Annotated in this window: 100 protein-coding genes, 1 tRNA gene and 4 pseudogenes (2 of these 105 cut by a window edge); 28 read left to right on the top strand and 77 right to left on the bottom strand. The window is 39.7% G+C overall.

The features are described 5' to 3' along the window. From AKK44_RS03500 to pnuC, 3 genes are all read left to right on the top strand, one after another. Positions 1-1,956, top strand: the 3' portion of a protein-coding gene (locus tag AKK44_RS03500) for an ABC transporter substrate-binding protein/permease (protein WP_037595507.1). It extends 222 nt beyond the left edge of the window; 1,956 of the gene's 2,178 nt are visible here — the last part of the coding sequence; the start codon falls outside the window, past its left edge; it ends in the stop codon at positions 1,954-1,956. Beyond that, positions 1,956-2,696, top strand: coding sequence for an amino acid ABC transporter ATP-binding protein (locus AKK44_RS03495; protein ID WP_037595508.1), 741 nt, complete (start codon positions 1,956-1,958; stop codon positions 2,694-2,696). The genes AKK44_RS03500 and AKK44_RS03495 overlap by 1 nt, the downstream gene beginning before the upstream one ends. A gap of 94 nt (positions 2,697-2,790) precedes the next feature. After that, positions 2,791-3,489 carry a nicotinamide riboside transporter PnuC gene (pnuC, locus tag AKK44_RS03490; protein ID WP_054278534.1) on the top strand — a complete coding sequence of 233 codons (699 nt, stop codon included), beginning with the start codon at positions 2,791-2,793 and terminating at the stop codon, positions 3,487-3,489. On the opposite strand, the gene AKK44_RS09090 is transcribed toward pnuC, so the two are convergent. The 4 genes from AKK44_RS09090 to AKK44_RS03475 form a co-directional block, all read right to left on the bottom strand. After that, positions 3,486-3,647, bottom strand: coding sequence for a hypothetical protein (locus AKK44_RS09090; RefSeq protein ID WP_037595512.1), 162 nt, complete (start codon positions 3,645-3,647; stop codon positions 3,486-3,488). The genes pnuC and AKK44_RS09090 overlap by 4 nt on opposite strands. A gap of 61 nt (positions 3,648-3,708) precedes the next feature. Further along, the gene (gene obgE / locus AKK44_RS03480) at positions 3,709-5,022 is read right to left on the bottom strand and encodes a GTPase ObgE (RefSeq protein ID WP_037595514.1); all 1,314 of its coding nucleotides are present in this window, start codon (positions 5,020-5,022) and stop codon (positions 3,709-3,711) included. Between the two features lie 52 nt (positions 5,023-5,074). Continuing rightward, on the bottom strand, positions 5,075-5,203 hold the full coding sequence (locus tag AKK44_RS08640) for a DUF4044 domain-containing protein (protein ID WP_081949145.1): 129 nt from the start codon (positions 5,201-5,203) through the stop codon (positions 5,075-5,077). A gap of 158 nt (positions 5,204-5,361) precedes the next feature. Further along, the gene (locus AKK44_RS03475; RefSeq protein ID WP_054278533.1) at positions 5,362-6,078 is read right to left on the bottom strand and encodes a pseudouridine synthase; all 717 of its coding nucleotides are present in this window, start codon (positions 6,076-6,078) and stop codon (positions 5,362-5,364) included. Between the two features lie 113 nt (positions 6,079-6,191). Here AKK44_RS03475 and AKK44_RS03470 point away from each other — a divergent pair, with 113 nt between their 5' ends. Further along, positions 6,192-6,551: a thioesterase family protein gene (locus tag AKK44_RS03470; RefSeq protein WP_054278532.1), complete on the top strand. Its 360-nt coding sequence runs from the start codon at positions 6,192-6,194 to the stop codon at positions 6,549-6,551. 130 nt (positions 6,552-6,681) lie between these two features. Further along, positions 6,682-8,166 (top strand): DUF1846 domain-containing protein, encoded by a 1,485-nt coding sequence (locus tag AKK44_RS03465; protein ID WP_054278531.1) that lies wholly within the window; start codon positions 6,682-6,684, stop codon positions 8,164-8,166. Between the two features lie 68 nt (positions 8,167-8,234). Here AKK44_RS03465 and AKK44_RS03460 read toward each other — a convergent pair whose 3' ends face one another. From AKK44_RS03460 to AKK44_RS03450, 3 genes are all read right to left on the bottom strand, one after another. Further along, positions 8,235-8,639 (bottom strand): PaaI family thioesterase, encoded by a 405-nt coding sequence (locus AKK44_RS03460; protein ID WP_054278530.1) that lies wholly within the window; start codon positions 8,637-8,639, stop codon positions 8,235-8,237. Positions 8,640-8,914: 275 nt separating this feature from the next. Continuing rightward, positions 8,915-9,907 (bottom strand): YSIRK-type signal peptide-containing protein, encoded by a 993-nt coding sequence (locus AKK44_RS09345; RefSeq protein WP_054278529.1) that lies wholly within the window; start codon positions 9,905-9,907, stop codon positions 8,915-8,917. A 334-nt stretch (positions 9,908-10,241) separates the two neighbouring features. Beyond that, entirely contained in the window at positions 10,242-10,745 is a 504-nt protein-coding gene (locus tag AKK44_RS03450) for a FliH/SctL family protein (protein ID WP_054278528.1), read from the bottom strand. A 260-nt stretch (positions 10,746-11,005) separates the two neighbouring features. Between AKK44_RS03450 and AKK44_RS03445 the strand changes: the two genes are divergently transcribed. Beyond that, on the top strand, positions 11,006-12,214 hold the full coding sequence (locus AKK44_RS03445) for a YSIRK-targeted surface antigen transcriptional regulator (protein WP_054278527.1): 1,209 nt from the start codon (positions 11,006-11,008) through the stop codon (positions 12,212-12,214). A 368-nt stretch (positions 12,215-12,582) separates the two neighbouring features. Then, positions 12,583-13,992: pseudogene (locus AKK44_RS03440) on the top strand (amidase family protein); the annotation flags it as partial. A gap of 506 nt (positions 13,993-14,498) precedes the next feature. On the opposite strand, the gene AKK44_RS03435 reads toward AKK44_RS03440, so the two are convergent. The 5 genes from AKK44_RS03435 to rlmD form a co-directional block, all read right to left on the bottom strand. Continuing rightward, on the bottom strand, positions 14,499-15,269 hold the full coding sequence (locus AKK44_RS03435; RefSeq protein ID WP_152911056.1) for a hypothetical protein: 771 nt from the start codon (positions 15,267-15,269) through the stop codon (positions 14,499-14,501). Beyond that, a complete protein-coding gene (locus AKK44_RS03430; protein WP_054278525.1) occupies positions 15,269-15,976 on the bottom strand; it encodes an ATP-binding cassette domain-containing protein in 708 nt (235 codons plus the stop codon). The genes AKK44_RS03435 and AKK44_RS03430 overlap by 1 nt, the downstream gene beginning before the upstream one ends. Positions 15,977-16,676: 700 nt before the next feature. Further along, positions 16,677-17,135, bottom strand: a complete 459-nt coding sequence (locus AKK44_RS03425; RefSeq protein WP_054278524.1) for a DUF6773 family protein — start codon at positions 17,133-17,135, stop codon at positions 16,677-16,679. Beyond that, positions 17,119-17,337 carry a helix-turn-helix transcriptional regulator gene (locus tag AKK44_RS03420; RefSeq protein ID WP_054278591.1) on the bottom strand — a complete coding sequence of 73 codons (219 nt, stop codon included), beginning with the start codon at positions 17,335-17,337 and terminating at the stop codon, positions 17,119-17,121. The genes AKK44_RS03425 and AKK44_RS03420 overlap by 17 nt, the downstream gene beginning before the upstream one ends. A gap of 453 nt (positions 17,338-17,790) precedes the next feature. Then, positions 17,791-19,146 carry a 23S rRNA (uracil(1939)-C(5))-methyltransferase RlmD gene (gene rlmD / locus AKK44_RS03415; protein WP_054278523.1) on the bottom strand — a complete coding sequence of 452 codons (1,356 nt, stop codon included), beginning with the start codon at positions 19,144-19,146 and terminating at the stop codon, positions 17,791-17,793. A 257-nt stretch (positions 19,147-19,403) separates the two neighbouring features. On the opposite strand from rlmD, the gene AKK44_RS03410 reads away from it, so the two are divergent. Both AKK44_RS03410 and AKK44_RS03405 read left to right on the top strand, forming a co-directional pair. Then, positions 19,404-19,688 carry a hypothetical protein gene (locus AKK44_RS03410; protein ID WP_054278522.1) on the top strand — a complete coding sequence of 95 codons (285 nt, stop codon included), beginning with the start codon at positions 19,404-19,406 and terminating at the stop codon, positions 19,686-19,688. A gap of 105 nt (positions 19,689-19,793) precedes the next feature. Beyond that, on the top strand, positions 19,794-20,096 hold the full coding sequence (locus AKK44_RS03405) for a hypothetical protein (protein WP_054278521.1): 303 nt from the start codon (positions 19,794-19,796) through the stop codon (positions 20,094-20,096). Between the two features lie 72 nt (positions 20,097-20,168). Here the strand turns inward: AKK44_RS03405 and AKK44_RS03400 are convergent, their stop codons facing one another. The 10 genes from AKK44_RS03400 to AKK44_RS03355 form a co-directional block, all read right to left on the bottom strand. Next, positions 20,169-21,557, bottom strand: a complete 1,389-nt coding sequence (locus tag AKK44_RS03400) for an LCP family protein (RefSeq protein ID WP_054278520.1) — start codon at positions 21,555-21,557, stop codon at positions 20,169-20,171. A gap of 129 nt (positions 21,558-21,686) precedes the next feature. After that, positions 21,687-22,178 (bottom strand): shikimate kinase, encoded by a 492-nt coding sequence (locus tag AKK44_RS03395; protein WP_054278519.1) that lies wholly within the window; start codon positions 22,176-22,178, stop codon positions 21,687-21,689. Next, the gene (gene aroA, locus AKK44_RS03390; RefSeq protein WP_054278518.1) at positions 22,171-23,454 is read right to left on the bottom strand and encodes a 3-phosphoshikimate 1-carboxyvinyltransferase; all 1,284 of its coding nucleotides are present in this window, start codon (positions 23,452-23,454) and stop codon (positions 22,171-22,173) included. The genes AKK44_RS03395 and aroA overlap by 8 nt, the downstream gene beginning before the upstream one ends. A 98-nt stretch (positions 23,455-23,552) precedes the next feature. Next, on the bottom strand, positions 23,553-24,479 hold the full coding sequence (locus tag AKK44_RS03385) for a YihY/virulence factor BrkB family protein (RefSeq protein WP_054278517.1): 927 nt from the start codon (positions 24,477-24,479) through the stop codon (positions 23,553-23,555). Between the two features lies 1 nt (position 24,480). Continuing rightward, complete coding sequence (locus AKK44_RS03380; protein WP_054278516.1) at positions 24,481-25,341, bottom strand: methionyl aminopeptidase; 861 nt, start codon at positions 25,339-25,341, stop codon at positions 24,481-24,483. Positions 25,342-25,355: 14 nt separating this feature from the next. Next, a complete protein-coding gene (gene spxR / locus AKK44_RS03375; protein ID WP_054278515.1) occupies positions 25,356-26,639 on the bottom strand; it encodes a CBS-HotDog domain-containing transcription factor SpxR in 1,284 nt (427 codons plus the stop codon). Beyond that, positions 26,632-27,186 carry a GNAT family N-acetyltransferase gene (locus AKK44_RS03370; RefSeq protein ID WP_054278514.1) on the bottom strand — a complete coding sequence of 185 codons (555 nt, stop codon included), beginning with the start codon at positions 27,184-27,186 and terminating at the stop codon, positions 26,632-26,634. Before AKK44_RS03370 ends, spxR begins: the two co-directional genes overlap by 8 nt. A gap of 243 nt (positions 27,187-27,429) precedes the next feature. Beyond that, on the bottom strand, positions 27,430-28,689 hold the full coding sequence (locus AKK44_RS03365) for a UDP-N-acetylglucosamine 1-carboxyvinyltransferase (protein WP_054278513.1): 1,260 nt from the start codon (positions 28,687-28,689) through the stop codon (positions 27,430-27,432). Between the two features lie 177 nt (positions 28,690-28,866). After that, on the bottom strand, positions 28,867-30,063 hold the full coding sequence (gene metK / locus AKK44_RS03360; protein WP_054278512.1) for a methionine adenosyltransferase: 1,197 nt from the start codon (positions 30,061-30,063) through the stop codon (positions 28,867-28,869). Positions 30,064-30,457: 394 nt separating this feature from the next. Continuing rightward, the gene (locus AKK44_RS03355; protein WP_054278511.1) at positions 30,458-32,740 is read right to left on the bottom strand and encodes a leucine-rich repeat domain-containing protein; all 2,283 of its coding nucleotides are present in this window, start codon (positions 32,738-32,740) and stop codon (positions 30,458-30,460) included. A gap of 147 nt (positions 32,741-32,887) precedes the next feature. On the opposite strand from AKK44_RS03355, the gene birA reads away from it, so the two are divergent. Continuing rightward, positions 32,888-33,823 (top strand): bifunctional biotin--[acetyl-CoA-carboxylase] ligase/biotin operon repressor BirA, encoded by a 936-nt coding sequence (gene birA / locus AKK44_RS03350; protein ID WP_054278510.1) that lies wholly within the window; start codon positions 32,888-32,890, stop codon positions 33,821-33,823. Here birA and AKK44_RS08635 read toward each other — a convergent pair. The 5 genes from AKK44_RS08635 to udk all read right to left on the bottom strand — a co-directional run bounded on the left by AKK44_RS08635 (position 33,804) and on the right by udk (position 37,249). Then, complete coding sequence (locus AKK44_RS08635; RefSeq protein WP_081949134.1) at positions 33,804-34,007, bottom strand: DUF3272 family protein; 204 nt, start codon at positions 34,005-34,007, stop codon at positions 33,804-33,806. The genes birA and AKK44_RS08635 overlap by 20 nt on opposite strands. Before the next feature lie 53 nt (positions 34,008-34,060). Beyond that, positions 34,061-35,731, bottom strand: a complete 1,671-nt coding sequence (dnaX, locus tag AKK44_RS03345; RefSeq protein ID WP_054278509.1) for a DNA polymerase III subunit gamma/tau — start codon at positions 35,729-35,731, stop codon at positions 34,061-34,063. Further along, complete coding sequence (locus tag AKK44_RS03340; RefSeq protein ID WP_037595059.1) at positions 35,731-36,228, bottom strand: GAF domain-containing protein; 498 nt, start codon at positions 36,226-36,228, stop codon at positions 35,731-35,733. Before AKK44_RS03340 ends, dnaX begins: the two co-directional genes overlap by 1 nt. Positions 36,229-36,280: 52 nt before the next feature. Further along, the gene (locus AKK44_RS03335; RefSeq protein WP_054278508.1) at positions 36,281-36,550 is read right to left on the bottom strand and encodes a DUF1294 domain-containing protein; all 270 of its coding nucleotides are present in this window, start codon (positions 36,548-36,550) and stop codon (positions 36,281-36,283) included. A 72-nt stretch (positions 36,551-36,622) separates the two neighbouring features. Next, entirely contained in the window at positions 36,623-37,249 is a 627-nt protein-coding gene (udk, locus tag AKK44_RS03330; protein WP_037595061.1) for a uridine kinase, read from the bottom strand. Between the two features lie 96 nt (positions 37,250-37,345). Between udk and AKK44_RS03325 the strand changes: the two genes are divergently transcribed. Further along, positions 37,346-38,446: a DEAD/DEAH box helicase gene (locus tag AKK44_RS03325; protein WP_054278507.1), complete on the top strand. Its 1,101-nt coding sequence runs from the start codon at positions 37,346-37,348 to the stop codon at positions 38,444-38,446. A gap of 71 nt (positions 38,447-38,517) precedes the next feature. Here AKK44_RS03325 and AKK44_RS03320 read toward each other — a convergent pair whose 3' ends face one another. The 4 genes from AKK44_RS03320 to AKK44_RS03305 all read right to left on the bottom strand — a co-directional run bounded on the left by AKK44_RS03320 (position 38,518) and on the right by AKK44_RS03305 (position 43,654). Beyond that, positions 38,518-39,804: a polysaccharide deacetylase family protein gene (locus AKK44_RS03320; RefSeq protein WP_054278506.1), complete on the bottom strand. Its 1,287-nt coding sequence runs from the start codon at positions 39,802-39,804 to the stop codon at positions 38,518-38,520. A 92-nt stretch (positions 39,805-39,896) separates the two neighbouring features. Next, positions 39,897-41,324 (bottom strand): NADP-dependent glyceraldehyde-3-phosphate dehydrogenase, encoded by a 1,428-nt coding sequence (locus tag AKK44_RS03315; protein ID WP_054278505.1) that lies wholly within the window; start codon positions 41,322-41,324, stop codon positions 39,897-39,899. A gap of 329 nt (positions 41,325-41,653) precedes the next feature. After that, positions 41,654-43,387: a phosphoenolpyruvate--protein phosphotransferase gene (gene ptsP / locus AKK44_RS03310; RefSeq protein WP_054278504.1), complete on the bottom strand. Its 1,734-nt coding sequence runs from the start codon at positions 43,385-43,387 to the stop codon at positions 41,654-41,656. A 3-nt stretch (positions 43,388-43,390) separates the two neighbouring features. Beyond that, on the bottom strand, positions 43,391-43,654 hold the full coding sequence (locus tag AKK44_RS03305) for a phosphocarrier protein HPr (RefSeq protein ID WP_000146945.1): 264 nt from the start codon (positions 43,652-43,654) through the stop codon (positions 43,391-43,393). Between the two features lie 419 nt (positions 43,655-44,073). Here AKK44_RS03305 and nrdH point away from each other — a divergent pair, with 419 nt between their 5' ends. The 4 genes from nrdH to AKK44_RS03285 all read left to right on the top strand — a co-directional run bounded on the left by nrdH (position 44,074) and on the right by AKK44_RS03285 (position 49,231). After that, positions 44,074-44,301, top strand: coding sequence for a glutaredoxin-like protein NrdH (gene nrdH, locus AKK44_RS03300; RefSeq protein ID WP_037595069.1), 228 nt, complete (start codon positions 44,074-44,076; stop codon positions 44,299-44,301). A gap of 13 nt (positions 44,302-44,314) precedes the next feature. Next, entirely contained in the window at positions 44,315-46,474 is a 2,160-nt protein-coding gene (gene nrdE, locus AKK44_RS03295) for a class 1b ribonucleoside-diphosphate reductase subunit alpha (RefSeq protein WP_054278503.1), read from the top strand. Positions 46,475-46,912: 438 nt separating this feature from the next. Beyond that, positions 46,913-47,872, top strand: coding sequence for a class 1b ribonucleoside-diphosphate reductase subunit beta (gene nrdF / locus AKK44_RS03290; RefSeq protein ID WP_054278502.1), 960 nt, complete (start codon positions 46,913-46,915; stop codon positions 47,870-47,872). Positions 47,873-47,980: 108 nt separating this feature from the next. Continuing rightward, on the top strand, positions 47,981-49,231 hold the full coding sequence (locus AKK44_RS03285) for a chloride channel protein (protein ID WP_152911055.1): 1,251 nt from the start codon (positions 47,981-47,983) through the stop codon (positions 49,229-49,231). Positions 49,232-49,306: 75 nt separating this feature from the next. Here AKK44_RS03285 and AKK44_RS03280 read toward each other — a convergent pair whose 3' ends face one another. The 11 genes and pseudogenes from AKK44_RS03280 to nagB all read right to left on the bottom strand — a co-directional run bounded on the left by AKK44_RS03280 (position 49,307) and on the right by nagB (position 62,061). Beyond that, the gene (locus AKK44_RS03280) at positions 49,307-50,002 is read right to left on the bottom strand and encodes a CPBP family intramembrane glutamic endopeptidase (RefSeq protein ID WP_054278500.1); all 696 of its coding nucleotides are present in this window, start codon (positions 50,000-50,002) and stop codon (positions 49,307-49,309) included. Positions 50,003-50,023: 21 nt separating this feature from the next. Then, positions 50,024-50,776 (bottom strand): DUF3169 family protein, encoded by a 753-nt coding sequence (locus tag AKK44_RS03275; protein ID WP_054278499.1) that lies wholly within the window; start codon positions 50,774-50,776, stop codon positions 50,024-50,026. Continuing rightward, entirely contained in the window at positions 50,773-50,988 is a 216-nt protein-coding gene (locus tag AKK44_RS03270; protein ID WP_037595075.1) for a helix-turn-helix transcriptional regulator, read from the bottom strand. Before AKK44_RS03270 ends, AKK44_RS03275 begins: the two co-directional genes overlap by 4 nt. 347 nt (positions 50,989-51,335) lie before the next feature. Continuing rightward, the gene (gene alaS / locus AKK44_RS03265; RefSeq protein ID WP_054278498.1) at positions 51,336-53,954 is read right to left on the bottom strand and encodes an alanine--tRNA ligase; all 2,619 of its coding nucleotides are present in this window, start codon (positions 53,952-53,954) and stop codon (positions 51,336-51,338) included. A gap of 384 nt (positions 53,955-54,338) precedes the next feature. Further along, complete coding sequence (prsA, locus tag AKK44_RS03260) at positions 54,339-55,349, bottom strand: peptidylprolyl isomerase PrsA (protein WP_054278497.1); 1,011 nt, start codon at positions 55,347-55,349, stop codon at positions 54,339-54,341. Between the two features lie 62 nt (positions 55,350-55,411). Then, complete coding sequence (locus AKK44_RS03255; protein WP_054278496.1) at positions 55,412-56,119, bottom strand: O-methyltransferase; 708 nt, start codon at positions 56,117-56,119, stop codon at positions 55,412-55,414. A 154-nt stretch (positions 56,120-56,273) separates the two neighbouring features. Continuing rightward, positions 56,274-57,488, bottom strand: coding sequence for an L-lactate MFS transporter (locus AKK44_RS03250; RefSeq protein ID WP_054278495.1), 1,215 nt, complete (start codon positions 57,486-57,488; stop codon positions 56,274-56,276). A 239-nt stretch (positions 57,489-57,727) separates the two neighbouring features. Further along, complete coding sequence (pepF, locus tag AKK44_RS03245; protein ID WP_054278590.1) at positions 57,728-59,533, bottom strand: oligoendopeptidase F; 1,806 nt, start codon at positions 59,531-59,533, stop codon at positions 57,728-57,730. A gap of 17 nt (positions 59,534-59,550) precedes the next feature. After that, a pseudogene (locus AKK44_RS03240) lies at positions 59,551-60,498 on the bottom strand (competence protein CoiA). Between the two features lie 95 nt (positions 60,499-60,593). After that, on the bottom strand, positions 60,594-61,310 hold the full coding sequence (locus AKK44_RS03235; protein ID WP_054278494.1) for a pseudouridine synthase: 717 nt from the start codon (positions 61,308-61,310) through the stop codon (positions 60,594-60,596). A 43-nt stretch (positions 61,311-61,353) separates the two neighbouring features. After that, entirely contained in the window at positions 61,354-62,061 is a 708-nt protein-coding gene (gene nagB / locus AKK44_RS03230) for a glucosamine-6-phosphate deaminase (protein WP_054278493.1), read from the bottom strand. A gap of 189 nt (positions 62,062-62,250) precedes the next feature. Between nagB and queA the strand changes: the two genes are divergently transcribed. Together queA and AKK44_RS03220 are read left to right on the top strand one after the other, a co-directional pair. After that, on the top strand, positions 62,251-63,279 hold the full coding sequence (gene queA, locus AKK44_RS03225; protein WP_054278492.1) for a tRNA preQ1(34) S-adenosylmethionine ribosyltransferase-isomerase QueA: 1,029 nt from the start codon (positions 62,251-62,253) through the stop codon (positions 63,277-63,279). A 9-nt stretch (positions 63,280-63,288) separates the two neighbouring features. Beyond that, entirely contained in the window at positions 63,289-64,497 is a 1,209-nt protein-coding gene (locus tag AKK44_RS03220) for a DUF3114 domain-containing protein (RefSeq protein ID WP_054278491.1), read from the top strand. 23 nt (positions 64,498-64,520) lie between these two features. Here the strand turns inward: AKK44_RS03220 and AKK44_RS03215 are convergent, their stop codons facing one another. The 6 genes from AKK44_RS03215 to AKK44_RS03190 form a co-directional block, all read right to left on the bottom strand. Beyond that, positions 64,521-65,477 (bottom strand): serine hydrolase, encoded by a 957-nt coding sequence (locus tag AKK44_RS03215; RefSeq protein ID WP_408022490.1) that lies wholly within the window; start codon positions 65,475-65,477, stop codon positions 64,521-64,523. 226 nt (positions 65,478-65,703) lie between these two features. Next, complete coding sequence (gene sodA / locus AKK44_RS03210; RefSeq protein ID WP_054278490.1) at positions 65,704-66,312, bottom strand: superoxide dismutase SodA; 609 nt, start codon at positions 66,310-66,312, stop codon at positions 65,704-65,706. Between the two features lie 87 nt (positions 66,313-66,399). Further along, positions 66,400-67,434, bottom strand: coding sequence for a DNA polymerase III subunit delta (holA, locus tag AKK44_RS03205; protein WP_054278588.1), 1,035 nt, complete (start codon positions 67,432-67,434; stop codon positions 66,400-66,402). 93 nt (positions 67,435-67,527) lie between these two features. Then, on the bottom strand, positions 67,528-69,771 hold the full coding sequence (locus tag AKK44_RS03200; RefSeq protein WP_054278489.1) for a DNA internalization-related competence protein ComEC/Rec2: 2,244 nt from the start codon (positions 69,769-69,771) through the stop codon (positions 67,528-67,530). Next, positions 69,752-70,426, bottom strand: coding sequence for a helix-hairpin-helix domain-containing protein (locus AKK44_RS03195; protein WP_054278488.1), 675 nt, complete (start codon positions 70,424-70,426; stop codon positions 69,752-69,754). Before AKK44_RS03195 ends, AKK44_RS03200 begins: the two co-directional genes overlap by 20 nt. 98 nt (positions 70,427-70,524) lie before the next feature. Next, positions 70,525-71,262 carry a lysophospholipid acyltransferase family protein gene (locus AKK44_RS03190; RefSeq protein ID WP_054278487.1) on the bottom strand — a complete coding sequence of 246 codons (738 nt, stop codon included), beginning with the start codon at positions 71,260-71,262 and terminating at the stop codon, positions 70,525-70,527. A gap of 125 nt (positions 71,263-71,387) precedes the next feature. Between AKK44_RS03190 and AKK44_RS03185 the strand changes: the two genes are divergently transcribed. Together AKK44_RS03185 and AKK44_RS03180 are read left to right on the top strand one after the other, a co-directional pair. Further along, positions 71,388-72,167 carry a tRNA1(Val) (adenine(37)-N6)-methyltransferase gene (locus AKK44_RS03185; RefSeq protein ID WP_054278486.1) on the top strand — a complete coding sequence of 260 codons (780 nt, stop codon included), beginning with the start codon at positions 71,388-71,390 and terminating at the stop codon, positions 72,165-72,167. Then, on the top strand, positions 72,160-72,435 hold the full coding sequence (locus AKK44_RS03180) for a GIY-YIG nuclease family protein (RefSeq protein ID WP_054278485.1): 276 nt from the start codon (positions 72,160-72,162) through the stop codon (positions 72,433-72,435). Before AKK44_RS03185 ends, AKK44_RS03180 begins: the two co-directional genes overlap by 8 nt. Positions 72,436-72,574: 139 nt before the next feature. Here AKK44_RS03180 and AKK44_RS08630 read toward each other — a convergent pair whose 3' ends face one another. The 6 genes and pseudogenes from AKK44_RS08630 to AKK44_RS03145 form a co-directional block, all read right to left on the bottom strand. Further along, on the bottom strand, positions 72,575-75,148 hold the full coding sequence (locus AKK44_RS08630) for a GBS Bsp-like repeat-containing protein (RefSeq protein ID WP_082385531.1): 2,574 nt from the start codon (positions 75,146-75,148) through the stop codon (positions 72,575-72,577). A gap of 379 nt (positions 75,149-75,527) precedes the next feature. Continuing rightward, a pseudogene (locus tag AKK44_RS09210) lies at positions 75,528-76,759 on the bottom strand (MFS transporter). A 284-nt stretch (positions 76,760-77,043) separates the two neighbouring features. Continuing rightward, positions 77,044-78,768 carry a septation ring formation regulator EzrA gene (gene ezrA, locus AKK44_RS03160; protein WP_054278482.1) on the bottom strand — a complete coding sequence of 575 codons (1,725 nt, stop codon included), beginning with the start codon at positions 78,766-78,768 and terminating at the stop codon, positions 77,044-77,046. Positions 78,769-78,920: 152 nt separating this feature from the next. Further along, the gene (gene gyrB / locus AKK44_RS03155) at positions 78,921-80,873 is read right to left on the bottom strand and encodes a DNA topoisomerase (ATP-hydrolyzing) subunit B (RefSeq protein ID WP_054278481.1); all 1,953 of its coding nucleotides are present in this window, start codon (positions 80,871-80,873) and stop codon (positions 78,921-78,923) included. After that, positions 80,874-81,434 carry an HAD-IA family hydrolase gene (locus AKK44_RS03150; RefSeq protein ID WP_054278480.1) on the bottom strand — a complete coding sequence of 187 codons (561 nt, stop codon included), beginning with the start codon at positions 81,432-81,434 and terminating at the stop codon, positions 80,874-80,876. Positions 81,435-81,534: 100 nt separating this feature from the next. Further along, the gene (locus tag AKK44_RS03145; RefSeq protein WP_054278479.1) at positions 81,535-82,746 is read right to left on the bottom strand and encodes an FtsW/RodA/SpoVE family cell cycle protein; all 1,212 of its coding nucleotides are present in this window, start codon (positions 82,744-82,746) and stop codon (positions 81,535-81,537) included. Between the two features lie 420 nt (positions 82,747-83,166). Here AKK44_RS03145 and AKK44_RS03140 point away from each other — a divergent pair, with 420 nt between their 5' ends. Further along, positions 83,167-83,496 carry a hypothetical protein gene (locus tag AKK44_RS03140; protein ID WP_054278478.1) on the top strand — a complete coding sequence of 110 codons (330 nt, stop codon included), beginning with the start codon at positions 83,167-83,169 and terminating at the stop codon, positions 83,494-83,496. A gap of 458 nt (positions 83,497-83,954) precedes the next feature. Here the strand turns inward: AKK44_RS03140 and AKK44_RS03135 are convergent. From AKK44_RS03135 to add, 6 genes are all read right to left on the bottom strand, one after another. Next, a tRNA-Arg gene (locus AKK44_RS03135) sits at positions 83,955-84,026 on the bottom strand. 265 nt (positions 84,027-84,291) lie between these two features. Continuing rightward, positions 84,292-84,639 (bottom strand): 50S ribosomal protein L19, encoded by a 348-nt coding sequence (rplS, locus tag AKK44_RS03130; protein WP_037595100.1) that lies wholly within the window; start codon positions 84,637-84,639, stop codon positions 84,292-84,294. Positions 84,640-84,808: 169 nt separating this feature from the next. Beyond that, a complete protein-coding gene (locus tag AKK44_RS03125; RefSeq protein WP_054278477.1) occupies positions 84,809-86,029 on the bottom strand; it encodes a voltage-gated chloride channel family protein in 1,221 nt (406 codons plus the stop codon). Continuing rightward, on the bottom strand, positions 86,022-86,306 hold the full coding sequence (locus tag AKK44_RS03120) for a chorismate mutase (protein ID WP_037595104.1): 285 nt from the start codon (positions 86,304-86,306) through the stop codon (positions 86,022-86,024). Before AKK44_RS03120 ends, AKK44_RS03125 begins: the two co-directional genes overlap by 8 nt. 131 nt (positions 86,307-86,437) lie before the next feature. Next, positions 86,438-86,881, bottom strand: a complete 444-nt coding sequence (locus AKK44_RS03115) for a flavodoxin (RefSeq protein WP_054278476.1) — start codon at positions 86,879-86,881, stop codon at positions 86,438-86,440. 59 nt (positions 86,882-86,940) lie between these two features. Beyond that, positions 86,941-87,966 carry an adenosine deaminase gene (gene add / locus AKK44_RS03110; protein WP_054278475.1) on the bottom strand — a complete coding sequence of 342 codons (1,026 nt, stop codon included), beginning with the start codon at positions 87,964-87,966 and terminating at the stop codon, positions 86,941-86,943. Between the two features lie 281 nt (positions 87,967-88,247). Here add and AKK44_RS03105 point away from each other — a divergent pair, with 281 nt between their 5' ends. Continuing rightward, the gene (locus AKK44_RS03105) at positions 88,248-89,198 is read left to right on the top strand and encodes a DHH family phosphoesterase (RefSeq protein ID WP_054278474.1); all 951 of its coding nucleotides are present in this window, start codon (positions 88,248-88,250) and stop codon (positions 89,196-89,198) included. Positions 89,199-89,368: 170 nt separating this feature from the next. Continuing rightward, the gene (locus tag AKK44_RS03100; RefSeq protein WP_054278473.1) at positions 89,369-89,629 is read left to right on the top strand and encodes a type B 50S ribosomal protein L31; all 261 of its coding nucleotides are present in this window, start codon (positions 89,369-89,371) and stop codon (positions 89,627-89,629) included. A 75-nt stretch (positions 89,630-89,704) separates the two neighbouring features. Here AKK44_RS03100 and AKK44_RS03095 read toward each other — a convergent pair. The 9 genes and pseudogenes from AKK44_RS03095 to AKK44_RS03055 form a co-directional block, all read right to left on the bottom strand. Further along, positions 89,705-91,101: pseudogene (locus tag AKK44_RS03095) on the bottom strand (C69 family dipeptidase). Positions 91,102-91,174: 73 nt separating this feature from the next. Then, positions 91,175-92,200, bottom strand: coding sequence for an acyltransferase family protein (locus tag AKK44_RS03090; RefSeq protein ID WP_054278472.1), 1,026 nt, complete (start codon positions 92,198-92,200; stop codon positions 91,175-91,177). A 99-nt stretch (positions 92,201-92,299) separates the two neighbouring features. Next, positions 92,300-93,211 (bottom strand): DNA-binding protein WhiA, encoded by a 912-nt coding sequence (whiA, locus tag AKK44_RS03085; protein WP_054278471.1) that lies wholly within the window; start codon positions 93,209-93,211, stop codon positions 92,300-92,302. Then, positions 93,208-94,185, bottom strand: coding sequence for a YvcK family protein (locus AKK44_RS03080; RefSeq protein ID WP_037595114.1), 978 nt, complete (start codon positions 94,183-94,185; stop codon positions 93,208-93,210). The genes whiA and AKK44_RS03080 overlap by 4 nt, the downstream gene beginning before the upstream one ends. After that, on the bottom strand, positions 94,182-95,072 hold the full coding sequence (gene rapZ, locus AKK44_RS03075) for an RNase adapter RapZ (RefSeq protein WP_037595116.1): 891 nt from the start codon (positions 95,070-95,072) through the stop codon (positions 94,182-94,184). The genes AKK44_RS03080 and rapZ overlap by 4 nt, the downstream gene beginning before the upstream one ends. A 149-nt stretch (positions 95,073-95,221) precedes the next feature. Continuing rightward, on the bottom strand, positions 95,222-96,568 hold the full coding sequence (asnS, locus tag AKK44_RS03070) for an asparagine--tRNA ligase (protein WP_054278470.1): 1,347 nt from the start codon (positions 96,566-96,568) through the stop codon (positions 95,222-95,224). Positions 96,569-96,600: 32 nt separating this feature from the next. Next, complete coding sequence (locus AKK44_RS03065) at positions 96,601-97,788, bottom strand: pyridoxal phosphate-dependent aminotransferase (RefSeq protein ID WP_054278469.1); 1,188 nt, start codon at positions 97,786-97,788, stop codon at positions 96,601-96,603. After that, the gene (locus AKK44_RS03060; RefSeq protein WP_054278468.1) at positions 97,785-98,273 is read right to left on the bottom strand and encodes a cell wall elongation regulator TseB-like domain-containing protein; all 489 of its coding nucleotides are present in this window, start codon (positions 98,271-98,273) and stop codon (positions 97,785-97,787) included. The genes AKK44_RS03065 and AKK44_RS03060 overlap by 4 nt, the downstream gene beginning before the upstream one ends. Positions 98,274-98,601: 328 nt before the next feature. Beyond that, on the bottom strand, positions 98,602-101,061 hold the full coding sequence (locus AKK44_RS03055; protein ID WP_054278467.1) for a bifunctional DnaQ family exonuclease/ATP-dependent helicase: 2,460 nt from the start codon (positions 101,059-101,061) through the stop codon (positions 98,602-98,604). Between the two features lie 136 nt (positions 101,062-101,197). On the opposite strand from AKK44_RS03055, the gene AKK44_RS03050 reads away from it, so the two are divergent. Beyond that, complete coding sequence (locus tag AKK44_RS03050) at positions 101,198-101,833, top strand: MBL fold metallo-hydrolase (RefSeq protein ID WP_054278466.1); 636 nt, start codon at positions 101,198-101,200, stop codon at positions 101,831-101,833. A gap of 36 nt (positions 101,834-101,869) precedes the next feature. Here AKK44_RS03050 and ftsX read toward each other — a convergent pair whose 3' ends face one another. The 6 genes from ftsX to AKK44_RS03020 form a co-directional block, all read right to left on the bottom strand. Continuing rightward, a complete protein-coding gene (gene ftsX / locus AKK44_RS03045) occupies positions 101,870-102,799 on the bottom strand; it encodes a permease-like cell division protein FtsX (RefSeq protein ID WP_054278465.1) in 930 nt (309 codons plus the stop codon). Beyond that, positions 102,792-103,484: a cell division ATP-binding protein FtsE gene (gene ftsE, locus AKK44_RS03040; protein WP_037595127.1), complete on the bottom strand. Its 693-nt coding sequence runs from the start codon at positions 103,482-103,484 to the stop codon at positions 102,792-102,794. The genes ftsX and ftsE overlap by 8 nt, the downstream gene beginning before the upstream one ends. A gap of 46 nt (positions 103,485-103,530) precedes the next feature. Beyond that, positions 103,531-104,632, bottom strand: a protein-coding gene (prfB, locus tag AKK44_RS03035; protein ID WP_152911053.1) for a peptide chain release factor 2 whose coding sequence is annotated in 2 segments (ribosomal slippage) — positions 103,531-104,559 and positions 104,561-104,632 — 1,101 coding nt in all. Because the reading frame shifts where the segments join, the coding sequence is not laid out codon by codon here. A gap of 256 nt (positions 104,633-104,888) precedes the next feature. Continuing rightward, on the bottom strand, positions 104,889-106,802 hold the full coding sequence (locus AKK44_RS03030) for a fructose-bisphosphatase class III (RefSeq protein ID WP_054278463.1): 1,914 nt from the start codon (positions 106,800-106,802) through the stop codon (positions 104,889-104,891). 217 nt (positions 106,803-107,019) lie between these two features. Then, positions 107,020-107,664, bottom strand: a complete 645-nt coding sequence (locus AKK44_RS03025; protein ID WP_054278462.1) for an HAD family hydrolase — start codon at positions 107,662-107,664, stop codon at positions 107,020-107,022. Positions 107,665-107,775: 111 nt separating this feature from the next. Next, entirely contained in the window at positions 107,776-108,006 is a 231-nt protein-coding gene (locus tag AKK44_RS03020; protein ID WP_054278461.1) for an LPXTG cell wall anchor domain-containing protein, read from the bottom strand. A 123-nt stretch (positions 108,007-108,129) separates the two neighbouring features. On the opposite strand from AKK44_RS03020, the gene AKK44_RS03015 reads away from it, so the two are divergent. Then, positions 108,130-108,495 (top strand): hypothetical protein, encoded by a 366-nt coding sequence (locus AKK44_RS03015; RefSeq protein WP_054278460.1) that lies wholly within the window; start codon positions 108,130-108,132, stop codon positions 108,493-108,495. 44 nt (positions 108,496-108,539) lie between these two features. Then, the gene (locus AKK44_RS03010; protein WP_054278459.1) at positions 108,540-108,914 is read left to right on the top strand and encodes a hypothetical protein; all 375 of its coding nucleotides are present in this window, start codon (positions 108,540-108,542) and stop codon (positions 108,912-108,914) included. A gap of 117 nt (positions 108,915-109,031) precedes the next feature. Here the strand turns inward: AKK44_RS03010 and AKK44_RS03005 are convergent, their stop codons facing one another. Together AKK44_RS03005 and AKK44_RS03000 are read right to left on the bottom strand one after the other, a co-directional pair. Continuing rightward, entirely contained in the window at positions 109,032-111,713 is a 2,682-nt protein-coding gene (locus AKK44_RS03005) for a cation-translocating P-type ATPase (protein WP_054278586.1), read from the bottom strand. A 280-nt stretch (positions 111,714-111,993) separates the two neighbouring features. Further along, positions 111,994-112,380, bottom strand: coding sequence for a DUF1934 domain-containing protein (locus AKK44_RS03000; RefSeq protein ID WP_054278458.1), 387 nt, complete (start codon positions 112,378-112,380; stop codon positions 111,994-111,996). Positions 112,381-112,460: 80 nt separating this feature from the next. Here AKK44_RS03000 and AKK44_RS02995 point away from each other — a divergent pair, with 80 nt between their 5' ends. From AKK44_RS02995 to AKK44_RS02985, 3 genes are all read left to right on the top strand, one after another. Continuing rightward, positions 112,461-113,762, top strand: a complete 1,302-nt coding sequence (locus tag AKK44_RS02995) for an HD domain-containing protein (protein WP_054278457.1) — start codon at positions 112,461-112,463, stop codon at positions 113,760-113,762. Between the two features lie 141 nt (positions 113,763-113,903). After that, on the top strand, positions 113,904-114,713 hold the full coding sequence (gene yidA, locus AKK44_RS02990; RefSeq protein WP_054278456.1) for a sugar-phosphatase: 810 nt from the start codon (positions 113,904-113,906) through the stop codon (positions 114,711-114,713). Beyond that, positions 114,713-115,343: the 5' portion of an aminoacyltransferase gene (locus AKK44_RS02985; RefSeq protein WP_054278455.1), read on the top strand. 584 nt of this gene lie beyond the right edge of the window; the window shows 631 of its 1,215 coding nt (coding positions 1-631); its start codon is at positions 114,713-114,715; the stop codon falls past the right edge of the window. Before yidA ends, AKK44_RS02985 begins: the two co-directional genes overlap by 1 nt.

Raw genomic sequence — 115,343 nt, 5'->3', positions numbered from 1 at the left:
GATGCCGCTGTCAACGCTATCCAATCTGGTCAAGCCGATGCTCTAATGGCTGGAACAACAATTACTGAGGCACGTAAAAAAGTCTTTAACTTCTCAGACCCTTATTACGATACCAAGATTGTAGTTGCAACCAGAAAAGCAAATCCAGTCAAAAGATATAAAGATTTAAAAGGAAAAACCGTTGGTGTTAAAAACGGCACTGCTGCTCAATCCTTTTTAGACAAGTACAAAAAGAAATACGGTTATAAGGTTAAAACCTTCGATACTGGCGACTTGATGTACAATAGCCTATCAGCTGGATCGATTGCTGCTGTGATGGACGATGAGCCTGTTATCCAATTTGCCATCAACCAAAACCAAGACCTCGCGATTAACATGAAAGGCGAAGCAATTGGAAGTTTTGGATTTGCTGTCAAAAAAGGTAGCGGATATGACTACTTGATTAATGATTTCAATACTGCCCTAGATGATATGAAAGCTGACGGAAGCTACCAAGCTATCATGTCAAAATGGCTAGGCACTGATGCTAAAATGACCTCAGGAGAAACTACTGGCGACGCAAACGCTAAGGCAACTCCTGTCAAAGCAACCTATAAAATTGTTTCTGATTCTTCTTTTGCTCCTTTTGAATTCCAAAACGACAAGGGTAAATACGTCGGTATCGACATGGACCTCATGAAAGCTATTGCCAAACAGCAAGGTTTCAAAATTGAAATGAGCAATCCTGGTTTTGATGCTGCGTTGAACGCAGTCCAATCTGGACAGGCTGATGGCGCCATCGCTGGCATGTCCATTACACCTACACGACGTGGTATTTTTGATTTTTCTGATTCTTACTACACATCAAATATTTTGCTAGGCGTTAAATCAGGAAGCCCAGTAACGTCTTATAAAGACTTAAAAGGTGAGACTGTTGGGGCTAAAAAAGGCACTGCTTCTTACGACTTCCTTGAAAAAAATAAATCGAAATACGACTATCACCTAAAAGCATTTGATGAAGCGTCTTCGATGTATGACAGTTTAAATTCTGGATCTATTGATGCACTCATGGACGATGAAGCCATTTTAAAATACGCTATCCAACAAGGACGTAAATTTGAAACACCTATTAAAGGTGAACCTTCTGGTGAATATGGCTTTGCCGTTAAAAAAGGAACAAATCCAGAACTCGTTCAAATGTTTAACAATGGCTTAGCAGCCCTCAAACAATCTGGTAAGTACGACACCATCGTTAATCGCTACCTCAACTCAAAAGAAGCAGCTAAGACTTCTGATAAAAGCGTTGACGAATCAACAATCTCAGGATTGTTATCTAATAACTATAGACAATTATGGGCAGGACTAGGGACAACCTTGAGCCTAACCCTCATCTCATTTGCAATTGCAATTGTTATCGGTGTGATTTTCGGAATGATGGCGGTATCTCCATCTAAAACATTCCGAGTGATTTCCACTGTCTTTGTAGATGTGGTACGAGGAGTTCCTTTGATGATTGTTGCTGCATTCATCTTCTGGGGTGTTCCTAACCTCATCGAAAGCATGACTGGTCACCAATCACCAATCAATGATTTTGTCGCTGCTACTATCGCCTTATCTCTAAACGCAGGTGCCTATATTGCAGAGATTGTTCGTGGTGGTATCGAAGCAGTCCCTCCAGGACAAATGGAAGCTAGTCGAAGTCTGGGACTGACCTATGGTAAGACCATGCGAAAAGTCATCTTGCCACAAGCTGTCAAAGTCATGTTACCAAACTTTATCAACCAGTTTGTCATCTCTCTAAAAGACACCACTATTGTTTCAGCAATCGGTTTAGTTGAGCTTTTCCAAACCGGAAAAATCATTATTGCAAGAAACTATCAATCATTTCGTATGTACGCTATTTTAGCCATCATCTACTTGATTATGATCACACTCTTAACGCGACTTGCAAAACGTTTAGAAAAGAGGCTTAATTAATGGCAGAATTAAAAATTGATGTTCAAGATTTGCACAAATCTTTTGGACAAAATGAAGTATTAAAAGGTATCGATGCCAAGTTCTATGAAGGAGATGTTGTTTGTATCATCGGTCCTTCTGGCTCTGGAAAGTCAACCTTCCTTCGCACGTTAAACCTACTAGAGACAATCACAAGTGGTAAAGTTGTTGTTGATGGCTTTGAATTGTCTGACCCTAAAACGAATATTGACAAAGCAAGAGAAAATATCGGTATGGTTTTCCAACACTTTAACCTATTTCCTCACATGACTGTTCTCGAAAACATCATGTTTGCACCCGTTGAAATTGGTAAAGAGTCTAAGGAAGTTGCCAAAAAGCATGGTATTGCCTTGCTTGAAAAAGTTGGATTAGCCGACAAGGCTGACGCTTATCCTGGCAGCCTATCTGGTGGTCAAAAACAGCGTGTGGCTATTGCTAGAAGCTTGGCCATGAATCCTGACATCATGCTCTTTGATGAACCTACCTCTGCTTTGGACCCTGAAATGGTAGGAGATGTTCTTAACGTAATGCGTGACCTGGCAAAACAAGGCATGACTATGTTAATTGTGACGCATGAAATGGGATTTGCTAGACAAGTCGCTAATCGCGTTATTTTTACCGATGGTGGCCAATTCCTAGAAGACGGTACGCCTGAAGATATTTTTGATAATCCTAAACACCCTCGCTTAATCGAATTTTTAGATAAAGTATTAAATGTTTAGTCTCACTACCTCCGTACCCTGAAAATGGCTACGGAGGTTTTTTTATGAAAAAGCTGATATTGACAGATACCGCTTCCTATGTTTGAATAGGACTATGACTTATTTAACCTATTTTACAAAAACAGAGTGGACACTGTGGTTATCATCAGTGACTCTCATTTTGACGACAAATCTCCTTTTTGGCAGTCAGTCACCATTAGCTTTGACTGCTTCTTTGATTGGCGTTACTTCATTAGTCTTCAATGCCAAGGCCAACCCCATTGGACAAGGCTTAGTGATTGTGTTTTCCTTGATTTATGCCTATCTAGCCCTTCTAAATGGTTACTACGGAGAATTGTTAACCTATACTTTGATGACTCTGCCCATGGCGATCTTCTCTTTATTTTCTTGGTTGACACACCCCTTTGAAGGCAACAAATCACAAGTAACCATTTCTCGGTTGCGTCTCAAAGATTGGGGGCAACTTGTGTTAGGTACTTTGGTTGTTACGACAGTTTTCTACTTTATCTTAGCTTATTTCAATACCAATTACCTCTTGGTATCCACCTTATCGATTGCAACCTCTTTTTCAGCAGTTTTTCTAAGCTACAAGCGCAGCCCGTTTTTTGCCTTAGCCTATAGCCTAAATGATTTGGTTTTGATTCTCTTATGGTTATATGCTGCGCGCCAAGACATTGGACAATATGCTATTGTCAGTTGTTTTGTGACTTTCTTTGTCAATGATATTTATACCTTTACGAGTTGGCTTAACTTACGACAAAAACAAGAGCATCACAAAAGGATGGGGCATTAAGCCTCATCCTTTTGTGATAGTTTTTCCCGCTCAAGTCTGATCTTTCGATTAGGGTTGAGCAAATTAAATAATTCTTCTAGTTTTTCAGCATTCCAGATATCTGCGGCTGAAACAAATCGGCCGTCTTTATCTTTAAATGATATGGGTTTGTCTCCCATAAGACCCCTCCTTAAATCATTGGACTAAAGATTTGGCGTCATTTCTGTTGAGGCTGACACATTAGTCAACAAATTCAAATTCAAAGTTACCAATTCGAACAAGGTCACCATCTTTGGCACCACGCGCACGAAGGGCCTCATCGACGCCCATGCCACGCAATTGACGGGCGAATTTCATGATGGATTCATCGCGTTCCATATTGGTCATGACAAAGAGACGCTCTAGTTTTTCACCAGCCAATATCCAAGTGGCATCATCATCACGACTAATGTCAAAGGAATTATCATCGCCAGCAAAGCCATAGTAAGCCTCATCATCAGCCAAGTCGGTATCGTCATAAAGAAGAAACTCATCGGTCTTAGAAAGTAAGTCAGCGGTTGCTTCCAATAAATTATCCAAGCCTTGATGGGCTAAACTAGATACTGGAAAGACCATTGGCATTACTTCAAATTCATCATATTCAGCAGCCAATTTTTCTTTGAATGCCTTGAGGTTTTCTTCTGACCCAGGCATGTCCATTTTATTAGCCACGATAATCTGAGGACGCTCTAGCAGGCGAAGATTATAGGTTTCTAGCTCATTGTTGATTGAAACATAATCATCATAAGGGTCACGCCCTTCACTAGCTGACATATCAATCACGTGTAAAATCACGCGTGTTCTTTCAATGTGGCGTAAGAACTGTGTCCCTAGACCAACACCTTGGCTAGCGCCTTCGATTAATCCTGGTAAGTCAGCCATCGCAAAACTATCACCAGATTTTGTACGAACCATTCCAAGATTTGGAACAATTGTCGTAAAGTGATAAGCACCAATTTTAGGTTTAGCCGACGAAACAACGCTTAATAACGTCGATTTACCAACTGATGGGAAACCTACCAAGCCTACATCAGCTAAGATTTTAAGCTCTAATTCTAATTGGCGCTCTTCGCCTGGTTCTCCATTTTCGGCAATTTCTGGAGCTGGATTTCGTGGCGTTGCAAAACGAATATTACCACGGCCTCCACGGCCTCCAGTAGCAATCACGAATTCTTGCCCATGTTCCACCAAGTCTGTAATAACTTTTCCTGTTTCAACATCACGAACTGTGGTTCCTTGAGGAACTGAAACAATCAGGTCTTCAGACCCACGTCCGTGCATGCCTTTGCTCATACCGTTTTCACCAGCTCTGGCCCTAAATTTACGATTATAACGAAAATCCATTAAGGTGCGTAGGCCTTCATCCACTCTAAAAACGACTGAGCCACCTTTACCACCATCTCCGCCCCAAGGGCCACCATTTGGAACGTATTTTTCCCGGCGAAAGGCCACCATACCATCTCCACCACGCCCTGCTTGGACACTTATTTTAGCAGTATCTAAAAACATACTCATACTTTTTTCTCAAACTTTCTTTTACTTTAAAAAAACGCCTTTCAGCGTTTTTTTACATCAATACCGATAGGGCTCCCGCAATAAGGCCACCGACAGTTACAAGAACCATCAAGATGACAACAACCATTGTTACTTTTTCAAATGTCGTTTTTTTACGAGGTCCACTTTCTCCAAATGCCACTTTAACTACCTCATCTTATTGATTTTTTTATTATATTATTTTAACATAAATAGCCATATTAAGCAACTATATCGCAAGCTTAGCCGACTAGCTCGGCCATCTTTAGCCAGTTTAATTGCCACTAAAACGATACTGGGCCAAGCTTTGCTGGCTGACTATTAATTTTTCAGCAATTGCCTTACTTCTTGATCAGTCAATCGACGGAAATTCCCTTGCTCCAAGTTAGGATCCAGCTCTAATGGCCCCATACTAATTCTTTGGAGATCTGTGACTTCTTTTCCACAAGCAGCGACCATGCGCTTCACTTGATGAAATTTTCCTTCTTTTAAAGTGATTTTCGCAAGGCAATGATTGTCTGCTATCTCTTGATCGATAATCTCTAACCTAGCAGGCAAACAGGTGTGATCCTTTAAAACGATTCCTGTTGCAAAGCGTTCACAATCATTTTGGGTCATGACACCTGCTACCTTAGCCAGATACGTTTTTGGGACATGCTTTTTAGGAGAAAGAAGGTCATGGGCCAACTGCCCATTGTTAGTCAACAATAATAACCCGTGTGTGTCCTTGTCTAGACGACCAACAGGAAATACCTTTTTTTGCCTAGCAGTATCATCTAATAAATCTAAGACGGTTTTTTGAGCTGGATCTTCTGTTGCCGAGATCACCCCCGCAGGTTTATTCAACATATAATAAACAAATGTCTCATAATGTAATACCTGTCCTTGGTACGTGACCCGATCTTTAGTTTCATCGATGTGAACCTTAGGCGAGGTCTGTAAGTGCCCATTGACAGTGATTTGCTTGCTTTTCAATAGCTCTTTGACCTGACTTCGACTTCCTAAACCAACAGCTGTCAAAAATTTATCTAAACGCATCTTATTCCTCTTTAATTCTAACTTATCTTTTCTATAGTATAGCATAAGTGACAGTTATTCCATGACTGTAAGCGCTTAATGTATTATAATATTCTTATCAAAGGAGGAACACTATGCCTATCTATTCACATGTCTATCAAACTGATGAAAAGCACTCTGCCAAATCACTTGGTTCTGGAGGACTGATGGTTTTGGCGACACCTGCTCTAGTGGCTTTTTTGGAAAATGCAGCCTATGCATTTGTCCAAGAAAATTTGACTGACGACCAAACCACTGTTGGCAGTGAAATTGCTCTGCAACATTTAGCTGCTTCTCGCATTGGAGATGCCGTTACGGTTAATATTACTAGCCTCCACGAGGAAGGTCGGAAGTATCAATTTGAACTCGAAGCCTTTGTTGGTAACAAACTCATCGGTAAGGCGCATCATACTCGTGTCCGCATCAACAGCTCGGCTTTCATGGAAAAACTGTAAAAGGTTAGCCTCGGCTAACCTTTTAACATCCACTTGCTAATCTGCAAACGTCATCAAAAGGCTTTGGCTTGAAAATAGTTTGCTTCTCTACATTTCTTTGCTATAATTTGTAACAGAGGTGATGACTATTATGAAACATATTGCTTTTGATTCAAACAAATACTTAGCGCTGCAACGTGATCGCATTCTCGAGCGTATCAATCAGTTTGACGGCAAATTATACATGGAGTTTGGCGGTAAAATGCTTGAAGACTACCATGCTGCCCGTGTCTTACCAGGCTATGAGCCTGATAACAAAATCAAGTTATTAAAAGAACTCAAAGACGAGGTGGAAATCGTTATTAGCATCAATGCCAATAACATTGAACACTCTAAAGTTCGTGGAGATCTAGGAATTTCTTATGACCAAGAAGTCTTTCGTTTAATTGACCATTTTAACGCTATGGGAATTTATGTCGGCTCTGTTGTGATTACGCAGTACGCTAATCAAGCCGCTGCAGATGCCTTTCGCAAACAACTGGCTAAAAACAACATCCCATCTTACCTTCACTATCCTATCGCAGGTTACCCTACCGATATTAAACACATCATATCTGCTGAAGGAATGGGGGAAAATGATTACATCAAAACGAGTCGTAATTTGATTGTGGTAACAGCTCCTGGACCAGGATCTGGTAAATTAGCCACCTGCATGTCTCAAATGTACCACGACCAGATAAACGGCATCAGGTCTGGTTATGCCAAGTTTGAAACATTTCCTGTCTGGAACCTGCCGCTTCACCATCCGGTCAACCTTGCTTATGAAGCAGCCACTGCTGACTTAGACGACGTTAACATGATTGACCCTTTCCATTTGGAAGCTTATGGGCAAACTGCTGTTAATTACAATCGTGATATCGAAGTTTTCCCCGTTTTAAATCGAACTTTTGAGCGCATTCTCAGCAAATCACCGTATGCTTCTCCTACTGATATGGGAGTCAATATGGTTGGTTTTTCAATTATTGATGACGACACTGCCATCGAAGCTTCAAAACAAGAAATCATTCGTCGCTATTACCAAACACTGGTCGATTTTAAAGCAGAGCGTGTCTCTGAATCAGCGGTGAAAAAAATAGAACTATTAATGAATGATATCGGTGTTAGCCCAGATGACCGGCAAGTCACTGTTGTAGCTCGCCAAAAGGCAGAGCTGACAGGCCAACCTGCCCTGGCTCTACAACTGCCTGATGGGCAGATTGTGACAGGTAAAACGTCTGATCTCTTTGCTCCAACGGCTAGTGTGTTGATCAATGCCATCAAGACACTAGCACATATCCAAAAAAATACGCACCTCATTGAGCCTGAGTATGTCAAACCGATTCAAGCGCTTAAGGTTAACCACTTAGGCAATCAAAATCCTCGCCTGCACGCCAATGAAATTCTGATTGCCCTAGCTATCACTGCTCGGACAAACACTGATGCAGATTTAGCTATGAAAGAGCTTGGAAACCTTGAAGGCAGTGAAGTACATGCTACTGTGACCCTAACTGACGAAGATAAAAGCGTTCTACGCCAATTAGGCATTAACGTGACTTTTGACCCTGTTTACCAACATGACAAGCTCTATCATCAGTAAGTGTTATTCCGCTAATCAAAAAGACCTTACGTTTATAAGCGTAAGGTCTTTTGACTAGTAAGGTTTCTTTATTTTTTAGTGGTCTTGTCTCCAATGATAAACATTGTGATGCTCACTTTTGTCAAAGCAACACCCTCTTTATTGGTTACAGTCACTTCGACCATCTGCGTAGTCCGCCCACCATGGATAAGGTTTCCTTCAACAAATAAGCGCTCTCCTAGGTTACCTGGTTTGAGGTAATGAATATTGGCTTGCAAAGTAACAGCTGTAGCTCCAGCCGACCTTGCAACAAGCCCTCCTACTTGATCACACAGGGTAAATAAGTAGCCACCATGGGTTTTGCCGTAATAGTTCAAAGAAGATTCAACAACTTCTGTTGATAAAATAACGTGCCCATGTTCGAACACATCAATAGTATAGTTTTCAAAAGCACTGACAACATCTAATGTTATAGGATTTGGTATTTCTGTCATAATAACTCTCTTTTCTATCTCAATATAGGCAATGCCACAAAACATATTATACTATAAAAAGATCTGATTGATAAAGGATTGAGATTAACTCTACACAAAATGATAAACCAATAGCGTGGTGATACTCAGAGATAAGACCAAAATAAAAGAACCGCCTTACGATAGCTAGCATGACGAATGGTCACACCATCTATAATAGGGAGTTCTTTTTTCAGTAATTGTTTTTTGAGTGAGGTCGCAAGAGACGCTTACTCTTGATGGTAATTAGCCTAAACTTAGTCTTCCTTACGTTTAGCTGTTGCCGCTAACAATCCTGTAGTTGCCATTACAGCTGCTGCTGCCGCGGTAAAGAATGGATTTGTACTATCACCTGTTGATGGCAAGTGAGCTGATGACATTGCTTGGCTAGCCATCATGTTTGGAGCTTTCTGAGCTGCAGGAGCAACATGAGTCATTGGCATATCTGCTTTTGCTTTTGGCTTAATAGTGTCATGCTCAGCTTGTTGCGATAGTTTTTCAATCTCTGGTTTTGGAAGTGATGGGATAATTTCTGCTTCTGGAAGTGATGGGATAGTTTCTGCTTCTGGAAGTGACGGAATGGTCTCTGCTTCTGCAAGTCCTGGAAGGTTTTCGTCTTGTAATGTTGCTTCATATGGAATCGCTTCTGAATCTAAAAGAAGCGGGTAAGTAATTGCATCTTCCTCGAATTCAGGGATTAATGGCCCAACTTCAGAATCTAAAGGAAGTGGGTAGGGAATAGAATCTTCCTCGAATTCAGGAATTAATGGCCCAACTTCAGAATCTAAGGGAAGTGGGTAGGGAATTCCTGGTTCCTTGGTTTCAGAAGATAGAGTGAAAGCTTTAGACTCAACTGGTGTGATCTCTGGTAGATATGGGATAGTTTCTGCCTCGGCTAGAAATTCATCATCATCAACCTCTACTGGTGTGATCTCTGGTAGATATGGGATAGTTTCTGCTTCTGCTAAAAATTCATCATCATCAACCTCTACTGGTGTGATCTCTGGTAGATATGGGATAGTTTCTGCTTCTGCTAGAAATTCATCATCATTAACCTCAACTGGTGTGATTTCTGGTAGATATGGGATAGTTTCTGCTTCTGCTAGAAATTCACTTTCATTTTCCATAACAGTATCAGCGGAGATGCCAGTTTGTCCGGTAGAAGTTGCCAAAATGAAGGCTGCGGATACAGAAACCAAGCCAAAAGCTGATTTACGTAGCAAATAAGTCACTTTTTTAGTGTTAGACATAAGTTCCTCCTTTAATTTCAAGAGCATAAAATTAGATTAAAATTATTTTTTATAGTTTTATTTTAACCTTTTTATTTTTTTAGTCAATAAATAATTTCTTTTTTTGCTTTTTTTACTTATTTTTATTTAATTATACTAAAAAACACTAATTTTTAAATATTTGATTGATATTTTATTAACATTTACTTCGGAATTTTTTTGATTGATATTTACTCTGAAAAACTCATCTCTTGTGAAAATGAGTCTTTTTGTAGGGCTTATTAGTGAACGGACCCAAAATAAAACAACCTGACTCCCTTAAAATTTAGGAAGCAGGTTGTTTGATATCTATTATTTAACTGTCTTTTTTTGGCCCCATGGTGTGTTCCCACCAGTTTTTAGTATTCCACCATGAGTCTTGGATATTATCAACGAAGCGTCGCCACCAACTCTTTCTAGTGAAAAACATATTTCCTTTTTTCCTATTTGCTTGTCCAGCTTCAACACCCTCATGAAAACCAGTCCCATAACCATCATCATATCCTTTTTCTTGTTTTGTCTCATCATTAGGCTTGTAATCATTCCTCTTGTCCTCTAGCTTACTTGCCTCAGCACAAGGGTCAAGATAACCAACCTCAAATCCCTTCTGATAACCAGCATTAAATCCTTGCTGATAGCCAACGTTATCACTTTTTAAAGATGGGTACGTCATCGTCTCCGCAAATGCCGTGTGTCCTCCTAGTCCTAAAGATACTAATCCAATGACTACAACTGCTACTCCAAACGTCAATGCCTTAATTGAAAAGCCTTTGTTCTCTTTTGAAGTATTTCCTTCATTATTTTTTAACTGTTTAAACATTTCTCTCTCCTTTATACAACTTGTACAAACTTAATTAGCATAAGTTTATACCTTATCAAGTCTACACTATTGATTAGAATATGAGAATATCGTTGCCTTTTTTTACTATTCTTATCTGTTATTTTTTTATTTCATCATTTATCAAATCCGATTTTTATTATCATTTAAGGGAATCATTTTTTAAACTTTTCGTTATTCGTTGACTTTCACCAAATCTTTTTTAAAATAGTTACTATAGAAATAAATCAAGAGGACGTGGTATCATGGATTTTTTACTTTTAAAAGCCTTACATAGTACTTTAGGGTTAACAATCACCATTTGTGATAAAAACTTTACCGTCGTAACTTCCTATCAATCCGATAAAACGATTTCTCTTTTTTACAATCACTACCTTATCCTCAATGGTTTCAATGAAACACAAGATAATTTCTTATTTCATTATGGATTTCTAGGAGAATTATTCCTCGCTTATCGTAGCAAACAGCACTATATTATCTTGGGGCCTTGGCGTAGTAATGCCATCGATCCCTTGTTGTTTAAGAAAAAACTAGCCGATGCCAAAATCAGTGAACTTGAACAAAACTATTTCTTTGATAAATTAGCCCAATTACCCTTCTTTTCTCTTAGCCAAGTTCGCGAATTACTCATTTTAGTTAATTATTGTCTAACAGGTACTGTCCAAGACAAACTATCAGACCCTCTCCACACCTATACTGAGTCTTGGAGTCAAACGTTTGAATTGGAGAAAATTAGACACTTTTCTGAAGAAAATTACTCTTCCTTTGCTTACCAGTATCATTATGAAAATAGTATTCTAAAAGCTGTCAAAACAGGTGACGAAGCCATCCTAAAAGACACTATTAATCGCTTAAGTGGTGCTGTTTTTCCGTCAATTAGCGGAGATGAGTTACGCTCTGAGAAAAATTATTCTATTATCGTTTACGATCGACTGGCTCAGGGAGCTATTCAATCTGGTCTTGATATTGAAACTGCCTATCAAGCTCGAGATCGCTTTATTAAAGAAACCGAAGTCGCTCAAACACTGACGATGGTCTTGAAGTTAAGGGATACGGCGATTTTATTTTACACGCAACAAATTGCTGCTATCAATAAAAAAATGGTCTCCTCCCAATCTCAAACCGTAATTGCCGTAACACAATACCTTAAAAATAATCTCAATCGTTCTATCAAAATGGAAGAATTAGCCAAACAGTTTCATATGAGTGAGTCCAAGTTACGAAAATTATTTAAACAAGAAACACACGTGACTATACAACAATACTTTCTAAACTTGAAAATTGATGCTACCAAACAACTGTTGAAGGAAGGAAAAAGAGTAGAAGAAATTACTCGCATATTTGGCTTTTCTTCTTCATCTAATTTCTCACGAACGTTTAAAAAATTGGTTGGTATTAGCCCAAGAGAATACGTACACACGACCTCATTAGGTACATCAGAAGCTAAATAATATGCCTCAGCTGGCCTGACAAAACCTTTAGAAGTACGTTTCTAAAGGTTTTTTAGTCATTATCAAACTAATTTTTTGACAGTCGCTTTTCTATTTTTTATAATGAAAGCGTATACTTTTTCTGATAGGAGAACACTATGACAATCAAAAAATGGTTACTCAGAACTACAGTAGTGTTGGCATTAGCATCAGCTAGCCATTCACAAATCATCTCTGCTCAAAATAATACCACTGAAAATACACTTTTTAGCACCTCTATACCGATAACTGCTGAGCAAGAGACCACAGAGAAACAACCAAAACAGCTCCCTCCAGAAACAACTCCTCTACAGCAAGCAACACCTTTATCAATCGGTGAGTATCGCTCAAAAGATGCGACAGCCCTTGCCGAGATGGTTCGCCAAGGTCAGGTAAGCAGCAAAGAATTAGTCACTCTTGCCTACCAAGTGATTGACAAAGAAAACCCAGCGCTAAATGCTGTCATCACAAAACGTCAGCAAGAAGCCTTGATGGAAGCTGAGCACTTAACAGACAATAACCAACCCTTTTTAGGAGTCCCTTTATTAATCAAAGGATTGGGACATAGCATCAAAGATGGTGAAAATACCAACGGATTGGCTTATGCCGCGGATAAAGTCAGCCGTTCTGACAGTAGCTACGTCAAGAAGTACAAAGATTTGGGCTTTGTCATATTAGGTCAAACGAATTTCCCAGAATATGGTTGGCGCAACATCACAGACTCTAAATTATACGGTCCCACATACAACCCGTGGCATCATCACTATAATGCCGGTGGCTCTTCTGGTGGCAGTGCTGCAGCAATCGCTAGTGGCATGGTTCCTATTGCAAGTGGGAGTGATGCTGGTGGCTCGATTCGAATCCCTGCTTCTTGGACAGGTTTGGTCGGTTTAAAACCCACACGCGGTTTGGTCAGCAACGAAAATTTCAACTCCTATGCTACTGCTGTCCATTTTCCATTGACCAAAACATCTCGTGATGCTGAACAGTTATTAACTCACCTCGTCAAAAAGGATCAAACTTTAGTCCATATGGATAACCTCAAAAACTTGCCCATTGCTTATACCTTAACCTCGCCCATGGGAACCGAGGTCAGCGAAGATGCTAAAAAGGCAATCTTAGAAAATGTCGCTTTTCTAAAAAAACAAGGGTTTACGGTTAAAGAGGCCAATATTCCAATTGATGGCAGAGCCTTAATGCGTGATTATTCAACCTTAACAATCGGTATGGGGAGTGCCTTTTCTAAATTAGAAACTGAACTTGCCAAGCACCATTTAACCAAACTGGATGTCGATCCCATCACGTGGGCTGTTCATATTACCTATCAACAAATGGATAAAAAACTGTTAAAAGAGGCAATCGCAAAAGCTCAATCTCATATGGATACCTACAGAAAAACCATGGAAGATTTTCACAAAGAGTATCCTATCCTATTGTCTCCAACAACTGCCACTACCGCTCCTTTAGCTAGCGATAGTTATGTCACTGATGAAGATCGACATGCCATCTACCGTATCGAGCAATTAAGCCAAAATGATCGCATCGAACTCATGAACAGACAGTGGGAGCCTATGTTAAGGCGTACGCCATTTACCCAAATTGCTAATCTGACTGGTTTGCCTGCTATTAGCATACCAACCTACCTCTCCCCAAACGGTTTACCTCTAGGTAGCATGATGATGGCTCCTGCTCGTTATGACATGGTGCTTTTGCAATTTGCAAAACTCTTTGAAACTAAGCACGGTTTTAATGTTCCTTACACAGATGCTCAGTTAACGATAACACACCCCAAACCAGCCATCAACAACAAATTAACTAACCAACCGTCACTAGTTGCAACTAAGCAAACACTCAAAAAATCTCACAAAGAACTGCCTAAAACAGGAACAGCTAACGATAGCAGATATCTTTCCTTACTAGGACTCACACTACTCGTTATTATTAGCCAACCCTCCAAACAGAAAATCTCAAGACATGACAATTAAGTAGACAATAAAACAAGCAGCAACGGCATTAAAACCGTTGCTGCTTGTTTTATTGCTCTTTTCAAATTTCGGGTATCCAAAAAGCACCTCAATTTGAGATGCTCATTGGTAGTTATTGAAAACGATGCGAATATAAGTCTAAAATGGGAACTCCTTTTTCACTCAGATAATTTCCCACTCCACACTCTATGTCTTTTCTAAGTCCGTCGCTAATACAACTCAACGGAAAAATCAAAACAAAAAGCGTGTTACATTGTTAAGAGATGGCACGGCATCCTTTTTCAACTTTCTTGTGTTTTTCTATTTTCAATATAATAAACTGCTGAAATAAAGACAAGAAACAAGGCAACTAATAAAAGCAGTGTTTTTCCTGTGCTAAGCCACATTTTTTCAGTGACACCTACTTGAAATAATATAAAATCATTCAAAAGTAGCATAGGATTCCAAAAAAGATATTTATAAAATGCTGTCGCTTCTTTCCCCAATAAACTAGCAAATAAGGTTGGCATTGAAATTGAAAACATCAATATCAAATTTATCGGAGTCATAATTGAATTAACCTTAGACGTGCTATTTATAAACAAAGAAATCAATATGCCCAACGGATACATCGCAATAAAAATAAGATTTGAAGCAATGCTAATAGGAATGATATTAGAATACATGTTTTTTACGAGTGATAGAAATAGAATCAAAAGAGGCAATTGAAATACATTAAATAACAGCACCATTGCAGCGAATGTTCCAATATAGAATTCCCACTTGCTTACGTCAGTGTGTGATAAAAAATCAAAAAAATGAGTTTCTCTTTTTTCTGTGAAATTACTAATGTTTAAAGTGAAGGTAAAAGATAAGATAAGTAACATCAAACCTATTGGCAAAAATTGTCCAAAGAGCAACAGTTTTATTGGCTCGGTATTTTTTAGTACTGATTGAAGCACTAAACTAAAAATGAGAAATATAAAAGATGGAAGAATCGCACTAATTAGCACTCCATAATTTCTCACATTTTCCAAAAAGCTAAACTTAGTCATTCTTACTATTTTCATCACTAGCCAATCCTCTTTTCATATATTGTCTTGCCAGTAACTGCAAAATAGACATCTTCAATCGTATCTACCTGATAATTAGTGAACAACCTATCATAACTCTCGCAACATGCAACTTTGCCATTATCCAAGATGAGCAAATCTGTAGTCAGTAAGTCCATTTCAGCCAATTCATGACTGATAACAATGACTAACCTTTTGGAAAAATCCTTAGACAAATAGTGACATAGGGCCCTTTTCTTTTCGAAATCCAATTCTGAAAATGGTTCATCTAAAATGACAATTTCTTTATTCATCGCTAAAGCAATAAATATTGATAAGGCCTTGCGCTGACCTCCTGATAAACGTTTTACTTTCTTATTTAAAATAGTAGCAATTTCAAGCAAGTCGTAAAGCTCCTGATCAAATTGATAGGACAATACTGCAGATTTGAAGAAATTGATAGTTTCTGATACTTTCAGATTTTCTAGGATTTTAAAATGCTGAGGTTGATAGGATATTGCTTTAGAAAATTGAACCTCTTTATTATAAGTGATGCTTCCGATATAATCGATATGCCCAGCAATACAGTCAATTAAGGTGGATTTTCCTGAACCATTTTTTCCTAGTAAAAAATAGCTCTTCCCTTTTTCCAACTCTAGATTAATATCTGTTAAAGCAACAGTATCCTTATAGGTTTTAGTGACGCCAGTTAAAACTAATGTTCCCATATTATCCTCTATTCTTATATTAAAGCAAAAACTGTGCCACTAACTTTTTTTGAATTTCTAAATGTTATCATTGATGCCCAAAGAGAACCTTCTGATAAGCAACAGCTAGATTTTATAGAAACAAAACATAGTAAATGACTAAATATCATTTGTAGATTCATCTAGTATAACATAATCCTCATTATTAAAGACCTTACAAATACTCTATCATTTCATAAATCTCTCCGCTAGATTTTCCTAAAATAATAGAATAAAACACCAGCTCATCCAGTAATTCTGATAATATCAAAAAGAATCAGAAAAAGCTACAACTTAGAAATATTAATTTAAAGCTAAAAAATAGTCTTTTTGATAAATAGAGAGTACTTAAATGATTGGATGTTAGTATCAAATTTAGTTTATATCCAAGTCGAATCAGATTTAACTCACTTCAGGAATCTGATACTTTACCCCATACTTATTTGAAAGAAATTCTCTTCCAAAACCTTCTTCTTTTTCTCTTACTAACTGTAATTTAAATTCAAAATTATATTTTGACATACAAATCCCCCCTAAATCTTTGTTCGAGTTTAGGAGGGAGTACATTACTGTTTCCGTGTTCGTTTATATTTATTTTTTCATCCGTAGGCTAGAGTTTATATTAACCGTGAATATATTTTAGCTGTTATAGTTATCGATTTTAAGCAATAATAAACTTTCGTTAATCTTCTAAATTCCTATCTTTTATTGCCTTTTTACCTAAAAAGTAAAATCCTATACCACATATAATAAAGTGTTGTATGAATATTATTAAAATACTAGCCCAAAATAATCCATCAAATATTCCACTATATTTATCAGAATAAGTATTGTAGTTATTGATTGCAAAAATTAACGTTACTGATAAACTACTTAAAATTGTAGATAAGAAAACAACTTTTTTATTTACAGTTTCAGAAATTCTTACTAGATTTCCTAACCATAAATTTCTTAAAACTATATATAAAACAATAGTTCCTAAACAAATAAATTCTCCAGCATAACTTTCTAGTCCTTGTTTAATAATCAATGCCTTTTTAAACAGTGATATTACTAATATAATAGCTACAACATATAAAACTTCTTTATAAGCTTCTAGTTTTGAGTGCTCAACTCTTTCATCTTTAACTTTCTTTTTCATTTTTTTTGCCTTCCCAAAAAATTTCATCTAAAGTTTTATCCAACACTTCACATATAGCAATACATAAACTAAGCGAAGGATTGTATTTTCTTGCTTCAATTAATCCTATTGTTTGCCTTGTTACACCAATTTTATCAGCTAATTCTTGTTGAGTCATATCTTTTTCAACTCTAGCTAACTTTAATTTTATATTTTTCACAATAGCTCCTTTATAATTTCTCCTAGTCTTTGTGATTTTCAAATTTAATTTGATACGATAATTATATCAATTTAAATTTCTTTATGAAATATATATATTGCTTTATGTAATATATATAAGCTGATTACTCTTCGAAAACGTAATAAAGAGATAGAAATGCAATTGGACACCCTAAAGCAAACAGCAGTAATTATGGTACCAGAAATCAAAAAAGTGCATTAGCCATAATGCTACTATTTTATTTGATTAAAATTATTGATTTAATGCTAATATGTTAGCTATCTACCGTTCTTACCCTCATACATCCCCACCCATCAGGCAATGAAAACAAATTGACTTAAGTTTTCACTATCACATCTACTGCCTCGATTTCACCGCTTGCTCTAATACCTATTCCCTATACAACAAAAAGCCTTGAAATCAAGGCTTTTCTTTATACTTTTCGATCAAAGGTTTCTAGGCTTTTACAAGTAGAGCTACACACTCCACATGATGTGTTTGTGGGAATAAATCAAATGGTTGCACTTTTTTAAGAGCATATCCTAAATCTTGATAAGATTTAATATCACGCGCCATTGTAGCTGGATTACATGAGATATAAGTAATTTTATCAGGATTCATGGCGACACTAGCTTTGATAAAGCTTTCGGTCAAACCTTTACGCGGTGGGTCAACTATGATCACACTTGGCTTAATGCCTTCTTTGCGCCATTTTTCCATGGCATTTTCAGCACTATCTGTTACAAAATGAACATTCGTGATACCATTAATAGCCGCATTTTTTTGTGCGTCCTGAACGGCTCTTTCTAAGAGTTCAACACCATAAACTTTTTTGACTTCCTTAGCAAATGACAGACCAATGGTTCCGATACCTGAATAGGCATCAATAACCACATCATTTTTGGAAAGGTCAGAAAAATCAATAGCGGTTTGATAAAGTTTTTCTGCCATCACTGTGTTCACCTGGTAAAATGACTGTGCTGAAATCTCGTATTGATTTCCTAACATAGTGTCAGTGATGGTGTCTCGCCCATAAAGGGTTTTAAACGTTTTTCCAAAAATAGCGTTGGTATTTTGATCGTTAATGTTTTGAATAACAGAAACAATATTTGGAAAAGCTTCAGTGATTTTGGCAATCACTTGGTCAACACGGAAAACCTTGGGACGGTTAGTCACCAAAACAAGCATGATTTCCCCTGAATAGTGGCCTTTGCGGACAACGATATTACGGATAAGCCCTGTTTGCTCTTTTTCGTCATAAGGTTTGACCTCAAAACGGCGGAATAAATCACGCAAAAAATTCACCAAGCGATCAATTTCTTTATCCTGAATATAAAAATCAGAAATCGGAAGCAAATCATGAGTATTTTTACGGAAAAATCCAGTCTCTAGCTGGCCATTGACACGTCTCACTGGGACTTGCGCCTTATTTCGATAAGCGTAAGGGTGCTCCATACCAACCGTATCCATCACTTCGATATCACTGATACCTGCCGTTTTATAAAGGTTATCTTGTACTTGTTTCTTTTTAAACTGTAACTGCTCTGGATAAATCAAATGCCCAAAATCAGCTATCCCTGTGCGCAGATAGGCGGTGTCTATCCCTTCATGACGAGAGGGAGACTTGGTTAGGTAGGCTTCAACCTTACCAAAACCACTATTTTTATTTACTTTTAAAACACGCATCTGGATTACTTCACCAGGAAGGGCGTTTTCAACGAAAAAGACAAAACCGTCGTTCTTGGCGACACCTGAGCCATCATGGCTTAAATCACTAATCATTACTTCTACAATATCATTTTTTGTTAACATTCATTTATTTCCTATCTATCTGAAACATGCATCTGTTTCTCACCTGAAGTCAATCAACAGGCTTACTTTCCAATTATACCACATTTTGTCAAGGTCCTTGCTAGGAAAGTTCTTAAATGCTCATTTTACACCATCTCAACATTAAAAATTCTCGTGTTCACATTTTTAACAAGCGCTTCAAAAGATGATTTTAAAATAGTTTTACCGTATAGTATAATAAAGCTCTAATAAAAATAATATTCGAGAGGAATCTTTTAATGAAAAAGAAACTACTTACATTTTCACTCCTCAGCTTGCTTGCTGTTGAATTAGGGACAAGCACAGCAAGTGCGAGTACTTATTTGAGTAATTATTACGCTACCCCAGAAACGTGGGATGTATCAAGACTTGATTACGGTGAAGAAAAATCTGTATACTTTCCAGGTGGTTTTACCATAACTATGGGAAAGGGAGCAAAGAAGAAAGTTATGAAAAATCAGTTAATGAATGTCTTTTCAATAGATAAAGAAACTCTAGCTTCTCGTTTGACTTATTCTAAATAAATCCTACTTCTAAAGCTTCTATCAACCACATATTAAATAATAATTTTAGCAATAAATCATTTTTAAATATTACAAAAACACATAACATTTGAAAGGAATTTTCTCATGAAAAAGAAACTACTTACATTTTCACTCCTCAGCTTACTTGCTATTGGATTAGGGACTACTACTAATGCTAACGCTAATACATTTGACAAAAATCAAGTTGCTAGAGATTATTTTGCAGGTAAAATTACAATTGAACAAATTAAGCAAAAATATCCAAGTTTTCCAATGGAAACTTTCGCAATTGGCGACCAAAATGGTAGATCTGGACTTTCTAGAAATATAACTAGAAAGAATCTAGAAAGGACAAAAGAATACGTATTAAATTCACCATTAGGACGTAGCTTATTTAGCGGTCGATAATCCCTCCTCCATTTTCCCCTAACACTCTATCACAAAAAGGCATCCAAGTAAGAACTTGGATGCCTTTTGTCTTTAGCGGAGTCCCATTTGAGCGAGGGATCTTTGGTATTTGTCAAAATCAATATGGAGGGCTAAGCCGCCATACATGTCATACTCATCTACCCAGTCGCCAATTTCAGGAATAGTGACATGCTCAACACCTTTTTTCCCACTAGTCAATGCTTTTACCCCATTTTTAATCACAAAAGGGAAAGACACGTTAGTTGAGGTGAGGGCATAGATTTTGCCGATTGCTGCTGAGCCTGTGAATAGCTTGGTTGGGTCTTTGATTTGTCTAATGATTTCTGACATGACCTGTTGTTGGCGGACAGTACGTCCATAGTCGCCTTCGTCATCTTTACGAAAACGTGCATAATTGAGCAAGGTGCGTCCATCCATTCGTTGTTCACCAACTTCAATCAGTTGATTAGGGACTTGCCCATCTTTCATGCGTAAATCATCTGGAACTTCTACAGAATCAACTGCTTCGCCATTTACTGTGGCAAATTTGGCATCGATGTTAACACCATTTGGAAACAGGGTATCAATCGCCTCTGCAAAGGTCTCAAAGTCGACCATGACATAATATTTACAGTCAATGTCATAATTATGCTTAAGGGTTTTTCTGACAAACTCTGCCCCTTGGTGATCTTCTTGCTCTCCTAATGTAAAGGAGGCGTTTAGTTTCAAATCATAAGAAGAGTTATTATCATAACTATAGCCAGGGATATTGACCAAGGTGTCTCTCATAAAGGAAACCATTTTGATGTGATTGTCTTTATTGCCAACATTGACAACCATAATCGTATCTGTCCGAGCATCTGTCGAGCCTTGGGTGACTCGTTTGTCTGATCCCAATATTAAAATATTTGTTCCATCTGCTGTGCCTTCGCCATGAAAGACTTGTGAAGCTGCGGGTTTGTAGTGCGCTTTATTGGACGAGACGTCCATCACTCCCTTAGCAAACATTGCGCCTATCCCTAAAATCAGCAGTAAAACCAACAAAATCAGCAGTAGCATAAATCGTTTTAAGCGCCCTTTTTTAGGGTGTTTTCGGGTATGCCCTTGTGGTGGGACACCAAAATCTTCAGTGGCATAAGTTTGACTTGCTCTATGATTTGATGCTTTGCGCTTTTTGTGCCGTCTAGACCTCATTTCTGACGTCGGATAGGCTGGCACCCCTTTAGGAATAACGCGCCCATCATCAGATGAAAAGAAGTCTTGTTCTGGGTAAGGCCTATTATAATCAGCAACTGGCTCATTTGTGTAGGGGCTTAAAGCCTGATCATACCTGTCTTTTTTTGTCTTTAAAAAGGCAAATTCACGCTTTTCGTTATCACTTAAGTATTGAAAATGTCTCAATAGGTAAAAATAGCGCAGCTCTTCATGGTGACTCAGACCACTTTCTTGATGTCTTTTCATATGATTTAACTCTTAGTATTCCAATACAATTTATTTTGTCATTCTCGTTTTGTATATTTATTATAACCTATAATGGCTAAATTGTCTCAAAAAATAGTGCCCAGAATTTAGTAAACCTGATGGCTATGGCTAAACAGCCTTGATGATCTGTGCAATTTCCTCAGGTGTTCGATGGTCAACAGTTATCACCACATCTGACACTTCCTCGTATAATGCCTTTCTTTCAAGATAAAGAGCATAAAACTCTTTTTTAGAGAGGTTCATAAATAAGGGACGTTTATTCAAATGATCTTGCTTTAGCCTATCGTACAAGACATCAAATGATGCGGTCAGCAAAATATTTTGTTTGCGGTTTTTTCTCAGTAATTCCCTATTTTTAGTGCTCGTCACCACACCACCGCCTGTCGCAACAACCTGATACTCATTGCTTGATAAGAGGTTTTCTAGTAGCTGGCTTTCAATCTGACGAAAGGCTGCTTCTCCTTTTAAGCTGAAGTAATCTGATATAGGCATTCCAATCCTATCTGTAATCAAGGCATCCATATCCACAAATCGCTCACCTAGATGAGCCGATACTGTCGTTTTTCCGACACCCATAAAACCAAGTAAACATTTAGTCATCTAATAACCTTTCTAAGTCTTTGAAAAAGTCTGGGTAAGAAGTCATAATCGCTTGTGACCGGTCTAGAGTCATCTCACCATGTGTCACTAAAAGCGCAGCAATTGCTGTCATCATCCCAATCCGATGATCTCCAAAGGTGCTCGCATGCGTCCCATGAAGGGGTGTCTGACCCTTGATAATCAGCCCGTCCTCAGTTGGCTGAATATCGCCCCCCATATTAATCAAAATATCACTGACCACTTGAATCCTGTCTGTTTCTTTAACACGGAGCTCCTGTGCATCTCTGATGCGCGTGACACCCTGTGCCTGAGTGGCTAGAAGAGCTATAATAGGAAGTTCATCAATCAAGCGAGGAATCAGCTCGCCTCCAATGTCTACACCTTTTAGCTCAGAATACACAACCCTTAAACTCGCAGACTGTCCATCTGCAGACCGGTCTTGGTAAAATATTTGACCACCCATGGCTGTGATAACGTCCAATAAGCCTGTTCTAGTGTGGTTAATTCCCACATTTTTTAAAAGGATGTCTGAGCCTGGAATGATCAGACCAGCAACAATCCAAAAAGCCGCACTAGATATATCTCCCGGAACCTTTATGTTTTGCCCGCGTAAGGTTTGTGGTCCGTTTAGGCGAATCGTTTTGCCTGACACCATCAACTCTCCACCAAATTGGCGAATCATCTCTTCGGTATGGTTTCGAGTCACTTCTTTTTCAACGACGACCGTTTCACCCGGTGTTTGTAAGGCTGCTAATAAGATAGCTGATTTCACCTGTGCAGATGAGACTGGCATATCATAATGAATTGGTTTAAGTTGGTCTCTCCCTTTTATCCTAAGCGGAGGAGTTCCCTTAATCCCCTGACCTGCTAAGTTAGCTCCCATAGCACTGAGAGGGGCTATGATCCTATCCATAGGACGTTTTGATAGGCTATCATCCCCAATCATGGTAACTGGAAAATCTCTCCCTGCAAGTACCCCTGCAAGCAATCTCATCGATGTGCCTGAATTCCCCATATCAAGAGGTTCATTGGTAGGACTGAGACTTGAAAAACCTTTTCCATCAACGATGACCTGACCATCTTCTTGGGTAATAGATACCCCTAGTTGCTGTAAGCTGCGCATGGTCGAAAGGACATCTTCTGCTTGGAGCAAGCCTTCAATGATGGTTTTTCCCTCAGCGATAGCCCCAAAGATAAGTGCCCGGTGACTGATTGATTTATCTCCAGGTAGTGTCAGGCATCCTCTTAGAGGACCTGAATATCGTCTTAATTTCATATAACCTCCTCAATCACATACTCATCCAATAAGATGAAAAACAGGGCAAGGATTGCATCCTCACCCCTTATTATCATAACTACTCAAAGCTTTTTTGCTTAATCTTGACCATTTCCTAACCGTTTTTTGATCATGGTCACGACATCACCACTTCGTCCTTCAAGTTTACCGCTGGCAATTTCTTGATAGGTGGCGTTAAAAACAGCTCCTAAAATCAAAATCCTAGCTAATGAAATAAACCATAACATGATGATGAATATCATGACCGAACCAAAGGTTTTGATATCAACCATTCGCTCAACGTTATGCATGACATAATTACCAATAATATTACTCAAAAAAGTCATGACAAATGCTGTAAAAAGTGTCCCAGGTAAAATATACCTGATTTTTTTGATTTTAACATTGGGTAACAAGAAATAAAGCAACATCAGCCCGACAAAAATAATCACAACTGTAACCGGCTGTATCAATAATAAAAAGGCTTGGGTCACATTGTCGCTCAAATGGTAATGGTTGTTTAAAACTTGAATCGCTGCTTTTGAAAAAGTTGAAAAGATCAAGGCGAAGGTCAGTAGAAAAAGAATCACCAAACTGGTTAATAAGCCAACTAAATGACTCAATAAAAAATCACGATGTTCAGAAGCGCCATAAGCTTTATTAACAGCTTTTTGTAGGGAAGTCAAACTACGTGACATGGTCCACAGACCTGTCAAGGTCGCCACTCCCAAAACACTGCTAGAAGGCTTGGAAAAGATATTCACAACAATAGATGATGCGGAGCGGTAAATATCATCCGGTAGGTGTTGCTTCATGAGACGCAGCAAGTCTGAAATATCAATATTCAAATAAGGAAAAATATTCGCTGCAATCACAATTAATGGAAAAGCTGTCAAAATCAGGTAATAAGCTACCGCAATAGACGACAAATCCATCTCAGCACTTTGAAAATGCCTCATAAAAGCCTGAATTGGCTGGTATTGAAACTTTGACACAATGTTATCTAGTAATTTTTTTTTGGCCATTTTAGTAGGTTCTTTCTTCTCCCTGACTGGTTAAAATCACAGGGCCATCCTTTGTAATCACAAATTGATGCTCATACTGACAAGACAGACCTCCATCTAACGTCTTGTGAGACCAGCCGGTTTTCATGTCTGTATCAATCTCCCATGTGCCAGTATTAATCATTGGCTCAACTGTGAGAACCATGCCTTCTTTCAAACGAAGGCCTCTACCTGGAGTCCCATAGTTTGGAACCATAGGCTCTTCATGCATGGTCGGCCCAACACCGTGACCAACAAGGTCACGAACAACACCATAGCCGTGGCTTTCTGCGTATTCTTGGACAGCAGCACCAATGTCACCAATTCGGTTGCCAACAACGGCTTTTTCTATCCCACGATACATTGCTTCTTTAGTGACATCCATTAGTTTTTTGACTTCTGCTGATGGTTGACCTACGGCATAAGCCCAACAAGAATCGGCTAAGCCACCTGAATAAGCTGTGGTCCATTTTTTCATTTCTGAAACGTTGTCAAAATCTAACTTGGAAACGTCTAGGACTGCTTTATCGAGCGGTTCACTCAAAACCATATCTACCTTGAGAAGGTCTCCTTCTTTAAGAATATAATGGCGCGGAAAAGAGTGAGCAACCTCATCGTTCAAAGCGCAACAAGTAGCATAAGGATAGTCCATCAAGTACCCATCAACACCTATTTGCAAAGGCAACACATTGTCTTCTTTGCAGCGGCGACGTACATATTTTTCGACTTCCCACATGTCAACACCTGGTTTAATCAGGTCTCTCAAGCCAATATGTATGCCAGCTAAAAAGTCTCCAGCTCTATCCATAGCCTCGATTTCACGGGCGGATTTTAATGTTATCATCTTCTATTTCTCCTCTAATTCAGCTTTGCGGTCATAATTGCTTTGGCAATGATCTGGTTACCCACATACATCTCAATATCAATTATGCTGCTTCTTCTATTTTCGTTAGTTATTTTAGGATGGATTGTTAAATGGTCATCAATCTGAACAGCATGTAAAAAGTATATCATCATTTGTTCGATAATAATATTTTTTTGATGATTTTTTGCCAGGATTCTGATGCAAATTTCTCTTAAAAATTCAGTTAACACACCTTTTGATAGGTTACCAGAACAATCAATCATCGTTGGTTCAATCACAACTTGATAGGCATCTTGGGTTTCTTCAAGAGCTGATATGATTTGTTCACTATGAGTATACAGTTGATCGTGTTGGTTATTAGACAGACTCTCCATTGCTTTTTTTCGAGTAATGACCCCTAATAAATTATTGGCCTCATCAACAACTGGCACCATATTCAAGTCTTCAACAATCATTTTTTGACTGACTGTCACAAGACTCGTGCCATATTTTGCTGTGATTGGATTTTGACACATCACTGTAGCTAGTCGGGTCGTCAAGGGTTGGTCAACCACATCACGCATACTAATGACACCAGTAACCTTTTGATCCTTGTCTAAAACAGGAAATCTAACCTGACGAGCTTTTTTTATAAGAGTGATAAAGGTTTCAACAGTATCATCTTCATAAAGATAGCCATAATCTTCACTAGCAGTTAGGACTTCATTCACCCGTTTAAGATCAGTCTTGATTTTTAGATTAGACAAAGCCTGATTAATCATGGTTGCCACAGTATAGGTGTCGTAGTTCGTGACCATCACAGGCATACCTTGATGATTGGCAACATCAATAACCTTTTGAGAAACTGCAAAGCCTCCGGTCACTAAAATGGCATTGTGCTTTTTTAAGGCTAATAACTGGATACTATCACGGTCCCCAACAATTAAAAGACCTCCTTTGACGAGGTAACGACCAATTTGTGCTTCTGTCATGGCACCGATAGCGCATTTGCTAAATTCACCACCCAAACCAGCATGTCCTGCTAGAACCTCTGAGTCTGTTATCCTAGCAATTTCAGCATAAGTAAGGCAGTCAATTTTTAGCTTGACCTTTTTTTCAATACGAATAGTCCCACTTCGAGGTTTAGTTTCAACAATTCCGCGATTTTCAGCTTCTTTGATTGCTCTATAGGCTGTGCCATCACTAACTTTCATATGGTTAGAGATGCTTCTGACGCTAACGCGCTTTCCGATAGCCAGTTTTTCTAAATAGTCCAAAATTTCCTGATGTTTACTCATGATGACAATCACCTATTGTTATTTGATAGTGTAAATAATCGCGTACTTTATGACTATGTTTGTCGCTGCCTTTAAACCGTTTTTTTAATTTAAAACCAGCTTTTTGTGCCACTTTTTGACTCGCTTCATTTTCCAAGTGTGTTATAATGACGAGCTTTTTGAGCCCAAACTCTTGAAAGGCTAAAAACACGATGGTCTTCAGCGCTTCTGGCATTAACCCTTGTCCCCAGTAAGCTTTACTCAAAAAATAACCTATCTCTGCACTGGCTGCCTTGGCATCATATTTTTCTAATCTAATGGCACCAATCATTTTGTGGCTCTTTTTTTCTTGAATGAGCCACACACCCAGAGGTTCTTTCATAAAGGCATGGGTTAATAAATATTGACTTTCTGATTTGGTCATTGACTCTGGAAAAACAAAAGAAAGGTTTTCCGTATCGTTAGCAATGGTATGAAAATCCTGAAAATCAGTGTATTGAAAAGGGCGAAATTGCAAGCGTTGTGTTTCAAAACGAGCAAACCTAGCTAACTGAATCCAGAAATCCATGAGTCACCTCTCAAAATGCCTATATTACAACCATTATACCAAATAGTCACGGATTTTTCTATCACCTATAGTGATTTATCACTAGTTGTTTTTGTTGAAAATCTTACTGTTTTCAATATTATATTTTCAAAAATTGCAAAAGCAAGAACTGGTTTGCATTTTCAATAACAACGACTCCTTTAAACACAAAAAAGTAGCCCCTTGGGAAAGGCTACCTCAGCGAACCGTCTAACGACGCTTCTGTTATTCTTCGATTAGTTTTATATCTGCACCCAATGCTTGTAATTTGTCAATGATATTCGCATAACCACGCAGGATAAATTCGATATTTGTAATTTCTGTTTGTCCTTGTGCCATCAAGCCTGCAATCACGAGCGAAGCACCTGCTCGCAAATCTGTAGCTTTCACCTGAGCGCCGCTTAATTGATTTGGACCGTGGTAGACAATCTGTCCTCCCAAGACCGAAATATCAGCACCCATACGTGCCAACTCAGCAACGTGATTGATGCGCTTTTCATAGATGGTATCAATAACGCTGCCTCGCCCTTGTGCCGTTAGCAACAAGGGAGTCAAAGGTTGCTGCAAGTCTGTGGCAAACCCTGGATAAGGGGAGGTTTTAATCGTGACAGCCTTTAGCGACTCTTGCTTTTCAACAAAGACAGAGTCTTCTTCGACGGTCATTCTGACACCCATCTCTTCTAGTTTGGCAATAAAACTTTCCAAATGCTCATAGAGGACATTTGTGATTTTTATCCCACCGCCCACAGCTGCAGCTAGGGCGATGTAAGTCCCTGCCTCGATACGGTCTGGTATCACTTGGTGCCTCGTTCCATGAAGCTTTTCAACGCCTTCTATCGTGATGATATTGGTCCCAGCACCACGGATATGAGCCCCCATATTATTTAACAAGGTTGCGACGTCAATAATTTCTGGCTCTCTAGCTGCATTTTCAATGATTGTTTTTCCCTGTGCCTTAGCAGCAGCAATCATGGTATTAATGGTAGCTCCTACACTGACAGTATCCATGTAAATATGGGCACCTTTTAAGGGTGCACCATTCGTAGATAAACGCATGTGCTGGCCTTCGTAGGTTACTTTGGCACCCATAGCTTCAAAAGCTTTCAGATGAAGGTCAATAGGCCTAGGTCCTAAATCGCAACCACCAGGTAAGCCAACAACGGCTTGACCAAAGCGCCCTAAAAGACTCCCATAAAAATAGTAGGAAGCTCTTAAGCTATTGATTTTTCCATAAGGCATTGGGATATTTTGAACCTCTCGAGGGTCAATTTCTAAAGAATCGCCTTTATAAGTAACTTTAGCACCCATAAGCTCTACAATCTCAATCAAACTGTCCACATCACTAATAGCAGGGACACCATCAAGAGTAACCACATCATCTGCCAAGATAATGGCTGGAATTAGAGCAACGACACTATTTTTTGCACCTGAGATGGCCACTTCCCCTTTTAAGGGGATACCACCATTAATAACAATTTTTCTCATTCATCCAAAACTTTCTTATACTAGAATTCAACCTTTTCATTTTATCACACTTAGTCGTTAATTACAATTCTTTGTCTCTGATGATTTTAATCTCTCTAGTGGTAATATCAAGAGGTAAGAGCTGATAACAAAAAAAGACAGAAAAATGAAATTTCTGTCTTTGACTTAAACTAATGATTAAGCTAACTTTTGAAGGGCTTCGTTGAGTGCTACTGTTTTATCTGTTTTTTCCCACGGCAAATCAATATCTGTTCTGCCCATGTGCCCGTAAGCAGCTGTTTGTTTGTAAATAGGACGTTTCAAGTCAAGCATTTTAATAATGCCTGCAGGACGCAAGTCAAACACTTGACGGACTGCTGCTTCTAAATCACCTTCTGAAACAGATGAAGTTCCAAAAGTATCTACTCGAACAGAAACCGGCTGAGCCACACCAATAGCATAAGCTAGTTGCACCTCAACTTTGGTCGCTAATTTGGCTGCAACAATGTTTTTAGCAATGTAGCGTGCAGCATAAGAGGCTGAGCGGTCAACCTTGGTCGCATCTTTTCCAGAAAAGGCACCACCACCGTGACGAGAATACCCTCCATAAGTGTCCACAATGATTTTACGCCCTGTCAAACCAGAGTCTCCTTGCGGACCTCCAATGACAAAACGCCCTGTAGGATTAATAAAGAATTTCGTCTCATCATCAAGGTACTGTTCAGGAATAACTACTTTAATGACTTGCTCAATCATATCCCTACGAATTTGCTCGTTAGTTACTTCTGGGTCATGTTGGGTTGAAATAACAACCGTGTCCACACGAACAGGCTTATCGTTTTCGTCGTATTCCACAGTGACCTGAGACTTGGCATCTGGTCGGAGATAGGAAATTGTACCAGATTTGCGTAGTTCTGCCAAATGGCGTACCAATTGGTGAGACAGCGAAATAGGTAAGGGCATTAATTCTGGTGTTTCATCAACAGCAAAACCAAACATCAATCCCTGGTCCCCAGCACCAATAAGACTAAGGTTATCTGTTTCTCCTTCGCGGACTTCAAGCGCTTCATTAACCCCTTGGGCAATGTCAACAGATTGTTCAACAAGAGATGGATGTACCCCTACTGAATCAGCTGAAAAGCCATATTCTGCTTCTGTATAGCCAATTTCAGCAATCGTATCACGCACCACTCGATTAATATCTATGTAGGCAGTGGTTGAAACCTCACCAAACACATGGACAGACCCAGTATAGACACAAGTTTCTGCAGCCACATGGGCTTCTGGATCTTTTGCTAAAATAGCGTCTAAAATAGCATCTGAAATTTGGTCTGCAATCTTATCTGGGTGCCCTTCAGATACTGATTCAGACGTGAAAAGTTTACGTTCTGACATAAAAATGTCCCCCCCTTTTAATAATGACCTAACTTACCAATGACTCTTTTTGTAACCTCAGTCAGTAACTCTCTAGAAGATGACAAAAAGTCGTAAGCTGGTTGAATAGCTCTATTAACCACGAACCATCAAAATAACAAGTGTCTTGCTATTTGTACTGAGTTACAAAGAACCATTTCCTAGTCATCGCTAATCATTAGCTCTGATTTCGTAGAAATGCCTTTTCGGGACTCATTAACTCATCTATTATATCATTTTAAAATATTTTTTCTAGACAATCTCCCTTATCTAAGAGAAAAATCATAAAATAAACCTCACAAAGACCCCTAGCAAAATGCTAGGAGTCTTTTAGGATACTATTTAATGCTCTGAAGTCTAATAATAACTTCACGCATTAATGCGAGTGTCCATGGTGGTCATGGTCGTGATCGTGACCTTCATGATCGTGATCAGCATGGTCGTGTTCATGATCATGGTCTGCATGCTCATGATTGTGTTCATGTTCATGATCGTGATCGTGATCAGCATGCTCATCATTAGAATCTTGATGAGCTGTTTCAGGAGCATTACCTGCTAAACTACCGCCTTCTGCTGCCTTAAAGTTTTCAACAATACCTTTTGGAAATTCTCCTGGCGCTGCTGGATTTAATTCGTCTGCTGGAATGTGATTGTTATCAGCGTAAATCTCTTTGATGGTATGGTTTGGTTTGCTTAGTTTCAGCGTTGCAATCTCATTGCCATTAACATTGATAGTTTCTAACGCTTTGTAATCGTTAATGCCTTCTAATGAAGAAAGGTGATTGTTTTGTAAATTTAATACGCTAAGAGACGTTTGAAGTCCGCCTAAACCTAGCGAGGTCACCTTGTTTTTATTCGCTGACAAGGTCTTGATGTTTTGGTTTGTTTCAAGGCCTTTCAAGTTTGTCAACACATTATTGTCAATGGTTAAGGTTTCAAGGGCTGTCATATTTTTAAGGAATGACAAGTCTGAAACATCACTTTCTTGTACAGTTAATTCTTGAAGAGCATTGGATTTCAATGTTGTTAAATCAACTTTTGGATTGTGCGACACATAGAGTCGAACTAATTTATCCTTATCACTCAAGGCAGAAAGATCCTTGATGGTATTGTGTTCCAAGCTGACCGCTGTCAGATGTTTCGCATTTTTAAGGGCTGAAATATCTGTCAATTTGTTGTAGTCAAGGTTTAGTGACTCCAAGTTTGGCATTTTAGCAAGGATGCTAATGTCTGTTAAGTCATTTCCTGCTGCTGAGATAACTTTGTAATGTAGGAAATCCTTCAAGAATGACAAATCAGAAATACCATTTTGTGAAATATCAATACCTTCTAGAGATGGCAATTGTTTCAAGAAATCGTAATTCGTAATGCCTGTTCTAGTCATCCAAAGTTGTTTGAGGTTTTTAAACTGAAGAACAGGTGTCACATCATCAATTTTTGTAAAGCCAATTCCTAACACTTGAAGATTTGGCATCAAGTCAAGATTTTTACGTTGTAATGGGTTTTCAATCTCACCAATATTGATGTATTCAATTGTTGCCAACCACTCCTTCATTTTAGCCATATCTTTTTCTTTTGAAGGGAATGGTGTTGGTGCGTTTGCATGAAGAATTGAAGCAATCACCTCATCGTCAAAACCGATTTTTTTCAGCGTTGCCATACCAATTTTGTCTTTAGCATGTGGATTGCCATGTGGATCAAATGGTTTGTCCAACTCAATTTCATCTAAACCTGATGAATGTGAATGGTCTCCATGAGGGTAGATAAGAACTACGCCATCTTCTGTCTTTTCTACTTTGATACTATTAACATCAATTCCTAATGACTTAGCCAAATGTTCTTTTTTCAAGTCAATTTCTTTGGCCAATGCTTCTGATTCAGAAGGAGCTTGAGGTGCTTCTGGTGCTTGAGGTTTTGGTGCTTCAATCAAGTGCGACCACTGTGTGTTACGGATGCTGTCATAGGTTACCACGTGCGTGTGACCATTATGGTCTACAAGAAGTCCTAGTGCAGTACGTCCTACAATACCCGTGCCATCAAATAAGAAACCGTCATCTGTTGGGTAATGGACTCCTGAAAATCGTTGATTAACCGAAGGTTTAGAAATAGTTAACTGTGTCTGAGGCTTATGATTAACAGGTCCTGTCAATGAACTCTTCAAGATATAGTGGAAGTGATCGCCATGGCGAACAGTATAGCCTAAAGCGTCCTCAGCAACAATATCAGCTGGGTTAAATTCATAATGGTGATGCCCGTTAGTTGCATGTGAAGTTTGATGTTCTGATGCTCTAGCAACTTCAGGTTTTGTGACATCAGCACCTTTTGGAATCAAGTATTCAAAAGCGCTGCCTTTGAGATCTGCGTAAAAGATGAAATGTGTGTGGTCGCCATGTTCAATAACAATCCCATTATCTTTTTTCGCAATGATTTTTGAATCCTTGGTCAAGATAAAGCCGTCATCTGTTGGGAAATCAATCCCTGCGACTCCTTTGTGGTCCTTATGAACCTTTTTAGATTTTTTCTTTTTAGCAACTTTTTTTGTCACTTGTTTTGTTTTAGGTTCATGTGAACCGCTGTCCTTATTGGTGTGACAAGCTGTCAATGTCATCTGACACGTCAAGGCCAAGCCGACCAATAGCATTACTTTATTCTTTTTCATTTTTCCTCCATAATTAACCAGTTAAACAAGATGTTAACTAGTTAATTATATCAGAAAAACTGTTCTTTGCAAGTCTTTTGGTGAACTAATCGTGCCTTTTTTACTAAATGCAGTTGAAATCCGGTGATTTTATACTATACTAGACATATGAAAACAACCGAAAAAATATACCAATTATTAAGCCGTAGCAATGCTTTTATCAGTGGCGAATATTTAGCAGACCAACTAAATATCTCAAGGACATCCGTTTGGAAATCTATTAAACGGCTAGAAGGCCAAGGCATTCAAATTGAATCGTTGAAAAACAAAGGCTATCGCATCATCCAAGGGGATTTACTTTTACCCGATATGATTAGTCGAGAACTGGGCATACCTGTTTCATACACCCCTAAAAGCCAATCAACCCAGCTAGATGCCAAAAAAGGAATAGATCTGCAGCACCCTGCCCCTCAACTCTATCTGGCACCGAGTCAATCCAGTGCCAAGGGCAGACGCCATCGTGATTTTTTTGCCTCACCAAATGGTGGGATATACATGTCGCTACACCTAAAACCAAATGTTCCCTACTTTGACATGCCTCCTTACACCATGATGGTTGCCACAAGCATCGTCAAAGCCATCTCTCATTTAACAGGTATTGAAACAAGCATTAAATGGGTTAATGACATTTATCTCGACCAGAAGAAAATAGCGGGTATTTTAACAGAAGCCATCACTTCTGTGGAGACAGGCTTGATCACGGATGTGATTATTGGAGTTGGTCTGAATTTTGCCATAGAAGACTTTCCTGAAGAACTAACTAGTATAGCGGGTTCTCTTTTTGAAGAAAAACCAACCACAACTAGAAATGACTTAATTGTTGCTATATGGCACCTCTTTTTCTCGGTTGCCATTAAAGACCACGTTAAAGTATACAAAGAAAAATCACTTGTTCTTAACAAACAAGTGACTTTCCAAGAGAATCAAAAAAGTATATCCGCAACTGCCATAGATGTGACAGATCAAGGGCACCTCGTCGTGCAATTGGAAGACGGGCAACTTCACACCCTTAAAAGTGGTGAGATTAGTCTTTCTTCGTGGTAGAAGACGAAGCCTTTAGGATGTTTTTGGTAAATCGGTCAATGGCGTGTGCCCTTTTTAAATCCCTTAATAACAATAAGCCCCAGAAAAAAGCAAATAGATAATTCCCTGATAACAACAAGTCATTAAAGAAATAGGTTTCAAAAGCACAGGCAAAAGCAATAAAAATAAATTGTCGAATAGTCATACCATCATTATACCAATAAAAAGAAAATTCTACTATGAATTTTCTTTTTATTATTAATCGTCAATGGTCTTGATTTTATCAGCTAGAAAATCAAAACCTTCTGGAATGGGGATGTTTTCTGAAGGTTGGTCTTCAGGCTTTGCTTTGCTTGATTTAAGGCTCTGTGCAAACTCTGAGCGCAGGTGATGAAAATCTGTTTTTGGGACTGCCAAAATATTTGGAGAAAAGCCAGCTGCCTTGCTCATGATATTGCCAAACATGGCATTCAAATCCTGCCGTGCCATGGCCTGCTCAGCATTAAAGGCTGCTTCAAAGGCTAAAATAGCATTTTCGCTATTAGCTAAAACAGGTTCTGATCCTAGCAATAAAGCCCTATCTTGCGCTGAAATGCTATCTAGAATTTCATGCCACGCGCCTTTTAAAGCATCTAAATAGCGGCGAGACTGCTCACTATCTTGAACCGTTTCTTCCATAATTTGTAAGATTTTCGCGCGATCAACTTTGTAGGTAAAGGCAGGCGACTTCGTTGAGCGCATTTTTTTATGCGAAACAGACTCTGGAGACTGCTGCAATTGCTGCAACTCGTTTTTAAGTTGCACCATTTCTTGCCGCAGTTGCTCAAAGTCTTCTACTATCTGCAGTGGTACATCCGATGCGGCTTGCTGTTGTTTTGCCAGTTGAATGGTCATCATTTCAGCATAGATTCTAGGATGGCTACCTTTTTTAATTTCAGGTAGATGGCTAGTGATGATTGCAATCATCTGAAAAATGCGATCTAAAGAAATCGCCAAATTCTCATTAAAAACTGACGATTGGCGGGAATTATCTCCCCCGCTTTTAACCATGAGCAAATCTCGGAGATAGGTCAATAAATCTGTGGCAAAGCGGCTCATGCTTTTGCCGCTATCATAAATTGTTTCAAGATTTTTCAAGGCTTGACTAGCATCTTCTGCCATCAAGTGATGGACGTAATCGTCCAGAGCTACTATAGAAATTGAGCCCGTGATTTCCTCAGCAATCTCCAATGAAACCCCTTGGTCGGTAGAAAGGCTCAATGCCTGATCTAATATAGAAAGGGCATCGCGCATCCCACCTTCGGCACGTCTGGCTATAATGTTCAGGGCATCCGCCTGGTAAGCAATAGATTCTTGCTCTAGTATCCAAGCCAAATGTTCTTGGATGGCGGCTTGTTTAATTGCTTTAAATTCAAAGCGCTGCACCCTTGATAATATGGTGGCAGGAATTTTGTGTAATTCCGTTGTGGCTAAAATAAAGACCACATTTTTAGTGGGTTCTTCTAACGTTTTTAACAGGGCGTTGAATGCTCCTGTCGACAACATGTGGACCTCATCGATAATGTAGACCTTATGTCTTGCTCTACTTGGTGCATAGGTTGACTTGTCACGAATATCTCGTATCTCATCAACTCCATTATTTGAAGCAGCATCTATTTCAATAACATCTTCTAGACTGCCGTTGGTAATGTCGCGGCAGATGTCGCATTGATTGCATGGCTCACCGTTTTTTTGATTTGGACAGTTCATGGCCTTAGCAAAGATTTTGGCTGCGCTGGTTTTACCAGTTCCTCTGGGACCAGAAAAAAGATAAGCATGGCTTATCTTATCTGACTCGACAGCTTGCCGCAAAGTCGTTGAAACGACTGATTGACCAACCATTTCAGCAAAGGTCTGGCTGCGGTATTTTCGATAAAGGGCTTGATACATTAAGCGTCCACTCCAAACATGTTAAATTTAAAATCAGTTGTTTCAATCAGCAGAGCTACAAACTGTTCCAAGTAAGTTTGATCGATAGTATCATAGTCCCCTACAAGATTGGCATCTAAATCTAGCACGCCGATTAAACGATTAGAGACCATCATAGGAACAACGATTTCACTCATCGCCGCAGAGTCACAAGAAATGTAATTGTCATGCGTTTTGACATCCTCGACAATTATCGTTTTCATCAGCTTCGCTGCTTCGCCACAAACTCCCTTGCCAAGCTCAATCCGAACACAAGACACCCCTCCTTGAAAGGGTCCTAGAACTAATTCTTGACCGTCAAAAAGATAAAAACCTGCAAAAACTGTATTGGGCAAGGTCATGTTCAAAAGAGCGCTGGCATTAGAAAGGTTTGCAAGGGCATTTCGTTCTTTCGAAAATAGCGCCTTTGCCTGGGCTAACATGGTTTGATACATTTCAATTTTCTTTGTTTCATTCATAGATTTATTATATCACATCTACAGAATATTCTCTATTAAGGTAGGGACTTGACTAACTGGTTTTTACTATCCCATAAAGCAAAAGCATGGTTAAGACCAACCCTATATACCAACTCAATCTGAAGTACCATTTCTGCGTTTTATGGTGATAAAACTTGGCAGCACTGCAAGCACCTAGTCCCCCACATAACAAGGTCGCAATGATCAAGGTTTTTTCTGATATGCGCCATTTATGCTGAATAGCTCTTTTTTTGTCAATCCCGTAAAGCACAAATACCACACCATTCCAGCACAGTAACAGAATCAGTAGTTTTTCTATCATGTTTTTCCTAACCATTTCTCAAAAAATAAATTTTGAGCAAGTTCTCTAAGAACCTGCTCAAGATTTATAATATTACAATTCGCCTAATATGCTTGCGATTTTGGTGTTGATAAGGTCAATAGCCACAACGTTGCTAACTCCCTCAGGAACCACAATATCCGCATAACGCTTACTTGGCTCAATAAATTGATGGTACATTGGTTTGACAACACTGGTGTATTGCTCAATAATGCTCTCAAGACTTCTTCCTCTTTCCATCATGTCGCGCTTGATGCGTCGGATGATGCGAATATCGTCATCAGTATCTACAAACAGCTTAATATCCATTAAGTTGCGCAAGCGTTCGTCTTCTAGCACCAAAATGCCTTCAACAATAATAACATCTTGGGGCTCTTGACGAAATGTTTTATCGCTTCTTGTGTGCTCTTTGTAGTCATAAATGGGAATATCAACTGGTCGACCTGCCAAAAGTTCGTTTAGCTGTTGAATCATAAAATCTGTATCAAAAGCTAACGGGTGATCATAATTGGTCTGAACCCGCTCTTCAAAACTCATGTGAGACTGATCCTTGTAATAAGAATCGTGCTGGATCATCGCAATTCGTGCATTGGGGAAACTATCTAAAATGGCACGCGAAACGCTGGTTTTTCCACCACCAGAGCCACCAGTTACACCAATAATAATGGGTCTTTTAAACATTACAAACTCCAAATCTAAAAAGTCTTTCCCTCTATTTTACCAAAAATGCCACTATAATGCTATAATGAATATAGAATAATAATTAAAGGATCCTACATGATAACAACTTTTCCAAAACCGTGGCAAGAAAAACTTGCCCAGCTTCAATTTTCAGAACTAACTCCTATCCAGCAACATGCTTTTCCCCACATTACACAAGGCCAGCATGTGCTAGGAATTAGTCCTACAGGTACAGGTAAAACCCTAGCCTATCTCTTTCCAAGCCTTTTAAAGCTAACACCAAAAAAATCACAACAATTGCTGATTTTAGCACCAAATACCGAGTTAGCTGGACAAATTTTTGAGGTTACCAAAGAATGGGCAGAACCACTAGGGTTAACCGCGCAGCTATTTATCTCAGGAACCAGCCAAAAACGTCAAATTGAACGTTTGAAAAAAGGACCTGAAATTATCATTGGTACTGCTGGACGGGTTTTTGAACTAATCAAGCTCAAAAAAATCAAAATGATGTCTATCGAAACAATCATTTTAGATGAATACGATGAACTATTGAGCGACTCACAATATCATTTTGTGCAAAAAATTACCCACCACGTGCCTCGTGACCATCAGATGATTTATATGAGTGCCACCAATAAAGTAGCACAGGCAGATTTAGTCGAAGATACCCTTTTGATTGATTTGTCTGACCAAGCATTGACTGAAATTGAGCACTACTATTTGGTTGTAGACCAAAGAGAACGAACCGATTTATTACGAAAATTTTCAAACATTCCTAATTTCCGAGGACTCGTTTTCTTCAATAGTTTGTCAGACTTAGGGGCGGCTGAAGAGCGCCTTCAATATGCCGGTGCATCTGCGGTCTCTCTGGCTAGCGATATCAATGTTCGCTTTCGAAAAACCATTTTAGAAAAATTCAAACATCAAGAAATTTCCCTCTTGCTAGGAACTGATTTGGTCGCAAGAGGTATCGACATTGATAACCTTGAGTATGTGATTAACTTTGAAGTCGCACGAGACAAAGAAAATTATACCCACCGTGCTGGTCGTACTGGTCGCATGGGAAAACGAGGGGTCGTCATCACACTTGTTAACCATCCTGAAGACATCAAAAAACTCAAGAAATTCGCTAAAGTTGCTGAAGTTGAGTTGAAAAATCAGCAGTTGGTAGCAAAAGATCGTCGGGTTTCCTACTAATTGACAAGTCATCTATTCATTTCAAAAAGCACCGAGACTAGTCTCAGTGCTTTTTTCGTATTTCGTTTATCTTACCTAGTGCCAAATAACTCTTTTAAGGTCACACACTGATACCCTTCAGCTTTTAAGTATTCCATAACAATTGGTAGAGCATCAACCGTTGTTTGATGAATATCATGCATGAGCACAACACCACCTGGTTGTAATTGCTGTTTGAGATTAGCCATGATTCCATTAGTGCTATGGTTTTCCCAATCTCTTGTGTCTACTGTCCATAGCATCTCGGTCAAACCAGAAGCTTTTCGGACACTCTCGTTAGTAGCTCCATATGGAGGTCGTAAATAAATTGGACCTTGTCCTGATGCTTTCTTGATTACCTCTGACGTATTGTTAACTTGTTCTTTAACTTGTTCAGCAGTCAAGGTCGTTAAGTCAGGATGATCCCACGAATGGTTGTCAATTTCATGTCCTGCGTCTGTTACCTTTTTGACCAAGCTTTCATTTCCTGCTATTTTAGACCCCAACATAAAGAAGGTTCCTTTAGCCTGATATTTTGCTAAAATCGATAATACTTGTGGGGTCGTGGACGGATCAGGACCGTCATCAAAGGTCAAGGCAACCAGTTTTTGAGTGCGACGTGCTTCTTCTGCTTTCTTTTTAGCCTGATAATCGTCATAGGCTGCTTTTTCTGAGGCTTCTAAAACACCAACATCAATGACATCAAAAAGATCCGCAAGAGGAATCGATATGCCATCAGTTAGTTTCAATTTGCCCGAAACCACACGAAACCCATCACTTAAGAGATCATCTTTTTCAGACAAAGCTTGGCTTTTGGATAAAGCGAAGGACTTTTCAGGATAATGTTTGCTAACTTCTTGTTCAATTCGTTCTAAATGCCCAGAGACCAAATCCTTTAACGTAAAACGTTCATAGTTTTCTTTTACATGGTATCGACTAATGATTTTTTGAGACATTTTTTGCAACCCGAAAGGCTTAACACGGTAAACCGTCTGGGAAATCGCCAGTTGTTTGACGTTTTTTAAGTTGGATTTTTCAAACTGAGGCTTAATCATGACAACAGCTTTATTCTTAGGCTGATTGGCATACAGCGAGGTGGGAAGATTTGAGTCGTAAAACCGATCCACTGTCTTTATTGGAGAAAAATAGTAAAAATCATGATCTCCATTTTTAATGTGTTTGACCGCCTGTATTTTCGGTGTTTGGTTTGGTTTGGTTTGTTGCTCTGTTACTAGATTTTGAATATCTCGTTTAACCTTCCAATCATTGATGAAAAACAAGGCTATCCCCAAGAGTGACAAGCTTAACAAAACGATTAGGATGTAATTTATTTTTTTCACTTTCTTCCTCCATTGCACTGCCATTTTATCATAATTTAAGCTTAAAATAAACCAAAAAAAGTTAGGTTACCCTAACTTTTTTCCTGGTCTGATTACTGAATGTCAAAGACTACTGATTTCAGATTAGTCATTGCTTCAATCGAATATTTAACCCCTTGAACTCCTGCTCCAGATTTTTTAGCACCCAAGAATGGGAAGTTATCTGTACCACGTTGTGTTTTGTTGTTGATGTGAACAGTTCCAACTTCGAGTTTTTCTGCAATGGCAAAAGCTTGTGGGAAGTTTTTGGTAAATATAGATGCTTGCAAGCCATACTCAGAAGCATTTGAGATTTCAATAGCTTCTTCAACAGAAGTCACACGGATAAATGGCAAGACTGGTCCGAAAGGTTCTTCCCATGCCAAACGCATATCAGTCGTAACATTGTCAAAAACAATCGGAGAAATAAGGTTATCGTTTCGCTTGATATCTGTTAGTGGAGTAGCTCCTTTGTCGCTAGCATCGTTAATGAGCCCTTCAACAAAATCTGCTGAAGCGGTATCAATTAGCGGTGTGATGTCTGCGTTATCTTCAGGCATGCCAACGCTTAGGTTATTCACAAGAGCGCAAACATGTTTAGCCAACTCATCAGCTATGCTATCCATAACCAAGACACGCTTAACAGCTGTACAACGTTGTCCAGAGTAGCCATAAGCCCCTGAAACAATATTTTTAGCTGCCAAGGCTAAGTCAGCATCTTCTAGCACGATGGCTGAGTCCTTACCGCCCAGTTCCAACATGATTGGACGCATTCCAGCAAGTTTAGCAATGCCTTCACCTGTTGCTGTAGATCCTGTAAAGTTGATGAAGTTGACCGCCTCGTGCTCTACAATGTAATCTCCAATAACAGAACCACGTCCTGTAATCGTATTAAAGACGCCTGCTGGAATACCTGCTTCAGCAAACACTTCTGCTAGCAAGAGACCTGAAATAGACCCTTGTGTCGGTGGTTTTAAGGCAACGACGTTCCCTGCAATAAGTGCTGGCGCAATTTTTGAACCCGCCAAGTTGATTGGGTAGTTAAATGGTGAAATCGCAAGAACCAAACCAACTGGTTCGCGTCGAACGATGGCTATTTTTTTCTTGCTAGCTGCTTCAAAGCTACCGCCTTCAAGCACTTCGCCTTCTATGCGAAGACCTTCTTCTGCGGCGTAATTAATAATCTCAGCGGTACGAACAACCTCACTAACCGCAGCTTTGTGCCCTTTGGCAACCTCTTTTGATAAAATAGCCCCAATTTTTTCAGCATCACGTACGAGGATATCGGCAGCCTTATGTAAGTAAGCCGCACGTTCAACGTAAGAAAGCGCTTTCCAATCTGCTAAAGCTTTTTTTGCTGAAGCATAAACATGGTCCACTTCCTCACGAGACATCGCAGGAACGCTACCTAGTTCTTCGCCTGTTGCTGGTGCATATATTTTAATATCTTTCTCAGAAAGTTTCCACTCACCATTCACTAAATTTTTGTATTGTTTCGTCAAAATTTTGTTCTCCTTTTACGATAGTAATATTATTCTATCACTTTTCGAGCATATTTCAAATATTAGACACACAAAAAAGCAGATGGTATTTCCGCTTTTTTTAGCGACAAACTTCACAAACCTATTTCTTTTAGCATTGTTTTAGTCTGAAAGTATTAACTTTGATGCCCTTTGAAAAATAGCGCATTTATAAAATTTACTTGGATTTTTTATCATTTTAATTTCATGCATCAAATAATATTTCATCTTTTTTTAATATATTTTATCCTTGATAGGTTAGACAACAGCAAAGAAAAAAGGAGATGGATTGCTCCAACTCCTTAATGAGTTTAGTTGTCAAAAACGTATTCTTTAGAGAGTTCAAGAACTTCTTCTGCTGTTGAACATTCTGTAAGGGCACGGTTTGCATACTCTTTCATTTTTGTAGAATCTAATTTCTTCATCAAGCTACGTGTACGAAGCACAGAAGTTGCTGACATTGAGAACTCGTCAAGTCCCATTCCAACAAGAAGTGGAACTGCTTGTTGATCACCAGCCATCTCGCCACACATTCCTGCCCATTTGCCTTCAGCGTGAGCTGCTTTAATCACGTTGTTGATCAAACGTAGGATTGATGGGTTGTATGGTTGGTATAGGTATGATACTTGTTCGTTCATACGGTCTGCTGCCATGGTGTATTGAATCAAATCATTTGTCCCAATAGAGAAGAAATCAACTTCTTTGGCAAATTGGTCAGCAAGCATAGCAGCTGCTGGGATTTCAATCATAATACCCACTTGAATATCATCTGCAACAGCAACGCCTTCAGCCAACAAGTTTGCTTTTTCTTCGTCAAAAACTGCTTTTGCTGCGCGGAATTCTTTAAGAAGAGCTACCATTGGGAACATGATGCGAAGTTGTCCGTGAACAGATGCGCGTAAAAGGGCACGCATTTGAGTACGGAACATGGCATCACCTGTCTCAGAAATTGAGATACGGAGGGCACGGAAACCAAGGAATGGGTTCATCTCTTTTGGAAGGTCAAAGTAAGGAAGTTCCTTATCTCCACCAATATCCATGGTACGTACCACAACTGGTTTACCGTTCATGCCTTCAAGAACAGCTTTGTAAGCTTCATACTGTTCATCTTCAGTTGGGAAATCTTGAGAGTCCATGTAAAGGAACTCAGTACGGTAAAGACCAACTGCTTCAGCACCATTTTCATTAACTCCTTCAACATCTTTTGGTGTTCCAATGTTGGCTGCTAATTCAAAGTGCTTGCCGTCAGCAGTTTCAGTGTGCGCATCTTTTAACAAAGCCCACTCAGCTTTTTGTTTCGCATAAGCTTCGCCAGCTGCTTTAAAGGCTTCGATTTGCTCTTGGCTTGGGTCAATGATGACTTCGCCTGTAATACCGTTAACAGCAATCATATCGCCATCTTTAACGCGTTTTGTAATATCATTTGTTCCAAGCACCGCAGCAATTTCAAGGGTACGTGCCATAATAGCTGAGTGGCTCGTACGGCCACCGATGTTTGTAACAAATGCTTTTACAAATTGTTTGTTAAGTTGAGCAGTGTCTGAAGGTGTCAAATCATGCGCAATAACGATTGATTCTTCGTCAATTGTAGCTGGATTTGGCAATTTAACCCCTAAAAGGTGAGCCAAGACACGTTTTGCAACGTCACGGATGTCAGCTGCACGTTCTTGCATGTAAGGGTTATCTTCCATACCTTCAAAGATAGTGATGAACATGTCTGTCACTTCTTTAAGCCCTGTTTCAGCATTTGTTTGTTTAGCACGAATAGTCTCTTTGATTTGGCTGATCATTTCTGGATCAGAAAGAACCATCAAATGTGCATCAAAAACGGCTGCCGCCTCTTCTCCTAAGCTTTCTACTGCTTTTTCACGGATAACAGAAAGCTCGTCTTGTGAAGCTTGTAATGCAACATCAAGGCGAGCTTCTTCTGCATTTGTATCGTCGACTGTAATAGTCTCAAATGACAAATCCGGTTGAACAAGTAGATATGCTTTGGCTACAGCAACACCATCTGAAGCTGCGATTCCTTTAAGCATTTCTGTCATTTTTTATGCCAATCCTTCTTTAGTCATTGTTTCTTCGATTGCTGCAATAGCGTCGTCTGCATCAGCACCTTCAGCTGAGATTGTTACGTCAGCGCCTTGGCCAACACCAAGACTCATAACACCCATGATTGATTTAAGGTTAACTGCTTTACCTTTGTAGTCTAAAGTGATATCTGAAGCAAATTTGCTAGCTGTTTGAACAAGCAAAGTGGCTGGACGTGCATGAATTCCTGTTTCTGCAACAATGTGAAAATCTTTTGAAGCCATAGTATGGTTCTCCTTTTAAGTTGTGTATATTTGAGTCACCTCATGATAACCCTTACAACAACAGATTATAGCATAATGATTTTTTATTTTCAAGATTAAATGTTTCATACGGAAAAATTTTTGAAATATTTTCCAGATTTTTTCAAACTTTTACTAAATCAATTTTCTTTCTCTACTAGAGAAATCTATGATTTCGTCACAACGAGGCTATCTCGACATGAATTGATTGTTTCATTATTTTTTTGAAAACCCTATGAAAACGTGATTAGACACAATATTTAGGACTGTTTCTCTTTTTCACCACTAGATATTGTGTTTAATCCCTTGCTTTTTACCTTGCTTTTTGCTCTTCTTTTTTATATGCTAGTAAGAGATTCTTTTTCAAAAAAAGAATCAACACGACCAAAAAGGACTTAAATATGATTACACTATATTCCAAAAATAATTGCATGCCATGCAAAATGACAAAGAAATTTTTAGAGCAGCACCAGGCTGATTTTCAAGAAATCAATCTTGATGAGCATCCCGAAAAAATTGACCATGTCAGAGGCTTGGGATTCACTTCTGCGCCTATTATTGAATCTGACGATGTCGTATTTTCTGGTTTTCAACCTGCAAAATTAAAACAACTGTTATCAATTAGATAAGGAAAAGATTACTATGAGCCTCAAAGAACTTGGCGATGTTTCGTATTTTCGCCTAAACAATGAAATTAACCGTCCAGTCAATGGCAAAATTCCTCTTCATAAGGACAAAGAGGCTCTTAAAGCCTTCTTCACTGAGAATGTCATCCCAAATACCATGACCTTTTCATCCATCACCGAAAAAATTGCGTATCTGATTGATAACGATTACCTCGAAGAAGCTTTTATTCGCAAATATTCCCCTCATTTCATTACTGAGTTGGCTGAAACAATTGCATCTGAAGGATTTCGTTTCAAATCATTTATGGCGGCCTATAAATTTTATCAACAGTATGCCTTGAAAACTAATGATGGGCATTTTTACTTGGAAAGTTTCGAAGATCGCGTTCTTTTCAATGCGCTTTATTTCGCTGATGGCAACGAAGAATTAGCCAAAGACCTATCTATCGAGATGATTAATCAACGCTATCAACCAGCCACACCGTCCTTTTTAAATGCTGGACGCAGTCGCAGGGGAGAGTTGGTTTCTTGTTTTCTTATCCAAGTGACCGATGACATGAACGCTATTGGACGCTCCATCAACTCGGCACTACAGTTATCCCGTATTGGTGGAGGAGTGGGAATCAGTCTCTCTAATCTGCGAGAAGCTGGCGCTCCAATCAAAGGATATGCTGGGGCAGCCTCTGGTGTCGTGCCTGTGATGAAATTGTTTGAAGATAGTTTTTCCTATTCTAACCAACTTGGGCAAAGACAGGGTGCGGGAGTTGTTTATCTAAACGTTTTTCACCCTGATATCATTTCTTTTTTATCAACTAAAAAAGAAAACGCTGATGAAAAAGTTCGTGTCAAAACATTATCGCTTGGCGTTACAGTTCCAGATAAATTCTATGAACTCGCTAGAAATAATGAAGACATGTACCTATTTAGCCCTTACCACGTTGAAAAAGAATACGGTACGCCCTTTAACTACATTGATATCACAGAAATGTATGATGAATTAGTGGCCAACCCTAATATCGCTAAGACTAAGATTAAAGCTCGTGACCTAGAAACCGAAATTTCTAAGCTGCAGCAAGAATCCGGATACCCTTATATCATTAACATTGATACCGCTAATCGAGAAAATCCCATTGACGGTAAAATCATCATGAGTAATCTGTGTTCTGAAATTCTTCAAGTGCAGACGCCTAGTCTCATTAATGATGCTCAAGAATTTGTAAAAATGGGTACTGATATTTCATGTAATCTGGGCTCTACTAATATCCTTAACATGATGACTTCGCCTGACTTTGGTCGCTCAATTAAGGCAATGACTAGAGCATTAACCTTTGTCACAGACTCTTCAAGTATCGATGCTGTCCCAACCATCAAAAATGGCAATAGCCAAGCACATACTTTCGGTCTCGGAGCAATGGGACTTCATTCCTATCTCGCGCAACATCACATTGAATATGGCAGCCCAGAATCTATTGAATTTACTAATATTTATTTCATGCTAATGAATTACTGGACTCTTGTTGAATCCAATAATATTGCTCGTGAGCGTCAAACCACATTCGTTGGCTTTGAACAGTCAAAATATGCTGATGGCAGCTATTTTGATAAATACTTATCAGGGCAACATGTTCCTCAATCTGATTTGGTTAAGACATTATTCAAAGGACACTTTATCCCGCAAGCATCCGACTGGGAAAAGCTCCGCGAGGCTGTTCAAAAAGATGGTCTCTACCATCAAAACCGTTTAGCTGTTGCTCCTAACGGATCCATCTCTTATATCAATGACTGCTCTGCTTCTATTCACCCTATTACTCAGAGGATTGAAGAACGTCAGGAAAAGAAAATCGGTAAGATCTATTACCCTGCAAACGGCTTGTCGACAGATACGATTCCCTACTATACTTCAGCCTATGACATGGACATGAGAAAAGTCATTGACGTGTATGCCGCTGCTACTCAGCATGTTGATCAGGGATTATCACTAACCCTTTTCTTGCGCAGCGAACTGCCTATGGAATTATATGAATGGAAAACACAAAGCAAACAGACCACTCGAGACCTTTCTATTTTGAGAAACTATGCGTTTAATAAGGGCATCAAGTCAATTTACTATGTGCGTACCTTTACAGATGATGGCGAAGAAGTTGGTGCAAACCAGTGTGAAAGTTGTGTTGTTTAATCACCTAAAACTATCAGATTGCGTTTTGCTAAGAAAATAGTCTAAGGCTCTTACTGCCTTAGACATGTTTTCTTATTTAGAACGTTTTAGGCACAGGATAAGTTTAAACCACTGATGCCCCATAAAAATAGCCATTCCTCCAAAGAATAAGTCGATAAGAAAAAGTGGCCATAACGGTCCTTCCTTATCAAAATTATAAATGGTGAGGTTAATTATACCAGCTAGCATAACTAGCCAAAAAATAACCCAAACTGTCCAAAACAAGATGACAACAAACCCTAATAGTCGCCACCAGCTATTTTTCTGAGCCTTTTTCTCAGAAAAGATAATGATTCTTTTGGAACGTAAAAAAGATAAACCGCCACAGACTCAAGTAAAAAATCCATTGATAACAAGCCCTTTCTTTACTTTATTACATCACAACATATCGGAGACCCCATGACCACATATTATGAAGCAATCAATTGGAACGAAATTGAAGATGTTATTGATAAGTCAACTTGGGAAAAGTTGACCGAACAGTTCTGGTTGGATACCCGAATTCCTCTATCAAATGATTTAGATGACTGGCGAAAACTACCTGACATTGAAAAAGATTTAGTCGGCAAAGTATTTGGAGGCTTAACGCTTCTGGATACCATGCAGTCCCAATCGGGTGTCGAAGCTATCCGTCAGGATGTTCGTACCCCTCACGAAGAAGCTGTTCTTAATAATATCCAATTTATGGAATCTGTCCATGCAAAATCATATTCTTCTATTTTTTCAACTTTAAACACTAAAAAAGAAATTGATGAAATCTTTGAATGGACCAATAACAACGAATACTTACAGCAAAAAGCAAAAATCATAAATGATATTTATGAGAATGGCACTGCCTTGGAAAAAAAAGTTGCCTCTACTTATCTAGAAACCTTCCTTTTCTATTCTGGCTTTTTCACACCTCTTTATTACCTTGGAAATAATAAACTCGCCAACGTCGCAGAAATCATAAAATTGATTATTCGTGATGAGTCCGTTCACGGCACCTATATTGGCTATAAATTTCAACTTGGTTTCAACGAATTACCAGAAGAAGAGCAAGATCGTTTTCGCGATTGGATGTATGATTTGCTGTATCAACTTTATGAAAATGAAGAAAACTACACCAAAACCCTTTATGACGGTGTCGGTTGGACCGAAGAAGTCATGACATTTCTACGATACAATGCTAACAAAGCCTTGATGAATCTTGGTCAAGATCCTCTTTTTCCGGATACAGCTAATGACGTCAATCCTATTGTTATGAATGGTATCTCAACAGGGACTTCTAACCATGATTTCTTTTCACAAGTTGGTAATGGTTATCTTCTAGGCTCTGTTGAAGCCATGTCAGATGATGATTACACCTACGGACTCTAACTAAAAGAGATAGAAAAACGCGTTTCTTATCCACAACATGGCAAAGCTAGTGTGTGATTGGAAACCCTTTTTCTACCTCTTTTCATTTCTTTTGTTATAATAGACATCATGATGATTAGATTTTTAAGCGGCCTGAAACAAACAGGCTATCTTTGTTTAACCGGTATCACTGCAGGAATTGTGGCGCATTTACTGACCAAGTCTATCCACCTTATTCAATCCGTAAGCTTCGGATTTGCACAAGGCTCTTTCAGCGCGATGATTGCACAGGTCAGCCCACAAAGACGTGTGATATCCTTGCTACTTGCTGGACTGATTGCAGGCTTTGGGTGGCGATTATTAGCCCTCAAAGGCAAACCTCTGCAAACCATTCGTCAAACCATCCATTCTCAAAACCATTTTAGCCCCTGGTCACAATTTTTTCATGGCTGGATTCAATTAATCACTGTCTCCATGGGGGCTCCTGTTGGACGCGAGGGGGCTTCTCGCGAGGTGGCTGTCGCAATGACATCTCTTTGGACGAAACCTCTAAACATAGCACAGGCAGAGCAATCCTTATTGTTAGCTTGTGCTTCTGGTGCTGCTTTAGGAGCTGTTTATAATGCTCCGCTAGCTACCATCTTATTTATCCTGGAGGCCATTCTTCAAAAATGGTCCTTCAAAAATGCTTTTGCTGCTATCTTAACAAGTGTAATTGCTGTCGAAGTTGTGGCCTTTCTAAGTGGCCATCACGACATTCAATACCTCATGCCTCAGCAATATTGGGGTATTACAACGCTTGTGTGGGCAGCACTTGCTGGTCTCTTGCTATCTCTTTTAGCTTATGGGTACAAATATTTACTAACGAGACTCCCTAAACCCAATCCCCAAAAACCTAGCTTTGTCCGCAATGTTTTTCTTGCCTTTGTTGTTGCTGCTGGTTTAAGCATCTACTTCCCTGAAATTATGGGAAATGGGAAAGCAGGTTTGTTATTTGTCTTTCATCAAAACAACCAGTTTTCTTATATTGCTTTGCTGTTGTTAGCCAAAGCTATCGCTGTTTACCTAGTCTTTGCCTCAGGAGCTAAAGGAGGAAAAATCGCTCCTTCAATGATGCTTGGTGGGGCAAGTGCTTTTCTGATTGCTACTGTCAGTAACGCCTTATTTGACCTCAACCTTCCAATACCTTTGGCCATTATGGTTGGATCGGCGCTCTTTTTAGGAATTGTTAACAGCATGCCCCTAACAGCTCCTATATTCCTTGTTGAAATCACAGGACAATCCTTACCAACCGTCATTCCCATTGCTATTGCTAGCTTAGTGGCCTACCTCGCACCTAAAATCTACCATAAGGTGATGAAGAGAGTAAAACTTTATTAATAACTGTCTACTATAATAAAAACACCTGTTTAGTTGGTTTTCATTGCCCAATTACACAGGTGTTTTCTTATTTTATCAAATGATTCCCATGCCTATTAGCAATAGGTAAATAGCTATTGGAAAATTATTTGCAATGTGTAGCAAAACAGAATCTAATAGTAGGCCACGCCTTTGGTAAGCCATGAAAAAGATCAAGCCCATGAGGCCATAAAGTATTAATTCAATAATATTTGTAGCATGCAAAGCAGCAAATACCAAAGACGTCACTATTGCTCCCCAAATAACTGATTTTCCTTTAAAGAGCAATACCATTGGTATCCCTCTAAAGGCCAACTCCTCCATAACAGGAGCAATCACAGACATCGCAAGAATAAATAGAACGGTATAAAATGGAAATCCTCCTTTTGTAAATGCAGATAGCGACTGCAATGCCGCGTCATTAGCACTCATCTGCTGTCCTGATAGCGCTTGGTTAACAACCGTTCCAAGAATAGCAACAACGCGTGCTAAAAACCAGAAGAGAACCAGATAGCCCCAGTCTCTAGCCCTCATCTTTTGGTTTTTGATAGCCGGATCTTGTTGCTTTTGATAGTAATTCCATAAAAAGAACATACTAATAGCAACAATCAGTAAATAGATAATGCCTAAGATCCACTTTAACGCCAGTGGAATGACGGTTTGTTGTTGTAATAATAGCATCGGTATGAAATTAAACATTACTGTCAGAATAATTAGTCCAATAAGTTTTAAAGTATTTATGATAAGTGTCATTAGAAGCCTCTTTTCTTTTAATTAGCGATAAAATTTCCAGGTTGCTTTAGCACTTGATATCAGTAAGTACAGCTGAATAAAAACTAACACCAGAATTGCTGTTAATTCAAGTTGACCAGTTAATAGGTAAATGATAAATAGAAAAGCATAAAGAGATGGGATGATAATACCTTGTAAAGATAGCACGGTGTCAAAAGAACTTTTATAATAAGCTTGGAGCTCAGCTTCATCTAATGCCATAATATTCTGTCGCACTTCTTTAAGATTTGGGAAATATGGGACTGCGGTTCCTCGAATAGCATTGTAACGTTTCATGGCAAGAATGTGGATCGGTATTACCATAAAGTATAAAATAAAATCTAAAATTGACAATTCCATATTTGCATAATCATTACCAAAATTCAATTTGATATTTAGTAATATATTGAGCGTCGCTAAAGCGTGCATCACCGCAATCAATAATGATGTGTAAGCGTGTTTTTTATTCAATTGACGATAGGGTTCTTCAGACTCATCATCTTCTTCAACCATGTTATAAGCATCCGTTGTTTTTTTCAGTTGCATTAACAGCATAAAGGATAGAACCAGACCTATTCCGACTATGAAACGATTTAAGCTAACCAGTAGACGAAACACCTCTTCTGTTGGGAAAACGACGTTTCCACCATGATAACCTAAATAAGCTCCCAATAGTCCTCCGATAATTCCTCCTACTAACCCCCCAAGCAATAAGAATTTTAAAAAACGTAAAACACTATTCTGCTGCTTCTTCATTCCTTTACCTCCTCTAAACTAAAAATCTCTTCAACTGATTCTTGAAACACTTTAGCAATCTTCATGGCTATCACAATTGAGGGTGTGTACTCATTACGCTCAATAAGGCTAATGGTTTGCCTTGATACACCAGCTAACTTGGCCATTTCCGTCTGGTTAATGCCATCTCTGGCTCTTAACTCTTTCAGACGGTTTTTAAGAATAAATGCCATTGATTCCTCCTCTATGCCTATTTTTTAAGATAAGATAAAGCATTTAACAACAATGTTAAGCCTGTACAAAACAAAACGAGATTACTCAAGGGTACCCCAAACCAAAAAACTCTGATTAAATGATAGCTTAAAATGAGAATGATTAGGACACTTGTCCATAAGCAAATATTCTTACTCTTAAGATGTGTGTGATGCTTCATGTTCCTCAACTCCTATTCATTTGCTTTACTTATTCTAAGTGTAACATATCATTTTCTTTTTGACAACGATAATAGTCAAAAATGTTAGGATAATTGTCATTTTGATGCAAAAAACCAAGTTCTAAAGAACTTGGTTTAACTTTTTATTTACAATGTTTCTGGTACAGCTGCTAAAAGCTCTGCTATTTTAGAAGCATCTGATCCACCAGCCATGGCCATATCTGGTTTTCCACCGCCACGACCTGACACCATTGGTGCCAAGGTTTTGATGATGTTACCGGCATGAGCATCTTTGGACTTGCTTGCAACCAAAACGTTGACTTTCTCACCAATACTTGCTACTAAGACAAGCACATCCGAATAGTCTTTTTGTTTCCAGTTGTCTGCAAAGGTACGAAGAGCTCCTGCGTCTGATACAGAAACTTGACTCGCAATATAGCGCAAGCCATTAGTTTCCTTGACGTCTTTAAAGACATCTCCTGCTTGGGCTGCTGCTGCTTTTTCCTTAAGCTCTGCATTTTCTTTTTGTAAATCGCGGAGCTGTTCACTTAGGCTCAACACCTTGGCAGGTACTTGATCCATTTGTGGCACTTTCAAGGTCTGAGCTATTTCTTTCAAGGCATCTTCTTGCTTACGGAAGTGCTCAAAGGCTTGTTGACCGGTGACCGCTAAAATACGACGTGTTCCTGAGCCAATTCCTTCTTCTTTTATGATCTTGAAGAGACCAATCTCTGAGGAATTCCCCAAATGCGTCCCTCCACAAAGCTCAACAGAGTAGTCGCCAATTTGAACCACACGAACTGTTTTGCCATATTTTTCGCCAAAGAGAGCTAGCGCTCCCATTGACTTGGCTGTTTCAACATCTGTTTCTAACGTGGTAATGGCAAGTGCTTTCCAAATTTGTTCATTGACTTCTGCTTCAATCTGACGAAGTTCCTCTGCAGTGACTGCTTCAAAATGGGTAAAGTCAAAACGAAGGAATTCTTCTTCATTCAAGGAACCAGCTTGGGTAGCGTGTTCACCAATAACATTGTGAAGCGCTGCGTGCAATAAGTGAGTCGCCGTATGGTTCTTCTCAACGGCATAACGACGCTTATAGTCAATAGACAATGTATACATCATCTCGACTGATAGGCTAGCCAAGACCTCAACAGTATGAAGTGCTTGCCCGTTAGGAGCCCTTTGAACATCTAGGACACGTGCAACAATGTCACCTTGATCATTTTTGATGACACCTCGGTCCGCAACCTGTCCACCCATTTCTGCATAGAATGGCGTTTGATCAAAAACAAGTAGGGCTTGACCTTCTGAGACCACTTCACTACGATTATTGTCTACGATAATAACAGACAACTGCGCATCCACAGTTTGTGTATCGTACAAGAATACTGATGGCTCTACAATGCCTGCAAGCGTCTCATTTTGCATCCCCATCGATCCACCCTTAACGACAGCTGCACGTGCACGGTCTTGTTGCTCTTTCATGGCTGCTTTAAAGCCTTCATGATCGATTTTATAACCAGCATCTTCTGCCATTTCTTCTGTTAATTCGACTGGGAATCCATAGGTATCATAAAGTTTAAAGATGTCTTTCCCATCAAGTCTATCTTTACCTGCTTCTTTTAATTGCGCAAGCAATTGATCCAAATGACCTGACCCAGCATCAATCGTGCGAGCAAACGTCTCTTCTTCACGTTTTACAATTTTCTCGATAAACTCACGTTTCTCGAGAATTTCTGGGTAATAACTCTCCATGATATGCCCGACAACCTCTACCAATTGATAAAGGAAAGTGTCTTTTATGCCAAGTCTGCGACCATGCATCGCAGCACGGCGAAGCAAACGGCGAAGCACATAGCCACGACCTTCATTACCAGGTAAAGCACCGTCACCAATAGCAAATGCAAGAGCACGGATATGGTCAGCAATAACCTTGAAACTCATGTTGTCTCCATCTGGATCATATGTCTTGCCAGATAGGGCTTCAACCTCACGAATGATTGGTAAAAAGAGGTCTGTTTCAAAGTTTGTTTTTGCACCTTGCATAACAGCTACAAGGCGTTCCAAACCTGCTCCCGTATCAATGTTTTTATTTGGCAACTCTTTATATTCTGAGCGTGGCACAGCCGGATCAGCATTGAATTGAGATAAAACAATGTTCCAAATTTCAATGTAGCGGTCATTTTCAAGGTCCTCTTCGAGGAGACGAATACCGATATTTTCTGGGTCGTAAGCTTCGCCACGGTCAAAGAAAATCTCAGTGTCTGGTCCAGACGGCCCTGCACCAATTTCCCAAAAGTTTTCTTCTAGTGGAATCAAGTGGCTTGGATCAACTCCTAATGCTAACCAGCGGTTATAGGAATCCTTATCATCTGGGTAATAGGTCATATAAAGTTTTTCTTTTGGAAAACCAAACCATTCTGGACTTGTGAGCAGTTCAAAGCCCCAGTCGATGGCTTCATCACGGAAATAATCACCTATTGAAAAATTCCCCAACATCTCAAACATCGTGTGGTGACGGGCTGTTTTTCCGACATTTTCAATATCATTGGTCCGAATAGACTTTTGAGCATTGGTGATACGTGGATTTTCTGGAGTAACTGAACCGTCAAAGTATTTTTTGAGGGTTGCAACACCTGAATTGATCCAAAGCAAGGTTGGGTCGTTAACAGGAACAAGGTTGGCAGAAGGCTCAACAGAGTGGCCTTTTGACTGCCAAAAATCTAACCACATTTGGCGGATTTGTGCTGATGTCATGTGTTTCATAGTAAATAAGATATAGAGGCTGAAAAGGAAGTTATCATTCCATAAAGCATTGTGCAAGAAAGAGCATAAGCCGTCTCAAGCTAGCTAACAACCTCAGTTCCTTTCGTTGGTTTAAAGTGAGTGAGTTATAAAACAAGACAAGTCCATATCACAGAGGGCGAAAACCGCGGTACCACCTCTATTCAATGAACTTGTCATTCTTATTAGTTAATTTTAGATTTTTAGATTAAGTAGCATGTCTATCTGATTATCCATGACTCGCAGCAACCGTCACTTCTCTGACTCAAATCCTTGATAAACAATTCTTAACCTATTTATTATACAGTCTTTTTAATTTGTCGTCAAGTTAAAGCAAAAACGATTTATTACACTTGATGGCGTGGACTACTCAGCAGCGTCTGATTTTGGTGCCTCTGGAGCTTCAGTAGGAACTCCTTCTGTTGGGATTGGATTTCCTGCAGACTCATTTGATGGTTTTGCATCAGCTTTTTTATCAGTATTAGCATACTGCGTTAAAATATTAGCAAATGCTTTGTCTTTGATTTTAACGTTTGCTTTATCTAATGCTTTAGCAATGACCTTGTTTTGGAAAGTTGTGTCCTTTGTTTTTTCATCTAAAACAATCGTTTTGAGACGTTTCTTATAGGTTTTCCAGTCTCCACTTTTCTCAGTCTTTTTAGTGACTTTCACAATGTAGAATTTATTTTGATAAGTTGCTGGGTCTAAAACAGAAATGACATCTGAAATTTCTCCTTCTTTTAGTGAAGAAGCTTTCTTAACCAAATCAGCAGGTAACTTGGTATCACCTGAGTCAAAGGTATAGCCTATTTTTTTAGCTGCAGCAGTGGTTTTTTCTTTGGCAATAGCCGCAAAATCTGCGCCTTCAGCTTTCACTTCACCCAAAACTGCCTTGGCAGCATCTTCTGTGTCAAGTGTGATAACCTCTGTGGTCATTTTAGGGCTGTAAGACTCATAAGCTTTTTTATAATTGGCATCAGTTAGTTCTTTTTTAGCAGCTTCTTTGACAGCATGCTCTACTAACATTGTGGTACGAATTTGGCGTTTATAAGATTCCTTGGTTAGACCTGCACCTGCAAGTGCATTTGCAAATGATGTTCCGTATTGTTCTGCTGTTTTATTATAAGCTTTTTCAACTTCTTTGCTAGAAACTTCTTTGCCATACTGATCTTCAAAAACTCTTGTTAAAACAAGGTTTAGCATAGCTTGTTGTGAGCTAGCTGCATTTTTAGCATCCTCGTAAAAGTCTTTAACCGTAATAGTATCACCTTTCATAGTGATGACTTTTGTATTTTCATTAGTTGATTGACAGGCTGCTAGTGTCACTACTGATGCCAGTGTCACAAGACCTGCAACTAGTTTTTTTGATTTTTTCATGTTATAAAGAACTCCTTTTCATCGTTAACTCATTTATTATATCATATTTTCTTAAACTTAACTTAATCCATTAAGTCAATCGTTGCATCATTTTTATGAATCATGAGTAAGCCATCACTCAGCGGAATCAAACTAGCTGTCAAACCAGGATTTTTCAAGGTTGCATCAAATAAAGCTTGAAGACCACGGTAAATGGTGCGTTGCCCTCTTCGAACTTCTGAGATCGGTTTGGCAACATCGCCACCTTGGAAAACATCATCTAAGATTAGAACCCCGCCTACCTTGAGACGTTTTAACACCTCGGGTAGAAAAACAATGTACTTAGACTTCGCAGAATCCATAAAAACAAACTCAAAATCACCATCAAGCTCTGGTAACAGGCTCGCAGCATCCCCCTCAAGAAGGGTAATCTGCTTGCGGACGTCATATTTAGAAAAATTTTCCTTAGCTAAAGCAATCATTTCAGCATTGCGATCAATCGTTGTGATGCTTGCTTGGGGCACATGCTCAGCCATCAATAATGCTGAAAAGCCAATGGCTGTTCCTATTTCAAGAATTTTTTGAGGCTGGATAGTTTGCAGTAAAACTCTAAAATAAGCCACTACTTCAGGTTGAATGATGGGAATGTTTTCTTGGCGAGCAAAGCGTTCAATGTCTGCTAAAAAGCCACTATTTTGCTGCTGGCGTGTGCGCATCATGTCAACAATCTCTTCTTTTACTACAGGACGACGCATGTTGTGATTTGCATTTTTACTATATGATTTAACCATGGAATTAGCATATCACACCCAATATCTAGTGTCAAGAAGATTGATATCATAAGCTTTCATTCTGTTTCAGGTCTATTTTTAACAGTGAACACAAGATTCCTCAATAAAAAAGACACCTTAATAGGTATCTTTTGCTTAAGATCTTTTTACTCGTTTAGTACAGTTTTGGGAAACGTTTCAAAATAAGAACCAAGCCTAAAGCTATGGCATAAAGAAGGATAAATAATCCCAAGGTTGGGTAGTAATTCCCTGTGAGAGCGTATGTCCATGATAAAATCATCGGACCTACTAGAGCGGCTGCAGCCCAAGCCGTTAAAATATAGCCGTGTAGTGCTGCTAGTTCTTTTGCCCCAAAAACATCGCTTAAATAAGGGGGGATGAGCGAAAAACCAGCGCCATAGCAAGTCATTAACACTGCCATCGCAAAGATGAATAAAAATGGGGTCTGAAACATCAACAAGCTCCCAGTCATCAACATGTTGACAAGAAACAAGAGTAAAAAGGTGGTTGGTCGTCCAATAATGTCAGATAAACTTGCCCACAGCAAGCGACCTATTCCATTAAAAATCCCCATCAGACCTACAGTAACCGCAGCTGACTCTGCTGTCATGCCAGCCATATCTTGTGCCATTGGAGCGACTACCGAAATTAGTCCAAGTCCACAAGCAATATTGATAAATAGAATAACCCAAAGAAGATAAAAAGATTTCGTTCTCAAAGCTTGATTAGCCGTGATCCCTTGAGTCATATCCCTTGCTTGCTTTTGCTTGCTCTTTTGACTCAGTTCTTTGATGTCATTTTCTGTCGGCTTTTTAATGAATTGCGAAGCCGCTAACATGACCACAAGATAAATCAGTCCTAAGATATAAAAGGTGTTGACCAATCCCTTTGTGGATATCAAAAACTGAGCAATAGGGCTTGTGAGCAAAGAGGCAAAGCCAAAGCCCATAATTGCTAAACCTGTGGCTAGACCTCTCTTGTCAGGAAACCACTTGATAATGGTTGAGACAGGGGTAATATAACCTGCTCCAAGACCTAAACCACCAATAATACCGTAGCCAACATACAGCAACCAGAGCTCTTTTTGATCAATAGACAGCCCTGTCAAGATATTTCCTGAAGCGTATAGCACAGCCGATATACTCCCCACAAGGCGTGGACCAAATCTTTCCACTAGACGCCCCATAAAAGCTGCCGATAAGCCTAAACAAAAAATGGCTAATGAAAAGGCAAAGGCAACAGAAGATTGGTCCCATCCTGTTTCTTGCATAATCGGATTACGATAAACACTCCAGGCATAGGTGGATCCCAACATCAAATGCAAGATAACTCCCGAACTTGCAACAAGGTAACGATTTGTTTTTTTCACAAAGTCCTCTTTTCTATAAACGAATATCAATTGATATTTTTTGATAAATATTAGGATTTTAGTTTAATATATTCATATATCAATGTCAAAAGTTAAGTTTAATATATAATAAACGAACGTTATTTGAGTTTAGCCTTTCCAAAAAGTGACAAACAATCATTGATTTACCCATTCGTATTGCAACAAAAAAGTGATACAGAAAGCTTGTATCAGCTCTGTATCACTAAATCTATTCGTTGTTAGGCCTTATGAACCCCTTTAGCCACTAAGGCTTCGAGTTCTGTGAGACGTTCTTCAAAGACTTTGAAAGCTGCCTCTAAATAGTCAACCTTCGTCATATCGACACCTGCCTTAGCAATAACAGCAAGTGGATAGTCAGAATTTCCTGCCTTGAGATAAGTTAGGTAAGCGTCAATGTCTTCTTGAGTGCCATGGACGATTTTATCAGCCAAATAGCTAGCTGCCGCAAAGCCTGTGGCATATTGATAAACATAGTAATTGTAGTAAAAATGAGGGATTCGTGCCCACTCATACTGAATAAAGTGATTGTCGTCTTTGCTCAAACCATAATATTTCTCATTCAAGTCAGCATATAACTGATTGAGGTACTCGCTGGTAAGCACGTCGCCTTTTTGGTCTGCTTGATGAATGGCGTGTTCAAACTCCGCAAACTGTGTTTGACGAAAGACGGTGCCACGGAAACCATCTAGATAATGGTTTAAAATCGCAAAACGTTCTTTATCATCTTGAACTTCATTTAAGAGGGCTTCTGTCATGATGTTTTCGTTCGTTGTTGATGCAATCTCAGCAAGGAAGATGCTGTAATCGCCGTACACGTAAGGCTGATTTTCGCGTGTAAACGTCGAGTGCAAGCTGTGACCAGTCTCATGAACCAAGGTATAGAGGTTATCTAGAGTGTCTTGCCAGTTCAGCAACATAAAAGCATTGGTGTCATAAGAACCACCTGAGTAAGCACCTGAACGTTTGCCTTTGTTGACGTGAACGTCAATCCAACGCTCTGTGAAGGCACGACGAACACGATCTGCATAATCCTTACCAAAAACAGCCAAGACCTTCTCTGCTTTTTCCAAAGCGTCATCATAGCCGATTGCCAAATCAACCTCAGACAAAGGCGTATAGACATCATACATTTTTAAATCGTCCAAACCAAGAACGTCTTGACGTAATTTTAAGTAACGGTGTAACAGTGGTAAGTGCTTATTAACAGCCTCCAAAAGGGTATCATAAACTGCTTCTGGAATAAAATTCGCTGACATGGCCGCCTGACGAGCCGAATCGTACTTGTGCACGCGCGCTTTGTAATTTTGGACTTTAACATTCGTTTGTAGGGTTTTAGCATAGGTGTGCTGGAATTGTTCGTAAGTACTGTACATGGCTTCATAGGCAGCTTGGCGTAGCTTACGATCTTTAGATTCCATCAAACTAATGAAATTACCATGGGTGATTTCGATTTCTTTACCTTCTTGGGTCGTTACAACTGGGAAAAGCAAATCAGCATTATCCAAGATACTAAAGGTTTCTTCAGCACCGTTAAAGATTTCTTGAGCACCTGCTAATAACTCTTCTTCTGCTTGACTAAGCACATGTTCGCGTGCTTTGAAGAGCTTATCAAAGAAATGTTGGTAGCCGTTTAAATCAGGTGTTTCTTGTAAAAACTTCTGATAGTCTTCTTGGCTAAGGGTCATGATTTCTGGATCATAGAATGAAAAGACCTCGCTAAATTTAGCATATAAGCCAGAAGCTTTGGCTTGGTACTCTTGATACTTGGCAACAGTTGTGTCTTGGTCGTTTTTCATATGAGCGTAGACATAAACTTTTTCAATACGACGTGCCAAGTCTAGATAAGCTTCTGTAATGGCTAATAAATTAGCGCTAGAGTCTAACAAGTGCCCAGCATACTGTTTAGCATCTTCGACAGCAGCTGTTAAAGCTTTGACTTCTGCTTCCCAAGCATCATCAGTTGCAAAAATAGTAGTTAAGTCCCAAGTGTATCGTTCTTCTAAGTGACTGCGATTATCTGTCATAAAAGCCTCCTGAATTTTCATTGTCTATCCATTTTACCATAATATAAGGGGGAGAAAAGCGTTTGCACCTTTTTATTTGTTTCTTTTTGATAATAAGCCTCAAATAATCGATAATAGGTCGTTAAATCATCTTGAATCTGGATAAAGCCTTGATGCGACGTTACGGGACTAATTTGTGGGTAAAAAGCTTCTAAAGGTTGCACCAGTAAATTTTTCCCTTCCAAGTACGCCGCTTCTTGCTTGGCTAACCACTTGGCATTTTTTGACACTAACGCCCTTTGTATTTTGGCTAAGAGGTATTGGTCCATCACTAATTGATAAGATAAAAGCACTTGCTTCTGATAGGGAAATCGTAAAAATGCTAAAATATCCCCATCTAGCGAGCACGTTTTGCTCAAATAAGAAGCCTTTCCAAACAAATCTTCATGGATGAGGTAATGCAATCTTAAGCAGTTTTTTTCTAAGTCTAACTACCAAATATGAAAGCCAATTTTCCAAGAAAAATACAGAAATTGTTTTTGTAAGACGGACAAACGCTTGTGCAACCATAGCTTTTTTCCGAGCAGCCAGCGCACCTGATACCCGTTATTCTGATAGGCTTGGGTTCGCTTGGCTAATCGTTCTATGGATAGCTGACTGCACTGTACTTCTATAGCCAAACGATTATTGACCAACAAGTCAGCAACCTGCCTAATGTCTGGTAGAAATGACTCGATCGCAACGGTTTCAGTAGCTTTTAAACTCGCATATAATTTCGATTTTAAGGTCAAATGCTCTACTGATTCGTTTTCCGACACATAATCACAATGTTTCAGGCTAACATGCGCAAAATGTGCCCTCACCACTTTCCCTTTTTTAAAACGCAAGGCCGATTGGCAACCAGGGCAATAAAAAGCAGTAGACTTGGGGAAATCATTAGCTAGTAAAGAAATCAATTTGCCGTTCTCATCAATTGCTGTTAGCACGCTCTCACCACTCCTTGATTCATTTTATTCTACTTCATTATTCGAAAAAAGAACCAGGCTTTTTGCTGGTTCTTGTTATCTGTTATGACCAAGAGCTAGGTTAAGTAGCTTCGGATAATGTTCTTTTCTGCTGTCGTTAACTGACGATAGTCGCCTACCTTTAAATCTCCCAATTCTAACCCTGCAAAAGCAACTCGCTCTAAGGCTGTCACTTTTACCCCGTAGGTCAGAAACATTTTTTTTACCTGATGAAATTTTCCTTCAACCAGTGTCACTTCTGCTTGGGAACATTGGTCACTCACTTGGTGCAGAACTAACTGTGCCGGCTTGCAACTCGTTCCATCTGGAAAAACTATGCCATTATTGAAAAAGCATGGGGCATCAGCCCCCAAAAATCCATTGACCGTTACCTTGTAGGTTTTTGTGACATGGTGCTTAGGGTGAAGCATTCGAAAGCCGAGTGGTCCATTATTTGTAATGAGCACTAGTCCCTTCGTATCACGGTCCAAGCGTCCGACAGGATACAACCCATCAGGCTTTGGTCTGTCAGCAATTAAGTCAATAACTGTTTGGTGTTGGGCATCAGATCTCGCACACACCACTCCAGACGGTTTATTTAATAAGTAATAGGCATGAGGTACTCCATCAATCTCTCTGCCATGGACTGTAATGGTTTGCAAGCCAGGGTCTACATTTTGGCGACCAGATTGTGCTGGGTGACCGTCAATGCAAACCGACTGAGCCCGAATTAATTTTTTGACTTGATTTCTAGAGCCAGTTTTGGTCTCTTCTAATAATTTATCTAAACGCATGCTAACAGTTTATCATAATTATCGCTGGAGACCTATCTCTTGGCTACTTATCCAATTTTGATGCCGCCGCTTCATCTAAAATGACCACAACATGATCATGATGTTGCAAACTGCTAGCTGGTAATGACTCGGTTACTTCGCCTTGAATCATCGCCTGAATAGCGTCTGCTTTTTCCTCACCAAAGGCTAACAAAATAATCTGACGCGAACTCATGATAGAGGCAATCCCCATTGAAATAGCCTGTTTAGGAACATCATCAATGCTATCAAAAAAACGGCTGTTAGCTTCGATAGTTGAAGCCTGTAAATCAACGACATGGGTCTTTTCCGAAAAAGAAGTCCCTGGCTCGTTAAATCCAATGTGACCGTTGCGACCAATTCCGAGAATTTGCACATCAATAGGATGATTAGCTATAATTTGATCATAACGCTTCACTTCTTGCTCCAAATCAGTGGCCAAACCATTTGGTAAAAAATTTTCCTTAAATGGCTTAGCATGAAATAGGTGTTGTCCCATGAAATAATGGTAACTTTGACTGTTGGTAACTGGCAGTCCGACATACTCATCTAGGTTGATGCTGGTGAGATGTGACAAATCTAAATCACTCTTGACCAATTCTTGGTACAACGACAACGGTGTACTTCCTGTTGCGAGACCAAGTGTTTTAGCGCCATTAGCGATGCTCTCTTTCAGTAATGAAAAGGCAACTTTGCCACCTTCTTGTTGATTTTTTACACGAATAATTTTCATTTGCTCCTCCTTGATTGGTATAGACCTTTATTACTTTCTATTATATGGTATATACCAATTTTTGTCAATCCTAATCTCCTATGGAACACGCAATTAAAAGTGACGCCTAGGGCGACAAGTGTTATAATAGAAAAGATTTATCAGATACAAACACGATATCATACCATTTACACTACAAAGGAGTTAAAGATGAACACCAATGATTTTGATTTCGAATTACCTGAGGAGCTCATTGCCCAAACGCCATTGGAAAAACGAGACAGCTCTAAACTGTTAATTATTGACCACAAGAAAAAAACGATGGTCGACAGCCATTTTGATCATATTATTGATCAACTAAATCCTGGAGATGCTCTAGTAATGAACAATACTCGAGTACTGCCAGCTCGCCTCTATGGTGAAAAACGAGAGACGCATGGTCACGTTGAGTTGCTCCTACTTAAAAACACTCAAGGCGATCAATGGGAAGTCCTCGCAAAACCTGCCAAGCGCTTAAAAGTTGGTGCCGAAGTGTCATTTGGTGATGGTCGCTTGACCGCGCGCATCATCGAAGAGCTAGAACATGGTGGACGAATTGTTGAATTTTCTTACGATGGTATTTTCCTAGAAGTTTTAGAAAGTTTGGGCGAGATGCCACTCCCACCTTACATTCATGAAAAACTAGACGATTCTGAGCGTTATCAAACCGTCTACGCTAAAGAAAATGGCTCTGCTGCTGCACCGACTGCTGGACTGCACTTCACAAAAGACCTGTTAAAACAAATCGAAGAAAAAGGCGTACACTTGGTCTATCTGACCTTGCATGTTGGCTTAGGTACCTTTAGACCTGTCTCAGTTGATAATCTTGAAGAGCACGACATGCACTCCGAATTTTATAGCCTATCTGAAGACTCAGCACGCACACTACGCCAGGTTAAGGCTTCTGGAGGTCGTATCGTGGCTGTCGGAACAACCTCTATCCGCACTTTGGAAACAATTGGTAGTAAATTCAATGGAGCTATCCAAGCTGATTCAGGTTGGACATCTATCTTTATCAAACCAGGTTACCAATTTACTGTCGTTGACGCTTTTTCTACTAATTTCCACCTGCCAAAATCGACTCTAGTCATGCTTGTTTCTGCTTTTGCAGGACGTGATTTTGTCCTTGACGCCTACCAACACGCTGTTGAAGAAAAGTATCGCTTCTTTAGTTTTGGCGACGCCATGTTTGTCCAATAGCAAAACACTATGAAAACAATCGGAAAAACACTAGGATTCTTATTAGTGATATGCTTTTTGTTTAGTTTTATCAAACAAGAGCATGCCAGAATAACATTCGAAACAAATCATAAAGACTACCAAGACTTTGTCAGCTTATTTTACCAGTATCACCCTAAAGCAACGTCCCTAAATTTGTCCGATACCTTTGAACTAAGAAATAATATCCTCATTTACTCGAGAAAATTAGCCCATGACGGTTGGTCCTATCAGGCCATTGAAAAAGGTTATTTAAAGCATGTCACCTCTTATCAAACCGCTAAGGGCTTCCACGTGCGATACCAACAGCTACAGCAAATTGGCTCTGATGCCTTTAATGACATGTGGCGACTGCAAGAACCCCCACAAAATGGCCTTGAGGCAGAAAAAACCTTATCCTTACTGCTAAACTATTTACACATGCCCACCGATTTGACCGGTGACATCAAGCAGATAGAACCCGTTCTCAAGCAATTCAGTTCATCGCTGGCTCCTGCCGACCCTTTTTGGGATCAGCTAGCGTCTTTGGTTCAAATGTATTACACATCCACCAATCCCCTATCCTACACAACCTTTAGCCGTCAGTTACATCAGTTGCGCTACGTCTTAGCAACACAACAAGCTCAATGGGTAAGAGACCATTATGGTAATACCGGTAAACTAAATGATGCTAAAGCTCTTGCAAAATACCTAGCAACCTTAGAAGAAACAGACTATAGCCTAAATGAATCTTCACGTTACCATAACAAAGTCGCTACTAGGACAAAAGCTGATGGAAATCTCCAAGCCATCTATCCCGACCAGCTACCTCAGACCAATTATAAAGTTTTAGTGCATTTTCACTCAGAATTTATCTTGTCAGAATCTGGTCATTTCCTTCTGGCTCTCGATCCCTGCTCTCAAAACTTAAATGGTATCATTAATGGAGCTTCGTTTAATTACAGTAATCAAAATGACGACCTACATAAACACTTAGATGTCGACCCTATCGATCTCTACGAACCTGATTTTATTGAAAAAACCATCACTAATCCTCAGCAAGAATTTAAAACGCCTGACTTGAAGCAACAAGCTGATCATGCCGATCCGATTTTTAGTAGAAACAACAAATCCTTAAAACAGCTCACAAAATCAGCTGTCAAAACCTTTAAGAAATTATTAGACCATTATCGTGGCGACTTTAAAACGGAAGAACCTTAAAAAGAGAGCTAATAGCTCTCTTTTTAAGGTTTATTTTGATTCACACGATGCCACTCGTTGATGACATAGGTCAAATTAACAAATTGGCGATACCCAAGAGCATTGATTTCATGAGAATACTCGGTTGCTCCACCAAGACCTGCAGTGTATAGGGCAATAAGGTAAGGCGTTTCTTCACAAACAATAGCACCAACATTTAATGCCTCGCGAACATAGCCTGGTTTTTGATAGATGTCAAAACCTGGCAGATAGGTTTTATAGTAATCACCTGGAAATGACCTGCCAATATAACCTAATACATCGCTATACTTTTTCTGATGCTGCCACAAATAATCCAACACTTGAATATAGTAATCGGTTGTTGTTTTGTTGCCTTTTATCGAGATTGTTGGGATGCTTCCTTTAGACTTGCCATAACGTCCAAATTTGCTATAAGCAGTCTCCATACCCCCCAGTCTTTCAGAAAGGGCATAAGCTGGCGTGTTTTCCGAATAAACCAATGAATACTCTTGCATATCAGGTATAGCCATTGCTCCAGAAAATTGTGACACATAAGCTTGGTGCTCTTTTTCGTATTCGTAATCAGTGTGGGTAATGTCAAAGCGTTCTGTCAGTGATAACTTTCCTTTGACAACCTCATCAACAACTAACATATTTAAGGGAAGCTTATAGGTACTGCCTGCTGTCATAGGTTGCGTCTCGTTCATTGCGAAGGTTTCCCCTGTTTCGAGATTTTTATAAGAAAAAGCAATTTGAGAAGGATCGATGCCAAATTCTTGCAAATAAGCATTAACGGTATCCACTAAACTCAACTTATGGTAATCATAATATAACCCTAGAGAATCCATCCGAGCAAGATCTGCATCCATAACCGCTTGTTTTGCTTCTAGAGATTTCACAAAAGTTTTATGAGCTGGTTTTTTGGTCACCTGAGTAGAGGTCTTAGCTAGTTTTTGGTCATCTTTTTTTTTCAATCGCATTTGTTGACACGATGTTAACGACCACCAACAATAATACCAATCCTAAACTAACTAATCCACTAATAGCAATAAGCTTTTTTTCTCTAAACACCTAACTTCTCCTCACCTTTAATATGTCGTCACGAACTTACTGAATTAACACTACAAAGGAGAGCACTCCCCCCTCATGTTATCTATTCGTAAAAACTCCAAAAAAACCAATCTCTCATTGAGATTGGAGTCACTTTTATGCGATAGCAGCTTGGTAAAGCTCTGCTACTTTTTGCCAATTAATGATGTCAAAGAATGCTTTAATATAATTTGGACGAACGTTACGATAGTTGAGATAATAAGCATGCTCCCAAACATCGAGCGTTAAAATAGGCTTTTTACCATCTGAGATTGGTGTGTCTTGGTTAGCAGTTGACGTGATTTCAAGCTTGCCTTCTTTATTGACAACTAACCATGCCCAACCTGATCCAAAGCGACCTGTTGCTGCTGCAGTAAATTGTTCTTTAAAAGCATCAAACGAACCAAATGCTTCGTCAATGGCTGCGGCAACGTCAGCAGTAACCTCTTGCTTTTCTGGAGACAGTAATTCCCAGAACAAGCTATGATTCAAATGCCCACCACCGTTATTTATCACAGCTTGACGAATATCTGCTGGTATCGCATCAACATCTGCTAACAATGCTTCAAGGTCCTCACCGATTTCAGGGTGTTTTTCCAAAGCAGCATTAGTGTTTGCAACATATGTTGCATGGTGCTTGTCATGATGCAGAGTCATTGTCTCCTTATCAAACTGCGGCTCAAGAGCGTCGTACGCGTATGGAAGATCTGGTAAAATAATAGCCATTTTCTCTGTCCTCTTTCCTTTGTGATACTTCTATCATATCGCAAAAAATGAGAGCTTTCAACTAATTTGATTATCTCTAACCTTATTTTATTTGGACGCCATTAACTTTAGCAACGCCAAATCAAAGAGATAGGTTTTATCATATATCCCTGTCTTGATTTGGTAGTCTGTACTAATCAAATGACTAACTGCAGATTGCAAATAAGAGATGCTCAGCTGTCCAGAATCTCGTAGCGCATACCTTACCTGATAAGGATTAATACGCCTATCCAGCAAGGTGGATAAACTAGAGACAATTTGTTGCTCATTTTTCCCTGATTTTGCCAAGATAGCGATTTGTAAAAATAGACGAAACTGACCAATCATAATCGCAATTAGCTTGATGTCATCTTCCCCTGACAGGCGTAAATCATGAACTAATTCTTTAGCGTCATCAACTCGTTTTTGCAAAACTAAACGCGTTAAGTCAAAGATATTATCCTGTAAACTTTTTGGGATAGCCTGATCAATATCTGCTAGACTAATGTGACCATCTTTTTTATAGGCTTTTAAAAATGACAGGTTTTTCATAACCAGACTGAACTCATTATTAGACTTTAGTAATAACTGATCAAAAGCACCACTATCAAAATCCAATCCTTGGCGCTGGCTATAAGTCTTAAAGTAAGTCTTTAATTCTGCATCTTTTAACGGCTGAGCCTCTAAAACCAAGGCGTCTCGTTTTAACACCTTCACCAAGCGCCGTTTGCTATCTAGTTTTCCTGGGGCAAAAATGACCAAGCGCGTCGTCTCCAGGGGATTTTCCAGATAAGCTTCAAAAGCCTTAAGCTCTGTATCTTTTAGGTAGGCTTTTTTAGTTGTCGTGATATCTAATAATTCGTCTAAAATCACAATTTTTTGCTCTGCCAAAAAAGGCAGGCTGAGCAAATCCATCTCTGCTTCCTGGTATGAGGCATTAGACATGTCAAAATAAGAATAAGATAAATCTTCCTTATCAAAGCCAATGGCTTTCATGAAACGTTCTTTGATATAACTATATTGTCCAATGTCATCACCAGTCACCACCGTTATCGGACCTAACCGATCTTGGTGAATCTTATTAATCTCTTCAATCGCAATCATATTCATATTATAACACCTTATTTAAAAAATAGGGTGCCAAATGCCAACCAAAATAAGGGAGAACACCTCACCGCACAAAAAACAGGTCGTTTATCACTGACACGTTTCAAGATGCCATCGCCTCCAGCCTGTTAGACGAATAGCCCCTTGAGTGTCTGTGCTGTAATAGTCAATATTCCTTTCTTCAAACCGCTGCAGGGTTTCTTGGTGAGGGTGCTGGTACCGATTGCGTCTACCTGCTGAAATTAGACCTATTTGGGGTCTAATATGGTCTAGCAATGTCGGACTAGTAGAACCTTTTGAGCCATGGTGCCCTGCTTTTAAGACATCAACAGAAAGGTCTGGATAGCGTGCCACTAATTCCGCCTCTCCTGGTGCTTCTAGGTCTCCTGTGAATAAAAAAGTACGGTTTAATAGCTGTCCATAAAGGACCAAAGAGTCATTGTTTTTCCCATCTCCAATCGCCCAAGGGTATAGAACCTGTAGCTGACTGCCCATAATCGGCAAAACATCTCCTGCCTGCAATGTGGACACTTTTACTGGCAATGCTCTAAGCCGTTTTACAAATTGTTGCTGACTTAGGCTTCCTTGACTCACCAAAATTTCCTTGACTTTAAATGCCTGAACCACTTTTTCCATATCTCCGACATGGTCCGTATCAGTATGGGTCAATACCAACTGATCAATTCTACTAATCCCTCTACTTCTCAAGTAAGGAATTAAGGTCTTTTGAGCATTGTTGGTGCGATGTTTTTGTTGCCAACGTTCTTTAACTGGCATCATTGGTGTACCACCAACATCAATTAAAATCGTTTTCGTCCGCCAATCTCTAATCAAAATGCTATCTCCTTGACCAATATCAATCATGGTCACTTCATTAATCATAGGAAACTTAATCGACAACAGACAGACTATAAATAAGACACTCACTACTGACAATACCCGCTTATGCTGACGATAATCGTAACAAACTGCCAAACACACTAAACAAATCATCAACTGTAACAAACTAGGGCTACCAAATACCAATGGACTCCCAAAATAACGCCCTACAAAGGAAATGGTGTGCTCTAACAATACAAAAAGAGGATTGCACAACGTAATAATTGCTACGGGTGATACGATAAATAGGACCGTTAAGACTGGAAGAATAGCCAAATCGAATAGATAAGAAAGCAAAGCTGTCAAGACTATTGAAATTGGATTAAAAGTAGCGAAATAAAATAGTAAAAATGGCAAAATGCCCACTGAAATAGCAAGTGATTTTGCCAAGCGTTGCCTAGTCTCTGACAACTCTTCAAATTCAATCACTGCCAAAACAAACGAATACGCAAAAGACAGCACCCCGCCAATGGTCATCAAAAAATGTGGCGATAAAACAAACATCAGCAAAAAAGTTACCGCAAAATTATCCAACCCTTTCAAACCAACATTTCTTAACAAGGCCTGCAAGAGACTTCTAATGACCGAAACACTATTTCCTGTCATACCTGAATAAATAATCGAAAAAGGGATTTCTAGAAGTTTAATGGTCTCTAGCGGAAATTGCAACAGCATCAATGCCCGTCGATAATAGGTCAGAAAAAAGCTAACCTGCATCCCTGATAAAGCAAACAAATGAATGATGCCAAGCTGACTGTACAGCTCTGTCATTTCTCCAAAAGATTTATCCAAATAACCAAATAAGAGGCCTGTCATGTAGTGGCTCATCGGCTTTGGAAATGCCTGCTGGGACCAAACAATAGCACATCTGCGGTAGTACGACAAATAATCAGCTAGTGACTCTGGTCGAGATGGCGTTAGTGCCGTTATTTGTTTGAGTTGACCGATGCGATAAATATGTTGATAGTTAAGATAGGATTTATAGTTAAATCCCTTAAAATTGCGAAGGCCTACAGGATTTTCTAAAAGGATATCCCCATACACAGTCACCCACTGGCTTTGCCTTTTAAAAAAGGTTACCTCCTCTTTAGACCGCATCTTGTAAAATAATTGGTATTGCTGACCATCGCAACGCCCAATCGCTGACAGTTGATCTCCGTTAATCGCAATAGAATCTGGGATGATCGCCACACGTGTTAGCTTGTCCACAGATTTGTTGCCATGCGCTATCATCTGCTGCCTTTGATAAGTAAATAATAAGGCAAATCCCCCTAAAACTAGCAAAGTGACAGCTACTTGTTTTTTAGGAAAATGCCTCACCAATAATAGCATCAACCCAAGCGCTAAACAGTTGACTTCTAAACTTGGGCACTGCAGTTGATAATACAAAACAGTTACTAAAAAAGCCAATTGAATGGGAGCAACAGGAAAACGTTTAATCAATGCTAATATCATTTTTAAGTTTTTCCAGTGTCTTTTCTCCAATGCCTGATACCTTGCGCAACTCTTCTATTGATTGAAAGCCACCCAAACTATCCCGAAGATCAATGATGTCTTGAGCCCGTTTGGCTCCAATTCCTGAAATTGTTTGCAAGTCCGTCAAACTGGCTTTATTGATATTAATTTTTTGAGTATCTGATGGCTGACCTCTATCAGTATCCGCGCCAGGTGCTTTGATGACCGAAATATTTTCACCAATTTTTGCGACATAAACCACTGCTTCATCAGCTAACTTTTCAGCGAAATTAATGGCTTTCTTATCAGCCTGTTCTGTCAGTCCACCTGCCATTTCAATAGCATCAACCAATCGACTTCCTTTACTGAGCTGATAGACGCCTTCGTTATGAACCTCGCCTTTGATGTCTATCATGATTTTTTCGTATGCTACTGCTTCTTGAGAAGAGCTTTCTTTTGGCTCTTGCCTGCTCACTTGTAAGCTTTGAGGCATCTGAGAAAGGCTATTAGCTGGTTTTTGGGATTTGGGACGCCCTACTAAAAAAACACCAAACACTACAAAAATACCAACTATTAACATTCCTGTTACCAGATGCGACGTTGAGTAATACTCTTTTAACAGCTGCCTGACTTTGACTAAAACATCTTCTATCATATCTTCTCACCTCACTTTATTATTCGCTGTTTCGTGTCAAATATGAGGCAAACATACAAAAAAAACACATCTTTCGATGTGTTTAACGCTAACTATTTTTAGCGATGTTTGTCAGGATCCCAAACAAAACTAGCTAGGTATGAAAATATCATGGTCATCAGTAAAATAACCAGTAATAATAATCCCAAAGGAAGGCGATAACTATAGCTAAGTACAGAACGCTTTCGACCTGGCTGAAAAACCGCATTTTCTTTGTCTAATTGACTAAAAGCTTCTTGTATGCGACGAGCAACCTCTTCGATGCCTTCTTCATTCATGCGTTTAATGTCTGAAACATCGATCGCATCACCAAAGTTCATGTCTATCCTCTCTCCTGCCAATAGTCCTTTTAGGGTCATCGGACCTGCATAAGCTGCCGGCATGATTCTCACCTTAGCCATTTTAGCAATAACTGCTACCCCACCTTTGACATCATTGGAATGACGACTACCACTTGGAAACAACACCAATGATCGATTGTTTTTTTTTAACATGTTGACTGGGTATCGGATGGCTTCTGGACTAGGATTTTGGCGGTCAATAGCAAAAGCGCCGCACATTTTAATCCACCAAGCAAATAGACGATTGGTGAATAATTCTTTTTTAGCCATAAAAATAAACTGCTTAGGACGCGCTGCAAAAGCCATATAAACAGGGTCCCAAAAGGTTCTATGTGGTGCTACTAAAATGTAATTTTCGTCTTTATCTAAAATCTTGTCTTCATTATGGTAATGAGCATTTCCATTCACAACCCATAACAAAAAGACAACTAAACCTCGCAAATAAGCGTAAAACACATGAGTCTCCTTTTCGATTATAATCCTACTTATTGTACCATGAAACAGGGCATTATTAAAGAAAAAGGAAGTTCCACCAGCCGCCATGCCTATCAGAATATCATTATTTTTGTTATAATAGCGATATGAAAAATACAGTCTTAAAAGATGGCGAACGCATTGATCAACTCTTCTCCAGTGACGTTCAAATTATTCAAAACAAAGATGTTTTTAGCTACTCTATCGACAGTGTATTACTGTCTCGCTTCCCAAAAATTCCCTCCAAAGGGTTAATTGTTGACTTGTGCTCAGGAAATGGCGCTGTCGGTTTGTTTGTAAGTACCAAAACCAAGGCTCCAATCGTGGAAATTGAATTACAACCCCGTTTAGCAGATATGGCAGAGCGTTCCATTCAATTAAATGGCCTTGAAGAGCAGGTGAGTATGATTTGCGATGACCTCAAAAATCTTTTGGCGCATGTGCCACGCTCTGGGGTCGATTTAATGCTCTGCAATCCTCCTTATTTTAAAAGTAGCAAAACCTCCAAAAAAAATCTTTCCGAGCATTACCTACTCGCCCGTCATGAAATAACCACCAATCTTGACGATATTTGCCAGGTTGCCAAGCATGCTTTAAAATCTAACGGACGCTTAGCTATGGTGCACCGCCCTGATCGTTTCTTGGAAATACTAGATGTGCTCAGGTTGCACGGTTTAGCTCCAAAGCGCATTCAGTTTGTTTACCCTAAACAAAGTAAAGAAGCTAATATGCTATTGATTGAAGCCATTAAAGATGGTTCAATTGAAGGACTCCACATCATGCCACCATTAGTTGTGCACAAAGAAAACGGTGAGTACACCGATAACATTTTCGAGATTTATTTTGGAAAGCAAGGCACCAATATTCCTGGAGCTAGCAATGACTAAGCACGCCTACATGTATGTCCTAGAGTGCTCCGATAAAACCTTATACACTGGCTACACCACTGACTTGGAAAAGCGACTTGACACTCATAACAAGGGAAAAGGTGCCAAATACACGCGATGCCGACGGCCCGTCAAACTACTTTATTATGAACAGTTTGACAGCAAGCAAGCTGCCATGAGTGCAGAAGCACTCTTTAAAAAACGAAAAACAAGATCACAAAAATTAGCTTATATCGCCGAGCACCAAGGAAAAGACACGTTGCACTAAACAAGATAAAGATAATCTATGCTATCCATTTGAGTAGACTTTATGCAGTTAAACTAAACACCCCCACGACCTATGTCGTGGGGGTGTTTAGGATTAGGTTAGAATTATGTTTTCCTAACTGCTAAAGTTATTCAAAGACTCATAGTTTATTAGCAATAAACTGACCAAGTTGAGCAAAACGATTGGTATGACTAAGACCATTACCACCTTTAGCTTGTGTCAAAAGACCGATAGCGTAAGCGCGATTATGACGTTTAATGATCGCAATATCGTTTTCAACGCCAAAGGCTGGATCATTTCCTGGTTTATCCCATGTTTGTGCCATTGATTGAATGCCAGCAGGGAACCATAGTTTATAATAATTGTTACTCAATTTTGCTAACATGCTTCTATCAGAGTTTGGATTAATCGTTGTAGCCGAATTATAGATATTTTTTAGAAGATCTGTAGCTTCAACAGCTGAAATATAATTTTCCAAACCTGCATCAATTTGAGATTGGATTCTCATATAACGATTTAATGTTGTTTTGGTGTAGCCTAGTCGACGAATTTCATTATTAACAGCACTCGTTCCACCTACAGCAGAAATCATGATATTCGTTGCCGTATTATCGCTATACTGAACCATCATTCGAGTAATATCGTCTAAAGTAAATGTGCGTCCCGCAGTTCCTGTAAGAACTGTTGAAGCTGCTACTAAATCACTAGGTTTGACCGTGTAAGCTTGCTGTAGATTTAATTCTCCTCTTTCAGCTTTAGCAAATGCTGCAGCCATAATAAACAGTTTGATTGTTGATGCTGAACGTTGAACATTATCATTAATAGATAGTAATTCTGTTCCATCTGTCGGCATCACTACCAACGATTTACTTCCCGGTACACTTCCAAATAAATGCTGGAATTGAGCGCGGATAGACTCTAACTCTTTTTTAATGTATTCTCTTGGAGCAGGTGTTGTAATATTAGTTGTCAAAGCAGCAAGTGCTGATTTTTGTTTATTTTTGAGACCATAATGCACATGAACCTGATAAGTGCCATTGACATATTCGTGTGTTGCTAGATGAATAGTAGCTTTATAGGTGCCATCATTTTGTTTGAAAGCTTGATACCATTCTAAATCATCTCGGCCATTAGAGTCCGACCATACAGCAACCTCAACAGTTTGAACTCCTGCTTTATGACCGACTTCAGAAATGGTAGTGGTGAAGGTATAGTTTGATTTGTTAACATCAGAAATGACGACTTTACCAGTTTGGTTTGGCACAGAAGTCGCAACAAATCCTTCGGTTACACCAAGACCAACTAACTTAGCAAATCCTTTTCCATAAACATGAACATTGTAGAGGCCTTCATCAAGGTTATGATTAGCTAGCGAAATAACTGCTTTGTACGAACCGTTAGCTAGTTTTTCTGCTTCATACCACTTTATATCATCTTTATCATTATGGGCTGACCACACAGGAACAACCACACCACTAATAGCAGCGGGAACATTATCTACTACTACTGAATAAGTGGCCGAGTCAATTTTAGTCAACTTCGTATTGATTTTCTGAGATGCTACTTCAACGGTGGTTGAGCTTAGGTATTGTTTTTTATTTGAATGATCAAGATAGGCTTCAATGTTATATCTGCCAAATCCATCATGATTCAAATATGATACTTTGATTGAACCATCAACATTTGAACGGTACCATTTTAAATCACTTTTATTACTGCCAGATGACCATACAGCAAATTGTATTTTACTATAATCGGTTACAGTATTTGAAGATACCGATAATTCCAAACCAGTAGGTGTTGCAGTCGCCTTAACAGTATGCTTAGCCTTAACTAAGCTAGAATCCAGATTTGCCTCATCAATACTATACCATCCTATTCCTTCTGCATTCCAACCGATATTATCTAAATGATTATTTTCATCTATAGAATGTGTGTAGTGATGGCTTCCGGCACCTTTATTATTAGGATTGTAGAGACGGTAAACGGCTTTTTTGCCTCCAGAGTACCATCCTATTCCTTCGTAACGCCAACCAATATTATTTAAAAAATCACTCTCATACTTAGATTTGGTGTAGTGGTGATCACCATTGTTAGGATTATAAAGGCGATGAACAGCTTCACCCTGTTTAGGAGCATACCAACCTATTCCTTCTGCTTTCCAACCAACACTAATCAGGTGATTATTTTCACCCCTGCTTGAAGTATAGTGATGTTCTCCTGAATTAGGATTGTAGAGGCGATAAATCGCTTCTACATCTTCTGCTTTAAGCTTTGGTTCTTGTACACTAACAGCCTGTGGTTCTACCGCTAAATCGTCATTGTTACTTTTAGACTTAAATGAAACTGCTTCATCTTGAATTGTTTCATCCTGAACTGTTTCAATACTAGAGTTATTGTCATCTTGTGTAGATGGAATAGATTTTTGATGTTCTTGAGATGTTTTAGCTAGTTGATTTTCTGAATGTTCTGATGTGATAGATGTCTCCAAATTCTCATCAGTTTTTAAGGTAGTCTGCTCAGATGACTGGGATAAATCTGCAGTTTCTTTTTGCTCAGCAACTACCTCATTTGATTGCTTCATTTGAGATGATACATTCTCCCCAGTCTGAACTGGTTCATTAACCTCATTAGCTTGAACTTGTCCCCCCAACAAAAAAGCACTAATAACAACAGGTGCTATTAGATAATGTCTCCACGTCTTACTTTTCATACATTTCCTCTCTCCACATTAAAAAGTCTAACTAGATGGATTTTAGAACTTTTACGGCAATAGCAATCCATTAACTATTCTGTCACTTCTAATAGTGTAAAAAAAAAAAAAAGATGATATTGTCAATCCATTTTAAGAATTATAGAAAAATGAGGCAAAAATGCTTGACCATTCCTAACAATTGTTAAACTGATCTTGCCTGCCCTATCACTTATTGATTATTTCATAAAGATTTCAAAAACAAAGGACAGCTACGATGCTTATGCTGTTTCTATCAAAAAACACTTCAAAAGTTAGTTTTTCTAACTTTTGAAGTGTTTTAATTCTCATTAGTAGCCTAACTGCTTTTTTGTCTAAATCTATGAGAAATTTTTACCATTTATGGTTGATGCTTTAGCGATAAATACCGTTTAAATCCTACGTAAAAATAACAACTTAGTAAAATCATAAAAACCGGTAAAATCAAGGCATAAAGGCCGATTCGTAATGACGTGTCGTCAGTTTGAATGGTATTGCTAATATAGCCGGAAAAAGATAAGCACATTCCTACCCCTAAACCTGCTAAAGCCATTGTAAACTTAGCCACTAGTAGTTTGACGGACGTCAGTATGGCAGGAGTATACACTCCTGTTTCGAGTTGACTTAAATGGATTGAGCGTGCTAAATCAACAGTAGCTGATACCATAAATAAGCCTGATCCCATCTGTTTCATTGAAGCCGCTAAAAACATCAGCAGGGCATTGTTAGGGGCTATACGTCCGAAAATAAACAGCATTAGCATGCCTATAGTACTTAACACAGATGATAACAAAAACAAATGCGATGCACTAAGATAGCGATTACATTTGGGGTATAAACTGGCTGCTGCTAATTGTGCCATAATTGTAAAAGCATAAAGTGAAAAAAAGAACTCTTGATTGATACTGTATTTAAAATAATAAATATTAAAAGAATTCATCCATTCAAAAGACAATTGAAAAAAGAAAAATAGACAATATATTTCAAAAATGCTTTGCTTCTAAAAACGGTTTGGTAGCAAGCTACCATACTGACTAGGCTATCCTCTTCCTTTCGAGAGACCTCATCTGCGCGCACATCTGGTAAAGAAGGATAAGATAACAGTAAAATCACAACAATCAAAGAAGATAACAAAAGGGATAATTTAAAAAATCCATCTATTAAATGATTTCCCCCTAATAGGTGTAGCAGAGGCAAGGCTGTGCTAAAACCTAATAATGCAGCTCCGCTAGAAAAGCAAGTGGCAACCGTTGATAAAATCGTCTCCGAATGGTCCGTTTTTGACAGCCTGGATAACATTGACCAATAGCTCACATCCATTAACGTGTAACTAATCCCGAGTAAAAAATAAAAAATACAAATAAGGGGTATCAAAAAAGAAAGGTGCTGATAACTGCCCAATGAAAAAAGGCACAAAAAGATAATAATAGAACTCAGAACACCACTGAGATAGCATTTCTTATGACTGATGGAAAAATAATCTATCAAATAAGCCACAACAATATCATACAGAGCATCTAGCAGTCGCCCAAAAAATAATATCCCACCAACTAAAACAGGTGACAGTTCAACACCATCTGTGAAGTAAAGCATCAGCAATCCTCCAGAAAAAGACATTAATAAATCTTTGGAAAATCCCAATAAACCATATGATATGATTTGCTGTTTCGTCATGTTGTTATTCCTTCTCCCTCTATAAAGAATGATTTCTTAACTAGATGGTGTTGCTAGCTAATGATTATAATCTGAAAATATTTAGCTACTCCTATCCCCATAGGAGTTCATTAGACAATTACCTACAAAAAGGTCATTAGATACATCTGCTCTAATGACCTTTTTTATTATTCTCTTTTGAATTGACTATTGCTTTAACCTGTTTAAAAGCGAATATGTTCGCGTGTTTTCTCATATGAGTTAACAAAACGATCGGTAACGCCTGGCTCAACAGTTTCGAGGGCATATGAGATTTCATCAAATGACGCTTGGTAGTCGTGATCCACTTCAAAGAGTCTTAGTGCGTGTTCGAAACTATTTTGCACGCCCGCTTCAAAAGAACGGTAACGGTTTGAATACTGCAATAACTGCTCTGTCAAAGTTGCATTTTGAACCACTTGGTAAGTCAATTCTTCTAGATTGACAATCGCATTTGTAGCGATTTCAGACAAACGTGATACGGCTTCAATATTAATTCTACCTTTGCTGAGCTCGTCCATCAAGGCCTCTAATTGCGAGCTTGTTGTGAAAAAGGCTGTCAGAAATTCCTGAGGAATGCCTGGTAAATTGCGTTTTTCCATATAGCGCTTAATCATATGCAATTGAGTGACATAAAGGTCTAAGTTCTGACGTGCATGAGTTTCGATTTTTTCAATATCTTTCACTGCTTCAAAAACTTCGATTTGTCCATTTTCTACAGACGACAAGGTTTTCAGACTACGTTCGAAAATGGCTTCTAATTCTGAAAATGGCTTGTCTTGTTCAGTGAAGTTCTCGGCTATCGCCAAAACAGTATCGTTGATTTCCGTAATGTCTTTATCAAATGCTTTGATATTTAAGGCTTCGTTTTCACTCAAAATATATTTGTGAGACAATCTCGAAATTTCACTTTTCAGCTGCTCATTATTCCGTTGAACATGAAGCAAATAATTCGGGAGAATCTTACTATTTTTTGAAGCTTCTTGGTAAGCTGCGATTTCACGCTCAAACAATTCATATAATGAATTAATGTGCTCTTGAATGTGCGTGTTTTCGTCTCGTGCTCGGTCTAAATCAAGCGTCACCAATTCAGAAGAATTCGCTCGAATAGATTCTCTGATTTCTTGAAAACGTGCTTCAATATTCTTTTCAGGAAAATGATAATTTTCTTCTAGTAAACGTCGATATCCTGTCTCCAAATCATCTAACTGATCTGGAAAATCGTCTTCCAATTTTGCAACGATGGCTGGAATTTGCTCTGTAATCTGACCAAGTGCAATGGTGTGCTCCTCAGCCTTATCCAGAATGCCTGAGGCCTCAACAGGATCTCCTGACGAGTTGAGTGCCACAAACTGTGAAAACTCAGCCTCAATGTTTTTCATTTGCTTATTAATCTCGGCCATTGTTGAGCCAAAATTATCTTCATTTTCCTCGATAGAAGCTTGTAGCTGTTCGTATAAATCAAGAGCATGCGTGACACGCGCACTATTTTTTTCTTCTTGCTCTTTGAGCACACTAAGGGCTTCGCGGATAGCAGCAATATCTTCTTCAACCAGGTTTAATTGGCTTTCGACATTGTTAATTTCATGCTTGGTTCGAATAAAATTAAAGGTATCGTTGAGATTTTCAGCTTCAAAGATATGATTTTCAATATCTGCAAAAGAATTTAAGGTGAGGTCAACCCATTTTTGATTCCACTCACGAAATGAGGTTTGACTTTGTCCAATTAAATGAAGGGATTTAACTGCTTCTATTTCTTCATTTACAGGCAAGCTAAATAACGCTTGTTTTCTTTCTTCTAAATTGGTAATTAACGAGTCATTACGTTTACGTATAATGACACCTACTAGATAGGCGATAATCACTAGTAGGACTATGGCCACAATCAGCAAGATAATTCCGCTTGACATCTTAATCTCCTTATTAGTTAGATGCGATTTATCACATGCTGGTTCTCTCGGAACAGTAGCAAGAATCGCCTTTTTATTAAAATTTTATCAAAAACACACTGTAACGTTACGATTATAACATACTTTGAAGTGCTTTTCAAAAAAATATTTGGTCAAATGTCAAGTGTGCTGTAGACAGCATTTTCTTCGATAAATTCTCGTCTAGGTTCGACACGGTCTCCCATCAGCATATCAAAGACCCTGTCAGCATCTGCGGCATCATCTACTGTAACTCTTGCCATTAGGCGATTTTCAGGATCCATGGTTGTTTCCCAGAGTTGGTGATCATCCATCTCCCCTAACCCTTTATACCGTTGAACGGTTGGTTTTGAGCGACCGACACTGTACTTTTCAAGAGCTAGTTTTAATTCGGTTTCCTGATCAACACCTGGTTGAATGTATTGTTTGATTTCACTGCCGACCTTGACACCATAAATAGGTGGCTGAGCGATGTAGACATAGCCAGCCTCTAAGACAGGTCTCATGAAGCGGTAAATAAGGGTCAGTAATAAGGTTCTAATGTGAGCCCCATCAACATCGGCATCTGTCATAATAACTAATTTTTGGTAACGTGCTTTTGACACGTCAAACTCTGCCCCAAAGCCTGTCCCCATGGCTGTGAACAAGCTGCGAATTTCTTCGTTAGCTAGAATTCTATCCATGGTTGCTTTTTCAACATTTAAAATTTTACCACGAATAGGTAAAATGGCTTGGAACTCACGGTTACGTCCTGACTTAGCCGAACCTCCCGCAGAATCTCCCTCGACAATAAATAATTCATTTTGACGCGCATCATTCGAAGAACAGTCAGCTAGTTTTCCTGGCAAGTTTGAAATCTCAAGCCCTGATTTTTTACGTGTCACTTCACGGGCACGTTTAGCAGCAACTCTAGCTTTAGACGCTAAAATACCTTTTTCCACAATGCGACGTGCCACTTGTGGATTTTCCAGTAAAAAGCGTTGGAAGGCGTCGCTAAAGAGACGGTTCGTAATCTTGACAACCTCAGAATTTCCTAATTTTGTCTTGGTTTGTCCTTCAAACTGCGGATTAGGATGCTTGACAGAGATGACTGCTGTCAGCCCTTCACGCACATCTTCACCTGTTAAATTATCTTCATTTTCTTTGAGGATTTTATTTTTCTTGGCATAATCATTGATAACACGTGTGAGCGCTGTTCTAAAACCTTGCTCATGCGTGCCCCCCTCATGAGTATGAATGTTGTTCGCAAAACTAATCACTAGTTCATGGTAGCCTGTGGTATACTGCATAGCTACTTCAACAGTGATGCCATCCAGTTCTCCGTCAGTATAGATTGGGGTCTCAAAAATAACGTCTTTCTTATCATTTAAAAATCCAACATATGACCCAATGCCACCCTCATAGTGGAAATGCTCTTCTTGTTCTGATCCAGGACGACTATCTTTGATAGAAATTTTTAGTCCACGGTTCAAAAAGGCCAATTCCTGGATGCGTTTTGACAACACATTATAATCAAACTCAGTCGTTTCGGTAAAGATCTCTGGGTCTGGTGTAAAGTGCACTGCGGTTCCACTCAGATCAGTTGTTCCAATAATGCTTAGATCATTGATAACAGCCCCTTGTTTAAACTCTTGATAATAAATGTGACCATTTTTATAAACACGGACATCAAGTTGTTTTGAGAGGGCATTAACAACTGAAGAGCCTACCCCATGTAGTCCTCCAGAAACCTTGTAGCCGCCACCACCAAATTTACCTCCGGCATGCAAGACCGTAAACACTGTCTCAACAGCTGGGCGCCCTGTTTTTGCTTGAATGTCAACAGGAATCCCGCGACCATCATCAATAACTGTAATCGAGTTGTCTGCCTCGATAACGACCTCGATATGGCTGGCAAATCCTGCTAAAGCTTCATCAATTGAGTTGTCAACAATCTCCCAAACCAAATGATGCAAACCTTCTTTGGCTGTGGAACCGATATACATCCCAGGGCGCATACGAACGGCTTCTAGCCCTTCAAGGACCTGTATTTGACTCGCATCATATTCTTGAGCCTTGTTTTGTAATTGTTTGTTTTCTTCCATCATTTAATTCACTATCTCCAATAGGGATTTTCTGCCATCGACAAGCAGGGTGTCAAAACCCGCTGCTTGTCCTGCTTGGCTATCGATATCCCGGTCACCGATAACTAAGGCATTACTAATGTTATATGTTTCTTTCAAATAAAGTAAACTTTCAGGGTTAGGTTTTCTAGCAAAACCATTTGAGGAGGTGATAATATCCTCAAAATATATGGACAAACCTGCTTGGGCTAATAGGTCATGGACATGGTCATCACGATGCGTGACTAAAAAGTTGCGCCCTCCTGATGCCACCACCTTTTTTAAAATCGCCTCAGCTCCGCTACACCAAATCGGATGGGTGAGTTTTTTAGCTTCGTTAGCTTTGTAGACCTTTAAAAACTCTTTCTCCTGCGGAGCAAACTTGTTAATGGCTGCTTCTGTCGACTCTTTGAGTGTCTCATGTATAGCCACGGCATCTCCAGAGAGATTAAAAGCAGCTAAGGTTTCCTGAAAGGCTTGGGTCGAAAGCTCGTAATTATCAAGTAACGTTCCTCCTAAATCCCATATATAATCGTGATAATTCATAGCCTTAATTATAACATATTTTCACTTGTTTTTACAGTTATTTGAGCAAAATAAAAGGGCAGCGACTCTGAGCTAAACCAGTAATCACTCCCTTTTTTATCTAATAGCGTAAACGCCTGCTAAGTTCTTGTTGACTTTGTTTGTCTCGTGCTAGCACACGCTGATAATTCATTGATAACACTAAGCCAACACCAATCAAATTGGAGATTAACGAGGAGCCCCCTTGCGAAATAAAAGGTAAGGGTATCCCTGTCAATGGCAGTATTCCTAGTGCTGCTCCGATGTTTTCAAACACATGGAATAAAAGCATCATAATAAACCCAGTTGAAACATAGGTGTAAAACAGGTTATTGGACTCAAAGGTGACCTTGAGCATGCGATAAATCAACAGCAAATAAAGACTGAGCAAGACGGAACTTCCGATAAAACCGAAATTTTCAGCAATTACCGTGAAAATCATATCACTTTCTCTGACAGGAACCGACAGTGCTAACACGCCAAACCCTTTGCCAAAAACCCCGCCACTACCAATGGAAATCATGCTCTGGGTCTGTTGATAGGCTATGGTTTCTGAAAAATCAAAAGGCGTTAGCCAGGCAGAAATTCTATTTAGTTGGTAGGTGTCCATGCCAATAGCAATCAAGGCATCCTTACCTGCTGGAAATGAAAAGACCAAAAGAAAAACGAGTATACTAGTAACCAATATCCCGCCAACAGGCAAAATCAACCACCAAGAAATCCCCGATAGGAGAATCATTCCTCCTAGGATGGCTAAGAAAACCATGGCGGTCCCTAAATCTTTTTGCAAGCCCAGCAGTGCCAAGACAGGCAAGGTGACCACCAAGTACAGTCCTAATAATTTCCAATCGTCTTTGAACTGGGACCTTTTTTCCTTGCTGTTAAACCAAACGGTTAGTCGCGCCATGGCTAAGATATAGGAAATTTTCATAAACTCTGATGGCTGAAAAAGCGTGACTGAGCCTATGGTGATCCAGTTTTTCGATCCAGTCGCAGCCACCAACTGTGGACTGAAAAAAATCAAAGGAAGAATCATCAAGAGCATCCCTAACAGGTAAAAAAGAGGTGTCAATTTCCACAAGAGTGCCGTGCTAAAAAACATCACGACAAAACTAATGATCAATCCAACCCCAATCCAAATGACTTGCTGCGTCATTATCCCGATTAATTTATGAGGAAAATCGTGACTAATGGCGACATACAATGCTAAAAGCCCATAAACCAACAAACAAAACACAGGAAAAACAATGGCATAGTCAATCCTGTGATCAATAGACCGTTTTTTTGATAACACGATTACTTCCTTTCTTAATAAGAAGAACAAAGCCCATATACACTGTTACAAGGGGCGCTACACCCTCAAACGAAAAAAGAACCATTCAGATGGTCTTTTGTGCCGTCATCTCCTATGACCCCTCTTATGTTAAGCAAATGATGCTATTTTCTTTGCTTTATTTCTAATCAATTATAGCACAATTCTTGCCATTAAAAAAGAGACCTGTTAACAAGTCTCCTCCCTAACCACTCCAACTAGAGACATGACCAATCGCTAGCGCATCACCTATTAACACAAGCTGTTTTCACATCTATTTACTCGGAAAAAAGCTAAAAAGTATTGATTTTTATATGGCACCTATACTATAATTCGAGTAGATAGCAAAGGAAACTTAAAGCGCTACACATATCAGTCCAGAAAGAAAACGAGGTCACACAAATGATGAAAGACGTCACTTTTGAAGGAAAATTTGACAGTGGGTACGATTTTTATACGGTTGAGGCAACCGTTCCAATAGACATCACTAAAGCATCCCTCGATGCCGAAACAATCGCCAAAATCGTCGAAGCCTTAGAAAACAAAGATAAACAACAACGCGGCAAGGACTCTCCTGGCGAGTGCGTCGGCTTTGAAGTGTCTCTCGACGACATTGACCAAGCCGTCGACCAGGAAAAAGCCAAATACATCGTGGATGGCAACTTTATCATTTTAGATAATGACTACAGGTATCTCAAATGGTTTGCCCATAAAAAAGACATCAAGCGGTAATAAAAAATGCACTCAGAAATTACTCTGAGTGCATTTTTTCTATTTGCGAAACTAATTGTCTGAAATCCCTTTATAAAATGCATCGGTTAATCGTTTTAATGCTATATAAATCAATAGTAGTATAACCAGTGCTATGTATACTAGGAAAATATCTACAAATAGACTATGAATTAAGTATATAATTTCCCCCTTAGATTGATTGCTATCGATACTAAAGAAAGACATCACAGGTTTTTTAGAAAAATAGCCATATAAGCAAAAAGATGAGGTTTCAGTACCCTGATCGATAGAGAGCAAATGCTGAGAACACTCTCTCATACGCTTTTTATTCACATGTTTGCTACCTCTGTGTCCTGTAGCCTTTGTTGCACTAACAAGCTGTACCCCTTTTATGCCCCTCAGATGAATTTGAGCGTCAAAAAAAGCCTTTAGCTTAAAGGCTTTTTTGTTTGATAATATGACCCCTGCCGGAATCGAACCAGCAACTACTCCTTAGGAGGGAGTTGTTATATCCATTGAACTAAGGGGTCTTGCTCCTAAACCACCTAACTATTGTAACCCAGAAAAACAGTGATTGCAAGACTAAACTCATATTTTCATCCTTATTTTGCAGGATAGTGCTAAGAAAACTCACCTACAATTATTGCGACAATCAAAAAAAGGCAGAGCCTTCACGTGGAAGATTCTGCCTTTTTTAGCTTGAGGCAATTGCTCAAACTATCGAAATTCGTTTTCAAAAAGTATCTCCGTCGCCATCTTGAAAAGATGGGCAGACTTGCTAAAGCTTTTTGCTGATTAACGACGAATTTCTTTGATACGAGCTGCTTTACCTTGCAATGCACGCAAGTAGTAAAGTTTAGCACGACGAACTTTACCGTAACGAACGACTTCGATCTTATCAACACGTGGAGTGTGGATAGGGAAAGTACGTTCTACACCGATACCGCCAGAAATTTTACGAACTGTATACATTTCTGAAATCCCTTGACCTTTACGTGCAATAACTACACCTTCAAAGATCTGGATACGTTCACGAGTTCCTTCGACAACTTTCGCATGAACGCGAACAGTGTCACCAGGACGGAAATTAGGGATGTCAGAGCGAAGTTGACCTTCAGTCAAACTTTGGATTAATGGATTCATTTTATATTCTCCTATCTTACTAATCTTAAGCGCTTGTCTTAGCGGATTAGCCGTAATTTATGTATGTCCATTACACACAAATTACATTATATCAAAATCTCACGCCATTGTAAAGAGTTTTCTTTGCCAATCTTCCTTAACTACTAAGCCCCTCGAAAGCTCCATGCTCTCAAGGGTTAACAGACCTTTGCTGGCTATAGATCGAATGCCTTCTACTCACCATGTAAGCAAAGGCTGAGACGATAAAATAAGCTGGTGCATTTGCTACGCCAAACACCTCTATCCCGATGAAAATCGGAGCTAAAAAGGTATTGGTAGCACTCCCAAACACAGTGACGTAGCCAAGTGCCGCAACCAAGGGAACAGGTAAACCTACTAGTGGTGCTAGTACCACGCCCAAAGAAGCCCCTATTGAAAAGAGAGGAGTCACTTCTCCACCTTGAAAACCAGCTGATAAGGTCACTACCGTTAACAAACATTTCAAGAGCCAGTCATACGAGTAAATCGGCTGATGGTCAAAAGCTGCCGCAATCAGGTTAGTTCCCAAGCCCGTGTACCGACCAAAATGAAAGAGTAATAAGACAGCTGACAACACCACACCCACTAGTAAGACGCGGTGATAAGGATTGGGCAATTGTTTTGCGACCACTTGCTTTCCTTTTTCCAGTAAATAGGCAAAGCCATTTCCAACTAAGCCAAAGACCACGCCTAACAAAATCAGCTGAACAAAATAAGTGGGGGTCATTGCTAGGGCATCAACCAGAGGGACAGAAAATTTTTCCAAACCTAACTGGTGAGAAGTCCAAGAGGCTGTAAAAGAGGCTACCACTGCTGGAATGAGGGCAGAATAGCTCAATTGACCTAAACACAAAACCTCTAATGCAAACACCACCGCTGCCATAGGCGTCTGAAACAAGCCAGCAAAACCTGCCGCCATTCCCATAACTAAAAAGATTTGCGATTTATTTTTAATAGCTGTCAGTCGATGACAATAGTGAGACACCGCTGCGCCGATTTGCACAGCGACCCCTTCACGACCAGCACTCCCCCCAAATAAATGCGTGAGCCAGGTTGACAGGATAATCAAAGGAATCAGCACCAAAGGAATGGCATCAGCCTTATCATGACCAACGTCAAATACCAGTCCCATGCCTTTTTTTGCCGATTTGCCATAATGATGGTAACTATAAACAATGACTAAACCAGCCAAGGCTAAAAATGGGACAAGATAGAGCAAATGTTGTTGGCGAAAGGCAGAGATCTCTAGTAGCCCCTGACCAAAAACATAGTCTATCGCTCCTATCACGAGACCAATTGGTAGGGCTAAAGCAGCCAAGATCAGGTTATCTTTTAAACGAACATCTGCTACCTGTGCAATCGGTTTAGTCATGCGCATCACCCTTGTTTTGACGCAATGTCTGGTGTTTTCTGGAAATTGCCATAATCGCCTCAAAGGTTTCTATAATAGCAGACTCAAGCGAAGGGTCCGTAACCAGTTGCGAGACTTTTTCTAAAATGTCCCCTTCACGTTGCTGGTCAAAAACAGCCATGTTGTGCTGCACCTTGTGATCACTAACTTGATTGACCAATGCTAATCGCTTTTCAAACAAATGAACCAACTCCTGATCAATCTTATCAATCTCTTGTCGTAATAATGTTAATGTCATCGCCCTACCTGTTTCTATATCTTAACGCAGTTATTTAGTGTTTGCGGGTTGTTTTGATAAAATAAAAAAATGCCAGGTCAATTCCCGGCATTTTGTGTTAATCATCGCCTTGAGGCTAGCCTCGTAGCTTATCATGCTAAGGATTGAGAGATTTGTTCTGCAAAGGCTTCTAAATTATCAATGTCTTCATCTTCTGCAGCTAAATCAACTTTTACAGAGTCTGCTCCTTTGCTTGCACCTGTTAGGGCAAACTGGTCTTCAAAATCATCAACTGATTTGCAGAAATGGTCATAAAAAGTATCACCCGATCCGACAACGCCATAGACCTTGCCAGACAAATCTAAATCTTGTAAATCTTCGTAAAAATCAACAATCTCATCTGGCAAATCCCCATCACCATATGTATAAGTTGCCACTATTGCTATGTCAGCATCCTCAAATTCTGAAGCATCAACTGTGGTGCATTCGTCAATTTCAACGCCATGACCTAATTCTTGCAATTTTTTGGCAACAATATCAGCGATTTCCTCAGTATTTCCTGTCATGCTGGCATAGACGATTTTTGCTAATGCCATAATGTCCTCCCAAAATAACTAAACTCTTTTCATTTTATCACACTTTATTCAGAAAAGCACTACTTGCTTACATAAGCGGCGTAAGATTTTTCAAGACGGTCTAATAAGGTAGCTTTTTCAGTTGCTGTCGCAAAAGAACCTCTGATGGCATCTTGGTTATGCGCTAAAAAATCAGCAATACTGGTATTGAAATACTGTGCAAATAAGGTGTATTCTTTGGTCAGTGTTGTGTCTGAAACGGTACGGTTATCCGTATTAATTGATAACCTGGCTCCTGCTTCTTTGAGTTGCAAATAAGGAAAATCTGCTATCGTTTTTGCTGCCTTTGTTTGGAGATTGCTTGTTAGGCACAATTCAGCTGTTATCTGCTGAGAGATTATTTCTTTTAGCAACTCAGGTTGATTGGTAATAGCCGTCATGTGCCCTAGGCGCTTCGCACCCAGATTCATGGCATCTGAAATGTTTTGGGGGCAACCACATTCACCTGCATGTAGGGTAAAAGGAAGTCCGTATGCTGTCGTCGTTGTCACAACTTCTTCTAAAATAGCTGGCGGGAAGTCTTTTTCATTTCCTGCAAAGTCAAAGCCAACCAAACCTTTAGGAATAAAGTCCAATACATTGGTAAAAATGTCTTGGCTTACCGCCAAAGGCGATTGGCGCAAACCACAGACAATAGCTTTTGCCACAATATCAAAGTCTTCTTGAGCTCTAGCCATACCATCTAGTACGGCTTCGACGACTTGCCCAGCAGATAAGCCTTTGTCCATCGATAACTCAGGAGCAAAGCGTATTTCAATGTAAATCACATTTTCCAAGGCAGCTTGTCTAACCACGTCATAAGCTGCTAGCCTCAAAGCCTCTGAGGTTTGTAGCAAGGGTCTAATAAAGTCAAACGTCTTTAGGTAGTCTATCAAAGACTCACAGCTTGCTGGTGCTGTGACCAAAGGTTTTAAGTCGCTATCATCTTGTGGGACATTAATATGAGCCAGTTTAGCTAACTGACGGATTGTCTCCAAAGATAAAGAGCCATCCAGATGGCAATGCAGCTCTGCCTTGGGAATTTCTTTGAGTTGTCGTGTTTCCAAGCTTATTCTCCTTGTAAATATATTTTTAATATGATACCAAAAAACGATTAAAAAGCAAGCCATTTGAAACGCCTAGTTGATAAATCTTTGTGCAACTCGTTTTCCAAACCTTAATACAAGCCATCACTTGTTGTGCTAACTTCCTAAAAGAGCAGAGTCAATCCACTAAACAAATGCCTTTTTGTGCTATAATGAAGAAAAACCACTGACAGCTATCTGTCGTCAAATAACTACACGAAACCAGATAACTGGAGGCATTGTTACTTTTGCAAAGGAGCACCATGACAACTTTTACAGACATTTTAAACAAAATAGTAGCTTATGACACCATCATCATTCACAGGCATCAAAATCCCGATCCAGATGCTCTGGGGAGCCAAGGCGGGCTAAAGGAGATTATTCGCCATAATTTCCCTCAAAAAAAGGTTCTGATTACTGGCTTTGATGAGCCTAGCCTTTCGTGGCTGGGAACTATGGACAGCGTCTCAGACGAGGATTACAAACATGCGCTCGTGATTATCACCGATACTGCCAATCGTCCGAGAATTGACGATGAGCGTTATCTGCAAGGAGATTTCCTCATTAAAATAGACCACCATCCAAATGAGGATGTCTATGGTGGCCTTTATTACGTAGACACTACTGCTTCTAGCGCTAGTGAAATCATTGCTGATTTTGCCTTTAGCCAAAAACTAACCATTACGGACCAAGCTGCCAGCTTGTTATACGCTGGTATTGTCGGTGACACGGGTCGCTTTCTTTACCCCTCTACGACCAGTAAAACACTTGCTATCGCAAGTCAGTTGAGGTCTTACCAATTTGATTTTGCTGCTATTTCTAGGCAGATGGACTCATTCCCATTCAAAATCGCTAAATTACAAGGCTATGTGCTGGAACACTTGGAAGTTGATGATAATGGTGCGGCTCGTATCGTTTTAAGTCAGGAAGTTCTCAAGTCATTTGACGTTACTCTGGCTGAAAGTTCGGCTATTGTTTCTACACCTGGTAAAATTGATAGCGTTGAAACGTGGGTTATTTTTATTGAGCAAACTGATGGCACTTTCCGTGTGCGTATGCGAAGCAAGGAAAAAATTGTCAATGGCATCGCAAAAGCCCACGGCGGCGGCGGTCACCCCTTAGCGAGTGGTGCAAACTCTGCTAGCTCAGAAGAAAATGACCAAATCTACCAAGAAATCCAAGCCCTATTTACTAAGGTACCTTCAGACAAATAACCTGCGCCTGGTGGAGCCCTAATCTTTGATTTTGCTTTGACCTGCTTTGTCTGTTAATTTATTCTGAATTATCGTAAAAAAAGCTTGTCAAGTCTGATAAGTTTTGTTAAACTAGAGTGGTTAATAACTATGATGCGGACAGTATCATGGCAGAAAGGAAATTTTTTAAGATGAGAAAAGACATCCATCCAGATTATCGCCCAGTTGTTTTCCTTGATACAACTACAGGTTACCAATTCATTAGTGGTTCAACAAAAACCTCTAAAGAAACTGTTGAGTTTGAAGGTCAAACATACCCACTTATTCGTGTAGAAATTTCATCAGATTCTCACCCATTCTATACAGGACGTCAAAAGTTCACTCAAGCAGATGGACGTGTGGACCGTTTCAACAAAAAATATGGTCTCAAAGACGAAAACGCTGCAAAATAAGCAATCGTCTCATAAAAAAACCTTCTTGGATTATCAAGAAGGTTTTTTTATGTCTTTTTTTAACTCAATCTTACATTAATCACTGAGACTAAAACGATTTGTCATCAAATTACTAGCATCGTGTAGAATTTTATTTAATAATTGTTGTGTCTCTAGCTGAATATAGTCACTCATCTGCTGATTTTCAACTGCCAAATCGACAGCCTTGCCCATAGCATATTCTTTTGCTACCCTATGGAGCATCTGATGCCCTTTAGCCATTGTATTTTCCATGTAAGTTTCTAAATCAGTTGCATGGTGCTGATAATGAGGATCTGCTAATGCTGCGATTAAGCGATTGACCCAGTAAAAATTAGCTGTAGAAACGTCTTCTGCTGTGTTTGCAAAATAATCAGGAATTTGGGTGACTTGAATAAATAAGGGAACCATCGTATTAAAAGGCATTGCCCCGTATGCCATCCATTGAATGGCTGCGATTTCTTTTGGCTGATTTGGGCGAATATGCAAGATAGCTGTTTGACTGGTTCGATTAATACCGATAGGGCGAAAAGCCTTTTGACTAACGTTGTCCCCTAAAGGCCCATAAGGATCATAAATCGTGTTTTGATAGTGACTACTCAATACGTATTTGATATCCTCAATGCTAATTTTTCGATATGGTTTTTGGCACCAAGGAATGTCAAAACTCTGTGGATCTTGGTTAATTTCAGGGTTAAAAAAGCGCTGCATAACCCAGGCACGGGGCGTGTTGTAATGGCGGTCTTTATCGCGCTGGCTACCAAAAGCATAACGTGGGTTAAAATGCTCGTAACTATAAGTCAAATCCAGATGGTGTTGGTTAATAAATTCTCTCAGATCAGCAGAGCACAGGTAGTCTTCTGGGTTATTGAACTCAAAATGATCAATCCCCAGTTGATTAGGATTGGTTACATAAGCATCATCTGGAACCCGTCTAGCAATCCAGTGGTGTCCACCAACGGTTTCTAGCCACCAAATCTCATTTTCATCCGAAAATGCTACGCCATTAGACTCATAAGTACCGTACTTTTCTAAAATTTCTCCTAAACGAAGAACCCCTTCTCTAGCCGAATGAATATAGGGAAGGACCAAGGTCAGCATGTCTTCTTCTCCAATGCCAGAAGGTACCAAAGGATCTGCTCCTAGCACGCGAGAATTGGTGGTGATAGTTTCAGTAGCCGACATAGCGACGTTTTCTTCATTGACACCTGCCTCTGCCCAAATCCCATCTTTGCCAAGAGCATCTGGAACTGAGCTGTAGGTCATCGGATGGTCTGGCAAGTCCATTTCAAAACGAGATAGGACAGATTGATAATGCCTAGGTTGCTTGTCTGGTGTGACAATGACCATTTTTTAGGGGTAAAGTCCCCATTTTGAGAATCTTCGGTTCGTGCAATCATGATTGAACCGTCATAAGACACTTTTTTTCCAACAAGAATGGTTGTACATGACATGGTGTTACTGCTCCTTTGTATTATTGATTACTATCATATCACAGAACAAAAAAGCATTCAAAAGGCAAGGTGACTATCGCTTGGCAAAATAAGCCCTGCCTGATATCAGTAAACACGACGTCATATGTGTAGCCATAAGCGTCATGACAAACAAGAAACTGCCTCTAATATGATTTGAAAAGCCGTAAGGACTTAAGATTAAGAGAAACAATTCGATAAATATGGGGTGAATCACATAATAATACAAACTGAGTTCTTTTAGCTTGGATAAATCATAGCCTTTCAGCCATCTTGTCCTGAGGCTATACTTAACAAGTAAAACCGTAAAGGGAACAGAGGCAAGGAAAAAATTCTTATCATGACCTTGATTGAAAAAAATAAGACTGTTTTCAAGCACTAAGCATCCAAGGGCTACCAGAAGATAGGTTTGCCCTTTTTCAGCCAATCGTTTCGAGGAAAAATGCTCGTACAAAAGCATGCCTATGTAAATATAAGCTGGGGTATAAAAAAGACCATGACGCGTCGTTTGAAAAATAGAAAGGTAAGCAGAAAAGTAATCTGATAGCAGACTGTGTTCAATAAAGGCTGAGTAGGTCTCAAACGCACCTAAACCATACAAAACCATCACAATAACAAGAGTCCACCACTTGCCACACCGCTTTTTTAACCAACTCACTAGCAACCAACCTGTAATCATGGCAGGAACATACCACAAATGGTAGCACATGCCTGTGTAAAAAAAGCCAATCAAAAGAGCTGGTAATAGGTACCACTGCGATAATTTAAGCTGCAAAAAGTACCAATAGGCATAAGGAAGGTAGAGAAGACTCCAAAAAACATAGCGCTTCATTAACCGCTTGGTGTAACGACGAAGTCTAATAATATCCTTGCCATAGGCACTAATAAAAAAGCTACTAGAAACTAAAAAATAAGGCACTGCCATTCGGCCTAAACCACTCTTTAACACAAAGTGAGCGATCTCATTTTCAACTAAGCGCCCACTATGGATAACAATGACAAAAATAGAAAAAAGAAATTGCAATAAACTGACCACTTGGTAATTAAGCGGGCACTCTACAGCTTTAGAGGTCTCAGTCATAAAAAGCTAATCCTACTCCTTTCAATCACAACGCTAAACATCAGAGTTAGCACTCTCTGCGAAAACCTAATCTATTGACTCTTTAAACTCAAGTCAGCATCATAAATCATCAGCGATTTTATTGATTCGTCTGAGGCGATGGTTCACCCCACTCTTGGTTAGCGGAGTCTCTAAACTATCTGCAATTTGCTGGATAGAATAGTCTGGGTGTGCCACACGTACCTGAGCGACTTGTCGTAAATCAGCGGGTAAAGCATCAAACCCAATCAAGTCCATGATTTTGATGATGTTGTTTATGGTTTTCATGCTGGCTGTGATGGTTTTTGCAATATTAGCTGTCTCGGCATTGTTGGCTCGGTTGATATCATTTCTGGCCTCACGAAGGACCTTGATGGACTCAAACGACTCCTTACAGGACATGGCTCCGACCACAATTAAAAAATCCATAATGTCTTCGGCTTTTTGGAGGTAAGTCACTGCACCATGTTTGCGCTCAATTGTTTTGGCATCTAACATAAACTTTTGCATGAGCTTTGCCAGGTCTTGAGCATGGTCTAAATAGACCGAATAAATTTCAAGCTGGTACTTGCCCGATTCTGGGTCTCGGAGGGTTCCTGTCGCCAAAAAAGCTCCTTTGAGATAGGAACGCCCTGCATTGTCTTCTAAGAAAATCTGCTCTTCGATACCTGTTTCGATGCCAAAAAAAGAATCTGCTAACTTTAAGTCAGTCAGGAGTTTGTCAACACCCTTATCGAGGTAAACCGTATAGACCCGGTTTTTTCTAAGGTTGGTTTTTTGATAATACCTAATCTCTGGCACCATCTGATAGCAATTTTCAATTAAAGCGTAAATATAGCGGGCGACTTTGGCATTTTCAGTGGTAATTGACAGGGTCAGCCCTTGACTTGTTAGGCCTAGACTGCCTGATAATTTAATGATGGCAGACAACTCGTGTTTGTCGCTTAGAGATAAATGAATTAGCTCTTCTTTGACTTTTGTCGTAAAACTCATCGTCTCGCCATCCTCACCAGATTCATCAATTCTTCAACCACCAAATCACCGTCATGAAAAGCACCTCCATGCTCCAGACGCAAGAAATTAGAAGAAATCACTCTCCGAGCTTCTCGACAAAGCCCTGGAAAATCATGCTCTACCTGAACCAAGTACTCATCAAACTGATTGGAGTTCATATAGGCTTGTGGGACTTTTTCGACATTTACCAATACGGTATCAATGACGTGCTGACCTAAATGATTGTTTAAGATAGTGACATGATCAGCATCTGTGAATTGTTCCGTTTCCCCATATTGTGTCATGATGTTGCAGATATAAACAATTTCTGCCTTGGTGGTTCGTAGGGCTTCTTTGATTTCGGGAATGACTAAATTAGGCAAAATAGAGGTAAATAGAGAGCCTGGTCCTAAGACAATCATATCGCTATCAAGAATCGTCTCCACTACTTTTCGGCTAGCCTGAGGCTCTTCATCGTTATAAGTGTTGGTCACATAGACATGGTCAATCATGCCTTTATACTTGGCAATCGAACTCTCACCCACAACCTCGTGACCATCCTTAAAGACCGCATGTAAGGTCAAGGCCTGTTCGCTTGATGGGTAAATTTTTCCAGTAATATGGAAAAATTTTGTCAAAATCTGGATAGCACTATAGGTAGAGCCCTGCATTTCAGAAATGCCAGCTATGATGAGGTTGCCAAGCGGGTGACCTGCTAGAGCACCATCAGTCGCGTTAAAGCGATACTGAAAAACACGCTCATAAAACTTTGGCATGTCACTCATGGCTAGTAAGACATTGCGCAGATCACCTGGTGGGGTCAGCTGCATGGCGCTACGCAATTCTCCTGACGAACCGCCATCATCAGCTACAGTGACCACAGCAGTAATATCAACAGCTTCTTTTCGAAGGCTTTTTAAAATAACGGGAATGCCCGTTCCACCACCAATAACGGTTATTTTAGGATTTTTCATGAGCGATTTACAGTTTCCTTACGGCGATTTTTATCTCGGTGACTTTCGTTAACCGGCCAGTCTGCCTTTAGGGCGTCTGCCAACCGATGCGCAAAAGCCACACTACGGTGTTGACCACCTGTACACCCAATGGCAATGGTCAAAACAGATTTTCCTTCTTTTTGATAAGCAGGCAAAATAGGCAGCATCAGTGCTAGTAAGTTTTGATAGAAGTCTTCTGAGGCTTTATGTGCCATCACATAGTCAAAAACGTCTTGATCCAAGCCTGTTTTTTCACGCAATTCAACCAAATAGTAGGGATTGGGTAAAAACCTAACGTCAAAGACCAAATCAGCATCTAATGGCAACCCGTACTTAAAGCCAAAACTCATAACCTCTATGCGAAAGGACACTTGATCCGTGTCACTAGAAAAGTGTTCTGAAATCACTTGGCGGAGCTGTCTTGGTGTTAATTCTGTCGTATCAACCACATTTTGACTCATGCTCTTTAGAGGAGATAAAAGCTCCCGCTCTAATACAATACCATCAAGAACGCGTCCATCTGCAGCTAAGGGGTGGCTTCGTCTGGTTTCCTTGTAACGTGAAACCAATTCGCCATCCGTTGCGTCTAAAAATAAGATGCGAAAATCCAGTTTGGTATTTGTCTCAATGTCATCTAAAATAGAAGTGATTTCCTTAAAAAAGAGTCGACTGCGCATATCAACCACCAATGCTACCTTTTGGGTTTCGTTGGTTTTTTCAATCAATTCTAAGAATTTAGGCACTAAGGTTGGTGGCATGTTGTCAATGGTGAAATAGCCCAAATCTTCAAATGACTGGATAGCAACTGTCTTACCAGCACCACTCATTCCGGTAACAATCACCAAATTGATTCTTGTTTCTGACATTTTGTCTCCTCTCTGGTACTTTTACCCTTTATTATAGCATATAAAGCCTTGTCGTCGATAGTTCTTCTTGACCGAGCAAGGCTAAGCTCACGGGTATATCCGCAAACTAAGCAAAAAGTGCCCCTTAGGGCACTCTAGTAGCGATGTGATTATGGTTTTAAACGGTGCAGCATACGTGGAAACGGCATTGCTTCACGGATATGTTTTGTCCCTGCGACAAAGGTTACCATGCGCTCCAAACCTAGACCAAATCCAGCATGCGGGACAGATCCATATTTACGAAGGTCAAGATAAAACTCGTAATCTGCTGGGTTAAGCCCTTCATCAATGATTTTAGCCAAAAGCTTCTCATAATCATCTTCACGAACAGAGCCTCCAATGATTTCACCGTAACCTTCTGGTGCCAATAAGTCTGCACACAACACACGCGCTTCATTACCAGGAACTGGTTTCATGTAGAAGGCTTTGAAACTAGCTGGGTAATTCACGACAAAGGTTGGTACGCCAAAATAGTTCGAAATCCATGTTTCGTGTGGTGACCCAAAGTCATCACCGTGTTGAATCGGCTCGTAGTCAGCACCCTCATCAGAAGCATGCTCTTGAAGAAGGCTAATGGCATCGTCATAAGACACGCGCTTAAATGGCTCTGCAATATAGCTTTTCAAAAGTTCTGTATCACGCTCTAGAGTCTCCAATGCTTGTGGAGCACGGTCAAGAACGCCTTGAATCAAAGCCTTGACATAGGCTTCTTGCAAGTCTAATGACTCATCATGTGATAAGAAAGGATACTCAGCATCCATCATCCAAAACTCTGTCAAATGACGACGTGTTTTAGATTTTTCGGCACGGAAAACCGGACCAAAGTCAAAGACACGACCAAGCGCCATCATCCCAGCTTCAAGGTAGAGCTGACCACTTTGGCTAAGAAAGGCTGGAGTGCCAAAATAATCTATTTCAAATAGTTCTGTAGTGTTTTCAGCCGCATTGCCTGACAAAATAGGGCTATCAAATTTAATAAAGCCATTTTGATCAAAAAACTCATATGATGCGTAAATAATGGCATTACGAATTTGCATAATAGCCGCTTGACGACGAGAACGCAACCAGAGATGACGGTTGTCCATCAAGAAATCTGTCCCATGCTCTTTTGGCGTGATTGGGTATTCTTTTGACTCTCCAATAACCTCAAGGTCAATAACATCAAGTTCATAACCAAATTTTGAGCGAGTGTCTTCTTTAACAATCCCTTTAACAAGAACAGACGTCTCTTGGCTAAGGCGTTTGATGGTGTCAAATTTGGCTGTTCCTTCTTCTTCACCGAAACGTTCGATGAAATTTGGTTTAAAAGCAACTGCTTGGAAAAAGGCAGAGCCGTCACGTAGTTGAAGAAAGGCAATTTTTCCTTTTCCTGATTTATTGGCAACCCAAGCCCCAACAGTCACTTCTTGGTCAACATGGTTTTTTACATCAATAATGGAAACGTACTTTTTAGTCATAATATCTCTTTTCTATAAATTTACTTCATTGTTTAGCAATCGCTGGTCATAAACGCGTGGAGACGTCTAACAGCCTCTTTTAGGGTTTGCAGATCAGTAGCATAGCTCAATCGAATGTTTTTGGAAGCACCAAATCCTGCACCGCTCACAACAGCCACTCCTGCTTCTTCTAGGATGGCATCCGCAAAAGCTGTGACGTCGGTATAACCTTTCATCTCCATGGCTTTTGCCACATTTGGGAAAAAGTAAAATGCCCCTTGTGGTTTAAAAACGTCAAATCCAGGAACTTGTTTCAGCAAAGGATAAATCGTATTGAGTCGCTCTTCAAAGGCTAACCTCATCGTTTCAACAGATGATTGATCCCCACCGAAAGCTTCAATAGCGGCATACTGAGCAACGGTGGTCAAATTGGACGTGGTTTGTCCGATAATTTTACCCATAGCAGCAATGATCTCAGGATTTCCTACTGCAAATCCGACACGCCAACCTGTCATGGCATAGCTTTTTGCAACACCATTAACGGTTATGGTCTGCTGGCGAATGGCTTCTGAGAGAGTGGATATCGGAGTTGACTGATGACCATTGTAGACCAGTGACCCGTAGATGTCATCTGCTAAGATTAGGATGTCGTGCGCCACTGCCCACTCACCGATAGCAAGTAACTCGTCTTTGCTGTAAATCATGCCTGTCGGATTAGACGGCGAATTGATGAGAAGCACTTTTGTTTTAGCTGTCCTAGCAGCTTCTAGCTGCTCTACTGTAACCTTAAACTGATGTGTTTCTAGCCCCTCAACAAAGACCGGTTCTCCTTGAGCCATTTTTATTTGATCCGCGTAAGACACCCAGTAAGGTGTCGGTATCAGCACCTGATCTCCAGGATTTAAAACGGCCATAAAAAAGGCATACAAGACATATTTAGCACCTGTCCCAGCTACAATGTGTTGTGGAGCAACCTCGTAACCATAGTGCTCTGCCATATAAGCCACAATAGCTGCTTTTAATTCTGGCAAGCCAGAAGAAGCCGTGTAAAAACTCGCCTTGCCATTAGTGATTGCTTCGATAGCTTTTTCTTGGATATTTTGAGGTGTGACAAAATCTGGCTCACCTAGTGTTAAATTTAAAATATCCCTCCCTTGTGCTTTCAAGGCTTTTGCCCTGGCACCAGCAGCTAGAGTAACACTTTCTTCCATTTCCAAAACACGTTTCGATAATTTTGTCATAGACACTCCTTTCTTAGCAGTTTTCCTGTTTTAAAGTCAATCATGTAGTTCCCCTGTTGAGAGCATACCTCCCAAACCTTGTTGCGACGGTCGATGCCAAAGACGACCTTTTGAATGTCTTTAGCACCGTTTTTACGGGCAACAGCACGAGCAGCGTCTTTGCTGATGCCTTCTTTGGGGTCACTAAGGATTACGTGCTGAGTTCCTTCCTCAATGCTCACAATAAGGTCATGACCTGAGCTATCTTTACCAAAGACACTCGCATAGGCCTTTTGGCCATCGTAAAACTCAATGTGAGAAACTTTTTTTAGGGGCGTCTGTGCTTGAGCTAGCAAAACTAGGTCTGATTTTTCTTGAATTCGCTCGTAAATAGGGACATAAAAAAGAAACAACACCCCTATGCAAATCAGATTAATCAGGCCAGCACAGACATACAAGATACTCTTGAATCTTTCACGCTTGTTCAATGGTTTCCCCTTTGACATGTAATCTCATCTATTATATCAGAAAATGGTTTATGTTGGAATAGTAACATGTGAAAACGTTGCCTCGACAAGCCCTCTACTTCTGGACTCCGGCACTTTTTCCTTGTCAACAATTAGTCACTAAATTCGTCTAAAGTGTCAGTGATTTTGACCATTTTGTTGAATGAAACACCTTGATTCTAAGATACTCACTAAATAGTAAAGGTAGCTAAATCATTGTTACTATCTATTCATTTTTTATCAATTAAAATCAAAACACAAATGCCTATAAATAAGCATTTGCGAAACAAATATATTAAATTAACTAAATAAAAATCACCATTTTTTATTATGTCAAAAAATCATTTATTTTTTCTAGGCTATCCTCAAAATTTTGCTGATAGACTGTGAAATCGTTGGTTAGACTGTCTAAAATCACTTGCCCATAAGATTTTGTAATGACCCGTCTATCCAAAAGTATAATAGCTGACTTCTGATTATCACGGCGCATGGTTCGTCCGATGGCTTGTTTGAGTTTTAAAATCGCCATGGGTAAAAAATAATCGTTAAAAGGGTTCTTGCCTTGTGAGAGGAGATGGCTACTTAGTTTTTTAACAAATACATCCTCTGGGTTATCAAATGGTAGTCTTGTAATCACTGCAATCATACGATCAGCATGGACAAAGTCCACTCCTTCCCAAAAAGCGCCTAACCCCAACAACATCGACTGCTCCCCGCGATCAAAGCGTTTTTTGATGCTGTAAGGCGTGCCATTTTTTTCTTGGGTTAAATGACTAACCTGCCAACTATCAAGTTGATCAGACACCATCAGCATCTGCTTTTTGGAGGTAAAGAGAACTAAAACAGGGGCTGGCTGCTTACTCAATCGCAACAGTCGCTCTGCAATTTCCTGAGCATAGGCTTGGTCTGTTGAGTCACTTACTAGAGGCATTTCCTTGTCGATAAACAACAACTGATTAGGATGGCTTTGCTTGTCAATCTCACTGTAAGCAAAACGATCAAATCCAAGCAAATCGGCTAAGCTAACTTGAGGGCTAATGTGAAGCGTCGCAGATACAAAATATAATTTCAAAGTCTCTGGCAAAAAGGTTTTTAAATTAGTGACGCTTTTTCGAGACACATTGAGATAAGTCACGCGCTTTTCGTCTTGCTGCTCACTGCTAATCCAGTAATCGTCATCTTGGTGTTGAAAGAGTCGTTTTAACTCTGTAAAATCGCCATCTGGCAATTCCTTGACGTGTTCTTTTAGCCTTGTCCAAGACCCTTCATTTGGTCGGATACCTTTTTGATAGTAATCACTCGCTAGCTGGCTGAGTTCAAATACAATGCCTTCTAATAGTCGTTTTTCTAACAAGGATTGTGGTTTATTGATGCTTTGTTGCAAATCCCGAAGCAAAGCCATAAGGTCAATGTGCTGGCGCGATAATTGCTCTAATTGTAAGACTAGCTTTTGAGCCTCGTCAAAAACCAGTACCTTATTTTTGGCAAAGGCCTTATCATCCTGTACTCGGTGTAGAAAATAAGCGTGATTCGTGATTAATAACCGACACGTCTTTGCCTTTTCATAGCTTTTTCTCCAAAAATCATAATCATAAAAAATAGAAGTTGACTCAAGAACCCCGTCATGCTTAATATGGTCAAAATAAGCTGCAAAGCGTTGCTTTTGCTTAATCTCATCCAAATCACCCGTCGATGTTTCAAAAAGCCAGACCAATAATTGCATTTTGTAGCGATTGATCAAGCGATTATCATCTTTTTGATTGAGACTTTCTTGAAAAAGATCTAATTTAATGTAATTCCCAGGACCTTTAATGCTATGACAGTCCAAGTGAAACTGTTCACTAATAGCTGTGACTTCGTTAGCCACAATTTGATCCTGCAGGATCTTTGTTGGCACGCTAACCACTACTTGCGTTTGTTTGTTATGGGCTAAAAGAGGCAACAAATAGCCATAAGTTTTTCCGATACCTGCCTGTGCCTGAATAAAACTAGGCTCTGACTGATCAAGCCCTTCTTCGACGAATTGCACAAATGCTTTTTGGCTAGCCCGCTCATCTAAGGATAACAAGGCTGTGTTAATGGCAAAATCCGTTGACATTTGGCGTGGTTTCAAAGCAGGTTTTTCTTTTTTTAGCAAAATCCCATTGAGGTTGATGTGTTTTTGAGGATTATATGGTTTACTTTTTGATAAGGCCTCTCGGATAATCATCTCTGTCTCGAATAAGAGACTTCCTGAGTAGCACAAAACAGCCTCTAAAGTCTCTCGTGGAAGATTTTCTATTTTTTGAAGCAATTTGATAAATAGCTTTGCTGTTGCTTTGGCATCCGCAATAGCAGTATGCGCATCAGACAACTCTAATTGTAGCTGTTCTGACAAATGCCCCAAACTATACTTTTCTAAGCTTGGGTAAAACACCTGTGCCAACTCAACAGTATCAACTCTGGGCGTTAACAATTCGTATCCTTCGAAAAATAAACTCTCTGCTAACAAATTCGCATCAAACTTGACATTGTGCGCCACAAAAACACAGTCTTCAATTAGCTCATAGATGGTTTTGGCGACCTGAGAAAAATCTGGTGCCTGAGATAATTGATGATCTGTTATGCCTGTTAGTTTTTTGATATGGTCTGACAAAGGTTCGTGAGGATTAATATCGGTTTGATAAGAATCGACGATTTCTTGATCTTTGATAATGACGATACCTACTTGAATAATAGAGGCCAATGCCCCTGAGCCAGTTGCCTCTAAGTCGATGACAGCGTATTTTCGTGAAAAATCATTGGTCATAGTACCCCTATTATATCATTTTTTAGCCTATTATATTTGATAATTCTCGCTTTATTACAACGAGTACACCATAAAATTTCCTGGTAAAATAGCAAACAGGGTTGGTAATTGGGGCAATTTTTGATAAACTAAAGGTATGGAACTTTTAACATTGACAAACCCTGTCGCTGGGGAAAACACCTATTTACTGACGAACGACAAAGCTACACTAGTCGTAGATCCAGGCAGCAACGGCCCTGCCATTATCGCTAAATTGCGCTCACTTGATAAGCCTGTGGCAGCGATTTTGCTAACTCATACCCATTACGACCATATTATGAGTTTGGAATTGGTCAGAGAAGCTTTTCAAAACCCACCCGTTTACGTCGCTAAAGAAGAGGCTGAATGGTTATACCTGCCCGAATATAACTTGTCTGGCTTGATGCGCCACGCTGACCTACCAGATATCATCTGCCAACCAGCTGAAGAAACCTTTGATTACCAAGTGCCTTATCATATTGCAGGTTTTGATTTTTCAGTATTAGCAACGCCTGGGCATTCTGCAGGTGGGGTCTCTTTTGTCTTTCCAGATGAAGAGTTAGTCCTGACAGGAGACACTCTATTTCGAGGGAGTATCGGCCGTACGGACTTGCCTACTGGTAACTACGAACAACTGATTCGCTCTATTAAAGAACAGTTGCTAGTTCTACCAAACCACTACCGCCTCTACCCTGGACACGGCCCGTCAACAACGATTAGTCACGAGAAAAATACCAATCCTTTTTTGAGATAACAAAAGCCTTCTGATCAAACGTCAGAAGGCTTTTCGTTAAAATTTTAGATAGCGTCTCATTGATAAGACAGATCCTAAGGATCCAATAAAAATACCGATAACAAACAAGGCACCAATCAACCAATAAAGGTAAGGGTTGGTTGGATACATCGATAAATTATTCAGCTGCAAATCGTGCATGAAATGCTTATAAGAAAAATCATAAGTGTAATAAATCAAGATGGCTGGCAAAACAGCTCCTAAAAAACCAACCCAGGCCCCTTCGAAAAAGAAAGGTCCTCTAATATAGGAATTTTTAGCTCCTACCAAACGCATGATCTCAATATCTCTCTGACGCGACATGATTGTCATGCGCACCGTATTTGAAATGAGAAAGACTGCGACAAATAAGAAAATAGCCGCTCCGATAAGTCCCCAGGTTTGGATAAAAGATGAAAACCTAAAGAGCTTGTCTGAGTTGATGCCACCATAGTCAGCATCCTCTACACCAGCAATTTTTTTGATTTTTTTGGTGATGGGTTTTACCTGTTTGGATGTTTTGGTTTCAATCATGTAGATGTCTTGGAGTGGGTTGGAATCTTGGTCATACATGCTCCAAACCTCACCCAGAGTCTCTTGGAGCTTTTGCAATTGCTCGTCCTTGCTCGAAAAGACAATTTTATCCACGCCTTTAATCGCTGCAATTTGCTTGTAAATCTTATGGTAATTCTCATTATCAACAATTTCACCGTTGATGTTTTGCACCTTTTTTAGCGAGTCCGTTGAATCCACTTGCAAATAAGCATTGATGCGAATGTTATTTTCCACACCTAATGCGACACGTTGGATATTGAGTAGGGTCGCTGCAAAAATACCAAGTAGAGCCAAGGTCACAGCAACCATGCTGATAGAAGCTAGACTCATCCAAATGTTACGTTTGAGATTTTTAATCGACTCCCAAATATGTCGGAAAAAATGTCTAATCATCGTATCCGTACTCTCCTTGTTCTTCATCTCGAATAATGCGACCATTTTCAATGGCCAAAACGCGGTGGCGAAGAGTGTTCACAATATGACTGTTATGGGTCGCCATTAAAATAGTGGTCCCTTGGAGGTTAATCCGCTCTAGCAAATGCATGATTTCCCAAGAATTATCAGGGTCTAAGTTCCCTGTCGGCTCATCTGCGATGAGGAGTTTTGGATTGTTAACAATCGCGCGTGCAATCGCAACACGCTGTTGCTCACCACCTGATAATTGGTCTGGAAAAGAGCGCATTTTGTGTTTAAGCCCTACCAAATCAAGCACCTCAGGCACACGCTTTTTGATGTCACGACGCTTTTCACCAATAACTTCCATTGCGTAAGACACGTTTTCAAACACCGTCTTTTTAGGAAGTAGTTTGTAATCTTGAAAGACTACTCCAATGTGACGCCTCAAAATAGGCACTTCTTTGGGTTTTAATTTGTTTAAATCAAATTCACCAACTGTCAGTAAGCCTGATGACACTTTTTCTTCACCGTAGAGGAGTTTTATAAAGGTCGATTTCCCTGCTCCAGATGGGCCAACCAAGTAGACAAATTCACCTTGGTTCACAGAGAAATTGATCTCTCGCAGGGCAGTTGTTGAGCGACGGTATTTCTTGGAAACACCTTTCATTTCAATTAATGCCATGTTTTTCTTCTTTCTTTTACATTATCTCTCGTTGGGGTTGCAAGGCTTAGTCATCAGACATGCGCCTTTTGAGGTATGCATCGATAAAACCTTCGATATCACCATCCATGACCTTGTCAACTTGAGCCACTTCAAAATTGGTACGATGATCCTTGACCATGGTGTAGGGGGTAAAGACATACGACCTGATTTGACTGCCCCAAGTGATTTCTTTTTTGTCCCCTTTTAGGGCATTGACTTCTTCTGCTTTTTTTTCTTGCTCTAACTGATACAGCTTGGCTTGGAGCATTTTCATTGCCCGGTCTCGGTTTCCGTACTGCGTACGGTCAACTGTCGAAGCCACTACAATGCCTGTAGGAATATGGGTCAAACGAACCCCTGTTGATACCTTGTTGACATTTTGCCCGCCGGCACCACCTGATCGGAAAGTATCCATCTTAATATCGTCATCGCGAATATCAACCTCGATGGTATCATCAAGCTCAGGCATGACCTCAACAGATACAAAAGAAGTGTGACGACGTTTTGCGGAATCAAACGGTGAGATCCGTACCAAACGGTGTACTCCCATTTCGGATTTTAAAAAGCCATAGGCATTAGGCCCTTCAAACGAAAGGGTCACAGATTTGATACCCGCCTCGTCACCAGACTGATAGTCTAAGGTTTCAACTTTGAAACCTTTAGCGTTTCCAAATCGGGTGTACATTCTAAAGAGCATGTCAGCCCAGTCTTGCGCTTCAGTGCCTCCTGATCCAGGATGTATTTCCAAGATAGCATTGTTCTGGTCATAAGGATCTGACAAGAGCAAGGTCATTTCATAGCTAGCTAAAATGCCCTCTAGTTTGACAAGGTTGTCTTCTAACTCTTCTTGGATGCTGTCATCTTCGTCTAGCATCTCTAGATACAACTCTGTCTCATCAGATAGTTCTTGCATCTGGTGAAAAGTCTCAAAAGTTGCTTTTAAATGATTAAGGTGCTGAGATGTTTTTTGGGCTGCGATATTGTCATTCCAAAAATCAGGCTCTGTCATCTGATGCTCTAAGAGGGCGATTTCTTCTTCTAGGTGATCTAAGTCAAAGAGACCTCCTGAAGCTAGTCAACTTCTCTTTGTTTTCTACTATTTTTTGGCGAATTTCTGCCACTTCCATGTTGGTACCTCTTTTATATTTTTTCTTTCTTATTTTATCACAAAGCCTTTACAATTGCTATTGCCACCGGCTCACTTCCCTTTTAAACAACTTCTTTAGCAAGAAAATCAACTCAGTTAAGCATTGATTATATAATAAAATTCCTATCCTAAAGATGCTATTTTCAAGTCAAACAGATGACAAGTATTAATAATTAATGACAATGCGTCTCATAACCAAAAAAGCAGGGCAATCAGCCCTGCTTTTTTGTTATTTTTTAATAGCTGTCAAAATGTTGATACAAGTGATAGAGGTCTTTAATTTCTTTTAAGAGGTGTTTGCCGTTATCAGTGTCTTTGACCAAGGTTCTGTGAGCAACTTCTTCAACCAATCGTTTAATAAAGATGATGTCACCTCCGCCTTGCAATACGTCTTCGACTGATGAGAAGGGCTTGTGGGCTACCAGTTCTAACCCGTAGCTATTTGAAATCAGGGTGTAGCCTGCAATACCTGTTTTCTTTTGATAGCCCTTAGCTAGACCACCATCAATAATAATCATTTTGCCGTTGGCTTTGATAGGAATCTCGCCACTTTTTTCTTGAACAGGGGTGTGCCCATTAACGATATGCCCTGACTCTCCCAAGGTAAACTCTGCTAAAATGCGACAACAAACGTCCTCTTTTTCCCTTAAAAGGTAATAAGGGTTTTTTAGTTCTTTATGGCTAGCTTTGTCAGTGATGTAATAACGCTCGAACGTTGTCATGCGCTTTTTACCAAACAGCGATGATCCCTCGCCACACCACAAATACCAGAACAAATCAGTCGCAAAGTCGTCCTGAACAGTCGGGTGCTGGTAGGCATACCTAACCTTTTCCTGATAAAAATCCATCAAAGACTTGCCTGATAAAAACTGACCTTCTAAATTGATTGACTTAAAGTCCCCGTTAGAATGCATGGGAATACACCCATGAAAGAGCAAGTGTTTATTGGAAATCTGATAAATAGAGCCTTTTTTGAAAAGAAAATCAACATGGGTCGACAGACGTTCAGAGTGTTGGAAACGATCCAGCAAATCCTGAACCAAGCTTTCTTCGCGAGCGGTCAGTGAACCTGGGTTTGCCCAATTAACCAGGTCATAGGGAAAGTCAACCAAAGGATAAGTCTTGCCTTCGATAGTGATTTGCTGCTGATCTGGGTTAACAAAATCAAGCAAACTCGAAGCTGCCATTTCAAATTCTGGACGGCGTTTGATTAACTGATGCTCTAGTTTAAATTGCAAAATAGCTGTGGCTTGTTGGAGGCAGTTTAGAATGCGATTTTCCTGTTCAGAAATGATTTCGCCATCTAGAATCGGATTAAAGGCTGGCTTTGGTTCAAAATATTCTAAACTATAATCGATGAGTTTTCTCAAATTAATGCCGTAACGGTCCTCAATCAGTGCAATGCTATTGTACCTAGCTGCAATGCGGATAACATTTACCATACAAATCACTGACCCTGAAACAGCTCCCATCCAGGTGATGTCATGATTACCCCACTGGATATCAATCGCTTTAAAGGTCATCAGTCGGTCTAAAATCAAATCAGGATACTTACCACGGTCATAGATATCCCCAACCACATGCAAATGATCAATGACTAGTTTTTGAATCAAAGTCGCAAAGGCAATAAAGAGATTTTCTAGTTGCTTGAGTTCTATAACCTTGCTGATAATGGCAAAATAATAGCTTTCTTTGTTTTTGTCAGGCTGCTCCTCTGTGAGCAACTCTTCCATGATGTAAGCATAGTCGGCAGGTAGCATTTTTCGAACCTTTGACCTGGTGTACTTACCTCCGATATATTTGACCAACTGCAAAAGGTCTGGTAAAAAATAAGTTAATTCATCTTCTAATGCTTGTTCAGAGAGATGTTTATTCGCTTTAATTTTTTCGACAGGATAATAAATATATTGACACAGGGCATCTATTTCCTGCAATTCTCGGTCTGGAAAACACTCTTGCAGTTTCTTTTTGATAGAGCCTGAACCATTCCTCAAAAGGTAGTCAAAGGCCTCGTATTCACCATGCAAATCACTCAAAAAATGCTCTGTGCCCTTTGGCAAATGACAAATGGCTTCTAGGTTAATCATTTCTGTGATTAGGGATGACCGACTAGGGAATTTTTCTTTTAGCAACCGATAGTACTTAGACATGCGACAATCTCTGCTCCTTATACAAGAATTTTTAGCACGAAACAGGTGGTTACCGTGTTTCTCCGACAAAACTACTATTTTATTGTAAATTTTATGCACAAAAAATGCCAGCAAAAACATGAAAACGCATTCTTTTTTGCGCAAAAAAATGCCAGCCTCAGCTAATGTTAGAGGCTAGCATAGCTTTATAAAGGGTTTTCTTGTGGATTATTTTTTCTTAATCTTGTGCAAGAATAGGAGCAAGTTGTCCCAGATGGTCTATCTGTTTATCAGCTTGGCTTTGGTCAATGTCATAGCGATAATCAGTAATAGCCACGACAGTAAGTCCTGCCGCCTTAGCAGCGGCAATGCCTTTTTGGCTGTCTTCAACGACTAAGAGCTCTTCGTTTGCATAACCCAAAGCACGCGCTGCTGCTTGATAAATATCAGGAGCTGGTTTGCCGTTTGGGACATCCTCACGTCCTAAAACAACACTAAAGTAACTCTTGAGATGACAACTTTCAAGGGCGTGCTCAACATCTTCTCGACTAGAGTTGGATGCTACTGCTAGCTGAAGACCTTTTTGTTTAAGCGTAGACAAACAAGCAAGAACTTCTGGAAATAGCAAGTCAGCATAAGGCAGCTTGTTGGCACTTTTATAAGCCGCATAGGCAGCCGATAATTCTTCTTCTCTTTGGATGGTGTTTGTTCCATCGAACAAACGTTTCCAAATGTGTTGTAAATTGCCCCCTATAAAATCTTTTGGTGCTAAATGATCGATTGAGATTCCCTGTGAAGTGAAAAAATCATGGCGTCTCTGCAGGTAAAAAGGTTCGCTGTCAAATAAAACCCCATCCATATCAAAAATAATTCCTTTTATCATTAGAATCCTCCTTGTTACCAGTTTACCACAAGTTTGTAAAAATAGGAGTCCTGACAAAAAGAGGAAAGCAAGATCTAAGGTACTGGAAGCCAAACAGTTAGACTTGATCACTTATCCGTTAGATTTTTTCTTAAAGAAAATACCTAATGAAGAAAACATGATCACTCCCATATAGTCCAAGATACTTGCTGTTTCTCCTGTTGTTGGAAGATCTTCTCCTTTAGAGTTAGCTTGTAGATGATTAGAATTTTGTGTCAGAGCTTCTTGGGTCTTTCCTGCTACATAACCTGTCAACTGACCGTTACTGTTAGTCATTGGGATTGGTTGAACACCTAGTGCCATAATAGCTGCGTGTTCTTTGGCTTTTAGAGTAGCTCACTTAAAACATTTCGCATCAGCAATCGCCTTTTTATTTTTATTTTGCTAAAATAGATTGTAGTAACAGATAGTTATGGAGGAAATGCTGTGAAATTAGAAAGAAAAACACGTTTTTCAAAAATTGGTGCTCCTGTGACTGTTTTTATTGGAGACTACCAAAAAGTTTCCTTATACAATAAAGAAAACATCACGGTTGATCTCCTTGAAGAAGAGACTTTTTTGTCAATAAAACATAGTAGACAAGCTAAAAAACCTGTCACAAATGACCAAAACTTGGTTATCACAGATAATCCACTACATTTACTGCTTTTTTGGGGTGGGGTTACGCTAATCATTGTCAGTCAACTATTGCTAAGTTTCGATTCGCAGCTCCTTTATTTTCTAACGGTATTTGGATTTGCGAGTATTTTGTGTAGCTTTTTTATCCCAAAATTTAAGTGGGTGACCTTATAAACCAGATTTTTCAAATCAGTTACCGACTAAAAGGAAGGTGTCTTATGACGATTCTTGTCAAAAATCAATCATCCCTTTTTACCTTCTCAGATGGTGCCACTATTTATCTCAATCGCCAACGAACTACTTCCATTGCTTACCATCAAGTTTCAGAGATTGAATTGCCTAACGATGAAAAAGTTAAACTATCCTGTAATGCTATTGCCTATCCCTATATCTGGGTCGAAAAAAATGATTCCATCCTTATCCTTCATAACCGTTGGCATAGCATTTATGCTGTGACATCATTTTTTGTCATTATCATTTTGCTACTTGGTGACACTCTAACTAGTCCTTTTTCATCCTACATTTCTTGGATAGCTTGTGTTCTTAACTTCCCTAATTTCTTCATACCGCGCTATCGGTTTAAAAAGCTATAAATCTTATGGTAAAAAACTTTTAAGTAATTATTTTCAACATGCAAAAACTGACTAAGGAATTCCTTAGTCAGTTTTTGTCTCTATTGTCCAATGTTTTTGATACTAATTCTAACCTTGTTAAATGGCTTTTTCATCTTGACCAAGAGAGCGTTGAATGGCTTTAACGATTTCTACAAATACTACCATCAAAAGGCTTCCTGTGATAACAACTAACCACTGGGTTAGACTCAAATGAGCCACGTGGAAGAACTTATTGAAACCTGGAACAACCACCGTCGCCATCAAGGCGATAAAGGCTACAGGAATGGAGTAGTTAAAGAGTTTATTTTTAAATAGCCCAACGGTAAAGATAGACTGATAAACAGATTTAACGTTATAGGCATGTACCAATTGGATAAGACCAAGTGTGACATAAGCCATGGTCAATGCATCCGCATGCACCTCACGGTAAGTCGCATGTTCTGGGAACATTAGAGCAAATCCATAAACACCTAGTACCAGCAGTGTCTGAAAGGCTCCTTGGTAAAGAATGGCTTCTTTAACACCACCATCAAAGAAGCTTGATTTGCGTCCTCGAGGTTTGTGCGTCATGACTCCCGGCTCAGCTGGCTCAACTCCAAGCGCAATAGCTGGTAGGGTATCTGTCACCAAGTTAATCCAAAGCAAGTGAACTGGCTGAAGCACATCCCAGCCAAATAAAGTGGCTAAGAAAATCGTTAAGACCTCTGCCATATTGGCAGACAAGAGATACTGGATGGTTTTTTGAATATTTGAGAAGACCTTACGCCCTTCCTCAACAGCAACAATAATCGTTGCAAAGTTATCATCGGCAAGAACCATGTCTGAAGCTCCTTTTGAAACCTCTGTCCCTGTGATTCCCATACCTATACCAATATCTGCTGTTTTGAGCGATGGGGCATCGTTGACACCGTCACCAGTCATGGCAACAACCTTGCCTTCTTTTTGCCAAGCTTTAACAATACGAACCTTGTGCTCAGGAGAAACACGCGCATAGACAGAATACTGTGTGAAAACTTTTTGGAAATCTTCGTCAGAAATCTCATTAAGCTCTGCACCTGTAAAAACGTGATCTAAACCATCGTCTTCAATAATGCCAAGACGCTTAGCAATTGCTTCAGCAGTATCTTGGTGATCCCCAGTAATCATGATTGGGCGAATGCCAGCTTCTCTAGCAACTTTAACAGCTTGTGCTGCTTCAGGTCGCTCTGGGTCAATCATCCCAACCAAACCTGAAAAGACAAGATCTGACTCAACCAGCTCTGTTTCCAACTCTGGCAAGACATCTGATTGTTTATAAGCCATCATCAAGACACGCAAAGCTTGTTTTGCCAAGGACTTATTCATGTCTAAAATCACTTGTTTGTCAGCATCGGTAATGGCGCGAATTTGTCCATTTTCTTCAATATAGGCGAGGCGTTGCAACAATTGGTCGGGTGCTCCCTTAACTGCTACAAAGTAACTGCCGTCAGCTTGTTCATGAATTGTTGACATGCGTTTTCTGTCTGAGTCAAATGGCAGTTCTGCCACACGCGGTTCGGTCGTTAAGACTTCACGAACATCAAAGTTTTGGTTAAAGCCATATTGAATCAGAGCTGTTTCGGTAGGGTCTCCAATGAGTTTACCTGTTTGGTCAATTTTTGTATCGTTTGCAAAGGTCATGACACGAAGCGTGCTATTATCTGATGTCATCGCATCAGAAGCTTCTTGTAAAACACCATTCGTATAGATTTTTTCCACTGTCATTTGGTTCATGGTCAAGGTACCAGTTTTATCTGATGCAATGATTTCTGTTGAACCAAGGGTTTCCACAGCTGGTAGTTTTCGGATAATGGCGTTACGTTTAGCCAACACCTGAGTCCCTAGGGACAAGACTACTGTGACAATTGCAGGTAGCCCTTCAGGAATAGCCGCAACAGCCAAGGCTACAGAGGTCATCAATCCCTCTAAAGGCTCTTGTCCACGTAAGAAAACACCAACAGCAAACGTGACTGCTGCAATCACTAAGATGGCATAAGTCAAGATTTTTGATAGGCTATCTAGATTTTGCTTCAATGGGGTATCTGTTTCATCAGCATTTGCTAACATGCCTGCAATGTGACCAACTTCTGTATACATACCAGTATTGGTAACAACACCTACACCACGTCCATAAGTAACGTTTGAGTTTTGATAAGCCATGTTGACACGGTCACCAATCCCAGCATCACTTGGCACCGTTACTGCAAGGTCTTTTTCCACAGGAACCGACTCCCCAGTTAAGGCAGCCTCTTCGATTTTTAGAGAATTAACCTCTAACAATCGCAAATCTGCTGGCACAACATCACCCGCTTCAAGCAAGACAATGTCCCCAGGGACCAACTCTTTTGAGTCCACTTCAATCACATGACCATCTCGGCGTATGCGGGCTAAAGGACTTGACATAGACTTCAAGGCGTCAATTGCCGCCTCTGCTTGACCTTCTTGATAAACACCAAAGGCCGCATTTAACACCACAACTGCCAAAATGATGATGGCATCCGTCAGTCCTTTTGTACCTTCTGTGACGACAGAAAGTGCTGCTGCTGCTATCAAAATGATAATCATCAAATCCTTAAACTGGTCAAGGAATTTCATGACTAAACTACGTTTTTCGCCCTCATCAAGCTCGTTTCTTCCAAACGTTTCTAAACGTTCTTGGGCCTGCTCACTTGATAGACCCCCTTGACTTGACTCTAGCTGAGCTAGTACTGTTTCTCCACCTTGTGTGTAAAAGGCTTCTTGTTTTTGTTCTTTCAACAAATTGGTACCCTCCATGGTCTTTTTAGATGACATCATATAAAAAGACCTGTTTATTTTCTTAAACAAGTCTCGCTGTTTCAGATTGTACCGGAAATCGAAATTCCGTACTGACGACACAATCACGGCTAACCGTCTGCTACTCCCTTGATATATCACTATTATATTAAAATTAGTATGAAAATACAAGAAAAAGCCGCCAGGTATTAAGAAAATCCTCGCCGTTTTCATTTAAGGTGTTCTCAAAAAACGTGATCATCCCAAGCAACTTTAACTAATCTTGCTAAGACCATGTGATTTTTAGCTCATAGGTCGCAAAAACAGCCTCTGTATTTGCCTGCAATAAAGCGTAGCAAAGCTCAAGTGTCTGTTGCTTTTCTTGGTAGCTATAAAACTGCGTATCGGTTAAAAATTGCTGGATTCCCATGGGAGTAGGCAGGGCAATCAAGGCCTTCTTCCCTGCGAAGAATTTCATGATTGATTGAGGATTTGAAAAACGACTCATGGTCATTTCAGTGTGATTGAACTTAATCACAACTTTTTCAGCATCGCCATTCTGATACATGAGGTAAACAAAGTCGCCTTTTTGCTTCATGTTGCAGTCATGCGTTTCTGAGATTAACTCAGTGTCTTCCCCAAAACGAATACGGTTATTAATAGTAATTTTCATAATATCTCTTTCTTATTGTCTCTGATTTCTCTATTCTATCAAGTTGCGCGTATTTTCGCAATTTTTGGTATAATATAAGCATGAATGAAAAAGTATTTCGTGACCCCGTTCACAATTATATCCACGTCAATCATCAATTGATTTATGACCTCATCAACACCAAAGAATTTCAGCGTCTCCGCCGAATCAAGCAAGTCCCAACCACTGCTTTTACCTTTCACGGAGCAGAACATAGTCGTTTTTCGCATTGCCTTGGTGTTTATGAAATTGCACGTCGCGTTACCGAAATTTTTGAAAAAAACTACCCAACAATCTGGGACAAAAAAGAAAGTTTGATCACTATGGTGGCAGCCTTGCTTCATGACATTGGTCATGGGGCTTATTCGCATACCTTTGAGACCTTGTTTCAAACTGATCATGAAGCTTTCACACAAGACATTATCACCAATACTGAAACAGAAATCAATGCCCTGTTAACACGCTATGCTCCGGATTTTCCTGACAAGGTAGCTAGCGTCATCAACCATACCTATCCTAACAAGCAGGTGGTTCAATTAATCTCTAGCCAAATTGATTGTGACCGTATGGACTATTTGCTTCGAGATTCTTACTTTTCTGCTGCTAGCTACGGTCAGTTTGATTTAATGCGTATTTTGCGAGTTATTCGTCCCGTCGAAAACGGCATCGTTTTTGATCAAAGCGGCATGCATGCTGTCGAAGACTATATCGTCAGCCGTTTTCAAATGTACATGCAAGTGTATTTTCACCCAGCTAGTCGCGGTGTTGAATTAATTTTGCAGAATTTGCTAAAAAGAGCCAAAACATGCTACGCCACTTCTCAGGGCTATTTCCAAAAAACAGCTCCTGGGCTCATTCCTTTTTTTGAACAAACAGCGGAGCTCAATGATTACTTAGCCCTAGATGACGGTGTCTTAAATAGCTACTTTCAACAATGGATGACAAGCGAAGATGCCATCTTATCAGATTTGGCTAGCCGTTTTATCAATCGCAAAATATTGAAATCTGTCACCTTTGACTCTGACAGCAAAGAACAGTTAAATCAGCTCAGAAAACTAGTGGAGTCGGTCGGCTTTGACCCTGACTACTACACAGGTATCCATGTCAACTTCGACCTTCCTTATGACATTTACAGACCTGAGTTGGAAAATCCACGAACACAAATTGAAATCATTCAAAAAGATGGGAGCCGTGCTGAGTTATCTCAACTATCACCTCTTGTCCAAGCTATCACAGGAACCAGTTACGGAGACAGGCGCTTTTATTTTCCAAAAGAAATGCTAGAACCCGATGACCTATTTGCATCTGATAAGGAAACATTTTTGAGTTACTTGTCAAATGGGCATTTTAAACAACACAAATAAACTTTCTTATTACCTTACCTCACTAAATTGTTTAATAAAGCCTGATACGCTTGATTTCATGACAAATAAATCTAATTTTAGTAAGATAGTAGGATAGAAATGTATTAAGACCACTTCGAGGAAAACACTAAGGAGAATTTCATGTCAATCAAACTTGTTGCCATCGATATTGATGGCACCTTAATCACAGACGACCGTCGCATTACAGACGATGTCTTCCAAGCCATTCAGCAAGCCAAGGCACAAGGCGTCCATGTTGTTATTGCCACAGGTCGACCAATTGCTGGGGTAACCCCATTATTAGAAGAACTAAAACTAAACCAAGAAGGGGATTTTGTCATCACCTTCAACGGAGGCTTGGTCCAAGATGCGGCTACTGGCCAAGAAATCGTCAAAGAACTAATGACCTACGATGATTATTTGGAAACTGAATTTTTGAGCCGCAAACTGGGAGTTCACATGCACGCCATCACTAAAGAGGGCATTTTTACAGCCAATCGTGATATCGGTAAATACACGGTTCACGAATCAACATTGGTGAACATGCCTATTTTTTACCGCACACCAGAAGAAATGGCTGACAAAGAAATTGTGAAAATGATGATGATTGATGAGCCTGAGTTGCTTGACCAAGCTATTTCAGCCATCCCTCAATCCTTCCACGACAAATACACCATTGTCAAATCAACACCTTTTTATTTAGAATTTCTCCCTAAAACCGTTAGCAAGGGCCAAGCTATCAAACACCTCGCTCAAAAGCTCGGATTAGACCTGTCCCAAACAATGGCCATTGGAGATGCCGAAAATGACAGAGCCATGCTTGAGGTTGTCGGCAGTCCTGTAGTGATGGCAAATGGTGTCCCTACTCTGAAAAAAATCGCCAAGCACATCACAAAATCCAACAATGAAAGTGGCGTGGCGCACGCCATAAGAGAGTGGGTGCTAGATTAATGTATACATACAAGATAGGCATTTCTGCCAAAGAACATGACACTTTTGTCCTAAACCATCCACAAGCTAACCTCTTGCAAAGCTCCGACTGGGCATCCATCAAAGATAATTGGAAGCAAGAACTAATTGGTTTTTATCAAGATGGCGAACAAGTCGCGTCTGCTGCTTGTCTCATCAGGCCTCTTCCTCTTGGTCGAACGATGATTTATATCCCACGAGGTCCTATTATGGATTACACCGATCGTGAATTGCTTCAATTTGTGATTAAAAGCTTGCAGGCATTTGGCAAGTCAAAAGGAGCAGTCTTTGTCAAGTGTGACCCTTCGCTATTCCTACAACAACGCTCAATTGATCAAGATGTTGACGATAACGAAGAGACCTTATCACTCATTGCTTACTTGAAATCATTAGGGGTTGACTGGTCAAACCGAACAACCAAGCTAGAACAAACCATCCAACCAAGGCTACAAGCCAATATCTATGCTAAGGATTTCGACCTTGCCAACTTATCCAAAAAAACAAAGCAAGCCATCCGAACAGCTACCAACAAAGGGGTTAACAGCTGTATCGGCTCAACTGAATTGCTAGACGATTTTGCTGAGTTGATGAAAAAAACTGAAAATCGCAAAG

The organism is Streptococcus phocae, assembly GCF_001302265.1.
Taxonomy (GTDB): Bacteria; Bacillota; Bacilli; order Lactobacillales; family Streptococcaceae; genus Streptococcus; species Streptococcus phocae.
The sequence above is the reverse complement of the archived record's forward strand: the minus strand, read 5'-3'. Positions and strand labels throughout refer to the sequence as shown.

Coding starts and splice junctions, on each gene's coding strand:
- AKK44_RS03060 (WP_054278468.1), bottom strand. CDS start 98,273: ATGTCAAAGGGGAAACCATTGAACAAGCGTGAAAGATTCAAGAGTATC.
- AKK44_RS03470 (WP_054278532.1), top strand. CDS start 6,192: ATGCCTATCTATTCACATGTCTATCAAACTGATGAAAAGCACTCTGCC.
- AKK44_RS03405 (WP_054278521.1), top strand. CDS start 19,794: ATGAAAAAGAAACTACTTACATTTTCACTCCTCAGCTTACTTGCTATT.
- AKK44_RS03050 (WP_054278466.1), top strand. CDS start 101,198: ATGGAACTTTTAACATTGACAAACCCTGTCGCTGGGGAAAACACCTAT.
- pnuC (WP_054278534.1), top strand. CDS start 2,791: ATGACTTATTTAACCTATTTTACAAAAACAGAGTGGACACTGTGGTTA.
- birA (WP_054278510.1), top strand. CDS start 32,888: ATGAAAACAACCGAAAAAATATACCAATTATTAAGCCGTAGCAATGCT.
- nrdH (WP_037595069.1), top strand. CDS start 44,074: ATGATTACACTATATTCCAAAAATAATTGCATGCCATGCAAAATGACA.
- rapZ (WP_037595116.1), bottom strand. CDS start 95,072: ATGTCAGAAACAAGAATCAATTTGGTGATTGTTACCGGAATGAGTGGT.
- gyrB (WP_054278481.1), bottom strand. CDS start 80,873: ATGATGGAAGAAAACAAACAATTACAAAACAAGGCTCAAGAATATGAT.
- AKK44_RS03020 (WP_054278461.1), bottom strand. CDS start 108,006: ATGGCACTAGGTGTTCAACCAATCCCAATGACTAACAGTAACGGTCAG.
- AKK44_RS03380 (WP_054278516.1), bottom strand. CDS start 25,341: ATGATAACATTAAAATCCGCCCGTGAAATCGAGGCTATGGATAGAGCT.
- AKK44_RS03215 (WP_408022490.1), bottom strand. CDS start 65,477: ATGCGATTGAAAAAAAAAGATGACCAAAAACTAGCTAAGACCTCTACT.
- AKK44_RS03090 (WP_054278472.1), bottom strand. CDS start 92,200: ATGACTGAGACCTCTAAAGCTGTAGAGTGCCCGCTTAATTACCAAGTG.
- AKK44_RS09090 (WP_037595512.1), bottom strand. CDS start 3,647: ATGGGAGACAAACCCATATCATTTAAAGATAAAGACGGCCGATTTGTT.
- AKK44_RS03105 (WP_054278474.1), top strand. CDS start 88,248: ATGACAACTTTTACAGACATTTTAAACAAAATAGTAGCTTATGACACC.
- AKK44_RS03080 (WP_037595114.1), bottom strand. CDS start 94,185: ATGAAAAATCCTAAAATAACCGTTATTGGTGGTGGAACGGGCATTCCC.
- metK (WP_054278512.1), bottom strand. CDS start 30,063: ATGTCAGAACGTAAACTTTTCACGTCTGAATCAGTATCTGAAGGGCAC.
- AKK44_RS03385 (WP_054278517.1), bottom strand. CDS start 24,479: ATGGCCAAAAAAAAATTACTAGATAACATTGTGTCAAAGTTTCAATAC.
- AKK44_RS03115 (WP_054278476.1), bottom strand. CDS start 86,881: ATGGCATTAGCAAAAATCGTCTATGCCAGCATGACAGGAAATACTGAG.
- AKK44_RS03125 (WP_054278477.1), bottom strand. CDS start 86,029: ATGACTAAACCGATTGCACAGGTAGCAGATGTTCGTTTAAAAGATAAC.
- AKK44_RS03460 (WP_054278530.1), bottom strand. CDS start 8,639: ATGACAGAAATACCAAATCCTATAACATTAGATGTTGTCAGTGCTTTT.
- AKK44_RS03235 (WP_054278494.1), bottom strand. CDS start 61,310: ATGCGTTTAGATAAATTATTAGAAGAGACCAAAACTGGCTCTAGAAAT.
- AKK44_RS03465 (WP_054278531.1), top strand. CDS start 6,682: ATGAAACATATTGCTTTTGATTCAAACAAATACTTAGCGCTGCAACGT.
- AKK44_RS03395 (WP_054278519.1), bottom strand. CDS start 22,178: ATGACTAAATGTTTACTTGGTTTTATGGGTGTCGGAAAAACGACAGTA.
- nrdE (WP_054278503.1), top strand. CDS start 44,315: ATGAGCCTCAAAGAACTTGGCGATGTTTCGTATTTTCGCCTAAACAAT.
- AKK44_RS03065 (WP_054278469.1), bottom strand. CDS start 97,788: ATGACAAAATTATCGAAACGTGTTTTGGAAATGGAAGAAAGTGTTACT.
- queA (WP_054278492.1), top strand. CDS start 62,251: ATGAACACCAATGATTTTGATTTCGAATTACCTGAGGAGCTCATTGCC.
- AKK44_RS03180 (WP_054278485.1), top strand. CDS start 72,160: ATGACTAAGCACGCCTACATGTATGTCCTAGAGTGCTCCGATAAAACC.
- whiA (WP_054278471.1), bottom strand. CDS start 93,211: ATGAGTTTTACGACAAAAGTCAAAGAAGAGCTAATTCATTTATCTCTA.
- AKK44_RS03140 (WP_054278478.1), top strand. CDS start 83,167: ATGATGAAAGACGTCACTTTTGAAGGAAAATTTGACAGTGGGTACGAT.
- AKK44_RS03255 (WP_054278496.1), bottom strand. CDS start 56,119: ATGGTTAAATCATATAGTAAAAATGCAAATCACAACATGCGTCGTCCT.
- AKK44_RS08635 (WP_081949134.1), bottom strand. CDS start 34,007: ATGACTATTCGACAATTTATTTTTATTGCTTTTGCCTGTGCTTTTGAA.
- AKK44_RS03025 (WP_054278462.1), bottom strand. CDS start 107,664: ATGATAAAAGGAATTATTTTTGATATGGATGGGGTTTTATTTGACAGC.
- dnaX (WP_054278509.1), bottom strand. CDS start 35,731: ATGTATCAAGCCCTTTATCGAAAATACCGCAGCCAGACCTTTGCTGAA.
- ezrA (WP_054278482.1), bottom strand. CDS start 78,768: ATGTCAAGCGGAATTATCTTGCTGATTGTGGCCATAGTCCTACTAGTG.
- AKK44_RS03275 (WP_054278499.1), bottom strand. CDS start 50,776: ATGAAGAAGCAGCAGAATAGTGTTTTACGTTTTTTAAAATTCTTATTG.
- AKK44_RS03055 (WP_054278467.1), bottom strand. CDS start 101,061: ATGACCAATGATTTTTCACGAAAATACGCTGTCATCGACTTAGAGGCA.
- AKK44_RS03305 (WP_000146945.1), bottom strand. CDS start 43,654: ATGGCTTCAAAAGATTTTCACATTGTTGCAGAAACAGGAATTCATGCA.
- AKK44_RS03450 (WP_054278528.1), bottom strand. CDS start 10,745: ATGTTTAAACAGTTAAAAAATAATGAAGGAAATACTTCAAAAGAGAAC.
- AKK44_RS03000 (WP_054278458.1), bottom strand. CDS start 112,380: ATGAAAATTACTATTAATAACCGTATTCGTTTTGGGGAAGACACTGAG.
- AKK44_RS03030 (WP_054278463.1), bottom strand. CDS start 106,802: ATGTCTAAGTACTATCGGTTGCTAAAAGAAAAATTCCCTAGTCGGTCA.
- AKK44_RS03220 (WP_054278491.1), top strand. CDS start 63,289: ATGAAAACAATCGGAAAAACACTAGGATTCTTATTAGTGATATGCTTT.
- yidA (WP_054278456.1), top strand. CDS start 113,904: ATGTCAATCAAACTTGTTGCCATCGATATTGATGGCACCTTAATCACA.
- nrdF (WP_054278502.1), top strand. CDS start 46,913: ATGACCACATATTATGAAGCAATCAATTGGAACGAAATTGAAGATGTT.
- AKK44_RS03100 (WP_054278473.1), top strand. CDS start 89,369: ATGAGAAAAGACATCCATCCAGATTATCGCCCAGTTGTTTTCCTTGAT.
- AKK44_RS03185 (WP_054278486.1), top strand. CDS start 71,388: ATGAAAAATACAGTCTTAAAAGATGGCGAACGCATTGATCAACTCTTC.
- AKK44_RS03400 (WP_054278520.1), bottom strand. CDS start 21,557: ATGAAAAGACATCAAGAAAGTGGTCTGAGTCACCATGAAGAGCTGCGC.
- AKK44_RS09345 (WP_054278529.1), bottom strand. CDS start 9,907: ATGTCTAACACTAAAAAAGTGACTTATTTGCTACGTAAATCAGCTTTT.
- AKK44_RS02995 (WP_054278457.1), top strand. CDS start 112,461: ATGAATGAAAAAGTATTTCGTGACCCCGTTCACAATTATATCCACGTC.
- AKK44_RS03010 (WP_054278459.1), top strand. CDS start 108,540: ATGACGATTCTTGTCAAAAATCAATCATCCCTTTTTACCTTCTCAGAT.
- AKK44_RS03495 (WP_037595508.1), top strand. CDS start 1,956: ATGGCAGAATTAAAAATTGATGTTCAAGATTTGCACAAATCTTTTGGA.
- AKK44_RS03410 (WP_054278522.1), top strand. CDS start 19,404: ATGAAAAAGAAACTACTTACATTTTCACTCCTCAGCTTGCTTGCTGTT.
- AKK44_RS03475 (WP_054278533.1), bottom strand. CDS start 6,078: ATGCGTTTAGATAAATTTTTGACAGCTGTTGGTTTAGGAAGTCGAAGT.
- sodA (WP_054278490.1), bottom strand. CDS start 66,312: ATGGCTATTATTTTACCAGATCTTCCATACGCGTACGACGCTCTTGAG.
- AKK44_RS03425 (WP_054278524.1), bottom strand. CDS start 17,135: ATGAAAAAGAAAGTTAAAGATGAAAGAGTTGAGCACTCAAAACTAGAA.
- holA (WP_054278588.1), bottom strand. CDS start 67,434: ATGATTGCGATTGAAGAGATTAATAAGATTCACCAAGATCGGTTAGGT.
- nagB (WP_054278493.1), bottom strand. CDS start 62,061: ATGAAAATTATTCGTGTAAAAAATCAACAAGAAGGTGGCAAAGTTGCC.
- alaS (WP_054278498.1), bottom strand. CDS start 53,954: ATGAAACACATGACATCAGCACAAATCCGCCAAATGTGGTTAGATTTT.
- udk (WP_037595061.1), bottom strand. CDS start 37,249: ATGTTTAAAAGACCCATTATTATTGGTGTAACTGGTGGCTCTGGTGGT.
- AKK44_RS03280 (WP_054278500.1), bottom strand. CDS start 50,002: ATGACACTTATCATAAATACTTTAAAACTTATTGGACTAATTATTCTG.
- asnS (WP_054278470.1), bottom strand. CDS start 96,568: ATGACTAAAAAGTACGTTTCCATTATTGATGTAAAAAACCATGTTGAC.
- AKK44_RS03355 (WP_054278511.1), bottom strand. CDS start 32,740: ATGAAAAAGAATAAAGTAATGCTATTGGTCGGCTTGGCCTTGACGTGT.
- AKK44_RS03370 (WP_054278514.1), bottom strand. CDS start 27,186: ATGGATTTCTGGATTCAGTTAGCTAGGTTTGCTCGTTTTGAAACACAA.
- ftsE (WP_037595127.1), bottom strand. CDS start 103,484: ATGGCATTAATTGAAATGAAAGGTGTTTCCAAGAAATACCGTCGCTCA.
- AKK44_RS03150 (WP_054278480.1), bottom strand. CDS start 81,434: ATGAATTATCACGATTATATATGGGATTTAGGAGGAACGTTACTTGAT.
- AKK44_RS03340 (WP_037595059.1), bottom strand. CDS start 36,228: ATGAATGAAACAAAGAAAATTGAAATGTATCAAACCATGTTAGCCCAG.
- obgE (WP_037595514.1), bottom strand. CDS start 5,022: ATGAGTATGTTTTTAGATACTGCTAAAATAAGTGTCCAAGCAGGGCGT.
- prsA (WP_054278497.1), bottom strand. CDS start 55,349: ATGAAAAAATCAAAAAAACTAGTTGCAGGTCTTGTGACACTGGCATCA.
- aroA (WP_054278518.1), bottom strand. CDS start 23,454: ATGAAATTAAGACGATATTCAGGTCCTCTAAGAGGATGCCTGACACTA.
- pepF (WP_054278590.1), bottom strand. CDS start 59,533: ATGACAGATAATCGCAGTCACTTAGAAGAACGATACACTTGGGACTTA.
- rlmD (WP_054278523.1), bottom strand. CDS start 19,146: ATGTTAACAAAAAATGATATTGTAGAAGTAATGATTAGTGATTTAAGC.
- ptsP (WP_054278504.1), bottom strand. CDS start 43,387: ATGACAGAAATGCTTAAAGGAATCGCAGCTTCAGATGGTGTTGCTGTA.
- rplS (WP_037595100.1), bottom strand. CDS start 84,639: ATGAATCCATTAATCCAAAGTTTGACTGAAGGTCAACTTCGCTCTGAC.
- spxR (WP_054278515.1), bottom strand. CDS start 26,639: ATGAGTAAACATCAGGAAATTTTGGACTATTTAGAAAAACTGGCTATC.
- AKK44_RS03120 (WP_037595104.1), bottom strand. CDS start 86,306: ATGACATTAACATTATTACGACAAGAGATTGATAAGATTGATCAGGAG.
- AKK44_RS03325 (WP_054278507.1), top strand. CDS start 37,346: ATGATAACAACTTTTCCAAAACCGTGGCAAGAAAAACTTGCCCAGCTT.
- AKK44_RS03195 (WP_054278488.1), bottom strand. CDS start 70,426: ATGATAGAAGATGTTTTAGTCAAAGTCAGGCAGCTGTTAAAAGAGTAT.
- AKK44_RS03365 (WP_054278513.1), bottom strand. CDS start 28,689: ATGAGAAAAATTGTTATTAATGGTGGTATCCCCTTAAAAGGGGAAGTG.
- AKK44_RS03335 (WP_054278508.1), bottom strand. CDS start 36,550: ATGATAGAAAAACTACTGATTCTGTTACTGTGCTGGAATGGTGTGGTA.
- AKK44_RS03200 (WP_054278489.1), bottom strand. CDS start 69,771: ATGATATTAGCATTGATTAAACGTTTTCCTGTTGCTCCCATTCAATTG.
- AKK44_RS03270 (WP_037595075.1), bottom strand. CDS start 50,988: ATGGCATTTATTCTTAAAAACCGTCTGAAAGAGTTAAGAGCCAGAGAT.
- AKK44_RS03430 (WP_054278525.1), bottom strand. CDS start 15,976: ATGGGAACATTAGTTTTAACTGGCGTCACTAAAACCTATAAGGATACT.
- AKK44_RS08630 (WP_082385531.1), bottom strand. CDS start 75,148: ATGAAAAGTAAGACGTGGAGACATTATCTAATAGCACCTGTTGTTATT.
- AKK44_RS03285 (WP_152911055.1), top strand. CDS start 47,981: ATGATGATTAGATTTTTAAGCGGCCTGAAACAAACAGGCTATCTTTGT.
- ftsX (WP_054278465.1), bottom strand. CDS start 102,799: ATGATTAGACATTTTTTCCGACATATTTGGGAGTCGATTAAAAATCTC.